The organism is Methylophilus sp. DMC14 (assembly GCF_056314085.1).
Genome location: NZ_JBQUZA010000002.1, coordinates 401,783 through 513,432, shown reverse-complemented (window position 1 = coordinate 513,432; position 111,650 = coordinate 401,783). Strand labels below are relative to the sequence as shown.

The window sequence follows — 111,650 nt, the reverse complement described above, 5'->3', positions numbered from 1 at the left end:
TCTGGTGTATTGATGCCGAGCAGGCGCGCCTTGTGCTGGTCCACCTCAATGTGGATCACTTTGCTCGGTTCTTCCCAGCCCAGTTGCACATTGATCAAGTGCGGGTTGGCACGCATCGCGTCTGCAATCTGGTGCGCCACTTCACGGATCGCCTTCAGGTCTTTACCGTCGACGCGGAACTGCACCGGAAAGCCGACGGGTGGCCCATTTTCCAGCCGCAATACCGAGGCGCGGAGTTGTGGAAAATCGTGTTGAAACAAGTTCAGCAGATCTGTGCGCAAGGCTTCACGCTGTTGCAGGTCTTTAGTCAAAATCACCAGTTGGGCAAAGGCGCGGTGTGGCAATTGCACGTCTAGCGGCAAGTAGTAGCGGGGGGCACCTGAGCCCAGGTAGGACACGACATTCTCCACCTTGCCATGTTTTGCTTGCCAATCGTTGAGCCAGCGCTCGAGTTTGGTCACGGCCGCTTCGGTGGACTGGTCGCTGGCATTCTCGGCCAGACGCAAATCGACTACGATTTCGAGGCGGGTCGAGTCGGGGAAAAACTGTTGCTGCACTTTGCCGAAACTTAGCATGGCAACCACAAACAAGGCAATGGTTGCCAGAATCACCAGGCCCTTATGCTGGACACACCAGCTGACCGTACCTTGCAGGCGCTGGTAAAACGGCGTCGCATACAGTGTCTCTTCGTTGTGAGCGCTCGCTTCTTGATCATCGCTTTTAAAGCCTAGTTTATGCTTGAGCTGGCGCCAGAGTGAAGGTTGGGCATGTGCGGCGGCATCTGGCAGCAAGTGATAGCCTAAAAAGGGCACGACAATCACCGCGGCAATCCAGGACAGACTCAGTGCAATGGCCGAGACCTGGAAGATGGAGCGGGTATATTCGCCGGTTGAGGAGACCGCGGTGGCAATCGGCAGAAAGCCTGCCACTGTAACCAGCGTGCCGGTCAGCATGGGCATGGCGGTAGAGGTGAAGGCAAACGAAGCGGCTTGCATACGCTCCCAGCCTTGTTCCATTTTGGCCGCCATCATTTCGACCGCAATAATCGCATCATCGACCAGCAAGCCTAGCGCTAAAATCAGAGCGCCCAGCGAAATTTTGTGCAGGCCAATCTGAAACCAGTCCATGAGCAGAAATGTCCCGGCCAGCACAATCGGGATGGCGACGGCGACCACAATGCCGGTCCGCCAGCCCAGGGAGAGCAGGCTCACCGCCAGCACAATCAGCAAGGCTTCAATGAGGGAGCGGACAAAATCATGCACCGAGTGTTGCACGATCTCGGGCTGCGAGGTGACCAGATGCAATTGCACGCCGACCGGTAATTGTGTTTGCACGCTGCGTATGGTGCTTTGCATGGCCTTGCCCAAGGCAATGACGTCCCCGCCGGCCTGCATGCTGACCCCGATCAGCAAGGTGGGCGTGCCATTGAAGTGAATGCGCTCTGCCGGCGGATTGGCATAGCCGCGTTTAATGGTGGCAATCTCGCCCAGCCTCAGGTTCTGATTCCCTGCCCGAATCGGAAACTGGCGTAAATTCTCTAGTGTTTGCAAGCGACCACTGACATCCAGGCGGATTCTTTCCGGGCCTGCATCAAAGGTCCCGGCACCAACGACACTGTTTTGCTGTTGCAGGATTTGCACCAGTTGTGCCGGCGTGATGCCCAGGGAAGTGAGTTTTTGATTGGAAATTTCGATGATGATTTTTTGTGGTTGCTCACCAAACAAATCAACTTTTTCCACATCGGGCAGTTTGAGCAGACGCGCTCTTACCCATTCGGCTTGTCTTTTCAGTTGTTGCGGGTTGAGGCCGTCGGCGGTGATGGCATACATGCTGCCATAGACGTCGCTGAACTCATCGTTAAAGGTCAGGCTTTGCAGGTCGCGTGGAAAGGTGTGGCGGATGTCGCCAATTTTTTTGCGTACCTGATACCAGAGCTCGGGGATTTTTTCGGAGAAGGTATTATCGCGAATGACAATAAACACCACCGACTCACCTGGGCGTGAATAGCTGCTGGTGTAATCGATGGAGGGGATTTCTTGCAGTTTTTCTTCAATTTTATCTGTGATCTGCTGCTCAACCTCTTGCGCAGAGGCGCCCGGCCAGCTGGCGCGCACCAGCATGACTTTAAAGGTAAAGGGCGGGTCTTCAGATTGCCCGAGGTGGGTATAGGCAAAGCTGCCGGCGAGCAAGGTCAGCAAAATGAAATACAGCACCAGGGCCTGGTTTTTGAGGGCCCAGGTCGAGAGGTTAAAACGCTGCGACAGCGAAGGGCTGTCGGCTTTATGCGCTGGGGTAGTGTGTTCGCTCATTAGCGCAATACCTCCGGGCCAGGAGTGACGGCCTGCACGCGCATGCCCTCTGTCAGGGTATGCACGCCGATGGTGGCAATGGTCTCGTTGGCTTGCAAGCCAGAGGTGATTTCTACGCCCGCTTCAGTGACGTTGCCGGTGGTCACCGCACGTCGATGCGCCTGCTGTTGCGCGTCTATCACCCAGACGCTGGGGTGGTCGGCAAATTGGGTGACCGCCGTGCTCGGGACCAAGATAGTTTGCCTGGCTGCACCTGATAAAAAGCGCACGTCTGCGGTCATGCCCAGTTTGACTTTGGCATCAGCATCCAGCAACTGGATGCGCAGATCGAAGGCGTGGGTCTGGCTATTGGCTGCCGGCGCAATTTCGCGAATACGGCCCTGATAGGCGTGGGGCAGGCCCTGCAGCGTTACGCTGGCCTGATCACCGGGGTGCAGGGTATCAATCACGGTTTCGGGGACGGCAATCTGGATTTCCAGCGTTTGCAAGTCGTAAATCCGGGCAATGGTTTGTCCGGCTGCCACCACCTGTCCCGGCTCGGCCTGTATCATGCCGATGGCACCGCTACGGTCTGCCAGCAGTTGGGTGTAGCCTGTTTGATGCTGGCTGACTGCGGCTTGCGATTTGGCCTGCTCTAGCCTGGCTGCACTGGTTTTCACTTGTGTCTCGTAGCTGTCCAGGGCCGATTTTGAAATAAATTGCTGGCGGTAAAGTTGCTGGCGTCTGGCCAGCTCAGTTTGCGCCAGCGCCAGGTTGGCCTGTGCGGTTTGCACTTCGGCGCTGGCCGATTGGGCATTCAAACGGGTATCGCTCGGATCCAGTTGCGCAATGAGTTGCCCTTTTTTAACCAGCTCACCGACATTGACAGCACGCGTAATGATTTTGCCACTAATTCTAAAGCCAATATTCGACTCATAGCGCGACTTCACTTCGCCGGTGTAACGGGCGGTGGTTGCGACTGCGCTGTCTGCGATGGTCATCACCCACACCGGGCGCGGCGCAGCTGGCGCCTCTGTCTCAGGTTGGCAGCCGCTCAATACGGTCATGAGGGCCAGGCTGTATAAATAAAGGCGAGCGTTATTCATGGGTAGGGGCTTTCAAAAAACCATTCGTCCACATCTGTACCATGGCCTGCATGCGCGATTCTAGAGGCCGCCAGTTGACCCAGGCGTCATGGCACATATTGATTTGTAAGGCGCAGAGACCATGCATGGCGGACCATACCGTCTGCGCAATCAGCACCGGGTCAGTCAGTGTCGGTCGGAAGATGCCCGCCTGCCAGGCGCTGGTCACCACTTCAATCAGCTGCGCGTAAGCATCCTGCTCCGGGTTGTGACGCTCGATGCTGGACAGTTCTGGGGCCAAAGGCGGATGAGGCGTCATGAACATCATGCGGTAATGATTGGGATACTTCAGTGCAAACTCGATGTAGTGTTGGCCAAATTGCAGAAATCGCTGCAAGGGGTCGCTGATTTCAAAGGTGCTTTTGAGTGCCTGCGCCAGTTTGAGGAAGTCGGCATCGACCACCGCCCGGATCAGGGCTTCTTTGTCACTGAAATACAGATAGAGGCTGGTGGCGGTATAGCCCACCCGTTGGGCGACCGCGCGCATGGTGACCGCTTCTATCCCCTGGTGAATAAACAGTTCGCGCGCAGCATCCATGATCAGCATCCTGATCGCTTGCTTCTCGACTTCTGTCTTAACCTTGGGGGGCATGGCTGACCACTGAAATTAAATGTAACGATGTTAAGTTAACACTGTAATTATTTAATGTCAATGGGTGCTGGTAATTCTGGGCTGAATGGTGCAGAGTAACAAATGTGATACACCGGTATTCGGTTTTGAGCTGATTAGCGGGTTAAGATTGCCGCAATGCACTGGCCGGTGGAATCATGGCGGCGGGCGACGCTTGCGCAATCCAAATAATGACAAGGAGCGATCAAGATGAATGTACGGCAACGTTGGATCAGTTTGTTGGGGCGTGTGTTGTTATCGTTGGTGTTTATTGTGAGTGGCGTGGGCAAGGTGCTGGATCCTGCTGGCACGCTGGCCTATATCGAAAGTGCGCATTTACCGATGCCGCAGCTGGCTTATGCAGTGGCGCTGGGGGTTGAGCTTGGCTTGGGTCTTGCCTTGCTGCTGGGGTTTCGTGCACAGCTGGCTGCGGCTGGCATTGCGCTGTTTACCTTTGTCACTGCGCTGGTGTTTCACAGCAATATGGCCGACCCGCTGCAAGTCATTATGTTTCTTAAAAACATGACCATCGTCGGTGGTTTGCTGATTGTGATTGCCTTTGGTCCAGGCGGCTACAGTGTGGATGGCGGCAAGCGCATTATGTTGCCGCAGTGATCGCTGTCCCCGCAGGCGGTGCTTGCAGCCATTGACGCAAATGCTCAATCAAGGCCAGCGTGTTGGCTGAGACCTGTTTGTGATAAGGGTACATGGCGTAAATACCCCCCTGCGGCCGCCGGTAGTCGGCCAGCACTTCCACCAGGCGGCCTGCTTGCAGGTCGGCTGCCACATAAAATGCGGGCAGACCGGTGATCCCGAGCCCGGCCAGGGCAGCATCACGCAAGACTTCGCCGTGGTTGGACTTGAGCCTGGGCTGGATGGGAATGCGGTGGATCTGGTCATGATCGACAAACTGCCACTCGCTGGCGCGATGGGTGAGGCAAATATGCTTGGCCAGCGCCTGCGGGGTCGACGGAATGCCATGCTGTGCAATATACGCCGGGCTGCAGCAATAGCTCATCGCGGCGTCTTCCAGCTTGCGTGCCACCATGCCTTCCTCTGGCTGGTCAGTCACGCGTATCACCATATCATAGCCTTCGCTGACCATATCCACATGCCGGTTATCGGCATCCAGCCAGATTTCCAGTTGCGGGTGTTGCTGCATGAATGCGGTTAAAGCAGGCGCCAGGCGCAAGCTGGCGTAAGACAGTGGCACTGAAATTTTCAGCAGGCCGCGCAGATCGCCTGAGCGGTTACTGACCTCCAGCTCCGCTTCATGCAGTGCTTGCAGAATTGTTTGCGCCCGCTGAAAAAACACTTTGCCGGTTTCGGTGGCAGACAGTTTTCGGGTGGTGCGTTGCAGCAGTCGCATGCCCAATCTCGCTTCCAGCGCAATAATGCGCCGGCTCACCAGCTGTTTGGAAATCCCCAGCGATTGCGCCGCGGTGGTGAAATTGCCATGCTTCACCACTTCGACAAAGAAATGCAAATCTTCAAAAGAGGTCATCTATTGTCAACTTTAATGAGACAGTTTTACGCATTATAGGGTAATTATCATTTCTATGGCGCGGGCATACAATGCGTTTTGTCAGTGAGCCGGATGAACCCGACTTTTTTAATCAGATGCGTGCTGGCAGATTCCCCTGCACACGCTTTTAGGAGCCTATCCATGAATGTTTTGCAATCCGCCGCCAGTGTGACCGGCCGTATTTTGTTGTCACATATTTTTATCATCAGTGGCTTGAGCAAAGCTGCTAATCCCGCTGGAACCATCGGCTATATTCAAAGTGTCGGCGCGCCTATGCCTGAAGTGGCTTATGCGATTGCCTTGTTTGTCGAACTGGTACTGGGCATCGCCTTGCTGGTTGGCTATCAAACCCGTCTGGCCGCAGCGGGGATTGCCGTATTTACCGTGGCAACCGCGTTCATGTTTCACAACAATATGGCAGACCAAATCCAGCAGATCATGTTTTTGAAAAACCTGACCATCGTCGGTGGCTTGTTGATGGTTGTTGCGTTCGGGCCAGGGGCGTTGAGTGTTGATAATCGTCGCCGCTAGGTTGCGGTCAAGGCTGATATGAGCACTTTGTTTGTTTCGCATGGCGCGCCATCACTGGCGTTAGCGCCGGGCCCGACCGGGCAAATGCTGGCCGCGCTTGCTGCCAGTTTGCCCCGGCCTGAGGCGATCCTGGTGGTGTCTGCGCATTGGGATACGCGTGTGCCAACGGTGAGCCTGGCTAGCCAGCCAGAGACCATGCATGACTTTGCGGGCTTTCCCCCGGCCATGTACATGCAAACCTATCCGGCACCAGGCGCGCCTTGGTTGGCGGAGCAAGTGCTCGCTTTGCTGCAGGCGCACGATTTACCTGTACAAGCGCATCCTGACCGCGGGCTGGATCACGGCGCCTGGGTACCTTTGATGCTCATGTATCCGCAAGCCGATATTCCGGTGACGCAGCTTTCAATCCAGAGCCGCAGCTCGCCTGCTGCCCAGTTTGCGCTGGGTCAGGCCCTGCAAGCACTGCATGCGCAAAATATCCTGATCCTCGCCTCAGGCGCCATCACGCATAATTTATCGGATTTTTTTAGCGCAGAGCGCAATGCACCGCCGCTGGCTTATGTGCATGCATTTGCCGACTGGATGGCGGCACGCATTGCGCAACAGCAATGGGACTCGCTGTGCAATTACCGCAATGAATGTGTCTGGGCACGACAAGCGCATCCCACCGAAGATCATTTGATGCCGCTGTTCGTCGCCGCAGGCAGTGTGTCGGGCACGGCGCCTGGAACGGTGTGTGGACCCGCGCAACGCTACACGCCCGAAACCACCTATGGCATTCTGGCCATGGATGCCTACTTGTGGACCGCTCAGGGTTGAGGATGGCCGATTAACGCAGGCCGTACTGGTTCAGTTTGTTCCACAGTGAGCGCTCGCTAATCTCTAACTGCTTGGCGGCTTTGGTTTTGTTGCCCTGGCAGGCTTCAAGTGCCTTGAGAATTAAGCGGCGTTCAATGGCTTCCGTGGCACGCGGAATCGAGAGGTCGTTTTCCAACGGAGTCGCGGACGTGTCTAGATTGGCGGTGGACGAAGCCGGGCCAAGGCCGGGCGATTGCGCAATGTCCGCCGGTAAGTGCTGGGGCTGGATGGTCTGGCTGCCTGCCAGAATCGCGGCGCGTTCCAGAATGTTTTCCAGCTCACGGACATTGCCCGGCCAGCGATATTGATGCAAACACAGGCGCGCACTTTCGCTGAGCTGGCCGTGGCGTTTAGCCAAAAAATACGCTGCCAGCAAGCCGACATCTTCCCCCCGCTCGCGCAATGGCGGCACTTGCAGTTGAATCACGTTGAGCCGGTAATACAAATCCTCGCGCAGTTTGCCTTCTTTGACGGCTTGCATGGGGTCGCGGTTGGTCGCTGCCACCACACGCACATCAAGCGCGATTTGGCGGTTGCCGCCCAGTTTTTCCACCACATTCTCCTGCAATACGCGCAGCAGTTTCGACTGCAGTTGAATCGGCATTTCGGTGATTTCATCGAGAAACAGCGTGCCGCCATTGGCCAGCTCAAACTTGCCGACACGCTCTTTCACCGCCCCGGTAAATGCGCCTTTTTCATGACCAAATAATTCTGACTCAAGAATGTCTGCCGGGATCGCTGCGCAGTTCACTGCAACAAATAATTCGGTTTTTCTGGGCGAAGCATCATGCAGGGCTTTAGCGACCAGCTCTTTGCCGGTACCGGTTTCACCGACAATAAACACGGTGGCCCTTTCCGGCGCCACTTGCTGGATCATTTGTTTCAGCGACTGCATGGGCACGCTATCGCCGATGAGGCCGGTGACCGTGGGTTGTCTGCTCTCCTTGAAAAACGAGTTTTCCAGTTGAATCCGGTTGATTGCCAATGCCTTCTGAATCGCGATTTCCAATGTTTCGAGCTCAAACGGACGCAAAATATAATCACTGGCGCCCAGCTTCATGGCTTCGACGGCGGTTTTGATTTCGCCCTGGGCGGTGACCATGATGAATGGCAGCCGCTCAAATTGCTTGCGCAAGGCCTCAAGCAACTGCAAGCCGCTCATGCCCGGCATATGCAGGTCGCTCACGACCAAGTCAATCTGCTGTTGCTGGACAAGCTCGAGCGCTTCGCGGCCGTTGCCTGCCGAAAGCGCTTTGTAGCCGGCTTGCCGCAAGCTGATTTCGAGCAGCCTGCGCATATGGGGTTCATCGTCAACGGCTAAAATGGTGTGTTGTGGACTGGACATAATCAAGGGTTTGCGAGTGGCAAGGTCAGGTTAAACTGCGCCCCATGCCAGGGGCTGGTTGAGTATTGGATTGTACCACCGTGGGTCTCCATGATTTGTTTGACCACCGCCAGGCCCAGCCCGACGCCGCCCGCGCGTTGCGTAAAAAAGGCTTCAAACAGATGGGCTTGTTGTGCAGGGGGCACCCCTGGCCCATCATCTGCCACCGAAATATGGGCATGTGTCGCATCTGACCACAAGCTGAGGGCGATGTGGCCCCCCTTGGGCAAAATCTGGATGGCGTTCATCAGCAGGTTGAGCAGGACCTGCGTCATCTGGTCCTGGTCCGCCTCCACCACCACGGCCGCTGAGGCAGAGAGCGACAAGGTCAATTGTTTGGATTGTGCCTGCGCCTGCAGCAGGGCGATCACATGCTGCAAATGTGCTTGCAGGTCGAGCGGGATTTTACTGGGCGCACGCGGACGGGCAGAGTCTATCAGCGTGCTGACCAGTTTGTTCAGGCGCTCGGTTTCAGAAATAATGAAGCCCAGCACTTCTCGGCCATCTTCTGAAAGATTCGGTTCGCGTAACAAGACATCTGCGGACGAACGCATGATACCCAAGGGGGTGCGGACTTCATGGCTCATGGCCGCTGCCATTTCACCGACCACCGCCAGCTTGGCCGCGCGTGTCAGTTGCTGCTCCGAGGCGGCGAGCTCTGCCACCATGTCGGTAAACGCCTGGTGCAAGGACTGCACCTCGACCGGCCCGCTGGAGACCGGGGCAATGGCGTCGAGTTGGCGAAAGCGTTGTACATAACGGGTCAAAGCTTCCAGTGGTCGGCTGATGTTTTGCGCGATCGGGCGCACCAGCAGGATGGAGCAGACCAGCGTCACCCCCAGCACCACAATAAAAATCATGCCCAGCCTATGCACAGGCGCGACGGCTTCATCGTGATCTTTATTCAGATGTACCTGCCAGCCCTGTAACGGCAGGCGGCTGATCAGCGGTGCCTGAGCATGCAGGCTATGCTGTTGATCCGCCCAGTGGCTGGATTGAGCCAACAGGTTTAATTTTTGATCAAACAAGGCCAGCTCGGTGCTGTGTTGGGCTGCATGGTCGAGCAGATTTTCAATCACGCGCCAGTTAAAGGTGACGACCAGGGTGCCAAGCGGTTGCAGGGTATTCTGCGACAGGATGGGGGCCGAAATCATGAGCTGCTGATGGTCCAGCCGGTAAAGCGTGATTACCTGGTCATCATCCTGGAACCGCATCCATTCAGGCGGAATTGCCAGGGGCTGGCCAATATGTGCGGGCTCACTGGAAGCCGCGACATGCCCTTTGAGGTTAATGACATCCAGGCTGAGGTATTGCTCGGCGTAGCTTTTACGCGTCTCGGCCAAAAACATCGACAAGCGTTTATCAATGTCTTCTATGAGCAAGTCTTGCATGATGCCAAGCTGGCTCCAGCTGCGGACGTTCTGTACACGTTCGTTCAACACCCGGTCGACGTGCTCGGCAACTGCTTTACCGGTGGTTTGCAGGTCGTGCTTGATTTCTACGCGTAGCGCCTGCCTTGCCTGGTAAAAACTGATCAGGCTAACCATGAGTGCCGGCAACAGGCCCGCCAGCAAAAATACAATTAAAAGCATTTTGCGGATGGTGAGTGGCGTTTGCAAGCGCGGCAGATGTGAGAAAATACGCATCAAATGGTTTTAGCCGGGACGATCATCATGGGTCAGATATGTTAAACAGCTTCAGTCGGGTTGTGCTCAGTATTCGAGTCATGCTCAGTGTAATCAGCCTGAGTATGCTATGCAAGCCGGTGGCCGCCGAAGACCTGGATGCATTCTGGAATGCGTTTCATGTGGGGGGCTACACCAGTGCTGACATTCGCGTCCCTCGCACGCAATCCACCCAGTTTACGCTGAATCAGATCAGTATGATCACCACTTGGGACCAGGGGGGCCGCGTCAAGTTTTTTAGCGAGCTGGAGCTGGAAGACCCACTGTCTTACGACCATCATCAGGGCGTCAATACCAAAAAAAGCTACGTTGACCTCGAGCGTTTTTATTTTGATTACAACCTGAATGACAAAGCCAATGTCAGGCTGGGACGTTTTCTAACCCCTGCCGGACGCTGGAACCAACTGCATGCGCCGCCGTTGGTTTGGACCGCCAGCCGGCCCTTGGTCACGCGCCGTATGTTCCCTTATGGCATCAACGGTGCCATGTTGTTTGGCAGTTTGCCGGTCAAGCAAGTAGATCTTGAGTATCAGGTATATGCAGAAGCCCTCAAGGATCAGCATCAGGATGGCGACGAAATCATCTTTCGCGACGTCATGGGAGCCCGCGTCGCCTTCAACAATATTTTAGGCCTGACCGGCGCCAATGCTGGTTTAAATACTTTGGGCCTCAATGTGATGAGCTATCAGAAAAACTATGCGGGCTCACCCACGTATCATGTCTTTGGCCTGGATTTTTTGCTTGAACTCAACCGCTGGGAGTTTAGCGGTGAAGTGTATGAGCGCAGAACCACGGCGGGCGATGACGGTGGCAGCGGCGGCTACGTGCAGAGTGCCTATGCGCTAGGTCAGGAGTGGTACTGGATCACCCGCCTGGAAACGCTGCATGAAGTGGAAAGCAAAAATGCAGACCGCTGGGTATTAGGCATGACCAAGCGCGTCAAACCCAACCAGTTGCTCAAGTTTGAGTTTATTGGGGGCAGCGGGGAGTACAGCGATGTGCCGCGCGGGTTTGTAACCTCTTTTGCGGTGATGTTTTAATGTTGTTACAGCAAAGACATCATCGCCTGCGTAGACTCGTCAGTCTGCTGAGCATCCTGATGCTCATGGCGGCAAGCGTACAGGCGGCAGACGACAACCGTCCCATTGCCGTGATTGTGCCTGCACAAGCGGGGCTGGCCCCCAGCATCCATGCCGATGAGCTGGGCCTGATTTTCTGGCGCAAGAAACTGTATGCCGAGCATGGGCAGGCGCTGCATCCTGTCAATCTGCACAGTGAGCACCCACTGCGGCTCAAGTTTTCACAATGGGTATTGCATAGTACGCCGCGCTCACAAATCAACTACTGGAACGGGCTCTACTTCCACGGGGTGCAGCCGCCATACACGGTGCAATCCGAAGAAGCGATGATTCGTTACGTGGCTGAAACCGATGGCGCCGTCGGCTACATTGATGCCTGCCATGTGGATGAGCGTGTCAAACCCGTGTTGTGGCTGTCCTCCGGCAAAGTGAGCGCGGATGCGCCCACGATGAGGTGTGATACGAATTAGTTTGCCGGGATGGCAGCTTGCCCCGGTTGTGGGATCAGGTGCTTTCTTTGCTCCTCGATCAATTCACGGTTTTGTGCCAACCAGCTAAATTCGGCATGACAGACTTCTGATTTCAGCTCGTAGGCGGTGAGCAGTGTGCAGAACACATCGTCGTGGCTGAGCGGGTAGTTTTCATAAGGGGTCACTTGCGACAGCTGATAGTCAAAGTGCTGCCCCAGCCACAAAATGGCCGGCACATGTGTTTGCTGCTGCGGCGCAATCATGTAGGGTGCCGCATGCAGGTAAATCCCGTGTTCGCCCAGCGATTCGCCATGGTCGGAGACATAGAGCATCGCTGTTTCACGCTGGTCGTCGTATTTTTTCAGAAACTGAATTACTTCAGATAAGAAATAATCGGTGTATAGAATGGCATTGTCGTAAGAGTTGTCAATTTCTTCTTGTGTACATTCCGACAGGCGGCCGGTTTTACACACAGGCGTAAATCGTTTGAATTCATCGGGATAGCGGCGGTAATATTCCGGCCCGTGATTGCCCATCTGATGCAGCACGATCAGAATATCCTTGTCTTTATTTTTTGCGACAAAATTGTCCAGGCCGCTCAGCATGCCGATGTCACGGCACTCGTTGTCATTGCAGACCGGATTGTGTATCGGTGATTTGAAATCCTCATAAGGTACGCGCAACGCCACCCCTTTTGAATCCGAGTTATTGTCACGCCAAAGTACGCTTACGCCATGCGCTTGCAGTACGTCCAGCGCATTTTCCATATGCAAGGCTTTTTCCTCGTCATATTGCTTGCGCGTCAGCAAAGAAAACATACACGGTACGGAAACCGCGGTGGACGTCCCGCAAGAGGTCACCTGCTTAAAGCTCAGTACCGTTTCCTTGCTCAGTCTGGGGTTTGTCAGCCGATGGTAGCCGTTCAATGAAAAGCGATCAAACCGGGCGGTTTCACCGACCACCATAATAATCAGTTCATTGTGATGCGCTTCCCCCACATTGACCGCATCTACCGCGGTTTTCTGCAAGCCGGTAATACTGCGGGTAAACACTTTTTTAGAGGCCCACTTCACCAGCGAGTAATGAAAGAAGGTAGGGTTTGCATACATGCGTACCAGTTTGTGTTCGCGGATAAAGGTCGCGTAATCTGCACTACAGGGGATGACCACCAGTACCATGCCCAACATCAACAGGCCGATCTGTTTGAGGCGAACGCTGAGCGCATCACGCACAAAAAAACGGTCAGGCACGGCTTTGATCAATACCAGTGCCGGTATCACACCCAGCAATAGCATTTTGATGAAAAAGCCCCACGATAACAGCCCCATGACTTCACGTGCATCTGTTTTGGCGGCGTTGTCCAGCATGACATGGTCAATAATCACGCCGAATTCATCCATATAAAATGCGGCCCAGGCGGCAGACAAGACAATCACCGCTAACACCCAGCGGGCGGATTTGCCATGGCTCAACAGCATCAGCCACCAAGTAATGCTAAACGTGAAAAACAGGCTCAAGCTGATAATAAAGCCCGCATTGTGTCCGTTCCAGGGGTAAAGATTCAGGATATGGCTAAACAATGCATGGTTGCTTGTCAGCATCAACCACAGGCTGACGGCCCAAATCAGGCCGATTTGGGGGGTAAACATCACGTGCAACGCACGCTTGAGGCTTGCAAATAGTTTCATTCAATACGACTCTTGGTATAAGTAAGGACCAGCAATAGCCAACTATACATCAGCCAAAGCGATGTGAGGGTATGCGATAAAAAATGAGCACCTCTGACTTGTTGCGCCCAGCCCAGTATTAAGCCGATGGCCAAGCCAGACAGCGCGATCACCAGGGCTTTGCGCGGGGCGTGGGGCAACCACAACAAACAGAGCGCTGACAGCCAGACACCGCTGGTGGTGTGTCCGGCTGGAAAACAATGTCCCTCTTCAACCCCCGTATGGCTACTGAATGTAGGCGCCCAAGGTAGATCGCCGCCATAACGCGAGACATCCCAGGGGCAGGCATGCGGCATTTGTTGTTTGAGACCAGAGACCAGCAGGGCGTTCAGCAAGGCTAAAAAAAGAATCCAGCGTAATTTATAGCGCATGGAGGCCGTCAGCTGCTTGCCGACCCAGCGCTCGGGCAAACTGCTGATCAACAACAGGGTGAGCCATAGCAAGGTCAGCAGATGCTTGGCATATTCATGCATGATGGTTTCGTAAAAAAAAGCATGCTTTTGGCTAAAGGCATGCTGTGCAAAATCAAAGTGCTGGTCAGCCAGATAGAGATCTATGCTTGTGCCATTGGCCAGCCAGACAATCACCATGGCAGACAATAGCCACGCTTTCCACAGCATGGCCAAGGTCGGTTCAGGTAACCAGGGTTGCGTTATTGTTTGAGTATTCATTGTTCAGTGTTTATGCCTGTTTTTATCCATCTTCGCACGATGGGATGGACGTGCGTCTCTTGTTTTCAAGAACGTGGACATGAAATGCAAACCGTGTGCCACTTTCCCGTACGCGTCGGTAATACGGGGTAAACGACTGATTTGCATTGATAAAACACCATACTCCTGACATGGCTGCGTCTAATGATAGACGATCAGCTTCTGCAAAATGTGCAGAAGCTGAATACACGTCATTCAATAGCCTGCAAAATATGCAGGGGGCTACTCGGTGGTGCTTTCTTAAGATGATGATTTATAAGTATTAATTTATCTGGCATGAGGATTGCAGATGAAAGCCCAAGAGCATTCTTTGCGAGACGGTTGACATGTTACATTCAGAACCAAACACAGCATTTTATCACGCGGCCTCTGCCTATGAGCTAAGAGACTTTGCCCAGTCCAAGCGTTATCAGGTCAATGAAATTACCGGACACCTGGTCGAGCAGGGAGCCCCTTGCCGTCAGGAGGTGGAAGCCTTTATTGCCGCGGTGTTTAAACAGATTTATGGTGCAGAAGTTAGCCAGTTTATGCCGCAACTGGTGGCCTTACGGGATGCCAATGGTGTGCTGATGGCCGCCTTTGGGTTACATCATGCCGCCCATGGTCGCCTGTTTCTCGAGCAGTATATTGATGAGCCGATTGAGCAGTTGATGTCGCGCCAGCTTGGCCGCGACATTGCACGTGAGGAAATCACCTATTTTGGTAACCTGGCGGTGGCCAATCCGCGTAATGCCGGCGTGCTGATTGCGCATGTGATTCAACATAGCCTGAGTATGAATTTACCATGGGGCGTTGCGACCGCACATCACAGTTTGCAAAATGGCCTGATCAAGGGTGGGCGAGACTTATATCCATTAGCGGCGGCGAATCCTGATCGTCTGGACGCACAAGAGCGTGCAAAATGGGGCAGCTACTACAAACATATCCCGCAAATTGTGGCGATTCGCGGTGTAGCTGATCCTTTATAAGCCCCGATCATGATACTAAACGAAATTCAAGCGCAGGCGGCTCAAGTTCCCGAGCAGATTGCCTTACAGGGCGCACAGACGCAACTGAGCTATGCTGCCCTTGCCAAAGAAATCACGCGCGTGTCTTCGGCGTTGATGACGTTGACACCGCAAGCCAGTGTCGCCTTGGCGCTTGATAATAGCCCGGCCTGGATCGTGCTGGATCTGGCGATACTGGCGGCGGGCTGGATCAATGTACCGGTGCCCGCCTTTTTCTCTGCGACGCAAAAGCAGCATGCCATTCTGGATGCGGGCGTCAGCCTGGTGTTGACTGATACGTCCGCAGTTTGGCTAGGCCTGTTCCCCGAGGCTGCGCTAGTTGCTGAATGGCAGGTGGCCGACAAAATGGTCACGGTGCTTCGCGTGCAGGCGCATGACAGGGCGGCGCCTGTGGCCAAAATTACTTATACCTCTGGCACGACCGGTGCGCCCAAAGGCGTTTGCCTGAGCGAAGACCACATGTGGCAAGTTGCCAGTTCGATTCGCACACAGGTCAAACCAAGCCACGATGACTACCATTTTTGCGTGTTGCCACTGGCCACCTTGTTGGAAAATGTCGCCGGCGTTTATGCCAGCCTGATCTCTGGCACCACCGTCGTGGTCTACAGCTGCGAGGCCGTTGGCTTTAGCGGTAGCCAGTTTGATATCTTCAAGCTCTACCGTGGCCTGCAAGCCAGCCAGGCCACCACGGCCATTTTGATTCCAGAGTTGTTGCGTGCGCTGGTGGCTTGCCTGCAAGCCGGTCAGTCGGCCCTGGCTCAGTTGCGCTTTGTCGCAGTGGGGGGCGCCAAGGTGGCGCCAGCGCTGCTGTTACAGGCACATGCACTGGGGTTGCCGGTATACGAAGGCTATGGCTTGTCCGAATGTGCCTCGGTGGTCACACTGAATACCCCACTGGCCAATCAGCCCGGCAGTATTGGTCAGCCCTTGCCGCACGTGCAATTGCGCGTGGATAGCCACGGCGAGTTGTGGGTCAAAGGAGCCATTTACGCTGGGTATATGGCGGCAGATGGGACGATCACTGAACCAGCGCTTGATGTGGACGGTTACTTGCCGACCGGCGATTTGGCCTACCAGGATGCCGAAGGTCACTGGATGCTGTCTGGCCGCAAAAAAAATCTGTTTATTACTTCATTCGGGCGCAACGTGTCGCCAGAGTGGGTCGAAACGACATTGATTCAGCAGGCCGGATTGTTACAGGCTTGTGTGTTTGGAGAAGCGAGGCCGTATAACGTGGCGGTGGTGGTGCTTGCACCACAGGCAAGTCAGGCGCAAGTGGCGCAAGGCATTGCAAGGGCGAATCAGGGCTTGCCTGATTATGCGCAAGTGGGCGATGTGATATATGCCAAGCAGCCCTTTACCCCACAAAACGGACAACTGACGGCCAATGGCCGTTTAAAACGCGATGTGATTGCTGCCGCGTATGCCGCAGAAATCAACGCCCTTTATGAAGGAATTTCCGCATGAGTTTTTATCAGCAATTATTGAGCGCCACTGAGCAGGAACGCAACGCCTTAATGACTTTGCCCTTGATCCAACAAGGCGCACAGGGCAACATCACCCTGGAAACCTATCGTGCTTTTCTGACGCAAGCCTATCATCACGTTAAACACACTACGCCGTTACTGATGGCCTGCGGCGGCCGGTTGAGCGGCGAGTATGAATGGTTGCGGACCGCGATTGGTGAATATATCGAGGAAGAAATGGGGCATCAGGAATGGGTGCTGAATGATATTGAAGCCTGCGGTGGCGACAAGGAGTCTGTGCGTCACAGTGCAACCGAGCAAGATGCCGCTTGCCATGCAACCGAGGTGATGGTGGCTTATGCCTACGACATGATACACCGCGTGAATCCACTGGGCTTTTTTGGCATGGTGTTAGTGCTGGAAGGCACGAGCACAGCGGTGGCCACCCAGGCCGGCGAAAAAATCATGCAGGCCCTGCAGTTGCCTAAAAAAGCCTTTAGCTACCTGTTTTCGCATGGGTCGCTGGATATTAGCCATGTCACTTTCTACGAAAGTCTCATGAATCAAGTGACCAACGTAGAAGACCAGCAAGCGATCATTCATGCGGCCAAACGGTTTTACCGCTTGTATGGTGAGATCTTTAAACATGTCGCGGCACAAGCGGCGATTAATTACACGCTGCACCAGGCAGCTTAGGAGCCATCAGTCATGGAGTTGCGTAATTTACATGTGGTATTGACGGGTGCAACCGGCGGCCTCGGTTCGGTGCTTGCGCTTGCGTTGAGTGCCAGAGGGGCTGTCGTCGGGCTCGTTGGCCGAGATCCGGCCAAGTTGCATGCCTTGCAAAAAAGAATCACCAGCCAGGGCGGCAAGGCGCACATTATGGTTGCCGATCTGGCGCAGCCAAATATGGCCAGTCAAGTGCTCACGCAATCTTTGCGCGAGATGGGGCATGTCGATTTGCTGATGAACAATGCTGGCATCATCGAGTTCACCGAGTTTGCCAAGCAGGCCGAAGTGAACATTGACAACATGATTCACACCAATGTCACGGCGACCTTGGTATTAAGCCGTGAATTTGTCAGCTATTTTAGCCAGCGCGGCCGCGGGCATCTGGCATTTGTCGGCTCTATTTTTGGTTCGCTGGGGTTTCCGCATTTTGCCACCTACTGCGCCAGCAAGTTTGCCATCCATGGCTTTAGCCAAGCCTTGCGACGCGAACTCATTGATAGCAACATCGGGGTCACCTATATCGCCCCCCGCGCTATCGCCACGCCTATGAATGACGACCGCACCAATGCCATGTGGCAAGCGTCCGGCCAAGCCATTGATGAACCACAATTTGTTGCGGATAAAATTATCCAGGCGCTGCTCAAAGACCAGCAAGAGCTGTTTATCGGTCAACCGCAAAGCTTCTTTGCCTGGCTCAATGGTGTTGCGCCCAGGCTGGTGAATCTTGGCTTGAAGCAACAAGCGAGGCTGGCGAAGCGGTTTTTGTAGCCTGGCTTATTCCCATTCCAGTTGCGGGTAAACCACATTGACATTGCGCCGGTTTGCGATGTCGAACAATACCCAGTTGTCATGCTCAGAGGCGGCTGCAGTGTCCATGGTTTGTTCCATGCTGATGCCTTTTTTGATGCTGTTTCTGATATCACTTAATAACAGGTTGAGGTAGCGCAACGCATTTCCAATGATGGTTTTCTGGTCGCTGCTCTCTAGCCCATGGCCGGGGACGATGAGCGAGTATGGTTGCTGGTTGATTTGCTCCAGCACGGCGATCAAGCCTTTGAGGTCGCCTTCTACCACTGGCGTCCGTTGCGCAAACAGCAAGTCGCCCGCAAACAGGGTGTTGGTTTGCGTGTCTAGAATAGTGAGGTCAGTATGGGTGTGGGCCACCTTGCGCGCTTGTAGTTGCAGGATGCGGTGCCCCAGGTCCAGCGTCTGCTCAGCATGCACAAGGGTATCCGGGGGGATGGTGGGGCTTGCCGCACCGTCAGCCCCCAGTAGGCGCGCATTCAGTTTTTCATATTGCTCCTTGCGCAGCAGCATGTTGGTGGCCAGTTTTTCGTGACCGACAAAGTTGGTAGTGCCATTTTGAAAAGCGGCGTTGCCATAGGTGTGGTCTGGATGGACATGGGTATTGATGACATAACGGATGGGCAAGGGGCTGATGCGGCGAATGGCGGCGAGCAACTGGTCACCGGTATGTTTGCTGCCGCCACTGTCAATCACGGCAATGGCCTCTTGGCCAATAATGACGCCGAGGTTGCAGATGTCGCCCTGATAGCCATCATCAATATCCAGATGCTTGCCATGGTGCACATAGATGCCGTCCGCCACCTGTTTAAATTCAAAGTCGTCGGCCCAGACCTGGCTACACAGCGTTACAAATACGTATACAAGACGCACACCAAAGCGGTTGATTTTTGATAACATGACGGCTTACCCATGAATGATTCATGCATCATAAACAATTCATGCATGCAGTCATAGTGACCGCTGTCACAGGCTGCTCAGATTCATCTACAAAGGAGATTCAATGAGTTCAACCCAGCGTTATACCAAGGTGGCGATTATTCTGCACTGGCTCATCGCACTGGTCATTATTGGCATGTTTGCCCTGGGCTGGTACATGGGCGAGTTGCCAAAAGACGGGCCAAAACAAACGGCCTTTGATCTGTTCGATCTGGGGATCGTCACCTGGCAGATGGATGAGCCGGCCACAGCCCGGACCCTGTATTTTAATCTGCACAAGTCCATCGGCTTTACCTTGCTCTGGCTGGTGATTTTCCGCGTCTACTGGCGTGTGACACATACCCCGCCTGCCATGCTGGCCAGCTATTCAGCGCTGGAGCGTAAGCTGGCGACAGCCGTGCATCACATGCTGTATTTGCTGATGGTCTTGATCCCACTGAGCGGCGTACTCATGACGCTTTATAGCAAGTTCGGCTTGAAGTGGTTTGGGTTGGAGGTGTTCGGCGGGCTGGATAATGCCGATTTGCGCGATGTGTTCAAAGAGTCTCACGAGTTGTTTGCCAACCTGATGCTGGCTGCATTTATCGTGCATGTGCTTGGGGCACTCAAACATCAATGGAAAGATAAAGACGAGACCATGTCGCGCATGTCTCTGAAGTAGAGAGCGGTTTGCCTGAAAAAAGCCTGCAATCGCAGGCTTTTTTATTTTCCTTTTTCGGCTGATGGTGCCCAAATGCACTGCAAAAAGTGCACCCGGCTGATTAAACGCATATATAGCCCTGCAAAAAATGCACAGAGTAAATTGGTTTTGATTGCAGGTAATTGATTTTAAATGTGATTTTATTTGGCATAAGCCTTGCTGGTGAGTGATAGATGTCGGGAATCAACATGGCGCCTATCAGCGTGTGATGAATCCTGACTCGCCATTCAGTCCTTCATCAATCACAAGCGGATAGGCATGTCGCCAGTACAAATAAAACAAAACAGTCATTTGAATCATTTTTTCTGGTTAGCGGTCACCCTGCTTTGGTTAGGCATGGCCGCCGTTTGTCGGCCACTCACCCTGCCGGATGAAGGCCGCTATGTCGGCATTGCCTGGGAGATGTTGACCTCTGGAAATTGGGCGATCCCTCATTTGGATGGCTTGCCATATTTTCATAAACCGCCTTTGTTTTACTGGATCACGGCGGCCAGTTTCAAACTTTTTGGCCCCTCGCTGCTTGCGAGCAGGCTGGCCTCCTTGCTGGCTGCCGTATTGATGGCGATCGCGCTGTATTGGTTTACAGCCAGGCATCTGGACAAAAAAACTGCGGTACTGGCTTTTGTCGCGCTCGTGACGCAGCCATTCTTTTTTGCCAGTGCCCAGTTTGCCAATCTGGATATGTTGGTTGCCAGCATGATTGCCATGACGATCATGCTGGCGGCAGAATTTACCTGGAGTATTGAACAAGGCCAGCCGGAGCGGAAATATCTGTATATGGCGATGGTGTTTGCTGCAGGAGGCGTTCTGGCCAAGGGCCTGATTGGCATGGTCTTGCCAGTACTGGTCGTTGGTGGCTGGCTGCTGGTGAGTCGCCGTCTTGCGTCTCTCAAGTATTTCTTATGGTGGCCAGCGCTGGTATTGTTTTTTCTGATGGCCAGTCCCTGGTTTTTATGCATGGAATCGCAGTTTAAGGGCTTTCTGGAGTACTTTTTTATTCATCACCATGTGCAGCGCTTCACCGGCACGCACTTTAACAATCAGCAGCCGTTCTGGTTTTATCTGCCCGTGCTATTGGCGCTGACCTTGCCCGCTTCTCTGTGGTTGACCCGCTTGCGCAAGCACGAAGTCCAGCGCTGGAGTTCACGGCAGCAGGATGTGGCATTGCTGATGGTATGTTGGCTGGCATTGATCCTACTATTTTTTTCGATCCCGGTTTCCAAACCACTGGGCTACATCATGCCAGTTTTGCCGGCGATAGCGGTCTTGACAGCCATGGGTATGCGGCAAGCCTGGCAGCACCGCTTCCCCAAGCGGTTGTGGGTCACATTTTTGGCGGCGGCAGTGACCTGTGTGATAGCCATGGGGATGGTGATTCAGCACGCGCAAAAAACAGCTTCTTTCCTACTGGCAACCAAGGTCCAGCCCTTGGTTAGCAAACAGGATCAATTGATTCTGCTCAATAAATACCAGTTTGACTTGATGTTTTATCTGCGGTTATCGCATCCCGCCTGGATGGTGGCTGACTGGCGCACTGCTGAGTATGAGGTGTTGGACGACAGTTGGGAAAAAGAGCTGATAGAGGCCAAGCATTTTGACCCGCAAACAGCGGTAAACCAGTTGTTAACCGAAAGTGTGTTGACACAACACGTTTGCCAGCTAGGGCCGCGGCAGGCCGTTTGGGTGGCGGGCGATCCTGGTAACGCCAGCCATTTACCCATGCTCGCCGGCATCGCGCCGATCGCCACTGTGCGAGATCACTATTTGTGGCGATTCAGTCCCGCGCAAGTCTCACGTTTTTGCCTCGCCCAAACAAGGCCTCGTGAGGGCATCACAGCACAGCCTGGCCGCAATAAGCTCGTGCGGTGACGACGGTTACAGGTGATAGTGTGGACTGAGCTTGCGCAGGGTTTCAAGCATGCAGGCCGCATGCTCAGGAGGTGTCCATTGCGTGATGCCATGGCCCAGGTTAAACACATGGCCGTGACCATGGCCGTAGCTGGCCAGAATCTGCGCGACTTCTTTTTCGATGGCGGCAGGAGAGCTCAACAGGATCGCCGGGTCCATATTGCCTTGCAAGGCCACTTTGTCCCCCACGCGTGCCCGTGCCTGGCCGAGATCCACGCTCCAGTCTAATCCGAGGGCATCGGCACCAATAGCCGCCTGTGACTCCAGCCACAACCCGCCGCCTTTGGTAAACACGATGCTGGGCACCGGTTTGCCTTCTGCGGTTTTAGTGAGGCCAGCGACAATTTTCTGCATGTATTGCAGTGAAAACTCCTGATAGCCTTGATGCGATAAGGCCCCCCCCCAAGAGTCAAAAATCATCACCGCCTGTGCACCGGCCGCAATCTGTGCATTGAGGTATTGCGTCACCGTTTGCGCCGTAATCTCCAGAATGCGGTGCAGTAATTCGGGTCTGGCATAGCCCATTTTTTTGGTATTCAAAAAGTCGGTGCCGCCTTTGCCTTCCACCATGTAGGTGGCCAGTGTCCATGGACTGCCTGAAAAACCGATCAAAGGAACACGGCCATTCAGTGCTTGACGGATGCTGCTGACAGCATCAAACACATATTGCAGTTTGGCCATGTCAGGCACTTCCAGTTTGAGGATGTCTGCCTCTTCTTGTAAAGTCCGCTCAAACTTGGGGCCTTCCCCTTCTTCAAAATACAAGCCCAGTCCCATGGCATCAGGGACGGTCAATATGTCGCTGAACAGAATGGCCGCATCCAGTTGGGGATAGCGGTCCAGCGGTTGCAGGGTCACTTCGGTGGCAAAGGCCGGACTCTGGCACAGTTGCATAAAGCTGCCCGCGGTTTTGCGGCTTTCGCGGTATTCAGGCAGGTAGCGGCCTGCCTGGCGCATCATCCACACCGGGGTATATTCAGTAGGCTGGCGCAACAGGGCGCGCAGAAAAGTGTCATTTTGAAGAGTGGTCATTTGCTCTGGTTTCGGTTGCCTGTGCTGCTGTGGTCGTACGCACATCAGCTAAAAGCATGATTATAAAGGCCAAGCCGTTGTTTCACCTGAAAGAATGCGGTTTTTTTGCGATATGACAAATAAAAACGCCGATGAAAACCATCGGCGTTTTGCGTCTCACGGCAACCTGGACTAGCGTGGCAGAGTAGAGCTGCCCATCAGGAACGCATCGACTTCGCGTGCGCACTGACGGCCTTCACGAATCGCCCAGACTACCAGAGACTGGCCGCGACGGATGTCACCGGCAGCAAAGACTTTGTCCTTGCTGGTTTTGTAACAGCCTTCGCCATCGGTCGTGGCTTTGGCATTGCCGCGGTTGTCTTTTTCCACGCCAAATGCATCCAGCACTTTTTGTACCGGTGAGACAAAGCCCATGGCCAAAAACACCAGATCAGCAGGAATGGTGAACTCTGAACCTGGAATTTCAGACATTTTGCCATCTTTCCATTCCACACGTGCACCTTTAAGGGCTTTCACCTTGCCGTTCTCGCCGATCAGCTCTTTGGTTGTGACCGACCAGTCACGATTCGCTCCTTCTTCATGCGAGCTGGAGGTGCGCATTTTGAGTGGCCAGTTTGGCCACACCATAAATTTGTCTTCTTTTTCAGGCGGCTGTGGCATCAACTCGAACTGGGTGATGCTGGCTGCCCCATGGCGGTTGGAGGTGCCTACGCAGTCAGAACCGGTATCGCCACCGCCGATAACCACCACATGTTTGCCGGTGGCTTTAATCTGGTTAGGGACGTTGTCGCCGGCCACCATTTTGTTGTTAGGGGTCAGGAAGTCCATGGCGAAATGAACACCATCGAGTTCACGACCTGTCACGGGCAGGTCACGTGGCTGTTCTGCGCCACCTGCCAGGATGACGGCATCAAAGTCACGCTCCAGATCGGCCGCGCTGACGTTTTCACCGACATGCTGATTCACCTTGAAGGTCACGCCTTCGGCTTCCATCTGCGCCATCCGGCGGTCAATGTTTGCTTTATCCAGTTTAAAGTCAGGAATGCCATAGCGCAGCAAGCCGCCGATACGGTCATTTTTTTCAAACACGGTCACGGCATGGCCCGCGCGGGCCAATTGTTGTGCTGCGGCGAGGCCTGCGGGGCCAGACCCCACAATCGCCACTGTTTTGCCAGTTTTGTTCGGGTTGATTTGTGGTGTGACCCAACCGTTTTCCCAAGCTTTGTCGATGATGGCGTGCTCGATGGACTTAATCCCGACGGCGTCGTTATTAATGTTCAAGGTGCAGGCTGCCTCGCAAGGGGCGGGGCAGATACGGCCAGTAAAGTCCGGGAAGTTGTTGGTGGAATGCAACACGTCAATCGCGCTGCGCCAGTCCTGATGATAGACCAGGTCATTCCAGTCAGGAATGATGTTATTGATTGGACAGCCGGTGGTGCAAAATGGAATGCCGCAATCCATGCAGCGTGCCCCTTGCTGTTTGGCCTGGTCGTCTGTCAAATGCAGGACGAACTCTTTGTAGTTCTTGACGCGATCCTGAACGGGCAGATTTTCTTCTGCCAGTCGGCCAAATTCCATAAAACCTGTGACTTTACCCATGTGAAATCATCTCTTCCCAGTTGCTCGTGACAGACACAACTTTAAACAGCCCCGCCAATCACGCGGGGCATTCAATTAACAAAAACGATTATGCGGCTTGCTTGGCGGAGGCTGCAGCCATTTCGGTCAGTGCGCGTTTGTATTCGTTCGGGAATACTTTAACAAATTTTGCACGCGCGGCTGACCAGTCGGCCAACAGTTCTTTTGCTCGAGGGCTGCCTGTCAACGCCAGGTGCTGCTCGATCAAGCCTTTAAGAATCACTTCGTCTGGCTGGCCTAGGTGTTGTACTTTGCCAACATCTGCTTCAGCCGCTTCGACTTTTTCCAGTGACACCATGCTCATATTGCAGCGTTTGGCAAACTGGCCGTCAATGTCGTAAACATAGGCAATGCCGCCACTCATCCCAGCTGCAAAGTTCTGGCCGGTCTGACCCAGTACCACCACGGTCCCGCCAGTCATGTATTCGCAACCATGGTTGCCTACGCCTTCAACCACGGCAGTTGCGCCTGAGTTACGTACGCAGAAGCGCTCACCCGCCACACCGCTCAAGAAGCTGCTGCCTGTGGTCGCACCGTACATCACGGTGTTACCAACGATGATGTTTTCATAGGACAAGCCACGGAAGGTTGCAGGTGGTTTGATAATGATCTGACCACCACACAGGCCTTTACCCACGTAGTCGTTGCCTTCACCTGTCAGCTCAAAGGTAATGCCCTTGGCCAGGAATGCCGCAAAACTCTGACCGGAGGTGCCAGTGAATTTGACGTGGATGGTACCGTCAGGCAGACCGGCGTTGCCATAACGGCTCGCCACTTCGTGTGACAGCATGGTACCTGCTGTACGGTTAGTGTTCACAATTGGCAACTCAAGCGTGACTTTTTCGCCTTTTTCCAACGCCGGTTTAGCCAATGCGATCAATTGGTTATCCAATGCTTTGGCGATGCCGTGATCTTGCACGTCATTGTTTTTGCGTGCCACACTGGCTGGCATGTCTGGCAAGTGGAACACTTTGCTGAAGTCCAGGCCATTGATCTTCCAGTGCTCTATGCCGGCTTTCATGTCCAGCAAATCGGCACGGCCGATCAAGTCATCAAACTTGGCAATGCCCATGCTGGCCATCAGTTCACGCACTTCTTCAGCGACAAAGAAGAAGTAATTCACGACATGCTCAGGCTGGCCGGTAAACTTCTTACGCAGCTCTGGATCTTGGGTGGCAACACCGACCGGGCAAGTGTTCAAGTGACACTTACGCATCATGATACAGCCTTCAACCACCAGCGGTGCAGTGGCAAAGCCAAATTCGTCCGCACCCAGCAGTGCGCCAATCAGTACGTCACGGCCGGTTTTCATCTGGCCATCGACTTGCAGCACCACGCGACCACGTAACTGGTTGAGTACCAGCGTCTGCTGCGTTTCAGCCAGACCAAGCTCCCATGGCGTGCCTGCGTGTTTGATCGAAGAAATTGGTGAGGCACCTGTCCCGCCGTCATGGCCAGCGACCACGATGTGATCAGACTTAGCCTTGGCCACACCCGCTGCCACGGTACCGATGCCGGTTTCTGACACCAGTTTGACCGAAATCGAGGCTTTTGGATTGGCGTTTTTCAGGTCATGAATCAGCTGCGCCAAATCTTCAATCGAGTAAATGTCGTGATGTGGTGGTGGAGAGATCAAGCCGACGCCAGGCACCGAGAAACGCAGTTTCGCAATGTAGGGGGACACTTTGTGGCCAGGCAACTGACCGCCTTCCCCAGGCTTGGCACCTTGTGCCATTTTGATCTGGATCTGGTCAGCGCTGCTCAGGTATTCGGCAGTCACGCCAAAGCGGCCAGAGGCCACCTGCTTGATGCGTGAGCGCAAAGAGTCACCCGCTTGCATTGGCACATCTGCTTCAATCAAATCACTGCCCAATACGGTGGCCAGGCTGGATTCTGTTTGGACCGGAATAAAACGTTTGACGTCTTCACCGCCTTCGCCAGTATTGGACTTGCCGCCAATCCGGTTCATGGCAATAGCCAAGGTGGCGTGCGCTTCGGTTGAAATGGAGCCCAAAGACATGGCGCCAGTGGCAAAGCGTTTAACAATCTCTTTGGCCGATTCCACCTGATCCAATGGGATCGCTTTACCCGCCGGTTTGATTTCAAACAGTCCGCGCAAGGTCATGTGGCGACGTGTCTGATCGTTGATCAGTGCGGCGTACTCTTTGTAAGTTTCGTATTTGCCAGTCCGGGTCGCGTTCTGCAATTTGCTGATCGACATCGGCGTCCACAAGTGCTCTTCACCGCGTACACGGAAGGCGTACTCACCGCCCGCTTCCAGCGCATTGGAGAGCACGGGGTCATTCCCAAATGCTTGCATGTGCATACGTACAGTTTCTTCGGCAACTTGCTCCAGACCGATGCCTTCAATCTGGCTGACCGTGCCAGTGAAATAGTCATTCACAAACTGGCTATTGAGGCCGATCGCTTCAAAAATCTGTGCGCCGCAGTAAGACTGGTAGGTCGAGATGCCCATTTTGGACATGACTTTGTACAAGCCTTTGCCGATCGCCTTGACGAAGTTTTTGCCGGCTTTTTCAACATCGCCGGTCAGGGTCTTGATGGTTTCGTACACCAGCCATGGGCAAACAGCTTCCGCACCATAGCCTGCCAGCAGGGCAAAATGGTGTACTTCACGGGCTGAGCCTGTATCAATCACCAGACCGGTGCTGGTACGCAAGCCGGCTTTGACCAGAAACTCATGCGTGGCCGAGCAGGCCAGCAGGGCTGGAATGGCAATACGGTTCGCTGAGACGGCACGGTCCGAGAGGATCAGTACGTTATAGCCGTCATGCACGGCTTTTTCGGCTTGGTCGTGCAAGACGTCCAGGGCCTGTTTCATGCCGGTTTTACCTAAGGCGGCATCATAAGTCAGGTCAAGGACGATGGACTTGAACTGGCCTTTGGTCAAAGACTCAATCTGTTTGAGTTTTTCCAGGCCTTCCAGGCTCAACACTGGCTGGCCGCTTTCCAAACGCAATGGCGGGTTGGTTTCATCAATCGCCAACAGGTTGGGTTTAGGGCCGATAAATGTCACCAGGGACATCACCAGCTCTTCACGGATCGGGTCAATCGGCGGGTTGGTTACTTGTGCAAACAACTGTTTAAAGTAGTTGTACAGTGTCTTGGCTTTGTTGGACAGCACGGGCAAGGCCGCGTCGTTCCCCATGGAGCCTGAGCCCTCTTCGCCGTTGTCTATCATGGGTTGCAAGACAAACTTCAAGTCTTCCTGAGAGTAACCAAAGGCTTGTTGGGTATCCAGCAAATCTGCTTGCAGGCTGACTTCGCCATTGCCTACGCCAGGCAAGTCGGTCAAATGGAAGCGGGTCTGTTCAATCCACTGGCGATAAGGTTTGGCTTGTGCCAGTTCAGTTTTGACTTCTTCGTCGTCGATAATGCGGCCTTGCTCCATGTCGATCAGCAACATTTTGCCTGGCTGCAAACGCCATTTTTTAACGATTTTTTCTTGTGGGAAAGTGATCACGCCCATCTCAGACGCCATCATGACGATGTCGTCTTCGGTGACCAGATAGCGGGCTGGACGCAAGCCATTGCGGTCCAGCGTGGCACCAATCATTTTACCGTCAGTAAACGCGACTGCAGCCGGGCCGTCCCATGGCTCCATCAGTGCCGCGTGGTATTCATAGAAGGCACGGCGGTCTTCGTCCATTAATGGGTTACCTGCCCAGGCTTCCGGGATCAGCATCATCATGGCATGCGGCAGGCTGTAACCACCCGCGACCAGCAGCTCAAGACAGTTGTCAAAGCAGGCGGAGTCTGACTGGCCTTCTGCAATCAGTGGCCACAGTTTTTCCAGATCTTCACCCAGCACCGCAGATTTCATGGTCTCATGACGGGCGGCCATCCAGTTCACGTTGCCTTGAACGGTATTGATTTCACCGTTGTGTGCAATCATGCGGAAGGGGTGGGCCAGATCCCAGGCTGGGAAGGTGTTGGTAGAGAAACGCTGGTGTACCAGCGCAAGCGCTGAAATCACGCGCTCATCTCTCAAATCTTTGTAGTACACGCCCACTTCATTAGCCAGCAGCATGCCTTTGTAGACGATGGTGCGAGAAGAGAAGGACGGCATGTAAAACTGTGCCTTGTCTTGTAGGTTCAGTGCGCGAATCTCGTGTTCAATGCGTTTGCGAATCACAAAGCATTTGCGTTCGAACGTATTGCTGTCGGTCACGGTGCTAGCAATAAACACCTGGCGCATCACAGGCTCAACCGCGCGAGCCGCGTCGGCAATATTGCTGTTGTCGACCGGCACATCACGCCAGCCCAGCAGGGTTTGATTTTCTTCTGCAATGATTTTGGCAAAGATCGCTTCGCATTGCGCGCGATTGTCTGCGTTTTGCGGCAGAAATGCCTGGCCGACGGCGTATTGTCCGGCTGCTGGCAAGGTCATGCCCAGCTTGGCAGCCTCTTCGCGCATAAAGGTATCTGGCATCTGCATCAGCAAGCCCGCGCCGTCACCCAGTTTAGGGTCATAACCGGTCGCGCCGCGATGGGTCAGGTTGTCCAGCAGTTGCAGGCCTTTAGCGACAATGTCGTGGCTTTTCTGGCCTTTAATATGGGCGACAAAGCCCACGCCACAGCTATCTTTCTCGTGGCGTCTGTCGTATAAACCCTGGGATTGCGGAGCTAAACCAAACTGGTCGTCCCGGGTGGTTGCGGTATCTTGAGAAGCACTCATCAGGTTGTTGTCAGACTGCATGTCCATTGCCAGATTCTTCACTTACAAAACATTTGGAGGAACCTTCAATGATACCGTTAAAGTTTAGCAATTTCAATTGTTTAGCCTGCGTTAAATAACGGATAAAGGCATTTTATTTTTTAGTTGAGAATGGTTTTTATTTACCAATTGCTTGCGCTTTAATTTGCACAAATGCTAGCGATGTAATCGGTGCTTAAAACTAGGTGGTTAGTTGAATCTGTCGCGCTTGTAAGGCGGTTTATCCATGAACAGAGCAGCGCACCTGGCGCAGCCATGGATCAGATGTTGTGATTGGATCGCCTCATATGGGCAGTCTGCCAGAAAGCGTCAGGCTGCTCAGGGGGCGCCATCCTGGATGTCAGTGGTGTGGCGATTGGTTTGCGTGGCGAGCCTTGGTGGCAATCGCCACGCAAACGCTTGGCTTACAGGCTGGCAAAGGCTTGTTCGGCCGCCTGTACGGTTTGGGCGATATCGGCATCGGTATGTGCAGCCGAGACAAAGCCCGCTTCAAATGCTGAGGGCCCCAGATAAATGCCGCTGTTTAGCATGCTGTGGAAGAAGTGATTAAAGGCATTTTTATCTGCCTGCATCATGTCGGCGTAGCTAGTGGGGTTGCTGGCGCTGAAATAGAGGCCAAACATGCCGCCTACGCTTTGTGCGCTAAAGGTCACGCCCGCTTTGTGTGCTGCCTGCTTCATGCCGTCCATTAACTGCGCTGTTTTTGCCGTCAGTGCCTCATAAAAGCCTGGTGCCTGGATCAGTTTGAGGGTGGTCAGCCCGGCGGTCACCGCCACGGGATTGCCTGACAGCGTGCCGGCCTGGTAAACCGGCCCGAGCGGAGCTAGCACGCTCATGATGTCTTTGCGGCCACCAAAGGCGCCTACGGGCAGGCCGCCACCGATCACTTTGCCCAGGGTCGTCATGTCCGGTCTAATGCCATACAGTGCCTGTGCACCGCCCAGTGCCACGCGGAAGCCGGTCATGACTTCATCAAAAATTAGCACCGTGCCATGCTGAGTGCACAGTTCACGCAAAGTGGTTAAGAACTCGCGGTGAGGCACAATGAGGTTCATATTGCCGACTACTGGCTCCAGAATCACGCAGGCAATCTCGTCCCCCATGCTGGCAAAGGTGTCTTTGAGCATTTGCGAGTTGTTGTAATCGAGCGTCAGGGTGTGCGCAGCGACTTCTGGCGGGACACCGGCGGAGCTGGGTTCGCCAAAGGTGAGCAAGCCGGACCCAGCCTTCACGAGCAAGGCATCGGCATGGCCGTGGTAACAGCCTTCAAATTTGATGATTTTATTGCGCTTGGTAAAGCCACGGGCCACGCGAATGGCACTCATGGTCGCTTCGGTCCCGCTGCTGACCAGGCGTACTTGTTCCATGCTGGGCACAAGTTGATTAATTAATTCAGCCATTTCGAGCTCTAGGCCGGTTGGCGCGCCGAAACTCAGGCTGTTAGCGGCCGCTTGCTGCACGGCCGCAACAACTTCCGGGTGGGCATGTCCCAAAATCATGGGGCCCCAGGAGTTGATGTAGTCAATGTATTCTTTACCATCCGCATCCCAGAGCTTGGAGCCGAGGCCCTTTTTGAAAAAGATGGGCGTGCCACCGACGCTGCGAAACGCGCGTACCGGCGAGTTGACGCCGCCTGGAATCAGTTGCTGGGATTTTTCAAACAGTTGCTGGTTGCGAGAGGTCATGACGGAGCAATCGGATAAACATTAAAAACGCTATTCTAGCAGAGCCTCTGGGGTTGATCATGCGTACGCTTGGCCGGATGGCTTGTGGTCAGCGAGTGTGCCCAAGCTATTGAGTCTGGCTGGCGAGCTGTTGAAGGTGGCGCTCAGCCTCCACCTGCAAGCTTGGCTGCGCGGATTGTTGAGCGAGCAAGGCCAGTCCTGACCAAGCCTCCAGATAGTTCGGCTCCAGCTTAGTGGCTTGTAAATAGGCTTGTTGGGCTGCGGCGAGGTGTCCTTGCCGATGTAGCGCACTGGCTAAATAAAAGTGTGCTTCTGCGGCCTCTGCTTGCTGGCTTAACCAAGTGCGCGCGATGTGCTCTACGGCCGGCCAGTCGCTGTTTTGGTAAGGGATCACCACTTGCATCCAGAACGGGCGCTCATTCAGCGGTAAGTCCCAAAAGGGAGTGGCGTCGGCCTGAATGCTGTTGCTGGCTTGTTTGCCAAGCAGCGTTTGTATCCACTCGACCGGCACACTATAAAAGTAGGCCTGTTTGCCGGGACTTTTAAACGTGCTTAAAGCAACCAGTTCGCCTGTCTGGTTAAAGGTCGGGCTGCCACTGGCGCCCATGATAAACGCGGCATCGGTGCGCACAATCAGGCTGTCATCATAGGGGTACAAGGCTTTCACATGGCCTGCGATGGTTTGTGGCTTGGGCGGTCCACCTGGAAAGCCGATGGAAAAGACGGCATCACCATAATGTAAGGCGGCGGTTGTGCCCAGCTTGACTGGCGGCAGTTCCAGATATTGAAATTTCAACAGGCAGATATCGTGTTTCCAGTCCGCGACCATGCCAACCGGGCTGACGCTATCACCGAATTTGGAAACGCTAACGCCGCTGCTGTTCGCCAGCACATGGCAATTGGTAGCCACTGTATCTGGCGCCACAACCACGCCGCTGCCGACGCCGTGACCGCCCGTTTGTGTCATGCTGTGCACTTTTACCACCGAGGCTTTCAGTCGGTAAACCAGCTCATGGTCGAGCTCGGCATGGGCCACCAAAGCGCTCGTGCTGAAGAGCATGAAGCAAACAAGATTGAATGAGGGGCGCATACAAACTCCCATGGTTGGTGATGAAGGCAAGCTACCTAGACTTTGTCAGCCGGAATTGCAAAAAATTCTGCTTGCCCTGACACAATATCTGTGAAAAGCCATGCAAACAGCGCTAGAATAGCCGGTATTTTTTGATTGTTTAAGGATTTATCATGCTGATTACGAGCGAAATCGTTGATTTGGACACCCCGACCGGGGTGATGCGTACTTATTTTCATCGTCCAAAACACGATGGCAAAGTGCCTGCGGTTTTGTTTTACTCTGAAATTTTTCAGCAGACCGGTCCGATTGAGCGCGCAGCGCGCTTTTTAGCAGGGCATGGTTATGCCGTGCTGGTGCCTGAAGTGTTCCATGAGTTGAATCCGATTGGCACGGTATTGGGCTATGACGATGCTGGCCGTGACAAAGGCAATGCGGACAAAATGGCCAAAGATGTGCAGGCCTACGACACGGATAATCGCGCCATGATTGACTATCTGAACAAGCAAGCCTGGTATGACGGCAATTTGGGTGCGGCCGGTTTTTGTATCGGTGGTCACCTGGCTTTCCGTGCAGCTTTGCAACCCGAAGTCAAAGCGACGGCCTGTTTCTATGCCACCGATTTGCACACCAACATTATCCCGAACCAGCCTGGTCAGCACAGCATGGACCGTGTCGGCGAAATCAAGGGCGAGTTGCTTATGATCTGGGGCAAGCAAGACCCTCATATCCCGGGAGATAAACGTGCAGAGCTGTATAACCGCTTTGCCGCGGTGCCCGGACTGCATTACACCTGGCATGAATTTAATGGACAACATGCTTTCATGCGCGATGAAGGGGAACGTTACGATGCGCAGCTGGTCAACATTGGATATCAATTGACCTTGCAGATGTTCGGTAACGTACTCAAGTAACCGACTGGAACACTTGAGCGAAAGAAAACTAAGGTGCTGAAAATGTTATGCCAGTTGCGATTCTCAAAACAACTTGCATGGGATATTCAATACATACCCTAGTCCAAGCACAGGCCAAAAGCCTGTGCTTTTTTTTCAACTAAATTAACCATTGTTTAGAGAGAACTATGACTATAAAAAATGCGGATATTGGATTGGTAGGATTGGCAGTGATGGGCCAAAACCTGGCGCTTAACATTGCTGATCACGGCTATACCATTGCGGTCTATAACCGTGACCCGAAAAAAATGCTGAACTTCATCGAGGAGTGTAAAAAGAATGAGCCCTCACATGAGCGTGTGGTAGGGCATGCTGATTTGGCCTCTTTTGTACTGAGCATCAAGCGTCCACGCAAAATTGTGTTGCTGGTGAAAGCCGGGAGCGCGACCGATGTGACCATTAACGCCCTGTTGCCTTTCCTGGAGCAAGGGGACATTATTATTGATGGCGGTAATGCGCTGTGGACGGATACCATCCGTCGCGAAAAAGAGCTTGCTGCCAAAGGCATTGAGTTTATTGGTTCCGGCGTGTCTGGTGGTGAAACCGGTGCCCGCTTTGGTCCATCGTTGATGCCTTCAGGTACACGCAAGGCCTGGGCTAGTCTGGAGCCCATCTGGCGCGATATTGCAGCCAAAGTGGATCCTGTGACAGGTGCCCCGTTAGAAGGTGGCGCACCTGGCAAACCAGTTCAGGGTGGGTTCTCTTGCGCGGAATATATCGGCCCGGACGGTGCGGGTCACTATGTAAAAATGGTGCACAACGGTATCGAGTACATCGATATGCAGTTGATTTGCGAAGCCTACTGGCTGATGAAAAATCTGCTGGGCATGCCGGCCGATGAAATCGGCAAAGTGTTTGCCGAGTGGAACAAAGGTGAGCTGTCCAGCTTCCTGATTGAAATTACGGCCGATATCCTGCAGCAAAAAGATCCGGCTGGCAAAGGCTTCCTGGTTGACCAGATTCTCGATACGGCAGGCCAAAAAGGCACCGGCCAGTGGACGGCGGCCAATGCGCTCGAGTTGGGGGCGCCCGCCAATGCGATTGCAGCTGCCGTCTATGCGCGTGCATTATCCAGCCTGAAAGAGGAGCGTGTTGAAGCCAGCAAGATCCTCAAAGGTCCAGTGATTGTGCAAGAGAAAGACAAGGTTGCAACCATTGAGGCGATCAAGAATGCCTTGTATTGCTCCAAAATCTGCGCCTACGCACAAGGCTTCCAGCTGATTGATAAGGCGCAAGTGGCTTACAACTGGAAACTCAACTTCGGTGAAATTGCCCAGATCTGGCGTGGCGGTTGTATCATCCGCGCGCGCTTCCTGCAAAAAATCACCGATGCTTATGCATTGAACTCACGCCTGAAAAACTTGATGCTGGATCCATACTTCACCAATGCGATGAACGAAGGTCAGGCCGGCTGGCGTAAAGTGATTGCGTTGGCTGTGACCAATGGCATTCCGGCACAAGGCTTCGCGGCGGCATTGGCTTACTATGATGGCTACAGAAGTGCTGACTTGCCAGCCAACCTGCTGCAAGGCCAGCGTGACTACTTTGGCGCACATACCTATGAGCGCAAAGATCAGCCACGTGGTCAGTTCTTCCACTTAGATTGGCCAGAAGCTGGTCGTCCACAGCTGTCGGTTGAATAGTCTGCAGTTTCTTAGGATAGCAGTGACCGCTCTTACGGGTCGTCGCTGCTTCTGAATCAACCGCTGAAAAGAAAAAAGATGGCGATAAAAGCCATCTTTTTTCTTTGTCTCATCATTACCTCTACTTTAACGCAGGGAATTCGATATCGCAGTCGTTGCGCAATTTTTGGGTAAAGGGCGCCCGAAGTGAATTTTCACATATTTCCGGCTAACCCAAGATTGGATTCAAGCATCCAACCTGAAAATCAGTGACCCGTTGCGGGGTCGGTTTGAAACGCCCTGCGTATTAAACGCAGTCGCAACTCGATTCCAAAAAGCGATGAAGCTCGTTGATGGCTTTCAAGTGTTGCTGTTCTTCGGCAAACGCTTTAGCGTTGGGAGCAGCATTGTTGAGGCTGGGGGCGTAAATTTCATCAATCAAAAAATGTTGTGATGAAACGGCTTGGTAGGATTCTACGATTTGCATTTTTACTCTTCCTTTTGGGATTCTCAATATTCATTACACAAAACAACGAATTGTGTTCGCCGTGCTTGTGGCGCCAAAATTAACAAAAAGTTCATTCTGCAGCAATGCGGAATTTGCCGTAGTGACCAAACTTGTCAAATTCTTCAGGCATATTTGTATCGCTACAACATTAAAGCAAACATGGTGCCATGTTCACGCTTAAAATAACGCATACTCCTCCAGGTTGGATGACACGTGTTGAAGATGGCTTGAAACCATGTGACGTAAAAACTGAAAGCCAAATCCGCTGATTTTTCGTAGAATAACGGCTTGTTTAATAAAACCTTTAAAAGCAGCATGCAAATTTTCGTCAATGGTAAAGCCATGCAACTTGCCGCAGAGGCCATGAGTCTGCAAGCGTTGGTCGAGCAGATGCAACTGACAGGCAAGCGCATTGCGATTGAGCGTAATGGCGATATTGTGCCGCGTAGCCAGTTTGCCCACGTGCAGTTGCACGCGGATGACAAGCTGGAAATCGTCGGTGCGGTCGGTGGCGGTTGAGCGCGATCTCATCAGCGTTATGCAGCTAAGAATGGAATAGAAAGTTTAATGATGAATGATGCTTTAGTGATTGCCGGTCAATCTTATCAATCCAGACTGTTGGTTGGCACCGGCAAATACCAGGACTTTACGCAGACACGCGCTGCGATAGACGCCAGTGGCGCTGAAATTATTACCGTGGCCATCCGCCGGACCAATATCGGTCAACATGCAAGCGAACCTTCTCTGCTGGAGTATTTGCCGCCGAACGAATTTACTTATCTGCCGAATACCGCGGGTTGTTACAGTGCTGAAGAAGCCGTGCGCACCTTGCGTCTGGCGCGTGAGTTGCTGGATGATCACCGCCTGGTCAAGCTGGAGGTATTGGGTGATCCGAATACCTTGTATCCGAATGTGACCGAAACCATTGCTGCAGCCAAAACGCTGGTCAAAGAAGGCTTTGAGGTCATGGTGTATACCTCGGATGACCCGATCATCGCCAAGCAACTGGAGGATATTGGCTGTGTGGCAGTGATGCCGTTGGCCTCGCTGATTGGTTCCGGCATGGGGATTTTAAATCCATGGAATCTGCAAATTATCATCGAAAATGCCAAGATCCCGGTCTTGGTGGATGCTGGCGTAGGCTGTGCGTCTGATGCGGCGATTGCGATGGAGTTAGGCTGTGCCGGCGTGTTGATGAATACTGCCATTGCGGCTGCGTGTGACCCGGTGTTGATGGCAGGCGCCATGAAAAAAGCCATTGAGGCTGGCCGGGAATCCTTTTTAGCCGGACGTATGGCGAAAAAACTGTATTCTGCCAGCCCTAGTTCACCAACCACTGGCATGATAGGATAAATGTGACCGAACGCGCCCTCTATGCCTGTCAGGTGTCTGTCGAGACAGAGTACTTGCCTGATCAGTCTTCGCCAGAAACGGGGCAGTACATCTATGCCTATACGATTACGATCCGCAATACCGGGCAAACGCCTGCGCAGCTGATTAGTCGACATTGGGTGATTACCGATGCCATGCAACAGGTACGGGAAGTCAAAGGGCTGGGGGTGGTCGGCGAGCAGCCCTTGCTGGCGCCCGATGCAGAATACCGCTATACCAGTAGCGTCATGTTCAGTACACCCAGTGGGGAAATGTATGGCACTTATCAGATGGTGGCCGTCGATGGTCACTGGTTTGAAGTCGATATCCCGACGTTCTGGTTGCATCAGGCAGCCGGGCTGCATTAAACCGCACGCGCAAACATTTGCCTCGTCTGCTGTCTGCTGCATGAGGCCGCAGACCTATCAATGGTCTTTAAGTTGAAGTCACAAACGTGTTAACCATCAAAAACAGTTCTGTCATCCGTCTATGTCTTGTCCTTTCCAGTCTGCTATGGCTGGCAGGATGTCAAACGGTGCCAACGCCGGACACCTCGGGCAGAACATCGCCAGCTCCGAGCAAGCCTGCGGTTGAAAGGCCCGGTACGAGTAGCAGTGTCCCGCCTGTTACGCCATCACAAGCCTTTGCCTTGCTCCAGCCTGCGCAGTGGGCAGACCTGCCAGGGTTGGAAAAAGAAGACTGGATCGCCAGCTGGAAGGCATGGCTACAAGGATGTCAGGGGCTCAAAAACAAAGCGGACTGGAAAGCGGTTTGTGCTGCCGCGCTCTTGGTGCAGGCTGAGGATGTGTCTGCCATTCAGGCCTACTGGCAACAATATTTTAATGTGTATGCCACGCGGCAGGCGGATGGCGCCTCGCAGGGCTTGATCACCGGCTATTATCAGCCTGTGTTGCAAGGGGCTAGGCAAGCAAGTCCGCGTTACCGCGTCCCGCTTTATCAAGTGCCGTCGGATTTGATTACCGTGAATTTGTCGGCATTGTTTCCCGAGCTCAAGTATAAACGCGTGCGTGGCCGCTTGCAGGGCCAAACGCTGATTCCCTATTTCACACGGGCAGAAATTGAGCAGCCGCAATCGCCGTTGAATGGCAGTGAGTTAATCTGGGTCAGCGATCCGGTAGAAGCATTTTTTCTGCAGGTACAGGGGTCGGGCATCATTGCGCTTGAAAACGGCGAGCGTGTTCCCGTAGGTTACGCCGACCAGAATGGGCACCCTTACCAGTCTATTGGCAAGATCCTGGTGGAGCGCGGAGAAATGACCGCCAGCGAGGCTTCCATGCAGGGAATCAAGGCTTGGGCACAGCAGCATCCCGAGCAGTTACGCGGTTTGCTGGATGCGAATCCCAGCTATGTGTTTTTCAAGTTGCTGCCACCGGGGTTGTCCGGCCCATTAGGCGCATTAGGGGTGCCGCTCACAGCTGAACGTAGTGTTGCGGTCGATCCGTTTTACATTCCCCTGGGCGCCCCGGTCTATCTGGCGACCACTTACCCCAATGATGTGGCACCTTTGCAGCAATTGATGCACGCTCAGGATACGGGGGGGGCGATCAAGGGCGGCGTGCGTGCCGATGTGTACTGGGGAGAAGGCGATGCTGCTGGCAAGCTGGCGGGGGCCATGCGCCAACAAGGGAAATTATGGGTGTGGTTGCCCAAAACGTTCCCGTTGCCACATTGACCGAGATGCGGCAGCTGAAGCAATCTTCTGAGCGGGCCTGGCAACGCGCTGTTGTTGGTCAAACACCCTTAAGGTCCTGGTTGCAGGAACGGGGTTCATTAACTGCCCGCCTGAAAAAACACTATCCGGCGTTTTCGGTTGAGCTGTTGGCCCAAGCCTGGCGCAAGCCGCATGTAGACGAACAGGCCATGTTGCGCCTGAATGCGATGTCCCGTGCATGGGTGCGAGAAGTCATGTTGCGCGGAAACGGCCAGCCGCGCGTGTTTGCGCATAGTGTCATCGCGCGTCAGGATTTGCGCGGACCATGGTGCCGCTTGCGTGCAATCGGGCGGGTGCCGCTCGGGGCAGCGCTGTTTGCCAATCCTAAAGTCACACGTGGGCCGTTGCAGTTCCGCAAATTGTACGCACAGCATCCCTTGCATCAGGCGGTATGCCGCTATCATCCGCAGTTGCAGCAACATCCCCTTTGGGCAAGGCGCTCCTTGTTCCGTCTGCATCATCACCTTTTGCTGGTGACAGAAGTGTTTTTGCCTGCTTGTGTGGATCATCCCCATGATTAATTTTTTAATCGGAAAGCTTTTGTAATGCAGTCAACCATCAACTGGCATGCGTATTATCGCTTAACCCGTCTGGATAAGCCGGTCGGGATTTGGTTGCTACTCTGGCCCACATTGTGGGGGCTGTTGATTGCAGGCGCAGGGTTCCCTGATCTATGGGTGGCAGCCGTGTTTGTGTTGGGTACGATACTGATGCGCTCAGCCGGCTGCGCATTGAATGACATTGCCGACCGGCACTGGGATGGCGCGGTGGCGCGCACCCAACGCCGGCCGTTGGCGACCGGGGAGATTTCTGTCAAAGAGGCTTATGCCGTGGCGGTAGCGCTAGCTTTGATAGCGTTTGTGCTGGTGTGTACGCTGGGCATGCAAGTGGTGCTGTGGTCCGTCCCAGCTTTGTTTCTGGCGGTTAGCTACCCGTACACCAAGCGCTTTTTTGCCATTCCACAGGCCTATTTGGGCATTGCGTTCGGCTTTGGTATCCCGATGGCATTTGTTGCCTTACAGGGGGCTGTGCCGGCAACTGCCTGGTGGTTGTTGCTGGCGAATGTCTCCTGGTCAGTGGCCTATGATACGGCTTATGCCATGGTGGACCGTGAGGATGACCTTAAGATCGGCATCCGTTCATCCGCGATTACCTTTGGTCACCGTGAGGTATTCGCGATTATGCTGTGCCTGATTGCCACGCTGGCCATGATGGCCTGGGTCGCCATTCAGCTCAGGCTGGGCTGGCCATTCTGGCTGGGTTGGGTGGCCGCTGCCTTACAGTTATTCAGGCAATATGGACTGATCCGTACGCGTCAGCGTGCGCAGTGTTTCAAGGCATTTTTGGAGAATATCTGGATAGGCGCGGCATTAACCGCAGGCATCGCTGGTGCCTATTGGTTAGGCTGATTTGCGTCCACCAGCGGGCTCAGCCAGCTCAAAGGTGAAGTCGGTCCAATACTGGAAGGGCGCTTGTTCTGCCGGAGCGAGGATATAGATGTCTTCAGAGAGTTGCTGCAACTCGCGCAAGTTACCATTGATGGACGTCTCTTCGTCCGGGGCTTTTGGCGCAGGGGGCATTGCAGGCAGGTTTTGTGTCTGGCAGGCAATTTCTTTCAATAGCATGAGGTCTTCAAAGACGCTACGCTCAAAACCCATACGCGGCACAAGGCGGGTGTTGTAAACCAGGTCGTCAATCAGCGCAATCACCTGCGGCGTGCCCCAGGCCTGCTGCAAGGCTTTCATCACGCGCGGGAAAGATTCGATGCCTTGTTGTTTGAGGTCTGGCGCGTGCTCTACATTCAAGTTGAAATGCTTGCGGCACTCGCTGGCCATCATGTCAAACTCCTGGTGCTTGCCTTCTTTGGATAATAAATCCAGTAAATACAGCCACATCCAGGGGGAGCATTTCGGGTGTTTGGCCAGGTGTTGTTGCAAGTGCTCAATGGCCTGATTCACTCGACCATGTGTGAAGAGTCTGGAAGCATCTTGCATCACGGACTGCGTGCTTTTTTGTGAGCTGAGTTTTTGTGGAACCGCTTCGAGCCCGAGCACATCATCATTGGCGTGGATAGGAACCGACTTCAAGCGACTTCCGGTTCGTTGGGTATAGGGCGGTTGCGTCGCACCAGAGACTGGTTGTGCAGGACTTGGTGAGCTGGTGAGTGGCGACAAAGTGGTTGTGAATCGCTGGCTGGTTTGCGGCTGGGTCGCCGGACCGGTGGATTCTTCCGTGGCTGAGGCTGGTTGGCGGCCTTTGGCGCGCTTGGGTACTGCCGCATGCCGCCTGAGCCAGTCGGCAAAGAAAAAGCCGCTGGCGATCAAGGCCAGGCCTAGCGTCATCACCAGTGTGCGCAGCAGGTGGTTTTCATTCTGCACATGGACCAATTGCGATTTCAGAGAGGCGAGTAAATTCGTTTGCGCCAGTGAACTGGCATAAAGGGCATCGGATTTGCTTTGCAAGGTGTTAAATGCCTGCTGCAATTCATTGATTTGTTCCTGTAACTTGTCGTAGGCCTCCAGCGGGATGCCCTCCTGTACCGGTTGAGAGGGTGCCTGTGGGGTCGAGGTGGGCGCCTCTGCAGTAATTGGCTGGGTCGCTGTTTGCTGAGGCGCCTCTACTTCAAACGACACCTTCATGTCCGGGTGCAGGGTAAAGGTCTGCGCGGTGCGCTGGCATGTATCTGTTAGGGTGACTTTGACCGGGCTGCTCATTGCGCGGTCGGACCATAGCATGAGCATGCCTTGATCCGCGCTCAGTGTGGTGTATTCCAGATGCACAAAATCAGCCACAGATTGCTGCAGTTGAAAACAGCTGATGTCCGTACTGGATGTGGCATGCGTGATCGGCACTTGTGCCAGCAGGGGTTGGCCAGGTTCAGACTCAAAGCGGAATGCGGATAAATCCGCGGCCTGCACGAGTGAGGTTGGCGCTAACAAAAGCCACAATGGCAACGCCATGCAGCGCAATGCTGTTGTAATCGTGGACTCTCGCGTCTGTGAATGGCCTGAGCGCATGAAAATATTATTTTTTAATCTCTGCGGTTGAAATGATTCAGTGCATCAAGTCGAAACTTGAGCTAATATAGCATCTGTTTGCAATTATTCCTGATAAAACAAAGATCTTTTGCTTAAAAAGCATACTTTACTTCAACTTATTTGCAAAATTGATGGCAAACAGCCCCAAATCTGCAGCCTGATAAAATCATCAAGGCTCGCGGCATTGGTCAGGGATTATTTTAGAATAATCCGTTGACAAGCTTTCTCAAGCTAGCATATAATCCGCCCTCTTAATTTATACGCTATAACTCGGTAGTTATAAAATGAAAACTTTTTCAGCAAAATCGCATGAAGTACAACGTGACTGGTTCGTGATTGACGCCACTGACTTGGTATTGGGTCGTCTGGCCAGCGCAATCGCTCATCGTCTGCGTGGTAAGCATAAAGCTATTTACACACCGCACGTGGATACAGGCGACTACATCATCGTAGTCAATGCGGACAAAATTAAAGTAACCGGTAACAAGGCTGGTGACAAGCTGTACCACCGTCACTCTGGTTATCCAGGCGGTATTACAACCACTTCATTCTCCAAAATGCAAGACCGTTTCCCAGGCCGTGCATTGGAAAAAGCAGTGAAAGGCATGTTGCCAAAAGGTCCTTTGGGCTATGCCATGATCAAAAAAATGAAAGTGTATGCGGGTGACAAGCACGAGCATACTGCGCAACAACCGCAACCATTAACCATCTAATTCAAGACGATTAGGATAAAACATGATCGGTAAATACAACTACGGCACAGGCCGCCGCAAAAGTTCAGTGGCACGTGTGTTCATCAAGTCCGGTAGCGGCAATATCGTTGTAAACGACAAGCCAGCTGACGTGTACTTCTCACGCGAGACTTCTCGCATGATTTTGCGTCAACCTCTGGAATTGACCAACAACACTGCGAGCTTTGACATTCTGGTCAATGTGCATGGTGGTGGTGAATCCGGTCAAGCTGGTGCAGTTCGTCACGGCATTACCCGTGCATTGATTGACTACGATGCTGCCCTGAAGAGCGCATTGTCCCACGCTGGTTTCGTAACACGTGATGCACGTGAAGTTGAACGTAAGAAAGTCGGTCTGCGTAAAGCACGTCGTCGGAAACAGTTCTCCAAACGTTAATTTTTCAACGTTTGTTACAAACCTGTTGTGCAAAAAGGTCGCATTGGCGGCCTTTTTCATTTATATTAATTAACTTTTTACGCAGTGTGCGTTTTAACTCCTCAACTGGGTAAGGCAGATGGAAAAGATTAAGGTAGGCATCGTTGGCGGCACAGGGTATACCGGTGTAGAGTTATTGCGCTTGCTGGCGCGTCATCCCAATGTGCAATTGCAGGTCATTACTTCACGGGGTGAAGCGGGCCTGCCTGTGGCAGAGATGTTTCCCAGTTTGCGTGGCGTCGTTGAACTAGCCTTTAGTGACCCAGCGACCGTTGATCTGACCCAATGTGATGTGGTGTTCTTTGCAACGCCCCATGGGGTGGCCATGGCACAAGCGCCTGCGCTGGTGGCTGCTGGCGTGAAGGTGATTGATCTGGCAGCAGATTTCCGGTTGCAGGATGCCGCTGTCTTTGAAAAATGGTACAAACTCCCCCATAGCTGTACCGATATTTTGCAAGATGCCGTCTACGGCTTGCCAGAGCTATATGGCGAAGAGGTGCAGCAGGCGCAAGTGATTGGTAATCCAGGGTGTTACCCCACCACCGTGTTGCTGGGGTTGGCGCCCTTACTTGAGCAAGGCTGGATTGATTTCTCGGTGCCAATTATCGCGGATGCGAAGTCGGGTGTCTCCGGCGCCGGCAGAAAAGCAGAAGTGTCTACGCTGTTCTCTGAAGCGAGTGATAACCTCAGAGCCTATGGTGTGGCCGGGCACAGGCATCATCCCGAGATTCTGGCACAACTCAAAAAACTGTCTGGCAATGAAGCTGTCCAGCTTATCTTTGTGCCGCATTTGATCCCGATGATACGCGGCATGCTCAGTACGCTCCATGTCAAACTCAATAGGCAAGCGCAGCGGGCATCCATTCAGCAGGTGTATGAGCAACGCTACCAGGGGTCGACTTTTGTCGATGTGATGCCGGCCGGTGCGCTTCCCGAGACACGCTCGGTCCGTGGATCGAATGTTTTAAGGATGGCGGTGTACCCACAGGCAGATGATTATGTCACAATCATTGTCGTGCAGGACAACCTGGTTAAAGGCGCCTCTGGTCAAGCGGTGCAGAACATGAACCTGATGTTCAATCTGGCCCCTGAGGCTGGTTTGCAAGTGTTGCCATTGTTGCCATAATGATCAGGCCTATCCGCAGAAGACTCAGGAATCACTTTGGCCTGACTGCCAAACAGGTGGCTGTGCGCTCACATCGTCCCTGGTACTTTCAGGGGATATTGGCGGTTTCCTATGTGGTGATTGGGTTTGCATTGGCCTACTGGGTGTTGCATGATGATGATAGTGAAAATATTCGGCATCGCCTGCGCCAGGTCACGACGGAAAATATAGAGTTGCAGAAGAAACTGATCGCTTCCCAGCGTGAGTTACAGGTGGAATTGGCAACGAGCAACAACCTGGCCAAAACACTGACTGCGCAGCAGGACGAAAATATCAAGCTCAAAGAGGAGCTGGTTTTTTACAAGAACATGACCAAGCATTGAGTCTGTGTGAGCAGCGCTGACGCAATCAGGATTGCCATTTAAGTAAATTCGGAACAGGAAGTCGCATGTTTTTCAAGAAAAGTGTTCAAATTGACAGTCACATTGATACCCTGATCGGGCATGAAACGCAGTTAAATGGCAATATGCAGTTTGCAGGTGGCTTAAGAGTAGATGGCTTGATCGTTGGTAATGTGATTGAAAAGCAAACCCATCCCAGTACACTGATTATCAGTGAAAACGGGGCGGTGACCGGCAGTGTAGAGGCTTCCAAAATTGTACTGAACGGCATGATACGCGGGCCGGTGCGGTCTTCCGTCTTTATCGAGTTGCAAAGCAAGGCGCGTATTATCGGCGACCTGTATTACAAATCGCTCGAAATGCACACCGGTGCAGTGATTGAAGGAAAACTGATTTATCTGGGTGAGCAGTCGGAAGCAAGCCCCACAGAAACATCAACGACAGAAGCCACTTAAACGCAGCCACTTGAAATCCGGCGGAATACCGCCATATACTGAATACGAATTTTACAGGAGTCTATGATGACCACAGAAGCCACCCTTGAAATGCCTAGTCCTTTGGTATTTACCGATAATGCTGCCAAAAAGGTCAAAGAGCTGATTGATGAAGAAGGTACGCCAGAGCTGAAACTGCGTGTGTTTGTGAGCGGTGGTGGTTGTTCCGGCTTTCAGTATGGCTTCACCTTTGAAGAAGAAGTGAACGACGACGATACCCAAGTGGACAAGGACGGCGTGACCTTGTTGATTGACCCGATGAGCCTGCAGTATCTCATGGGCGCAGAAATCGACTATACCGATAGCCTGCAAGGCTCGCAATTTGTCATTCGTAACCCGAATGCGACCACCACTTGTGGATGTGGTAGTTCATTCTCGGTTTAAAAACTAGCGTAACTCAAAATAAAAAAACGCCAGATGATGTCTGGCGTTTTTTTATTTCTTCACTATTTGCATCGCGAAACTAACGCTGATGCAAAGGCACGAATTCCCGACGCTCAGACCCCACATACAATTGCCGAGGACGGCCAATTTTCTGTTCGGGGTCGGCGTTCATCTCACACCATTGTGAAATCCAGCCTGCAGTGCGGGCCAGGGCAAAAATCGCCGTAAACATCGAATTGGGGATGCCCATGGCGCGCATGACGATGCCACTGTAGAAGTCCACGTTTGGATAGAGTTTGCGCGAAACGAAGTATTCGTCCTCAAGCGCAATTTTTTCCAGTTCCATCGCCAGTTTGAACATCGGGTCATCGTGCAGGCCCAGTTCATTGAGCACTTCATGGCAGGTTTTGCGCATGATAGAAGCGCGCGGGTCCATGTTGCGATAAACGCGGTGACCAAAGCCCATCAGGCGGAAGCTGTCGGTTTTGTCTTTGGCGCGTTTGATAAATTCGCCGATGCGGCTGACGTCGCCGATTTCTTCCAGCATGTTAAGCGTGGCTTCGTTGGCACCACCGTGTGAGGGGCCCCATAGCGAGGCGATGCCGGCTGCGATGCAGGCAAACGGGTTGGCGCCGCTGGAGCCGACCAGACGCACGGTAGAGGTAGAAGCATTTTGCTCGTGATCTGCGTGCAGAATCAGGATGCGTTCAAATGCACGGGCCAGAATCGGATTAGGCACATAATCTTCACAGGGCGTGGCGAACATCATGTGCATAAAGTTTTCGGCGTAGCCCAATTTGTTTTTGGGATACATGAATGGCTGGCCGATGTTGTACTTATAGCTCCAGGCGGCAATGGTGGGAACTTTGGCCAGCAGGCGCATGGCAGCCACTTTACGTGATTCCGGGTCGGACACATTGTTGTTGTCTGGATAGAAAGCCGCCATGGCGCCTACGACCGCGATCATGACCGCCATCGGGTGCGCATCGCGGCGGAACCCACGAAATACATTGCTCATCTGGTCGTGCAACATGGTGTGTTCGCTGATGGTGCTCACGAATTCCTCACGTTGATTGTTATCCGGCAGTTCGCCGTGCAGCAACAGGTGCGAGACCTCAAGGAAGTCACAGTTCTCGGCCAGTTGCTCAATCGGATAGCCACGGTAGTAAAGCAACCCTTTTTCACCATCAATAAAGGTAATGCCAGACGTACACGATGCGGTAGACATGAAGCCAGGATCAAACGTGAAATAACCATGTTTGCCCAGGCTGCGGATATCAATCACATCCGTGCCCAGTGAGCCTTTTAGTACCGGTAGCTCAATTGCGCTACTATCGTTGTCAAATGTAATGGTCGCCTTGGTAGCCATAACGTACTCAGTCTTTAATCAAGTTGGTTAAATTATACGCAATCGTTTTGTTTTATCACCGCTTGTGCGGTGACTGTCGCGGAAAAGTTAAAAAAACAATCAAAAGCCTGCACCAGATGTAATCAAGTCACTGGTGCGTTTGCACTGCTTTTGGGAATCATTGCTACGCGTCGTTGCCGGGGGCTTAGTTGGGGTAAACGGCACCCAGAATGCGAGGCCCCGCCGCGCCGGTGACTGCGGCCAAATTGCCCGGCAAATGATCTACACAGCGTTGCGCCAGCCAGGCAAAGGCGACCGCTTCCACCCAGTCCACGCCAACGCCCAATTGATCCGTCAGTTGTATGGACTGGCCAGACAGCGCCTGCAGTCTATTCAGCAAGGCCAGATTATGCGCACCACCCCCACAGACGTAGACTTCCTGAGCCCCTGGGCAGAATCGCGTCAGCGCATCGGTGATGCTCACTGCTGTTAACTCAAGCAAAGTACGCGCCACATTTTGTGCACTGTCGGGGTACTGATGCAGCAGTTGCATTAACCAGGTGTCGTTAAACAGGTCGCGTCCCGTACTTTTAGGTGCGGCCAGTGCAAAATAAGGATCGGCCAACATGGCATTGAGCAAGTCTGGATAAGTTTTCCCGCCAGCTGCCCAGTGCCCGCCCGCATCATAGGGTTGGCCTGTGTGTTGCTGGGTCCAGGCATCCATGAGCAGGTTGCCGGGTCCCGAGTCAAAGCCTGTGACTTGTCCGCGTGCTGGTAGATCACTCAAGTTGGCAATGCCGCCGATATTAATGATGACGCGATGCCTGTCTGCACTCGTAAACACCGCCTGGTGAAAGGCCGGCACTAACGGTGCACCTTGGCCGCCAGCGGCAATATCGCGACTTCTGAAGTCGCCAATGACCGTGATCCCTGTTAATTCTGCCAAGCGGGCATGGTTGCCCAATTGTATGGTGTATGCCATGCCCTCTGCCAGTGTCGGACAGTGCCGGATGGTCTGGCCATGGCAACCGATGGCTGTCACGGCCTCGGCACGGATGTCGGCGAGCTTAAGCAGTTGCTTGACGGCTTGCGCGTAGAGTTCTGCGAGCTGGTTAGCAACCACTGCGGCCTCGTGTAACTCGTTATTGGCGGGCGTGTGCAAGGCCAGTAGACGCTGTTTAAGCGCGTCAGGGTAGGGCAGAAAATAGGTGGCCGTTTGTGTCAGTTGCTCGCCCCGTTGCGAGGTGAGCACGGCATCCACCCCGTCCAGGCTGGTACCGGACATCAGTCCAATAAACAAACGTGGCTGGGAGCGATCGGCAGAAACTTGCATGGGTGTCATTTTAACACTGCTCCAGCCGCGCTTACAGAAATGCATGGGATTACGTTAAAATAGCTGTTTTACTTATTTGAGACGGTGCCATCAGTGCGCATCGTTGTATTTGACGGATACCCGCATGACCGATACCAAACAACCCTCATCTGAAGTGCCAGCATTGAGCCCAGAAATTGCCAAGGCGTTGGCCATTATCAAGCGTGGTGCAGATGAGTTACTGATCGAGCAGGAGCTGGTCGAGAAACTGAAAACAGGCAAGCCGTTACGTGTGAAAGCAGGCTTTGACCCTACCGCGCCCGACTTGCACCTGGGTCATACCGTCCTCATTAATAAATTGCGCCAGTTGCAGGACCTGGGCCATCAGATTTTATTCCTGATCGGTGACTTTACCGGCATGATTGGTGACCCAACGGGCAAAAGCGCCACCCGTCCACCCTTAACCGTGGAGCAGGTCAAGGCCAACGCCGATACCTATGCCGCACAAGTCTTCAAAATACTGGATCCCACCAAAACCGAGATTGTTTTTAACTCCAACTGGTTAAGTGAACTCGGTGCGGCGGGGATGATCAAGCTGGCTGCCAGCAATACCGTGGCCCGCATGCTGGAGCGGGATGACTTCTCCAAACGCTTCAAGGGTAATCAACCGATTGCGATTCACGAGTTTCTGTACCCGTTACTGCAAGGATATGATTCGGTCGCCCTGCAAGCGGATCTTGAGCTCGGTGGTACCGACCAGAAGTTTAACCTGCTCATGGGGCGTGAGTTGCAAAAGCAGGCCGGCCAGTCGCAGCAATGTGTGCTGATGATGCCGCTGCTGGAAGGGCTGGATGGCGTCAATAAAATGTCCAAATCACTCGGTAACTACATTGGCATTAGCGAGGCGCCAGAGACTATTTTTGCCAAGATCATGTCGATTTCAGATGAACTGATGTGGCGCTATATTGATTTGCTGTCTTTTGCGACGCTGGAAACCATTGCCGAATGGAAGGCGCAAGTCGCCAGTGGCGCAAACCCCCGCAATATCAAGGTCGGCTTTGCCCAAGAAATTGTGGCGCGTTTCCATGGTCAAGCCGCGGCTGAAAAAGCCTTGCAGGACTTCCAGACCCGTGCCAAAGGCGGCATCCCGGATGACGTGCCCGAAGTTGAAGTGACCATTGAAGGCGACAGCATCGGCATTAGCCAATTGTTAAAACAGGCGGGCCTGGTTGAAAGCACCAGTGAAGCCATGCGCGCAGTGCAGCAAGGCGGCGTCAAGCTCGACAGCGTCAAGGTGGATGATAAGAATCTGCCTTTGACTAAAGGTGTGACAGTGATCGCACAGGTGGGTAAACGTAAATTTGCCAAGATCACAATCAGGTGATCGGAGCTGAGAAACAAAAAAGGCCGCATCTGCGGCCTTTTTTGTTTAGAGCGTTTTGCGCAAGTTCGCGGGCGGAATATTCAGGGACTCGCGATATTTGGCTATGGTACGGCGGGCAACGACGATGCCTTGTTGTGCCAGTGTGTCGGTGATCTGGTTGTCCGACAAAGGCTTTTTCGGGTTTTCTTCGGCCACCATTTGCTTGATCAAGGCTCGGATGGCGGTGGCAGAGCAGGAGCCGCCTGCGTCTGTGGCTACCGAGCTGCCAAAGAAGTATTTGAGTTCATAGACGCCACGCGGTGTGAGCATATACTTATGCGTGGTGACACGTGAAACTGTGCTTTCATGCAAGTCGAGTTCTTCGGCGATTTCACGCAGTACCAGTGGGCGCATGGCTATTTCACCATGCTCAAAGAAGTTGCGTTGGCGGTCTACAATGGCTTGCGACACGCGCAAAATGGTCGAGAAACGCTGCTGGATATTCTTGATCATCCATTTGGCTTCCTGCATCTGGCTTTGCAGGTATTGGCCTGAACTCTCGCGGTTGCGCTTGAGGATGTCCGCATACATCTGGTTGATGCGCAGTTTGGGGATCACGCCATCATTTAAGGAGGCGACCCAAATGCCCTTGATTTTTTTAACCACCACATCGTGCTGGATAAAGTGATCGTGACTAAAGCTGGAAAACTCGCTGCCGGGTCTGGGGTTTTGCTGGCGGATCAGGTGCTGCGCCGCCTTGAGTACCGCTTCATCGCAACCAAGCACCTTGCGCAGTTTGACAAAGTCTTTGTTGGCAAGCAGCGCCAGGTGGTCTTTGGCAATGGCAATGGCGGTTTGCAAGTGTGGCGTTTCTTGCGGCAAACGCGTCAGTTGCAAGAGCAGGCACTCGCGTAAATCGCGCGCACCTACGCCTACAGGGTCCAGATTCTGGATCAGCTTGAGGGCGGTTTCCAGTTCCAGCAGCTCGACCTCAAGTTCGAGTGGCAAGTGCTCCACAATCTCCTGCAGATCTTGCTCCAGATAGCCATCATCAGTGATGCTATCCAGTAGCAGTTTGACCAGGCTCATGTCACGTTGCGACAAATGTGCCAGTTGTATCTGGTCAATCAGATGCTCGCGCAAACTGATGCTGGTGGTTTCCTGTCTGGAAAAGTCACTGTCTTCGTCTTCCTGATGATTGCGTCCGGCTTCGTCCCAGTTGCTGGTGCTGCCAAACTCTTCATAATCATCTTCAAACTCTGGCGGCGTGAATTCCTCGTTTAAATTGGGCAGGTCGCTCTCGCTCCCGCCCAACTCATCGTGCAAGTCTTCACGCAGACTTTCTGCCGGTGCGGTGATCTCTTGCTGCGTTGCCATGTCAAACGAGCTGGCATCTGTCGGCTCAGCTTCTACAGTGGGGGGAGGCGGTGTGTTATCTTCAAACTCGCCTTCTTCACCGTCTGACATTTCCAGTAACGGGTTTTCCTGCAGGATGGTTTCTAGTTCCTGGTTCAGTTCCAGCGTGGAAAGTTGCAGCAAACGGATCGATTGCTGCAGCTGCGGCGTCAGCGCCAGATTTTGCGAAATACGTAATTGCAGGTTCTGTTTCATGACGGATTACAGCCTAAAATTCTTGCCCAGATACACTTCACGCACACCTTCGTTCTGAATGATTTCATCGGGCGTGCCTGCTGCAAACACAGCGCCTTCATTGACAATATAAGCGCGGTCACAGATGTCCAGCGTTTCGCGCACATTGTGGTCGGTGATTAAAATACCAATATTCTGACTGCTCAGGTAGCGGATGATTTTCTGGATTTCGATCACGGCAATCGGATCAATCCCGGCGAACGGTTCATCCAGCAAAATAAATTTAGGGTCAGTGGCCAGGCAGCGCGCAATTTCAACGCGTCGACGTTCGCCACCAGACAAGCTGACGGCCTGACTGTTGCGGATGTGCTGGATATGCAATTGATCCAGCAAGGACTCAAGCCTTGCCTCACGCTGCTCTTCCGTATAGGGACGGGTTTCAAGAATGGCGAGGATGTTGTCGGTTACGCTGAGCTTGCGGAAAATGGATGCTTCTTGGGGCAGATAAGCCAGGCCCATGCGCGCGCGCTCATGCATGGGCGCGCGGCTCACGTCGGCGCCATTCAGCGTAATGTTGCCTTCATCCAGCGCAACCAACCCTACAATCATGTAAAAGCTGGTGGTTTTGCCTGCCCCGTTGGGACCCAGCAAGCCGATCACTTCGCCACTGCGTAACTCAAGCGTCGTGTTTTTGACGACGGTACGGCCCTGATAGGTTTTTTTCAGGCGGTTAACCTGCAAATGGTTCTGATCTGCTGCCATGGTTTCCATCTTTAAGCTTACTCTTTGCCTTGCTCACCAGTGTTTTCGGCAGGGGCAGGTTCGACCTTGAGTTGCAAGGAGCGATTCATCCGTAATCCCTGTTGAGAGGTTGGCTTGTTGTCAATGACAGGCGGTGTGGTTTTATTTTTAGGCTGTATGGTGGCCTTGACGCGGCTGCCAGCCGTTCCGTTCGGGTTGGCTTTGGTGCCGCCAATCACCTCGGCATACTCGGCGTTGGCGTCGTAGCTGATGTAGTCCCCGGTCACGATGTCTTCACCACGTTTAACCCAGGCATTGGTATACAGTTGCACTTTATCCATGCGGGCGTTGTATTCGATACGTTGACCACTGCCTTGCATCCACTCGTCTTTACCGGTACGTTTTTGTTTGAACGTGGTGGGGTTGCCGGTACAGGTGCTATGTTGAAAGCCGTCCTGATCCTCGCGTACGATCATTTTGTCCGCCTTGATTTGCAAAGTGCCCTGATTAAGAATCACGTTGCCCGTGTAGATACTGATTTTTTTAGCATCGTTCACGGTCACGGTATCCGCTTCAAGCTCTATCGGTTGATCTCGGTCAGATTCTTCGGCCAGCACACTCAGCGGCATGGACAATAGCGCCCATACGCTCATGCAGATCGCTAAAAATAAGGGCTTGTGCGTGTTCAACTCATTTCTCCATAATCAACGGTCATTGGCGTTCTGTGTTTGACGCCTGGGCCGGGCTTGCCAAATTGCTGGCGACGGGTGGACGCTCATAATGCACATGCACCCGGTTAAACAATTGCATGGTATCAGCCCGGTTATCAAAACGCATGCCCGTGCCTGTAATCACTGTCGCCGGTTTTTGGCGGATGACCACCGGCTGGTCTGTGTGTGCCACCTCGGTGTCCGGCTCCAGCCAAAGCCGCTCGGTTTGCATTTGTGTTTCTGGCTTGGTGGCAGAGGCTTGGCGGATCACCTTGACCTGTTTGCTAAACTCCACCAGTTTACCATTGGCGGAAACACGTCCTTGCTGACCATAAATTTGCGTGTAAGGCTTGTTCAGGCCAAACTGGGTAAAGCGTGGCCGCTGCAATTCTGTATAGTCATTGGCAGGAAAGTGGCGCATTTTTGCGGCCGCCAGCACATATTTGGTATTACCGGACGCATCCGTGCGGGTACTCACAAAGTTGTACAACATGTAGTCCGGCGCTTGGCGATTAAGTATGTTCATTTTGAGTGCTTGCTCTTGTACATTCTGGTTAATCCAGAATGTCAGCAGCGCCAGCAACAGCATTAACGCAATCGGCAACAAAATGGGGTGTTTAAGCATGCCTGAATTCTAATGCCTGTTTAAGCTAAACGACTTTGGCTTTCAATAAGTCATGCATATTGAATGCCCCTACCAACTGCCCTTGGGCATCTACTGCCAAAAAGCCATTTATTTTGTGCTGCTCCATCATGTTAACTGCTTCAACCGCCATCTGATTCGTCTCCAGCAAATACGGCTGTTTGTTCATCACGGTATCAATGGATGCCTGTGGATTGTTCTTGCCCTGCATAAACAAGCGGCGCAAATCGCCATCGGTAAAAATGCCTATTGGGCGTTGCGCGTGGTCCACAATAGCCGTGAAGCCCATGCCCTTGAGTGAAATTTGCGTGATGGCTTCCTGAATGGAGGCGTGTTGATCGATTTGGGGCACGGCCGCGCCGGTGCGCATGACATCCTTGATGCGCACCAGTAGCCGTCTGCCCAAGCTGCCACCGGGGTGCGAACGGGCGAAGTCTTCGGCAGTGAACTCACGCAAATCGAGCACGCAGAGTGCTAAAGCATCGCCAAGGGCCAAGGCCGCTGTCGTGCTGGCTGTGGGAGCCAAGCCGAGTGGGCAAGCCTCATGGCTCACGGCAGCACTCAAATGCACTTCCGACTCACGTGACAAGGTGGAGTCTTCGCTGCCCGTGATGCTCAACACCCGAGCACCGATGCGGCGGATCGCCGGCAAAATATTAATAATTTCATCACTCTCGCCAGAGTTGGACAGCGCGATCACCACATCTTCTGCCGTAATCATGCCCAAGTCGCCGTGGCTGGCCTCGGCCGGGTGCATGAAAAACGCCGGTGTGCCGGTACTGGCCAAGGTGGCCGCAATTTTGCCGCCGATATGGCCGGATTTGCCCATGCCCGTGACCACCACCCGGCCCTTGCAGGCCAGAATCATATGCACGGCAGCCTCAAAAGCCGAGCCAATGCGGTCTGCCAGATGCCTGATTTCATCGGCTTCGTGCAACAACACCCCTCGTGCGCGCGACACGATATCGGGTGTTTTAACAAGATGGATGCCGGAATTTGCTGTCATCATGGCGGGTAAGTATAACAAGCGAGTTGCCTGACAATAAAGTAAAACACCCTTTTTTTACGGTTTTTTTATTCTCAGGCACATTTTTTGCATAAAACAAAGTTTTGTGGCACGATGCATCATCCTGAAACAATTGCGTTTCATAATAGACCTTGACCCTTCAGCGCTGGCTGATGGCGATCAAACCCCTGTTTGACCGGCTTGGTATAAATGCGTTAGAGCTTTGCATGTTTGATTCCCTGATACATCTTTTATTACTGCTGACCAGCTCGGTCTTCGCCGTGGGCTTGTTCCGCATCCTCGGCTTGCCTGCCATGCTGGCCTATTTTGTCATCGGCATCGTGCTGGGCCCGCACGCCCTGGGCTTGCTGGAGGATGAAGAGTCCGGTCGCCAGGTGGCCGAGTTTGGTATCGTGTTTTTGATGTTTAGCATCGGTCTCGAGTTTAGTCTGCCTAAGCTGTATGCCATGCGAAAAACGCTGTTCGGGCTAGGGGGCGGACAGGTCGTGCTGACCTTGCTGGCCAGTCTGGTGCTGGGCAAAGTGGCCGGGCTCAGCCTGACTTCTGCTTTTATCATTGGTGCGGCCATCACCATGTCCTCGACCGCGATTGTGTCCAAAATTCTGATGGAGCGTGTAGACCTTAACTCCAGACATGGTCGTCTCAGTATCGGCGTGCTGCTTTTCCAGGATCTGGCCGTGATTCCGATTCTGGTGTTGATCCAGACGCTAGGCTCGCATAGCGACAATTGGCTGGATGTGTTGGGGCTGACGCTGTTCAAGTCGTCTGTACTGCTGTTTTTACTGTTCAAGTTCGGGAAAAACATCCTTAACTTCTGGTTTGAGCTGGTGGCCAAACAGCGCTCACGCGAGTTGTTTGTGCTCAATGTGCTGATGGTGACCCTGCTGATGGCGGCAGCCACCAACTATGTCGGCTTGTCCTTTGCGCTGGGGGCCTTTGTGGCCGGGATGCTGATTTCTGAGACCAAATACCGTTATCAGGTCGAATCAGATATTGCGCCTTTCCGCGATATCTTGCTGGGTCTGTTTTTTATCAGCGTCGGCATGCTGCTCGACGTTTCCGTATTGATCAATCATATTGTATTGATTGTTTTCCTGTTAGCCCTGTTCCTGGTGTTCAAGATTGGCCTGATTGCCTTTTTAACCAAGTTGTATGGCTTTGAGATGGGCGTGGGTGTCCGTACCGGCATTATTCTTGGCCAGGCGGGGGAGTTCAGTTTTGTGGTGCTGGCCCTGGGCTTGCAAACGCATTTGATCGACGGCGAGTCCCTACAGCTGGTGCTGTCCGTGGCCGTGCTTTCCATGCTGGTGGCGCCATTCATTATTCAATATAACGGCAGGATTGCGCGCAAACTGGTCAAGAGTTATACGCGAAATAGCTACAAGGTGGTGGAGACTATTCAGGAGCACAGCCTCGATTTGCGCGACCATGTCATCATCTGCGGCTATGGCCGCAGTGGTCAGTATCTGGGCCGCTTTTTGCGCGAAGAAAATATCCCCTATGTGGCCCTGGATATGGATGCCAGCCGCGTTCAGGAAGCCGCCGCCGCCGGTGAAAATGTGATTTACGGCGATGCAGGCCGTCGCTCAGTGCTTGAGGCGGCCGGGCTGGCCAGGGCCAAAGCGGTGATTGTCAGCTATGCCGAAACGCGTGGCACCATGAAGGTTCTGCATGTGATCCAGGAGAAATATCCAACCCTGCCCGTGATTGTGCGCACCCATGATGACAGTGAAATGGATTTGCTGCGAGATGCCGGGGCGGCAGAAGTGGTGCCGGAAATTTTGGAGGGTAGCCTCATGCTGGCCTCGCATGCACTGGTCACGCTGGGGATTCCGCTTAACCGCGTGGTCAAACGTATCCGTCTGTTCCGCGAAGAGCGTTACAAAATGTTCAAAGGTTACTTCCGCGGCGTGAGTGATGCGGATACGACCACCGCCGCTCTGCCACAACTGCATTCGGTAGAGATGTATAAAAACTTTTATGCGCATGGTTTGCGCCTGGACCATATCCCGTTTGAGGATTTTGCGGTCGAGGTCAAACAGCTCAGGCGTACCAATATGCCAGAACCGATTGCACCCAGACCGGATATTATTCTCAACGAAGGCGATATTCTGGTCCTGCTCGGTAGCAATGCCGCCCTGATCGCCATGGAAGTCTATTTGATTTCTGGCCGTAAACCGTAAGACAATAGAGGCCTGAGGCCCTGACTGTTGCAGCTCGGGGCCTCAGGCTTTTTCATTTTAAATACCGGGTCTTATGGCAAACACTTCAGTGGTCGTGGTCGGCGGTGGCATCGTAGGCTGCCTCACTGCCATGCAGTTAAAGAAACAAGGGCACACCGTCACGCTGGTTGAGCGCAATATCGTCGCTGCGCAAACGTCAGGGGAGTCTTCGTGGGCTGGGGCGGGCATCGCTTTTCCGCTGTTGCCATGGTTTTATCAGGAGATTGTCAACGAGCTGGCGCTGGCTGGTGCGCGCGCCTATCCAGCCGTCAGTGCAGAGCTCTTTGCCGAAACCGGTATAGACACCGAATGCACGCGTAGCGGCATGCTGATCCAGCCGCCGTTTGACCAGCAAGCAGCCCTCGACTGGTGCCAGCGCTATGGACTGCAAGCAGAGTTGCAAGGAGATAACCTGCTGATTCCTGAAGTGGTGCAAATCCGTAACCCGCGCCTGCTACAATCGCTCAAAGCCTGGTTGATCAAGCATGGCGTCACTCTGCGCGAACAAACACAACTCATGCCTTTGCAAGAAGGTGCTTCCAGCATCCACACCTGGCAAACCACAACGGGCGACACCTTGTCGGCCGACCATTTTGTCGTCACCTCCGGCGCCTGGAGTTTTGAGCTACTCAAACAAACCGCTCTAAGTCTGGAGATCAAACCCATGCGCGGGCAAATGCTGTTGTATCAGATGTCCCCTGGCCTGCTACCGCATATTCTTTACCGTGAAGGTTTTTACATGCTGCAACGCCGCGATGGGCACTTGCTAGCCGGCAGTAGTCTGGAAGATGTCGGTTTTGATACCGGGGTGACTGAAAGCATGCGTCAGGAAATGCTGCAAAAAGCCGAGGCGATTCTGCCTGCCTTGCGAGGGCAATCAGTGATCAAACACTGGAGTGGCTTGCGCCCCGGCACGCCGCACAATATCCCGACCATAGGCCGTCATCCAAATATTGAAAATCTGTATTTGAATACCGGTCATTTTCGCTATGGTGTCACCATGGCGCCAGAATGCGCGCGACGGATTGCGGCGTTATTATCTTGATGCGAGAAAATTAAAAAACCAATGAGCAAATTTTCCTACAGCAAGTGGTGGACTCGGTTTTGTAATTTAGTGTGGGATATTTCATGTTATCTCAAACAGCATCGGCATGTGATCGCTTTGTGATAGCCATTTGTCTGCACTTCCTACCTCTACAGTGACTATCTTCCACGCGTTACCAAAGAAGCCATAGTCAATATGGTACGACTTTGAGTGGTTGCGATGCAGGTAAAGCGTAGGTCTTGTCTCATCTCCTTGAGCTTCTGCAAAATATGAGTGATAGGCGCTTTCCAGACCGAGTTCAGACAACTCTCTTACAACGTCTGTATGGTTCCACCACCTATCCCATTCATCCCAGCGCTTGTTGCTATTGAGGTCGCCCACAAGCATCGCGAAAGGGTTATTTAAAAAAACCTTATGTTGCTGTAAGAACTTCCAGAGCTGGCCTATATATGCAAAATTTGGAGAGTTTGCCTGCTTAGTCCAAGTAGCAAGTAGAGGTATGTGACCATCCACCATGCAAGGTAGAAAAAGCTCTAATGGTTTAAGGTTAAGTTTAATCTGTTCAAGTGAGATGCCATGTTTTGCGAATACTCCCAAACCTTTATTTTTGGTCTTACCATGCCATAGAAAGTTGGCGGCAAAAGCTTGGTAATGTTTATCCTTGGATTGATGGGGATCTTCACACTCTTGAATAACCAGAATGTCTGCATCGTATTCTGAAACTAGCTGGAACTTCTTACGAAAGGCACCGTTACAATTCCAAGTTAAGACTCTCATTGGGTGTATTTTCTAATCTCAGGGTTTATTTGCTTAGTTTGCCACCCAATCCCCACTCTTCCCACCATGTTTTTCCAGTACGCGAACACTTTGTATTGTCATGCCGCGATCAATCGCCTTACACATATCATAAATTGTCAGCAGGCCAACCTGTACAGCAGTCAAGGCTTCCATTTCCACCCCGGTTTGCCCGGTGGTCTCACATTGCACTCGGCAAGTAATACTGTGTTGCGTTTCATTCGCCATAAAACTGACATCGACGCGGCTTAGGCTAAGCGGGTGGCAGAGCGGTATGAGGTCGCTGGTTTTTTTGCTGGCCTGGATCGCGGCGATACGGGCGATGCCGAGTACGTCGCCTTTTTTAGCGTTCCCTTGCAGGATGATTTGCAGGGTGGCCGCTTGCATTTCAATCTTGCCTTCAGCGATGGCGATGCGTTTGGTGTGAGCCTTGTCACCGATATCGACCATATGGGCCTGGCCTTGGGCGTTAAAGTGGGTGAGTCCGTTGTTGGCAGTTGACATGGGTATTCTTAACCTGGCGCTAGTGAAAAAGGGTGAACTCGGGCAATGAAGTCGCTATCATAACAAGTTTGGGTCTTTAGCACAGGGCACATGCGTTTTAAACCACTCCACATGGCATTTCAATCTGGCAATCTGCGTACACGTTGTGCGCGGCTGTTGCGCGGGTTGTGTTTGTGCACACTGTTTATCGTGCCAGAGGCGTCCTTGTTGGCGAATAACGCGACTGGTATTTTTTCTGGTAAGCCTTATGAGCCTGGTGATCTGGATGTCACCCTGCCTGCCGATTCATCTAACCAGCTGCCTGAGTTGGGTGACGCTTCGCAAACCGTATTGTCATTACGTGATGAAGAAAAAATTGCGCACCAGATTTTAAAGCAAGTCGCTACCGATGAAGATGTGTTCGATGATGCTGAGGTAACGGATTACCTGCAGGCACTGGGGACGCGGCTGGGGGCGAGTAGCCCGGACCGCGCCCAGAAATTTTATTTTTTTGTGGTACAGGACAAGTCGATTAACGCTTTTGCCATGCCGGGCGGCGTCATTGGCGTCCATACCGGTTTATTCATTGCGGCCAACAGTGAGTCTGAGTTGGCCAGTGTGCTGGGGCACGAAATCGGCCATGTCACGCAGCATCACCTGGCGCGAATGCTGGCCTCTCAAAAGTACGATATGTTCAAGAATATCGCTGCGACGGCCCTGGCCTTGCTGGTGGCACGCTCTAACCCGCAAGTGGGCATGGGCGCGATGACTGCGGCCTCTGCTGCCGGGATACAAAAGCAGCTGGATTACACGCGTGAGCACGAGCGCGAAGCAGATCGGGTCGGCTTGACCATTTTGCAGGATGCAGGCTTTGATGTGCGCGCCATGCCGGCCTTTTTTACCACCATGCAGCGGGCGACGCGCTTTTCAGATGGCAATATGCCCAGCTATTTGCGTACCCACCCGCTGACCAGCGAGCGGATTGCCGATATAGGCAACCGTGTACAAAACCTGCCTTATAAGCAGGTGAATGAAAGTCTGCCCTTTTTTATGATGCGGGCAAAAATCCGGGCCTTTCAAGGCGCGCCCCAGCAAATGGTAGAAGAGTTTCAGAACAATATTAACGAGGGCCGCTACCAGAATGAGCTGGCTGAACACTATGGCCTGGCTTACGCCTGGCTGCGTGTCAATCAGCCGCAAAAAGCACAGGCCGAGGTCGACTGGCTGGTTAAGCATGGCCTTTCCAGCCCTTATCTGGTGACTTTGCAAGGCTTGACCCTGGCCAAGTCGGGGCAGGTGGCACAGGCGCAAAACCGTTTTGTTCAGGGCTTGCAGCAATATCCGCAACATCGTGCGCTGGCGCAAGGCGAGGCTGAGTTATTGATCCGCAGCAATCAGTGGGCGCCGGCAGTCAGCTTTATCCAGAAACAGCTGGAGGCCTTCCCTGAGGACCCAAAACTGTATGACTGGCTGGCTGCCGCATATCAGGGCCAGGACAAACAGATGTTGCGGCATCAGGCGCTAGGGGAGTCTTATGTGCGCAAATATGACTTGCCGCGGGCGATTGAGCAGTTTGAGATTGCCAGCAAGGCCAAGGATGGCGATTTTTACCTGCAATCCAAAGTCGAGGCCAGATTGAAAGCGCTCAGGGTGCAGCTCAAGCTGGAGCAGGGGGATGACAAAAATGGATAGGAGGGCAGGATGGACAGACGTCGCTGGTTAAAAAACAGTGTGCTGCTGGCAGCGCTACCGTTGTGGATCATCGCCCGTAAAGTGCAAGCGGCCACCTGGTTTGCTTCTGCCTTTGAGGCCAAGCAAACGGCACAAGTGTTGGCTGCGCTCAAAGCCACCGCGGTGCCTGTCACCACTGATCTCAGTATTGACGCACCGCAAAAAGCTGAAAACGGCGCTGTGGTGCAAATTGAGCTGAGTAGTACGCTGGCGGCGGGCAAACTGCGTAGCTTGCGTTTGCTGGCAGATGCCAATCCCACTCCCTTGATTGCGAGTTTTGAGTTAGGCAAGCAGGTATTGCCCAAGCTTGTGACACGCGTCAAGCTCGCGCAATCGGGGGAGGTGATCGCGTTGGCAGAGCAGGTGAGCGGCCAGTTTGTGCAGCAACGGCGCCAGGTGATTGTGCTGGAAGATGGCTGCGCCAGCAGCGAACGTGAAGAGCCGTTTGCCAGCAGCATGAAAATGCGTGCGCGCATGCTGGAAAGCAGCCCGCTGGGTAGCAATGTCACTGAACTTAAAATCATTATTGTGCATCCCATGCGTACGGGTCGTAGCAAAAACGAGGATGGCCAGTTAATGCCGGCGCATTTTATGCAACTGATGCAAGTGGTGATGAATGGGCAGGTGATTGTCGATGCACAGACAGGCACCGCGATTTCGCGTAATCCTTATTTCACGTTTTACATACAGGATGCCCGGATTGGTGATGTGATTACGGTAAACTGGCAGGATAACCGTGGTCTTGAGGGGCATGGGCAAGTCACGGTTACCTCATAGTTTGATAAAAATAATTTATTAATAAAATTAAAATAATCAATTTTACATATTAATTTTGTATGTCTAAAATGCATACATTCGCTGTTGAGACACAGCAATTTTTAATAAGCCCTGTTTAATTAACCCATGTTCTAAATCATAAAGGAGAACTAAATGTCATTGATTAACACACAAGTACAACCATTCAAGGCACAAGCATTCCACAACGGTAAATTTATCGAGGTGACTGAAGAGTCTTTGAAAGGCAAATGGTCTGTGTTGATTTTCATGCCGGCAGCATTCACTTTCAACTGCCCAACAGAAGTTGAAGATGCGGCTGACAACTACGCAGAATTCCAGAAGGCTGGTGCTGAAGTGTACATCGTGACCACCGATACCCACTTCTCCCACAAGGTTTGGCACGAGACTTCACCTGCAGTTGGCAAGGCAAAATTCCCACTGGTTGGTGACCCAACGCACCAATTGACACGTGCTTTTGACGTGCATATTGATGAAGAAGGTTTGGCTCTGCGCGGTACGTTCGTGATCAACCCAGACGGCGTGATCAAGACTGTTGAAGTACACAGCAACGAAATCGCCCGTGATGTGAAAGAAACACTGCGCAAATTGAAGGCTGCGCAATATACCGCTGCTAACCCAGGCCAGGTGTGCCCAGCCAAGTGGAACGAAGGTGCAAAAACCTTGACCCCATCTTTGGACTTGGTAGGTAAGATCTAATCTCGTTGAGATTGGTATGAGCAACGCCCTGCGCAAGCAGGGCGCTCAGGAAAAGTCACTGAGTGGATGTGAACGGTGGTTTTTCCTGAGCGAGTTTCCCCCAACCATTTTTGATTGCCATGCATGATGGCCACGGCTTGTTGTTGCCTGAAGAAATGCACCAGCCGTGATTTTGGAGAATGAATATGTTAGATGACACCTTAAAGGCCCAGTTACAAACCTACCTAGGCATGTTGCGCCAGCCTATCCGCTTGATCGCTTCGCTGGATGGGAGTGAGCGTGCAGCAGAAATGCGTGAACTGTTGCAAGAAATTGCCGCGTTGTCCGACAAGGTCAGCCTGGATGAGAGCGGCAATGATGAACGCAAACCTTCATTTGTCATTGCTAAAGAAGGCGAAACCCATGGTGTGCGCTTTGCGGCGATTCCATTAGGCCATGAGTTCACCTCCTTGGTACTGGCCTTGTTGTGGACCGGTGGCCATCCGCCTAAGGTTGAACAGGATGTACTTGACCAGATCAAGGCGCTGGATAGCGATTTGAATTTTGAAGTGTATATGAGCTTGTCTTGCCATAACTGCCCGGATGTCGTGCAGGCAACCACGCTGATGACCGTGTTCAACCCACGCATTCAGACCACCGTGATTGACGGCGCGCTGTTTCAGGACGAAGTCAATGAGCGCAACATCATGGCGGTGCCTGCGACTTTCCTCAATGGCGAAATGTTTGCCTCGGGCCGTATGCTGGTCGAAGAAATTCTGGCCAAAGTGGATACTGGCGCAGTGGCCAAAGAAGCCGAAAAGCTCAATGCCAAAGAAGCGTTTGATGTGCTGGTGGTGGGTGGTGGCCCGGCGGGTGCTTCAGCCGCAATTTATGCGGCCCGTAAAGGCATACGCACGGGCATCGTCGCTGAGCGCTTTGGTGGCCAGGTTAACGATACCCTGGCGATTGAAAACTTTATTTCAGTCAAAGAGACCGAGGGCCCTAAACTGGTCGCGGCGCTTGAAGAGCACGTGAAAACCTACGACGTGGATATCATGCCATTGCAACGTGCCGTTGGATTGGCCGAGCCTAGCAAAACCGACAGCAAACATGCTGGCTTGATTGAAGTGAAGCTCGAAAGCGGGGCGATTTTGCGCAGCAAGTCCGTGATTCTGGCCACCGGTGCTCGCTGGAGAAATCTGAATGTGCCTGGCGAAGAGGCCTATAAAAATAAAGGCGTGGCCTACTGCCCACACTGCGATGGCCCCTTGTTCAAGGGCAAGCATGTCGCGGTGATTGGCGGCGGTAACTCCGGCGTTGAGGCTGCGATTGACCTGGCGGGCGTCGTGGGGCATGTCACCTTGCTGCAGTTTGATACTGAACTGAAAGCCGATGCCGTGCTGCAACGCAAACTGCGCTCACTTGAAAACGTGACGATTTTAACCAGTGCGCAGACCACCGAAATCACGGGGGATGGGGCACGCGTCAATGGCTTGACCTACACGGATCGCGTCTCTGGCGAGAGCAAACATATCGCACTGGAAGGCGTGTTTATCCAGATCGGCCTAGTTCCCAACAGTGACTGGCTGAAAGGCACCCTGGACCTGAGCAAATATGGTGAAATTGAAATTAACCACCACAATGCCACTTCGTTGCCAGGCGTGTTTGCGGCCGGGGATGTCACAACGATTCCTTACAAGCAGATCATCATTGCCATGGGGGAAGGCTCGAATGCGGCACTGGGGGCATTTGATTACCTGATTCGTCAATAATGAATCATTAACCTTAAAGTATTACTGTTGCATCGCCCTCTACTTTGGATCAATCTCCAAAGTAGAGGGCGTAATTTTTTGTCGAAAAGAGGTTAATCGTTAAGCCTGCAAGGTCAATGTAAGACAATTTATTTAGCATACTTTCCAGAACTCAAAAGGTTCATGAGGAAATGGGCGGTTACATTCATGACGGCCAAGGTCATTTCTCGCCCAGTCACAGGTTTGATGTGGCGCAAGTTAGTTAAGGAAGTTGCTATATGCAGGAAATCCCGTTGAGTGAAATTCTTCCCCAACATGCTGTAGAGTGTCTGACCAATTGTTCATCATGGGTACTACTCGATCCCGCAGGGCCCGTGGCCGCAGATGAAAAAAGACTAATTATTATTGCGTTTGCGCTGATGTTAACGGTGGTCATTCCGGTCATCGTGATGGCGATCATGTTTGCCTGGAAATACCGTGCCTCCAAACAATCAGCAGACTTTGCCCCGAAATGGGCACACTCCTTCAAGATTGAGGTCGTGGTTTGGCTGGTGCCAGCCGTGATCGTAACAATATTGAGTGTTCTGGTGTGGGACTATTCACATCGGCTTGATCCTTACCAGCCACTGGCGTCAACAGTAAAACCCATTCAGGTGGAAGCTATTTCCATGGACTGGAAATGGCTGTTTATTTATCCTGAGTTAGGTATCGCGTCTGTTAATCAGCTTGTGGTGCCTGCCAATGTCCCGGTCAGCTTCCGCATTACGTCTGATTCGGTCATGACTTCTTTCTTTATTCCGCAGCTGGGTAGCCAAATTTACGCCATGGCGGGGATGGAAACCAAATTACATTTGCAGGCCAACCGTATCGGGGTGTTTCAAGGCTTGAATTCACAGTTTAGTGGCGATGGTTTTTCGGGCATGCATTTTCATACGATTGCCACAGATGAGAAGGGCTTTAACACTTGGTTGAGTAAAGTGCGTCAGTCCAAGATTCCATTGGATCAAGCGCATTTTAAAAGCTTAGAGATCCCTAGCCATCATACGCCGGTGCAATATTTTACGCAGGTAAAATCAGGCCTCTTTGACGATGTCCTGATGAAGTATATGCCGGACATGACTTCCCAACAGCAAACTGCTGACTTATGCCGACAGCCTGCTGGTCATCAGCAATTTGCTTCTGCGGCTTCGCAGCCGACAACAATTTCGCATTCTCGGGAGTAGTACCTTGGAAACAGAGCTGTTTGGAAAGCTGACGCTTTCTGCAATTCCCTATGATAATCCTATCGTTATGGGGGCGGTGGGTGTCTCCGCATTGATCGGTCTGCTTATTCTGGCTTGGATCACCGTCCAGGGTAAGTGGGCTTATTTGTGGCATGAGTGGTTCACCAGTGTCGATCACAAACGTATCGGTATCATGTACATTGTGCTCGCAGGGGTCATGTTGCTGCGAGGTTTTGCCGACGCCATCATGATGCGCATACAGCAAGCCATGGCCGTCGGATCCTCCTACGGATATTTGCCGCCCGAGCATTATGATCAGATTTTCAGTGCGCACGGCACCATCATGATTATTTTTGTCGCAATGCCATTTTTTATTGGCTTGATGAATGTGGTTGTGCCACAACAGATTGGTGCACGGGATGTCGCGTTTCCTTTCCTTAACTCGGTGAGTTTCTGGTTGACCGCAATCAGCGCCATGCTGATCATGCTGTCTTTGGCGGTTGGTGAGTTTTCCAAGGCGGGTTGGACCGGATATCCGCCATTGTCCGAGATGGACTACAGCCCGGGTGTTGGGGTGGATTACTGGATTTGGAGTATTCAGATCGGTGGTATTGGCACCATGGTCACAGGGATTAATTTCTTTGTCACGATCATGAAAATGCGTGCGCCAGGTATGACGCTCATGCGGATGCCAGTATTTAGCTGGACGATATTGGTGACTAATGTGCTGATTATGTTGTCTTTTCCAGTACTGACTGTTACTTTGGCACTGTTGAGCCTGGATCGCTATCTGGATATGCATTTTTTTACCAACAGTTTGGGCGGCAATATGATGATGTACCCGAATCTTTTCTGGATATGGGGCCATCCTGAGGTCTATATTGTGATCTTGCCGGCATTTGGCATGTTCTCTGAAGTGGTCTCTGCCTACTCGCAAAAGCGCCTGTTCGGATATAAATCCATGGTCTACGCGACCGCGGCGATTGGCGTCCTGTCATTCTCTGTATGGTTGCACCATTTCTTTACCATGGGTGAGGGCGGTGATGTCAACGCAGTATTTGGGATTGCCACCATGATTATTGCGGTCCCCACAGGCGTGAAGATTTTTAATTGGCTGTTCACCATGTATCGCGGGCGCGTGCAAATCACCTCCCCCATGTTGTGGGCGTTGGCGTTTATTGTTTATTTCAGTATTGGTGGCATGACGGGCGTGCTGCTCGCCGTGCCACCAGCCGACTTCGTTTTGCATAATAGCCTGTTCCTGGTGGCGCATTTCCATAACATGCTGATTCCTGGCGCTTTATTTGGCTATTTCGCTGGCTTTACTTATTGGTTTCCAAAAATGTTTGGTTACAAGCTGGATGAAGTCTGGGGTAAGCGGGCTTTCTGGGCCTGGGTACTCGGTTTCGGTTTGGCCTTTATGCCATTGTATGCTCTGGGCTTAATGGGGATGCCGCGCCGACTGGAGCACTACATTAATCCTGAGTGGCATCCATTGCTGATGGTCGCCCTTGTCGGTACGGTGTTTGTGTTTGCGGGCATCGTTATGCAAGTCATCCAGTTGGTGGTCAGCTACAAAAATCGTGCTGAGTTGCGTGATGCCAGTGGCGACCCATGGAACGGACACACCTTGGAGTGGGCCATGTCATCGCCACCGCCTTTTTATAATTTTGCAGTGGTTCCAGTGGTAGAGGATCTGGATGCGTGGACTGACATGAAAGAAAAAGGCGTCGCATATGATCGTCCACAACAGTATGAAGATATTCATATGCCAAAAAATACAGCTCTGGGCTTTGTTATGGGGATATTGGCATTTATTTTCGGCTTTGCCATGATCTGGCAGATTTGGTGGCTGGCATTGCTCGGTGCCATTGGTTTAGTGGTGAGTGTTATTGTGCGCGCTTCAGATACCGACGTAGATTACTATGTCCCGGCAGCAGAAGTGCAGCGGATTGAAGATGCGCGTTATCTTCAGCTCGCCGGGTTAAGCAGCAAGTCTTCCGATATTTCTCAAGCATTTGATGATCAGGTGAAACCATGAGCGTACAACATTCTACTCAAGTGATGCATACGCACGGTCATGCCGGGCATGACCCTGTCGGTAATACTATTTTCGGCTTCTGGCTGTATATCATGACCGATTGTGTATTGTTCGCTGCCCTGTTCGCGACTTTTGCCGTACAAAGTCAGAGTTTTGCTGGCGGTCCGAGTGGCAAGACCTTGTTTGAACTGCCTTATGTGTTTGCTGAAACCATGTTGTTGTTGGTCAGTAGCGTGACTTATGGTCTAGCAATGCTTAACATGCAAAAGAATCAAGCGCAGAAAGTGATGCTTTGGTTGGGGATGACATTTTTGCTGGGCCTAGGATTTATCGGGATGGAAATCAATGAGTTTCACCATCTGGTCATGGCTGGTCACGGGCCTTCTCGGAGTGGTTTTCTATCAGCATTTTTTACGCTGGTAGGGACCCATGGGGCACACGTCAGTTTCGGGTTGATATGGATTGTTGTGATGATGGCGCAAGTCTCTGCACGTGGGCTGAATACTCCGGTGCGATCAAGACTGGTGCGCTTAAGCTTGTTTTGGCATTTTCTGGATATCGTCTGGATTGGTGTCTTTAGCATTGTTTACCTGATGGGAGTGATTTGATGCAGACAGAAACACAGCACAATAACGGGCCGACTGAGGTGCCATACCACGGCACTTTACAGGGATATGTGACGGGTTTTGTATTAGCACTTGTGCTGACTGCAGTGCCGTTTGCGCTTGTGATGAATGGATTTTTACCACAATCAGGGTTGCTGGTGGGGGTATTGCTGGCAGCGATTGTGCAGATGGTCGTACATTTGCACTTCTTTTTGCATCTAGACCGATCTGCTAATGAGCGCTGGAACGTCATGTCACTCTTGTTCACCGTATTGATTATGGTGATTTTTGTGGCGGGTTCAGTCTGGATTATGTACAGCTTGCACCTACGGATGCACGCCCCTGTCTCGGTTCATCACGCGCATGTGCACCGCTCCATGGAGATGCCGGAAAAATGAGACCAGCACACGTGCCAAACATGTGCTGATCTTTAAGACAAGATAGATATTGAAACTGCTTCAGCTACTTTAATCCCATCTACGGCAGCTGACAGAATGCCGCCTGCGTAGCCTGCGCCTTCACCACAGGGAAACAAGCCTTTGGTGTTGATGCTTTGCAAGGTATCGTCGTTGCGTTTGATGCGGATCGGGCTGGATGTGCGGGTTTCAACACCTGTGAGGACGCCATCCGCCAGGTCAAACCCGGTAACTTGTTTGGCAAAAGCCGGGATCGCTTCACGCATGGCGCTAATCGCGAATTCAGGCAATGCCGTATCCAGGTTGGTCAAGTGCACACCGGGTGTGTAAGACGGCGTCACTTCACCAAATTGGGTCGAAGGGCGGTTAGCTAAAAAGTCGCCTATCAGTTGGCCGGGGGCTGAGTAATTACTGCCGCCGAGCACGTAGGCCTGGCTTTCTAGCTGGCGCTGGAATTCGACCCCGGCCAGCGGATGGCCGGGATAATCCACTTCCGGCGTGATGCCGACCACAATGCCGGCATTGGCGTTACGCTCGTTGCGGCTATATTGGCTCATGCCATTGGTCACCACGCGGTTGGGTTCTGAGGTGGCGGCAACTACCGTGCCGCCCGGGCACATGCAAAAGCTATACACGCTACGGCCATTTTGCGCGTGATGCACCAGCCGGTAATCAGCTGCGCCCAGTTTTTTAAGGATATCGTCGCTATAGCTTTTGCCATAGCGCGCGCGATCTATCAGGCTTTGTGGATGTTCAATGCGGAAGCCAATCGAGAACGGCTTGGCTTCAACATACACGCCTCTTTCATAGACCATCTCAAACGTGTCCCGTGCGCTGTGGCCGACGGCGAGCACCAGGTGGTTGGTTGGAATGAACTCACCACTATGCAAGGTCACGCCTTGTACCTGTTCATTTTCAATCGCAATATCGGTCACCCGGCTTTCAAAGCGGATCTCTCCCCCCAGGCTAATAATGGTATTGCGCATTTCTTCAACCATGCCGACCAGACGGAACGTTCCGATGTGCGGATGGCTGACATAAAGAATTTCTTCTGGCGCCCCGGCCTTGACGAATTCCTGCAAGACCTTGCGGCCGTAATGCTTGGGGTCTTTGATCTGGCTGTAGAGTTTGCCATCCGAGAACGTGCCTGCTCCGCCTTCACCAAACTGCACGTTGGACTCAGGGTTCAATGTGCGTTTGCGCCAGAGTCCCCAGGTGTCTTGGGTCCGCTTGCGTACTTCTTTGCCGCGTTCGAGCACTATCGGAGTGAAGCCGGCTTGCGCGAGAATCAGCGCGGCAAAAATCCCGGCTGGGCCAAACCCGACCACAACAGGCCGGTGTGTTTTGGCTTGATTTGACTGTGCAACAAAATGGTAGCTGGTATCCGGTGCCGGTTTGATGTGCGGGTCTTTTTTAAACCGTGCCAGTATTTTGGCTTCGTTTTTGACTTCGACATCCAGGTTGTACACATACAATATGGCATGTGATTTGCGCGCATCCACGCCACGCTTAAAGATTTCAAAGCGAATCAGATCGCTTTCGGGGATCTCCAGACGCTTGAGCAGCGCGGCCTTGATCTGGTCGTCTTGGTGTTTGAGTGTATCTGCAAGCTCAATGGCTAGCTTGATTTCTGTGATTCTGAGCATAATAGGGATAGTGGTTATCTATCAAACCGCTATTTTATTCTATTCGACAAGGCTTTATCATCAATTATTTAGCAAAAATCCCTAAACACCATGTGAATATGTGACGATATAAAGTCTGTATGTTTAACTACAAGCGACGAATACTTATCCCGCTAATCATTGCGGCTGCATTATTATGCATCTCAATGGCAGGGCTGTTTGTCGCCATGTATCAGCTCGTTAATTACTCAGAGCAAAAAGACCTGGTAGACAGGCAGCGCTACCAGGTGGTGGCGTTGGGCAAGGCGATCACCAATGCCGAGAGTGGGCAGCGTGGTTATTTGCTCACTGGCCATACCCTGTTTCTGGATGCCTTGGAGCAGGGCCAAGCAGAAGCCATGAAAGCGATCTCGCTACTGGAGCACGACCTTGAAGTGTCTTCGGCTGCACGCCCCTTGCTGGCTAACATCAAACAGCTGGTGCAACAAAAATTTAATGCCATGGATAAAAGTGTGCAGGTGCAGATGCATGCGGGTGAGTACGCGCCTCATCTTTCATTAAGCCGAGATCGCGGACGCGAGTTGATGAAACTTATTGATGGGCAACTGGCGCAGATTGATGAGCAGTTGCTGATCAAACGTCAGTGGTTTGAGCAAGCGATCCGCAATCGCATTCTGGCTTCAGTGACGGTAGCGATTCTATTGAGTATTGTCATTATCAGCGTCTTGGTCTTTTCTTACCGCAGTACCACCCTTTTGCTGGAACAGGTCATGGAAAATCAGGCCGTAGCTAAGCAGCTTAGCCATCAGGCGGATCACGATTTGCTCACCAGCCTGCCAAACCGCCGCAGTGTGAATGTCTATCTGGAAAGCACTTACGAAATGGCCAGGATAGGCTCCAAGCAGTTTGCTGTCTTTTTTATGGATCTGGATGGGTTCAAACGGGTGAACGATGCCTATGGACATGATGTGGGCGATGCCTTGCTAATTGAAGTGGCAAATATGTTTAAGAAAGTGCTGAGACAGTCTGACTTTCTGGCCCGTCAGGGCGGAGACGAGTTTGTATTGGTGGTGAGCAACTACTTACATCGGCTGGAATTGACGCAGCTCGCGCAGCGCTTGATCCACTTGTTTGCGCAACCCGTGGTTGTGCGCGGGATTCAATTGGAAATCGGGGTGAGTATCGGCATTGCCGAATACCCGCATCATGGCAAAAACGTGAAACAGTTGTTGCATGTGGCAGATAAAGCCATGTACGACTCCAAGAAAAATGGCAAGAATCGTTTCAGCTTTGGCGAGTAAGTCGATAGCTGAGTGTGGTGCCCGTCTTGTGTTTGATTACCGCGTTGTCTGCAACTGACGCATTTTTTTGAGCATGGCGACGGTGACGGGCTTTTTGGTGGTCAACGACCATTTATCCAGCGCGTCCAGCACGGCCATCAGTGTTGGCAAGTCCCGGCGCAAATAGCGCAAGCAGTAAGCAATCACCTCTTCGGGTAATTTCATGCCACGCTCATGCGCATGTGCACGCAAGGCTTCCGCTTTTTCACTGTCACTCAGCGGATGTAGTTGATAAACCAAGCCCCAGGCCAGCCTGGTCGCGAGGTCATCACGCAAGCCCATCTGGGTGGGCGCATGGCTGCCAGCGGTCACCAGCATGCCGCCTTCCGCCTTGATCTGGTTAAAAGTATCAAACAAAATGATTTGTGACTCTTCATCCAGCAGATGCACATCATCGGCAATATGCGCTCCCAGGGCTTGTGCGGCCAGCAATAAATGGCTTTTACCACTGCCAGATTCGCCCCAGAGGTAAAGAAATCGGGTGGGGGCTTGTGCGGCCAGCACGGCATGTAAGCTGGCCAGCGCCTCTTGGTTTTGGCCCACAATAAAGTTGTCAAAACCGGGCGCGGCCGGCGGCTGAATATTCAGTAGCAGTTGTTTCACGGCAGTCTTATCGCGAGAGATCACTCATCCAGGGTTTGGATCAGATTCGGCTCGCTATTCAAATAGGTTTCGCTACGCAAATAACTTTGTTTGGTATGGCGCAGGCCTACGGCAATCGCGGCACTCACCGGCAACGCCAGCAATACGCCGGCAAACCCAAATAATTGCCCACCTGCCATTAACGCGAGAATCACAATGACCGGGTGCAAGCCGATGCGGTCGCCCACTAAAATAGGCGTGAGCAGAAAGCTTTCTACAAACTGGCCGACGCCGAATACCAGCAGGACTGGGACTACTTCTGGTAGCGAGGCAAACTGTAACAATGCGAGCAAGACTGCCATCACAAAGGCCAAGGCAAAACCCAGGTAGGGGACAAAGCTTAACAAGCCGGCAATCATGCCGATGGAGAGCGCCATATCCAGCCCCACCAGCCACAGGCCGACGCTGTAAAACACGCATAGCGACAGCATGACGGAAAGCTGGCCACGCAAGAACTCTGCGACCACGCTGTCTACGTCTTTACAGATATGCTTTACCCGCGCGATCCAGTTGCGCGGGATCAGGTTGCCGGTTTCAGCCACCATATGATCCCAGTCTCGCAGAAAATAAAACAACACCACAGGCAACAGGCAAATGTTGGCAAACATGCCAATCAGGTTAAGGCCTTTTTGCCCGGCGCTGAGCAAGAAACTGCCCAGCATGCTGCCTGCGGTTTGCCAGTGCTCGCTGATCAGTTTTTGGACAACATTGCTGTCAATATCAAGGTGGATGCCGAATTTGTCGCGTAACCAGGGCTCTACCTGCTGATGGAAGTGATCGACCACGACCGGTAAGCGTTGCGCGATTAACTGCGATTGCTGTTGCAAGAGCGGAATCAAGATCAGCAACAGACCAATCAACGCCAGAATGACGCCAGTCATCACCAGCAAGGTGGCGACGGTACGGCCAAACTGCCAGCGACCCAGGCCGGCTTCGCTCAGTTTGTCCACCATGGGGTCCAGCATATAGGCAATCACGGCAGCGGCCAGAAAAGGCGTGAGGATGGGCTCAAGCAGGTAAAACAGGTAAATGAAAATGCCGATCACAATCCACCAGCGATGATCACTGACAAACTGGGTAGCAATGGACTTGTGATGGTCTTGATCTGACATGGGTAGGGCGCATGCGCGAATCCGGCATAGGTCGAACTGGCAAGATGCGTTAAAATAATGATTATTTTAAAATTATACTGAATTTCGACGCGGTCTTACGCTTTGTTGCAAACATCTGCACATTGCCGGTAGTGCGTCACACAATTAATCGCATTGAAAGAAACGAGAGTATCTTGACGACTTCTTCTGATAAAACTTCCATTACCTACCGCGATGCCGGTGTAGACATTGAGGCGGGCGATGCCCTGGTCGAACAAATCAAGCCCTTTGCCAAGCGCACGCTGCGTCCTGAAGTCATGGGCGGGATAGGTGGGTTTGGGTCATTGTTTGCCATGCCAAAAAAATTCAAGGAGCCTGTGCTGGTTTCGGGCACTGACGGCGTGGGGACCAAGCTTAAATTGGCATTTCAGTTGAACAAGCATGACACTGTGGGTATAGACCTGGTGGCCATGAGTGTGAACGATATTCTGGTGCAAGGCGCCGAGCCGCTATTTTTCCTCGATTATTTTGCCTGTGGCAAACTCGAAGTCGGCACCGCTGCAGCCGTGATCAAAGGCATTGCGCAAGGGTGTGAAGAGTCTGGTTGTGCGCTGGTGGGCGGTGAAACCGCGGAAATGCCTGGCATGTATCCTGCTGGTGAATATGATTTGGCTGGCTTTGCTGTTGGCTGTGTCGATAAAGCCAATATTATTGACGGTTCTACCATTCGTGCCGGTGATGTGGTGCTGGGCCTGGCTTCCAGTGGCGCGCACTCCAATGGCTACTCCTTGATCCGCAAACTGATCGAAACATCCGGGATTGATATGGAGTCAGATTTCCATGGCCGCAAATTCAAAGATGTGGTGATGGCACCGACCAAGCTGTATGTGAAGTCTATTCTCAAATTGCTGGAAACTTTGCCAGTCAAAGGCATGGCGCATATTACGGGTGGCGGTATCACCGAAAATATCCCGCGCGTGTTGCCTGAAGGTCTGACTGCAGAAATCCAGAAAGCCAGCTGGACGTTGCCACCCTTGTTCCAATGGTTGCAGGCACAAGGCAATATCGAACCGATTGAAATGTACCGCACGTTTAACTGCGGTATTGGCATGGCCGTGATTGTGGCGGCAGAGCACGCAGACCAGGCGCAAGACGTGCTGGCCTCCGCAGGAGAGACGGTTTACCGGATTGGTCAGATTCGCGCACAGCAAACGGGCGAAGCCCCAACCGTGGTGGTGTAATGGCTGGCATGCAGCGTTTTTGCCGCCATCTAGCGTTCTGTCTGGCGATTGCAGGCTTGTTGGCCGCACCGTGCTTGTCTGCTGCGCCCAAGCAACTGACCGTCACCTATGATTTGCTGCAGCAAGGCGTCAGTATTGGCACCATCAAAGATCAGCTCAATGTCTCCGCAGGGCGTTACGAGATTAATTCCCTGGCGGAAGGTAAAGGCATTTACAAGCTGATGGGTGAGCGTACACTCTCCAGTCAAGGCCAGGTTATCTCGAATGCTTTACGTCCGGCACATTTTGAGTCACGCCAGTCCAAGCATCCGAATAAAGCCTTGATCAGTGAATTTGACTGGGCGAAAAAAATCCTCAATATGCAAATCAAAGACGAGCAGGAAACCGTGCCGTTGACCAAAAACGTACAGGATTTGCTAAGTGTGATGTATTGCTGGATGTGGCAGCCCCCTAAAGGTAAACAAATCAGCCTGGACGTGGCAAATGGTAAAAAACTCTCGCCCCACGCCTTTGTGATCACCGAAGAAAAAACACCGCTTGTCACCGAGGCAGGGACGTTTAATGTGATCAAACTGGCGGATACCGAGGGTGAGAAAACGTTATACCTGGCCAAAGAAAAAGGCTATCTGCCAGTCAAGCTGATTGTGCAAGATGATGGCAAACAGATGGAGCAGGTGATCACCAGCATCACCGGCCAGTGATGCTGTCAATGCTGGGAACGTAAACATGCCAGCGTCAAGGTTACGAGAAAAGATCACGCAGCATTTTTCGTGGCCGTTGTTTCTCGCTTTCTGTGTTTCTTTGGTGCTGCATGTGCTGGCGTTGAGTGAGGTCAATTGGCGGAGCTGGTTACCGGCAGAAGCGGAACAGCCAGCGCGATTGCAAGCACGCCTTGTGTTGCCCACCAAGTCCGCGCCAGTCGCTTCCAAGGTTGAGGCGCAGGCCTCTCGCCCTGCGCCTGCGGCGAAAAAGCGCTCTTCCGCGCAGCCACTTTCAGAACCGGCGACTGATCAGGTTGATCGTGTCGCGCCGGATGCTTCAAGCGGGTCATCCTCAGCAGATGTGAGTCAGTCAGCTCAGGATGCGCCTGCTGTGCCTGAGGCTGAGGCGGTGTCAGAACAAATTGCCGAGTGGCATGCCAGTGATCATCCAGAGGCAACGGACGATGAGCGGCCTGCCCCGCCATATCGCCATGTGCTGACCGAGTATGCGGTGTATGTGAATGGCGAGTCGCGCCCGGCCGGCAGTGCCAGCATTGAATATGTGCGCGAGACTGCAGAAAGTTATTCCTTACGCTGGCTGGTTGAGGGCAAGGGGCTGCTAAAATTGTTGTACCCCTCGCTTGAACAGCAAAGTCGCGGTGAAGTGGGGCCCGCTGGGCTCAGGCCTAGCTATTACCGTTATGCGTTTGGTAGCCGTGAAAGCAAAACCTATGAGGCGACCTTTAACTGGGCGATCGGTGAATTGACCCTCAAAACCAGCAAGGGTGAGCAAAAGCGCGAGTTGCCCGCCAATACGCAAGACATCCTGAGTTTTATGTATCAGTTTATGTTTGTACCGCCGCTGCAAGAAATGCGCGTGACATTAACCAATGGCCGTCGGCTGGGCGAATATGAGTATGTGTTTGAAGGCGAGGAGACGCTGGAGATTGCCGAGCAGTCTGTGCCTACACTGCATATTGCGCACACCCGTGGTGACACAGATGAAAAAGTGGAATTATGGCTGGCCAGCGGCTATCGCTATGTGCCGGTTAAAATCAAAAAGCTCGAGAAAAACGGCATGGTGATTGAGCAAGTGGCCACGCGCTTGATCGCCGAATAACGCAACTATTGCAACTATCGTAAGTATTGAAAGAACCTGATGAACCAATCCCTGATGCGCCAGACGGCGATGCTGTTAAACGACCTGCTGAAATTTGAAAGTCCGGCCGATGCCAAGCTCGGCGAATTTTTCCGTCAGCATCGCGAGCTGGGCACCAAAGACCGTGCTTGGGTGGCTGAAACCGCCTACGGCGTCTTACGCCGCTATCGTTATTTGCGTGAAGTGAGTGTCAGCGAGCCAGATGAACAAGAAGACACACGCAAGCTCATTATCGCCTTGCTGCTTAAAATAGAGGGCAAAAGCATCCGTGACTTGGATGAGATGCTCGACGAGCGTCAAAAAGAATGGGCCGTCACCATCAAAGCCAAAAACAGTGAAGGCTTTGCGCCAGCAGTGCTGGCCGATGTGCGCGACTGGTTCTGGCAAAAGCTGGTTGAACAATATGGCGAGACAGAAGCCATGACCATCTGCCGCAGCATGTTTGAGCAAGCCAGTCTGGATTTGCGCGTCAACACCATCAAGGCCAGCCGTGAAGAAGTGCTGGCTCGAATGCTGGCTGAAAACACGGTTAAAGATAATGTGATCACGCCTACGCCATACTCCCCCGTCGGCATCCGTATGGGTTCGCGCCTCAATATCGGCAAACACATCCTGTTTACCGAAGGCAAAATCGAGGTGCAAGATGAAGGTAGCCAGTTGCTCAGCTATCTGGTTGCCCCCAAACGCGGCCAGATGGTGGCAGATTTGTGTGCAGGGGCAGGCGGGAAAACCCTGGCTCTTGGCGCACTCATGAAAAACACCGGTCGCCTCTATGCCTTTGATGTCTCGGAAAAACGCTTGAATAATCTCGGCCAGCGCCTCAAACGTAGCGGCTTATCCAACCTGCAAGCACAACTGATTAACAACGAAAACGACCTCAAACTCAAACGCCTCAACGGCAAGTTTGACCGCGTGCTGGTCGACGCCCCTTGTAGCGGTCTCGGCACCCTGCGCCGCAACCCGGATTTAAAATGGCGCCAAGCTGAAGAAGATGTGGCTGAACTGAATGTCAAACAAACCAACATCCTCGCCCGCGCCGCCAAGCTCTGCAAAGCCGGTGGCCGCGTGGTGTATGCGACCTGTAGCTTGTTACGTGAAGAGAATGAGGCCATCGCCGAAGCCTTTCTTGCTGTACACCCTGACTTCAAACTCATCCCTGCCAATGAAGTTTTAGCCCAGCAAAATATTGTGATGGATACAGGTGACTATCTGAAATTATTGCCTCATCTGCATGGCACGGATGGGTTTTTTGCGGCGGTGTTTGAAAAGTCTGCTTAATTGGCTAAGGCGTACCCACTGGCGGTACGCCAAGTGGTCTGCTAAGTTTAGGCCTTGCAATAAGGCTGTCTTAAGAGCTGGTTATGCATTAAGCCTATTCCCCTTTCAATGCTGTGATTACTCACCCGAGTTGCAGTATGATGTTTCCAAGCCATTGTTCCCTTAAAATGCCAAAAAAATGAAATTCCCCAGCCTCAACGTTCAAATATTCATTGCTGCCATTGGGGGTGTCTTTTTTGGCTGGTTGGCACATACGGGTGAACATGGTGTGGCGCTTCATGCGGCGAACTTAGTGGGTACTTTGTTCATTGATTTGTTGAAAATGGTGATGATCCCATTGGTGTTTTGCGCGATTGTGACTGGCATCGCCAATCTGCGCCAGCATCGTCAGATTGATGTGGTGTGGAAAACAACCTTGCTGTTTTTTGCTACCACGACCATCATCGCGGTGGTGATTGGGTTGACTGCGAGTCATCTTTTTAAACCGGGGGCAGGGCTGCATCTGGAAATGTTTTCGCATGCCATGCAGCAGTTTGAATCCAGGCAGATGAGCCTGCCCGAGTTTTCCACACAGTTTTTGCACGGCATATTCATGAATCCCTTCAAGGCGCTGGCCGAGGGTAATATTCTGGCGATTGTTGCTTATGCCATGTGTTTGGGCATTGCGCTGGTGATGGCGTCCGAGCGCTATCCGCAATGGCTGGCGTTGTTTGAAGAGGGCATGGGTCTAAGCATGCAGATGATTGGTTGGATCATGCGGCTGGCACCATGGGGGATTGCTGCACTGTTATTCAAGCTGGTCGCAACCCAGGATATGAGCCTGTTTACCTTTTTGACCAAGTTTATGCTGGTGGTGACCGGGACGACCTTGTTTCATGGCGTGATTGTTTTACCGGTCTTGTTGTTTCTGTTTACAGGCAAACATCCCGTGTGGTTTTTGCGGCAAGCCAGGGAGGCATTGGTGACGGCCTTTGCCACCAGTTCTAGCAATGCGACCATGCCGGTGACGATGCGGTGTGCGACGCAAAACATGCATGTGAAGCCTGAGATTGCCGGGTTTGTAGTGCCGCTAGGGGCAACCATGAATATGGATGGCACGGCCCTGTATGAGGCAGCAGCGGCCTTGTTTGTGGCGCAGTTAGCCGGGATTGATTTGTCGCTGGGGCAGCAGTTGGTGGTGTGTTTAACCACCATGATCGCGGCCATGGGGGCCCCGGGGATTCCCAGTGCGGGCATGGTGACCATGGTGATGGTGTTGCAAAGTGTAGGATTGCCGGCTGAAGCCATTGCCATTTTGTTGCCTATAGACCGCTTGCTCGATACCGTCCGTACTGCCGTCAATGTCGAGGGCGATATGATAGGCAGTTTGGTGGTGCAACATCGCATTGAAAAATTAGCACAATAAGGTCATGACTGAGTTAGTGATTAGACCTGCGCAAGCGCAGGAGGCCAATATCATCGCGGCACTGGTGAATCGTGCGTATCGCGGCGAGAGCAGCCGGGCAGGATGGACCACGGAGGCTGATTTGCTCGATGGCAAGCGTACCACGCCAGAGGAGGTGCTGAGTTTGCTCGCTAGGGATGATATCCAGATACTCACCGGTTGGGTGGCGTCACAATTGAGGGTGACGCTGTGTGCTGAATGGCATGCTGCACAGCAGACCGTGCATCTGGGCATGATTGCCGTAGAGCCGACTGCGCAGAACCGCGGGTATGGCAAAACAGTGATTCTGGCGGCTGAGCAATGGGCGGTGGAGCATTGGCAGGTGCGTGCCAGCCAAATGGCGGTTGTCAGTCTGCGGCAGGCATTAATCGCGTTTTATCAGCGGCTGGGTTATCAGCCGACCGGGGAGGTCAGGCCGTTTCCCTACCAGCCAGAGATGTGGCAGGCCAAGGTTGAAAACATGCAGCTGATCACCCTGCAAAAGCCGCTTGGCTTAAGTTGAGGCTATCGTGGCAATCACCCAACATCAGGCAATTGTCGTCTGTGTATCACAAGATGCTTGACCATTTTTGCCGATCCACGTAAATTGTCCAACCTTATGAACAAGCAATTTTTCTCAACTATTGTGTTGGCAATGCACCGAAAGGCATTGTGGCTGGTCGCCACAGCGTGCCGCGGTTGCTGCTTGTCGTAAATCTCATGCAACCGCGGGCTCTCCGCGGTTGATCTGTTGTTCCTCCCTCCCGGCGAGCCCTTTTATTTAGGGCACATATGAAAGACGCGACACACCCCTATTACGGTGCCATGTTGGTACTGTTATCCTCCGTGGCCTTTTCATCAAAAGCGATTATGGTCAAGCTGGCCTATGCCTATCATGTAGATGCAGCGACCTTGATCTCCTTGCGGATGGCGTTTGCTATTCCTTTCTTCGCTGCACTTGGCTGGTGGGCTATGCGCCAAGGCACGCCTGTGCGTATGGCGCGCCATGACTGGTGGAAGCTGGCATTGTTAGCGATGGCTGGTGGGTATGGGTCGATGTGGCTTAATTTTGAAGGCTTGCGTTATGTCTCTGCAGGGCTGGAACGAGTCATTTTATTCCTATACCCAACCTTGGTCGTTGTGATGAGTGCGATTTTTCTTAAACACCAGATTACCCGGCGTGAGTGGTTTGCCATGGTGACCAGCTATGCAGGTGTCGTGCTGGTGGTCTGGCATGATGTGGCGCTGGCGGGATTCGATTCTGCAGACACCTTGTATGGCGTTGGGCTGGTGTTACTTAGTGCGATTGTCTATGCCGGTTATTTACTGGTGAGCGGGCAACTGATTCCCAAGTTGGGGGGCCAGCCGCTTTACTGCGTTGACCATGGGTCTGGCCGCGCTCGCTAGCGCTACACATTTTGCCTGCAATGGTTCATACGAAAAGGTGGTCTCATTCCCGCAGGCCGTTTACTGGTTGGCTTTGTTGATGGCGCTGGTGGCGACTGTTCTACCTTCGATGTTGATGAATCTGGGCATCCAGCAATTGGGGAGCCGCAAAGTCTCGCTGATCAGTGCGATTGGTCCGGTCTCTACCATTTTGCTTGCTTACCTGTTCCTGGGCGAGCATCTGTCATGGGTACAGGGGCTGGGCACTCTGCTGGTGCTGGCCGGGGTGATGGCAGTGAGCCTGGATAAGGCTACGAAGGCTTAAGCATTCGTAGAGAGGCGCTGCCAGTCAAAAAACGGGCCGGGGTCGGTTTTGCGCCCCGGCGCAATGTCTGCGTGGCCGACAATATGCTGGATGGGATAGCGTTGCTGTAGCGCCTTGACCAAGGCTTGCAAGGTGACATATTGCGCATCTTCAAACGCCTCAATAGCACAGCCTTCCAGTTCAATGCCAACTGAAAAGTCGTTGCATCGTTCGCGGCCTTGCCATTGTGAAACGCCGGCATGCCATGCCCGCTGCGCGCAACTCACATACTGCAATAGCTCACCGGTTCGGCGGATCAGAAAATGTGAAGATACTCTGAGTTGCGCAATTTCTGCGTAGTAAGGGTGTTCGTCCGCATTCAGCCGGTTGGTGAATAACTGTGTAATGCCCTCGCCGCCATATTGTTGCGGTGGCAGGCTGATGTTGTGGATCACGATCATGTCGATGGCCGCATGCTCAGGCCGGTCGTCCTGATTGGGCGAGGTGATGATGCGCGCATGACTGGCAAAGCCAGCATGATCAATTTCTATCATGGGTGACAAATGACGTGACATACGAACATTGTAGGTGAATTTGACCGAATTGCGTTATGATTTCGCCCGCGTGCACACCTTTGGCATGCACATGCGGATCGGGCGGTGGACGCATGCAGGATTGATGACCGCCAGACAGGGACAGGTATGGTTTTTTTACAATTATTGCTGATGCTGGTGCTGATTTTAGTTGCCGCAGAGGTGTTTACCAACGCGCTGGAACATTTAGGGGAGCGCCTGGGGATTTCTGAAGGCGTGACCGGCTCAATTTTTGCGGCGGTGGGGACTGCGTTGCCAGAGACGCTGGTGCCATTGCTGGCGATTTTTTCGTATACGTCCTCCACGGGCGACAGCCATGCCGGCAATGACATCGGGGTGGGTGCGATTTTGGGTGCGCCCTTGATGCTGGCAACCTTATCCATCAGTTTGATGGCTTTTTCAGTCTTAAAGCGTCGTGGCGCACAGGGTCATATCCGTCCCGAGCGCACCGGCCTGATCCGTGATCTGAATTTCTTTATCCTGGCGTTTATCTTTGCCACGGTGGCGATGTTTATTCCACATACTATCCCTATGGTGCGTTATGGGATCAGTATCCTGATGATCCTGATCTACTTTGTCTATGTGCTGATGACCATCAAGGCGTCTAAAGGCCTGGTGGAGGAGGGGCATGCGACCGAAGCAGAGGATGTGATGATGCTGTCCAGAGTCGGCTTGCCAACCAATATGCTGACCATTTTGCTGCAATTGGTCCTTGGCCTGGCATTGCTCATCGTCGGTGCCAAAGGTTTTATTAACGAAGTGGAAACTGCCGCTGCCATTTTGGGCGTGTCAGCCTTGCTGCTGTCATTGCTCATTATCCCGATTGCCACCGAGCTGCCAGAAAAAGTGAACAGTATTTTGTGGATACGCAAAGGCAAAGACACGCTGGCGTTTGGCAATATTACTGGCGCCATGGTGTTTCAAGGCACGTTGTTACCTGCCATTGGCATTATGCTGACTGACTGGTCGCCACGGCAAGAAGTCGCGCTCGGCATCATCATCACTTTGCTGGCGGCCATCTGGGTGCGTTACCGCATTGCCAAGGGTGGTTTGCTGGTATGGCACCTGCTTGTCAACGGGTTGTTCTATCTGGCCTATCTGGCCTTTGTGTTAAGTTAAACTTGGCTTGATGAAAAAAGGCGACCATTTGGTCGCCTTTTTGTTTTACTCTTCGTCGCCGTCTGCCTCGTCCAGATCCGCGTCTTGCTCTTTCGACAGTCCTAGCTTGGATAAGCGGTAGCGCAAGGTACGGAAGCTGATGCCCAGTAATTTGGCCGCCGCAGTTTTATTGTTGTTGGTTTTCTCCAGGGCTTGCAGAATCGTGCGTTTTTCAATATCTTCCAGATAATCAGACAAGCTCACATCCATCGGTAACATGGTCCCGGGGGCCGTCGCGGGTGCGGCGCTGGCTGGCGGGGCCGCGTCAACCGCTTTCGCCACAGGTTCGTTGGCGCGTTCCAATACTGGCGCCTTCCAGGGCAACACCGGGCGATCACTGAGTTGCGCCGGCATGTCCTCCAGCGACAAGTCCTCTACCGTAATGGTCTGGCCATCGCATAGCGCCAGAGCACGTTCCAGCATGTTTTCCAGTTCACGGACATTGCCATGAAAGGGCAGTTGCTGAATAAACACTTTGGCATCATCGGCAATCAGCGGGATGTCTATGCCTTGTGTCTGGCACAACTTGGCCAACAAGCGCTCGGTCAGTTCAGGAATATCTTCAGGGCGTTCACGCAAGGCCGGCATTTTGAGCTGAATCACATTGAGTCGGTAATACAAATCCTGCCGGAATTCGCCTTTTTCCATCATGGCATTGAGGTTTTTGTGCGTGGCAGAAATAATGCGTACATCCACGGCCTCTTCAATGGTGCTCCCCACCACGCGGACTTTTTTCTCCTGAATCGCGCGCAGCAGTTTCACTTGCATGGCCAGCGGCAGGTCGGCGACTTCATCCAGAAACAAGGTGCCCCCACTGGCGGCCTGAAACAGGCCTTGCGTATCCTGAACGGCGCCGGTAAAAGCCCCTTTTTTATAGCCAAAAAATTCGCTTTCCATCAGGTTCTCGGGGATGGCACCACAGTTGACCGCCACAAATGACTGATCCTTGCGAGCGCTGTTCTGGTGGATGAGACGTGCGGCCAGCTCCTTACCACTGCCAGATTCCCCGCTGATGTAAACAGGAGCCTGGCTACGTGCCAGCTTGGCAATCATGGTCCTGACATAGCCCATGGCCGGAGACGCCCCAATCAAATCGACGGTATTGGCTCCTTGAGATTCTTTTTGCGAGGAAAGCTTGAGCGCAGACTCGACTAATGGCCGCAACTGTTTGAGTGAAATCGGTTTGGTGATGTAGTCGTAGGCCCCGGCCTTGAGCGCAGAAACCGCATTTTCTGCACTGCCATAAGCCGTAATTACCGCGACGGGCAGCCCCGGAAATTGTGCATTGATGTGCTGTACCAGTTCCAGACCCAAGCCATCCGGCAGGCGCATATCGGTTAGGCACAAGTCATAGCTGAAAGACTGCAGCATATGTTTTGCATCTGTGACGGTACTGGCGCTCTCGGCCTGTATGCCCATACGTTCCAGTGTCAGGACGACCAGTTCGCGAATATCGGTTTCGTCATCAACTACCAGACAACGATAAGTGTTTGCCATTTAAACAATTGCCTTTTTAACTGTCAGTGAAAATTGGGTGCCACCGGCCCCCGTGGTATAACTTAATTTTGCGCCATTGGCCTCAGCCAGCTCTCTTGCGATAAACAAGCCCAGCCCGGTCCCGGTTTTCTCCGTGGTCATGAACGGTTCGAACAAGTGGGGTTGAATTTTCGGGTCCACGCCTTGGCCATCGTCTTTGACCAGCAGGTGAATAAACTGTCCGCTTTTATCGCTCAAGACGCTCAGTTGCAGGCTTTGTGCCTGTTGCTGACTGTGCCGCCATCCATTTTTACACAGATTCCATAAAATCTGGTTGATGTGCCGACGATCAAAAATAATGCCGGTCTCTGCTGCAGGCAAACTGAGTGTGAAATCACTCAGGGCAATCTTTTCTACCGCACAAAACTGCTGATAAAACTCCAGCACAAAGCTGTTGATATTTAATTTTTCCTGATTGGTGCGGTCGCGCCGGTTCAATTCCAGTACATCCTTGATGATCTGATCCAGCCGCTGCACGTTGTCAGAAATAATTTGCAGCATGCGCTGCGTGCCAGGCTGCTGCGAGTCTTCTTGCATGAGTTGCGTCGCATGGCTAATCGCACTCAGCGGATTGCGGATTTCGTGCGCGATATTCGCTGTCAGCCTGCCCAGTGCTGCCAGTTTTACCTGGTGGGCCTGGGTTTGTATTTGTGACCAGTCCTCAATAAAAATCACCACACCATTGTCTGCATTCTCTGAAATGGCGTGAAAGCGGATACCGAGGTCGCGATTGTTGATACTGAGCTTGGTGGCATCTGGCGAGGCCAGTTTGGCCGAGGACGTCGTACGCAATAATTGCATGATTGCCGGAATCAGTTGCTCCACCGGGGTGGAGAGTTCCAGCGCTGCTAGCATTTGTGATTCTTCCAACCCCAGCAGCTTGCAGGCTTGCAGGTTGTAGTGTTTGAGCTGCTGGTGCTGGTCTATCACCAGCACCCCGTTAGGCATTTCTTGCGTGATCAGGGCGTTAGTTTTGGCTAAATGTTCAATATCACGCCCACGCTGGCTGGCCAGCTTTTCACTGCTTTGCATGCGTGCAGTCAGCGTTTGTGCCAGCCAGGCCGTGGCAAAGCAACTCAATGACAACAGCACTGCATTGCTGTAATCGTTCATGGGCACGTTGCGGTTTAACAGCTGAAAAGTGTTCTCGAGCAGAATGCCTATGGTGGCAATGGCCGCATAAAACATGGCAAAGCGGCCATCGCTGATCAGCCCGGCAAAGATGATATTGATGATGAGCAGCAACCCAATCGCACTCTGGTTGCCAGGTAAAAAATGCAGCATGAGCACGATAAAAACAATGTCGAGGCTAGTCTGGATCTTGACGGCTAGCCCTTGCTTGCATTGCAGGGACTCAAAGCTGACACTGACAGCAATCGCGTATAAAAAGAATAGCAGCAATGCCCAAAAGGTGAGCGAGGGTTCTGCCGGGGCATTGCGAAAAAATGGCCACAACTGGCTGCCAAACAACATGCCCGAGGCTCCGAGCCTGAAGAGCGTGTACAGGCGCAAGTGCTGGATATCAGGGGTTCTTTCAATCGTGCTGATCATCATAAGTCGCACGCAGAAAAAACGCAGGGTTGCCGAGCGGCGGCTTGCACTACTTGGCAATTTACTGGATAAGGCATAAACATTATTTTTTAATTGTGAGCATAAATAGTGTGCTTTTGCTATTGAGCTTGTGGCCGTTATCACGTGGCAATTCGCAGGCTTATTCTAACAGTAATTAAATTTAAAACTGATATACTCCCTGTCAGAGGGAGATAAAACCGTGCATATTTGTTTTAGACGGATAAACACTCACAACAATGTCGCAAAAATGGCACCTTTGTCAGCATGAGAAACTGACGATCGCGGGAATGGGAATTTGTAGTGGCGAGTGCGCAAGAACTATCGGATTTTTTACGCCAGGTTGAAAAACGGGCCTTCAGGCAAACGGCGTATGCGGTGCGTGACGATCATGCCGCACTGGATATTGTGCAGGATGCCATGATGAAGCTGGCTGAAAAATACGCCAGCAAGCCGATTGAAGAATATCCATTGTTGTTTCAGCGCATTTTGCAAAATACCATGCGCGACTACTGGCGGCGGCAGAAAGTGCGCAACTTGTGGACCAGTCTGTTTTCGTCACTCGGTTCGCAAGAGGATGAAGACTATGACCCACTTGAAACGATAGAGGTGGAAACCCAGGAAGGGGATCCTGCCGAGCAACTCGAGCGGTCACAAGTGATGCGCCTGATTGAAAAAGCCCTGGCAAAATTACCGGCACGTCAACGGGAAGCCTTCGTCCTGCGTTATTGGGAGGAATTAGACGTTGCTGAAACAGCGTCGGTGATGGGATGTTCAGAAGGAAGTGTTAAAACGCACTGCTCCAGAGCAGTCAGTGCGTTATCAACGTTAATGGAGCAGGCCGGCATTGGTCGCCGGAAACTGCCAAACAAGGAGTAAGGCATGAGGATACAACGTCACGTGGATGATGACTTGCCCACCCCTCTGCGCGAAGGGGTGCAGGCACTCAAGCAGGATGATCGGCCGCTGTCTGCCGCAGTACAAGACCGGTTGGCGAAGGCCCGTCAGGCTGCTTTGGCGCAACATGCAGCTGCGCATCAGGCCCGTTCCGGTTGGTCGGATGTGTTGTCATGGGCTTCATGGGGGCATCCCCGTGTCGCTGGGATGGCCGCGTTCTCTATCTTTTTTGCGGTGGGCTTGATGTTTATCTCTAACAGCCAGAATGATGATGCGCTGTTGCTCAGCGATGATATGCCTGTCGAGGCATTTGTCGATAACGGGTTTGCTGCCTGGCAGTATTCAGAAGATATTTGATGGCGCTTTGGGTAGGGTTGTGCGCCGGGCGATACAAAATGCTTTCATGGAATAATGAGAAATGATACGAAATCATTCTTTGTGGATAGGGTGGATATTCTGTTTCGGCACTTCGTTGCCGAGTTTTGTGGCTGCAGAAGCGTTCCCGGGCGAGGCCGCTGCCTCGAGCGTGATGGCGATGGCCGATATCGGGGCGATCAAGAATGACCTGGCCCCGGCCGATCCTGCGGCCAATGTGACTTGGGCACAGTTGACGGAACAGCAGAAAACCGTGTTGGCGCCTTTGGCCAGTGAGTGGGATAGCTTGCGGCCCTGGCAGCGTGAAAAAATGCTCGATATTGCCAAGGAGTATCCAAAAATGGATGCGCAGAAGCAGCAGCGCATCCAGCATCAACTGGTGAAATGGAGCCGCATGACGCCATACGAGCGCGAGAATGCGCGCAAACGTTACCAGCAGTTTCAAAGCTTGAGTCCCGAGAAAAAAGAAGCTTTGCGCAAACAGTGGCAGCAGCACAAGCAAAAATCGGCGATCAGTGAAGGTTATGATCCTGAGTTTGATGGCGCAGAGCATTAAACTTTCTCTCATAAAAAAGGCCCGCTGGATGCGGGCCTTTTTTATGAGAGTTCAGGATTAGTTGGCTTCTTCATTCAGAGACTTGCTCATCGACAGGCCGGTCAGCACAATGCCGGAGCCTGCACTCTGGGAGGTCAGGGTGCTGTAGTTGTGTTCCATCCATTTTTTGATGCGTTTGGCATCGCCAATTCGGGTCAATTTACCAACGGAGTCCAGCAACACCATGATGAGCGGTTCACCCGCAATGGTTGCCTGCATTACCAGGCAGCGGCCTGCTTCACTGATATACCCTGTTTTGGAGAGGCCAATTTCCCAGCTGCTGTTGGAGCTGTCACGCACCAAGGCATTGGTATTGTGAAAGTGTATCGGCTGGCGTCTGCTATTCACATATAAGTCGTAGTCAGACGTCGTCGTAATCTGGCGTATTAATGGGTACTGATACGCGGCGTGAACCATCTTGGCCAAGTCCATGGCGGTTGAGACATTGTTGCTGGTCAGGCCGGTGGAGTCTTCAAAATGCGTATTCATCATGCCCAGGCTGGCTGCTTTGGCGTTCATTTCCTGGATAAAACGGGCCTTACCACCTGGATAGTGCGTTGCCAGCGCAGAAGCTGCACGGTTTTCGGAGGCAATCAAAGCCAGGTTCAACAGGTCGGCACGTGTCATGGTGGTGCCGACTGGCAGGCGTGAAGAAGTGCCTTTCAGGTAGTCAACGTCCATTTCAGTAATGGATACTTCTTCATTCAGGTTAAGTTTTGCATCCAGCACGACCATGGCAGTCATGAGTTTGGTGACGGAGGCAATCGGTGTCGGCGTATCGAGGTTTTTGGAGTAAATGATCTCGTGCGTGTTCTGGTTCATCACCAGCGCCTTGGTTGAGGCGATGGACAAATTGCCATTGTTGAGCGATTTGCCTTGGAACGAATCAAACATCTCGGCATCGACTGTCGGTCGCGCCGCTTTTCTGGCATGCGAGTGTAATTTCACCGGGCGCATCCCTTTGGTTTTTTCAGGGTTAACGCGGTACTGTGAAGAAACGCGCGCGCTGTATTTTTTACTTTTGCTCGCAGAAACGGTTTGTTTCTTGGAGGATGATTTGGCAATGGCTTGACCCGCAGGTGCAAAAGCAATTGAACACATTAGTAAAACTTTAAAACAGTGCTTGTAAAAACTCATAATCAACCTTCCTGAAACCCGCCTCATTATTGCCCAGTAATTATTCAGCGTCAATCACTTATCGCAATTTTTTCGTGTGAAAAGTTAAGCAATTTTCTTGCCTGTCTGAATAAGTTTTGGCGCGTTGTTCAGACTATGGCACAATAATTATCTACTAAACTTTTGATTTTTAAATTCTATGTCAGCAGGCTTGAAATACTTCTTTTCCAAAGACCACACCTGGGCAGCGCAAGGCGAAGATGGATTATGGCTGGTTGGGATTACTGACTACGCCCAAAATATGCTGGGGGATGTGGTGTTTGTCGACCCGCCCAAAGTTGGGCAGTCTGTTGAGCAAGGGGTGGTGTGCGGTCTGATTGAGTCAGTCAAAACCGGTTCTGATCTCTATGCGCCCTTGACTGGGGTCGTGGACGCCGTCAATGAACAGGCGTTATCTTCACCTGAGTGTATTAATGATCATCCCTATGACACCTGGTTGTTCAAGCTGGCAGCGACTGCCAGTGGTGCAGAAGCGTTGCTTGATCAATCAGCTTATGAGTCTCAGCTGTAGTGTTTGATTGTTTGGCTGTGGGCTGCTTAGTCCGCCTGTTTGATCCTGAGCGGGCGCTTGGTGGCTGCCAATTCGGCTGGCGTGAGGGCGGCCACTTTCACTGTGTCGGCTTTTTGATCTAGCGATAACATGGTGTGATGGATGTTCAAATCGCGGCTGGCTAAGCTCAGAAAAAATAGTGCGATCAGGCTAAGGGGTATTTTAAGTGACAGTGATTGCATGGCGGGTTCCTTAAAGTCTTTTTAATTCAAATACATCGCGCTGCTTTTTATGATTTGTAACGCGAATCGGGTATAATTTGTCTTTGTTCAGTTTTTAAGCAAGTTATCTTTCGGTTGACGTTCAAAATGCCTATCTACGATTTTCAATGTACCGCCTGTGGTTACCAGCAAGAGTTGATGCGTAAGGTCTCTGCGCCTGCAGTGGAGGCTTGTCCGCAATGCCAGCAGCAAACCTTTAGCAAGCAAGTGTCGGCGCCCAATTTTCAGCTGACCGGCAGTGGCTGGTATGCCACCGATTTCAAAAATAACCAGTCAGCCAAGAGCAGTTCTACGTCTGAATCTGCCAGTGCCGGAGATACTGCCAAGTGCTCACCAGGTTGCGCCTGCCACTAAAAAGACAAGCATGAAAAAATACTTTATTACAGGGTTGTTGGTACTGGTTCCATTGTTCATTACGGTGTGGGTGCTAAAAACTTTAGTGCAAACGCTGGACCAGAGTCTGCTGCTGTTGCCCGCCGCCTGGCGGCCAGAAGCCTGGCTGGGCGTAGATATTCCAGGCTTTGGCGTGATTCTGACCGTGGGCATTATTTTGGCGACCGGCCTGGTAGCGACCAACATTTTTGGTCAGCAACTGATTGTGTTATGGGAAGGCTTGCTGGTCCGCGTGCCTGTGGTCAAGTCTATTTATTCCAGCGTCAAGCAAGTGTCAGATACCTTGTTTTCTGACTCCGGTAACGCATTCCGCCAGGCATTGTTGATTCAGTACCCACGGCAGGGCGTCTGGACCATCGCTTTTTTAACCGGCACGCCGGGTGGCGATGTGAGCAAGCACTTGCAGGGAGAATATGTCAGTGTGTATGTGCCGACCACGCCTAATCCGACCTCAGGATTCTTTTTGATGCTGCCCAAGGCGGATGTGATTGAGCTGGATATGAGCGTAGATCAGGCCTTGAAATACATCATCAGCATGGGTACAGTGGCGCCCTTGCCTAAACAACATTAACCGCAACACCACTTTAAACTTTATAAAATTATTATGATGCGTACACATTACTGCGGTCACTTGAACCGCGAACATATTGGACAAACCGTGACCCTGTGTGGCTGGGCTCACCGTCGTCGCGACCACGGGGGGGTGATTTTTATTGATTTGCGGGACCGCGAAGGTCTGGCGCAAATCGTGATTGACCCGGATACCAAAGACGCATTTGCCATCGCAGAAACCGTACGTAATGAATTTGTGTTGCGTGTGGTCTGTAAAGTGCGTGCCCGTCCTGAAGGCACAGTGAATCCCAACCTGCCAACCGGCGAAGTGGAAATGCTGGCGACAGAGATCGAAGTACTGAATGCTTCACTGACACCGCCGTTCATGCTGGATGACGACAACCTGACCGAGACCGTTCGTTTGGAACATCGCTATATCGATCTTCGCCGCCCGGCCATGCAGAAAAACCTCATGTTGCGTTACAAAGTGGCGAAAAACCTGCGTGACTACCTCGATGAAAATGGCTTTATCGAAGTTGAAACGCCGATGCTGACCCGTTCGACGCCAGAAGGCGCACGTGATTACCTGGTGCCTTCACGCGTACACCACGGCATGTTTTTTGCACTGCCACAATCGCCGCAGCTATTCAAACAATTGCTGATGGTGTCCGGTTTTGACCGTTACTTCCAGATCACCAAATGTTTCCGTGACGAAGACCTGCGCGCAGACCGTCAGCCAGAATTTACCCAGGTGGATATTGAAACTTCTTTCCTGGAAGAAAACGACATCATGGACATCGTCGAAGAGATGATTCGTCGCATGATGAAAAAGGTGCAGGACATCGACCTGCCCGCCAAATTCCCGCGCATGCCCTTCTCTGAGGCCATGAACAAATATGGTTCTGACAAGCCTGATATGCGCGTGACACTGGAAATCACTGAGCTCACCGATGTGATGAAGGATGTGGATTTTAAAGTGTTTGCCGGTGCTGCCAATATGGCCGGTGGCCGCGTGGCTGCGATTCGCGTGCCTAACGGTGCGGCCATCAGCCGCTCTGAGATTGATGCCTATACCGAATTCGTCAAAATTTATGGCGCCAAAGGTCTGGCTTACATCAAGATCAACGACATCACCAAACTGAACGAAGAAGGTCTGCAAAGCCCGATTGTGAAGAACATTCACGTCAATGCCTTGCAAGCCGTGCTTGAGCGCACGGGTGCTCAAAACGGGGACATCGTATTCTTTGGCGCGGATAAAGCCAAGATCGTCAATGAAGCCCTGGGCGCGCTACGCACCAAGGTTGGCCATGAAAAAGGCCATGTCGATGGTCGTCAGTGGGCGCCATTGTGGGTGGTGGATTTCCCGATGTTTGAGCACGACGAAGATGCAGACCGTTGGGTCGCCTTGCATCACCCGTTTACTGCACCGAAAGATGGTCATGAAGACCTGTTGGTCAGCAATCCAGGCGCTTGCTTGTCTAAAGCGTATGACATGGTGCTCAACGGTTGGGAAGTGGGTGGTGGTTCCGTGCGTATCCACAAGCAAGAGGTGCAGTCCAAGGTGTTTGATGCATTGAAGATCAGCAAGGAAGAAGCGCAAGAGAAATTTGGCTTCTTGCTGGATGCACTGCAATACGGTGCGCCACCGCATGGCGGCTTGGCATTTGGTCTGGATCGTTTGGTTACCCTGATGGCTGGCGCCGAATCAATCCGTGATGTGATTGCCTTCCCGAAAACCCAGCGCGCACAATGTCTGATGACCAATGCGCCTAACGAGGTGGACGAGAAGCAATTGCGTGAATTGCATATTCGCGTACGTCAGCAAAACGCTGCTGGCAGCTAACATGCGGGCGACTTGCCACGAGATTGTTGCAGGTCTCTGTTTTGTGATCAACGCGCCCAGACGGGCGCGTTTTTTATTGGATGTTTAGAGTATGTTGTCACTGATACGCACGATTCCCGATTACCCAAAACCCGGCATTCAGTTTCGGGATATCACGCCTTTGTTGCAGGATAAGCAGGGGTTTGCAGCGGTGCTGGATGCGCTGGAAGCACATTGTTCCCAGATGCCGGTAGATAAGGTGGTCGCCGTGGAGGCGCGGGGCTTTATTATTGGCGCAGCATTGGCTGCACGCCTGGGAGCAGGCTTTGTGCCTGTGCGCAAACCGGGCAAATTGCCAGCGCAGACCATCAAGCAGTCTTACAGTCTCGAATATGGCACCGATACACTGGAGCTTCATGCCGATGCGATTCAGGCAAATGAGCGCATTTTGCTGGTGGATGATCTGATCGCTACCGGTGGCACCGCACTGGCCGCGGTCGCGTTGATTCGGCAGCTGGGCGGGCTGGTAACGCAGGCTGCTTTTATCATTGATCTGCCCGATTTGGGCGGGATGCAACATTTAGCCAATGCTGGCGTCCAAGGCTTTGCCTTGTATCAATTTGAGGGCGATTAAGTTTTGTACTATAGTGGCCGACTTGCATGCCACTTAACACACGGGACCTCACAGGATTACTATGCCACTGACCGAAATCAATCATGTCAATTTTCGCTCTGACCGCGAAACCATGCACAAACTGCGCGATTTTTATTGCGAGGTGCTTGGGCTGACGGTGGGCAAGCGGGTGGCGAGTACCACCTATGGCTATTGGCTGTATATCGGTGATAACGATGTGATTCATCTGGCCGAGTACAAAACGGCAGAAGCGCCGCAGTTGCATGTGCATGGCACCTATGACCATGTTTCATTCACCTGCACAGACATGCCTGCCATGGAGGCGCACTTGCAGGCGCACGGCATCACTTACACCACGCGCATCTTGGCCAATGGGGTTCGCCAGATCAACTTGCGGGATCCGGCCGGTAATGGCGTGGAGCTGAATTTTGAAGAGTACCGTGACCCGGCGTATGTGATGCGGCCATCTGGCGACCCGAGCAAAATGTGAGGGTCAATGTGATGCGTATCACATATTGTATTTGTCAAAGCATAAGAAAATCCTTTTCATGCAATCTAAGATAAAAAATGGAAGATGGGGAATCGTATGAAAAAAACATGGATGATGATCGTAGGGGTGTTGGCTTTCTGTGCTGCAAGTGTGGTGCATGCAGAGGCGGATCCTAAGTTATGGTCAGTAGTGAAAGAGGCTTTTTTCCCCAAGCGGGAGATTCAGGAAGTTGACTTCCTGAAAGTGGAGGGGCCACGCCGCGCCGAGAGCGGCGCACAGGTGCCCGTCACTTTCATTTACGATAAGGCGGCGGCCAACGGCATCCAGTTAAAGAAACTGTATGTGATCGTCGATGCCAACCCGATACAATTGGCGTCCACTTATCATTTAACCGACAGCTTGAACGGCTTTCAGATGGCGACCCGTATTCGTCAGGAAACCGATTCTTATGTGCGCCTGATTGGTGAAACTGCAGATGGCAAGCTGTATATGGGTAAGCGCGAGATTCGTGCGGCGGGCGGCTGTGGCGGTACCGTCGATAATAATGAATCCGAAGTGCGGGCGGCGGCGGGCAAGATCAAAATGAGTGTGGATGCGCCAAAATTTGGCGAGCCCGCCACGGCCACGTTCAACATTAAACATGTGATGCGGACCGGCTTGCAGCGCGACCTGGTTTCACAAGGCTATGTGCCTGCATTTTATATCAACAAAACCACCTTTACCTACAACGGCAAGGAGTTGATGACAGTCGATGTCGGTGTGGGCACCAGTGAAGATCCTTACATGAAATTTAGTTTTATCCCCGATGCACCGGGCAAGCTCGAAGTGGTCGCCACGGATAATGAAGGCAAGACGTTTAGCCAGAGCCTGGATGTCCATAGTTAATCGTGATGCATGCATAAAAAGGTCTCTCAGGAGGCCTTTTTTATTTGCGCTGCGTGGGCGCGTTTGGCCTGCTGACCGTCAATGTTAAAATAACATTATTTGGGGAAAGGGAAAGCATGAAAAGTTTTCGTAAAGAGCTGTGGTTTAACATTCCGGCACGCATGGATTTCAAGAATATCACCAGTGACGTGGTTGCGTGTGTGCGTGAAAGTGGCGTGCAAGAAGGTCTGGTGCTGATTAACGCCATGCATATTTCTGCCAGCGTGTTTATCAACGACGATGAGCGCGGCCTGCACCATGATTACAAAATATGGCTAGAAAAGTTGGCGCCCCACGAGCCGGTGAGTGGCTATCGCCATAACGATACTGGTGAGGATAATGCAGATGCGCATATCAAGCGCCAGATCATGGGCCGCGAAGTGGTGGTGGCGATTACTGAAGGCAAGCTGGATTTCGGCCCATGGGAACAGATTTTTTACGGTGAGTTTGATGGCCGCCGTAACAAGCGTGTACTGGTGAAAATTATCGGCGAATAAATGGCATTCGCTGCAAGTGATTGACCTATAAGCTTTTTTAATGGACTAAATTGAAATGAAATCCCCTGAATTGTTAGCGCCCGCCGGTGATCTTGATCGCATGCGTACGGCGTTTGATTACGGCGCAGACGCGGTGTATGCCGGACAGCCGCGCTACAGCTTGCGCGTGCGTGAAAATGATTTTTCAATGCAAAACTTGGCAATTGGCATTCAGGAGGCGCATGCACGCGGCAAAAAGTTTTTTGTCGCCAGCAATATTTCACCGCATAACGCCAAAGTCAAAACCTATATGCGCGATATGGCGCCGGTGATTGACATGCAGCCCGACGCATTGATTATGGCCGACCCTGGCCTGATCATGATGGTGCGCGAGCAATGGCCGGACATGCCTATCCATTTGTCTGTACAGGCCAATGCGGTCAATTACGCTTCGGTTAAGTTCTGGCAGCGCATGGGCCTGACACGGGTGATTTTGTCACGTGAGTTATCGCTGGACGAGATTGCCGAAATCCGCCAGGAGTGTCCGGATATGGAGCTTGAGGTGTTTATTCACGGTGCCTTGTGTATCGCTTATTCCGGCCGTTGCCTGCTGTCAGGCTATTTCAATTCGCGCGATCCTAATCAGGGGACCTGTACTAACAGTTGCCGCTGGGATTACAAGGTGCATGATGCCCAGCCCGATGCCGCAGGCGTGATCCGTTTAAAAGAGTTTGATTTTCAGGCCGAGCTGGAACAATCCAATCTGTCTTCCTGTGGCTCATTACCGCGCCATCCGGCGGCAGACCAGGTTTACCTGATCGAGGAAAAAGGCCGTCCTGGCGAGCTTTTGCCTATCATGGAAGACGAACACGGCACCTATATCATGAATAGCAAGGACTTGCGGGCGATTGAGCACGTGGAGAAGCTAATTGCCATTGGCGTCGATTCGCTCAAGATTGAAGGACGTACCAAGTCGCGCTACTACGTGGCGCGTACCAGCCAGAATTACCGCCAGGCGATTGATGATGCCGTAGCCGGGCGTCCGTTTGACTGGCGTTTGCTGGGCGAGTTGGAGAACCTGGCCAACCGGGGCTACACCGATGGTTTTTACCAGCGTCACCATACCGCCGAGCACCAAAATTACGTCCAGGGGCACTCGAGTGCCAATCGCAGCCAGTATGTCGGCGATGTGGTGGCCTATGATGCAGAGCAGGGGCTGGCTTCCATTCAGGCGCGTAACAAATTTGCTGTAGGTGACAAATTGCAACTGATACACCCCAGTGGTAACCGCGACATTGTGGTGGAGCAGCTTTTTGATAAGCGGGGCGAAGCCGTGCAGCAGGCCGCTGGCAGCGGGCATTTTGTCAAACTGCCGATTGCCGCATCTGCCCTGGATAATGCCATGGTTGCCAAATATCTGTAAGTGCGAATCAATCTGGGCAATCAAAAAAGGGGAGTGAGCTCCCCTTTTTTGTTGTCTGCTGAAATGCATCAGCTATGAATATAGCTTTCCAGTTGCTTGATCAGTGATTGCTGATAGTCGATCGTCTCTTTGAGAATATCCCCGATCGAAAGCATACCTAGCAGTTTGCCATGATCGACCACGGGCAAGTGGCGGATACGTTTTTCCAGCATGGTGTTCATGGCCGACTCGACCAGGTCACCCGGTTTGCCTGTGATGACTTTTTCCGTCATCACTTCACTGACTTGCGTGGTTTTGGATGAGCGGCCTTTCAGGATAATCTCGCGCGCATAATCGCGTTCCGAGAAGATTCCCACCAGTTCGCCGTCTTTGATCACAGCCAGTGCACCAATCTGGTATTCCGCCAGAATCACCAGTGCGTCAAACACCGGTCGGTTGGGCGCAATACTAATGATGCCTTGATGTGTTTTATGAGTGAGTACTTGCTGAAGCGTCTTCATGACTTCCTCCTTTCATAGGGCACGAGCGTCTAAATATACACCGATGTGTCGTGGAGTAAAACCTCAGATTTTTATTGACATAATTAGCCGGCTAACTATAATGTGGCTAATTATGTTACAACTTAGAGATCTTCCTACCCCAGAAGTCCTGCAACGGTTTGCCCAGCGCTATCCGGAAGCCGATGTCACGGCCATTGCGAGCTTCTTGATGTTGCTGCGTGTGGCCACCGATTTGTCAGTGGCGCTGGATGCCTGCCTGAGTAAACACGATTTGTTGCAGGGGCGCTGGTGGGTGTTGATTTTGTTGATGCGCGAAGTTGACCTGACTTCTACGCCCTCGGTGTTGGCAGAAAAGCTGGGGGTGACGCGCGCCACCATGACTGGGTTGTTGGATGGCCTGGAGCAAGGTGGCCTGGTCCAGCGTATCTTGGCGCCAGAAGACAGGCGCAGTGTCAAAGTGCGTCTGACTGAAGCCGGGCAAGCCCGGCTGGATGCCGTGATGCCGGATTATTACACGCGGCTGCGCCAGTCTATGCAAGGGTTAAACGAGCAGCAGCGCCAGGATTTGCAAGCGCTGTTAGGGGTGATAGACCATGGCATCTCAGCCTGGGATTTTAAATAGTAATGTGTCTTTAATTCAGGAGTTTTGTATGACTAATGTTGATCACTTCATAGCGTTAAACCAGCAGTTTGATGCTGCCTTTAACAGCAAAAATCCACAGGCGATTGCGGCCTTATATGCAGAGCAGGCGATCGTGATGCCTGCGCCCGCTGGCCAGGTCGTGAAGGGCCGTCAGGCGGTTGCAGATTTTTTTGCTGGCCTGATTCAGGCTGGGGTCATTGAACATGCGCTGACGATGAACGAGGCGGTGGTCAGCGAAACGCTGGTCACTCAAACCGGACATTGGGCAGCAGCCATGATGGCTGAGGATGGCGTCAAGCAGCAGTTTGGTGGCAATGTGCAAGTGGTGTTTCAAAAGCAACCCGATGGGCGGTGGCTGGCTGTGACCCATATCTGGAACTAAATCAGCGGATAACGGCATGGATCAATTGGTTAAACAGCGTTCACAGGCACTGACAGCACTGCTGGTGCTGACGCTGATCTGGGGCTATAACTGGGTGGTGATGAAAAGTGCATTGCAATATGCGGGGCCGTTCCAGTTTGCCGCCATGCGTACCTTTTTTGGCGCGCTGGTGTTGTTTTTGGTGCTGTATGTGACGCGGCGGCCAATGGGCTTGACCGAGTTTCCAACCATGCTGCTGCTCGGCATTTTGCAGAATGTGGGGTTTACCGGCGTGCTTATGTGGGCGCTGGTGCAAGGCGGCGCGGGCAAGACGGCGGTGCTGACTTATACCATGCCTTTCTGGACCTTGCTGTTTGCCTGGCCCATGCTCGGTGAGCGTATCCACGGCTGGCAATGGCTGGCGGTGATTTCGGCTGTGTTGGGCATGTTGTTTATTTTTGATCCTTTGCATTTGCGTGCAGACAGCTTCAGCATGCTGTTGGCAGTGTTGTCTGGTGTGTCGTGGGCGGTGTCTGCGATTATGACCAAGCAATTGCACAGACGTCATCCAACGCTAGACCTGATCAATCTGACCGCCTGGCCAATGTTGCTGGGTTCGCTGCCTATGGTGCTGATTGCCTTTCTGGTCCCTGCGCCGAGTATGCAATGGTCGGGTTATCTGATCGGCGCGGTATTGTTTAATGTGGTGTTATGTGGCGCGTTGGCCTGGTTGCTCTGGCTGTTTGCCTTGCAGCGGTTGCCCGCCGGGGTGGCCAGTATGGCCTCCATGCTGGCACCCGTGATTGGGGTGATTGCGGCCTGGATACAGTTGCATGAAGTGCCGGATGGCATGGAGATGATCGGCATGGCACTGATTCTGTTTTCCCTCAGCCTGATTTCCATTCTGATGATGCGGCCTGCCTATCACGGTATCCCGCCGGCGAGTGCCAACGTTTAGCGCCATTTTTCGCTGTTCTCCCGGTTTTTTCATTGCGCAGGGCTTGCGTAAATCAGGCCCTGTTTTTATTGATCTTGCCTATCTGCCTTCAATCAAGCCGCCGCCAAGCCTGCTTGCGCCTGTGGTAAAATCCGCCAGTTAAAACATTTCATCCCGTTGTTAAAAAATACAAGGAAGTCATATGGCTGGACATAGTAAATGGGCCAATATCCAACATCGCAAAGGTCGTCAGGATGCCAAGCGCGGCAAAATCTTCACCAAGCTGATTAAAGAGATCACGGTTTCTGCGCGTATGGGGGGCGGTGATACAGCCATGAACCCGCGTTTGCGGGCAGCCGTGGCAGCGGCCAAAGAAGAGAATATGCCTTCAGACAATATCACGCGTGCCATCAAAAAAGGCACGGGTGAGCTCGAGGGTGTTAACTACGAAGAAATTCGTTATGAAGGCTATGGCATCAATGGTGCGGCCATCATTATTGATTGTCTGACCGATAACCGTCAGCGTGCGGTGATGGACGTGCGCCATGCCCTAACCAAGCATGGTGGCAACCTCGGCACTGATGGTAGCGTGGCTTTTATGTTCAAGCACTGTGGTCAGCTGGTGTTTGAGCCTGGTGTGTCAGAAGATGCCGTCATGGAAGCGGCACTGGAAGCCGGTGCGGAAGATGTGATTGCCGATGAGGATGGCAGCATAGAAGTGATCACGGCCCCTAGCGATTTTGTCACGGTGAAAGAAGCGCTTGAGGCTGCGGGCCTGAAGGCGGTGATGGCGCAAGTGACCATGAAGCCGCTGAATGAAGTGGTGTTCACTGGCGAGGATGCGGTCAAAATGCAAAAAATTCTCGACATGCTCGAAGACCTCGATGACGTGCAAGAGGTCTACACTTCTGCCGTGATTGAAGAAGATTAAATGGCGCGATTGGCGGTGCACGCCTTTCTGGCCTACCGGCTTGAACTGGGTGTCTTGACGTGAGTAGTCAGCGTATTTTGGGCATAGACCCCGGCCTGAGAATTACGGGTTTCGGTGTGATAGAAGCCGTGGATGGCAAATTGTCCTACCTGACCAGTGGCGTGATTAAAACCGCATCAGCCAAAAAAACCGCAGAGGGCGAGTCAGAAAAAGAGGCCTTGCCCGAGCGCCTGAAGGTCATTCTGGATGGCTTGTTTGAGGTGATTTCAACCTACCAGCCCACGCAAGTGGCGATTGAAAAAGTGTTTGTTAATGTCAACCCCCAGTCCACGCTATTGTTGGGTCAGGCGCGCGGTGCCGCCATTTCTGCGGCGGTGATCCGTCAACTGCCGGTGGCCGAATATACGGCGCTGCAAGTGAAACAATCGGTCGTGGGTAATGGCCATGCGCAAAAAGAACAGGTGCAAGAGATGGTCAAGCGCCTGCTTAAATTACCGGCTACACCTAGCCCGGACTCTGCCGACGCCTTGGCTTGCGCGATTTGTCATGCACATGGCGGTCAGGGGCTGGGGGCTTTGGCCACCACCGGCTTCAGAGTTAGAAATGGAAGATTGATATGATCGCACGCCTGAATGGCCGCCTGCTGGAAAAGTCCCCACCCTTGATTGTGGTGGATTGCAATGGCGTGGGCTATGAAGTAGAGGTGCCGATGAGCACTTTTTATAATTTGCCCGATCTGGGGCAACCTGTGCAGATTTTGACGCATATGGTGGTGCGCGAGGATGCGCAACTGCTGTATGGCTTTGGCAGTGAGCAAGAGAAAAATACCTTCAAGCAGTTGCTGAAGGTGAATGGTATTGGTGCCAAGTCTGCGCTGGCGATTTTGAGTGGTGTCAGCGTGAATGATTTGATGCTGGCTGTCAGCCAGCAAGAAGTCGGCTTGCTGACGCGTATTCCTGGCATCGGCAAAAAAACGGCCGAGCGGTTGTTACTCGAACTCAAAGACAAATTTGTGGTGACGGGGTCCACCTCGGCGCAACCAGCCGTCAAAGCGGCGACAGATGATATCCTCAATGCACTGGTGGCGCTTGGTTACCATGAGCGTGAGGCGGCTGCGACCCTGAAGTTGCTGGAGCCTGGCATTAGTGTGAGCGATGGTATCCGGCAGGCGCTCAAGTATCTGGCCAAGTAGTCCGGCCAGGCCGAGCGCGAGTCTGTAATAGTCATACGCTGCATGGTATGATGACAAAAATAACTGATTCAATCGCGGCATGAGGCCTTCATTGTTGAGTATTGCATTGCACTTCATCGCCCATCACCCATGATAGAAACCGATAGACTCGTCGCTCCCGCTACTGCCAGCACTCAAGAAGAGGCGCTTGAGCGTGCCTTGCGCCCCAAGCATCTGGATGAGTATGTGGGGCAGGAGAAGGCGCGCGGTCAACTCGAAATCTTTATTAATGCGGCCCGTGGTCGGCAAGAGGCACTTGATCATGTGCTGCTGTTCGGCCCGCCTGGTCTGGGTAAAACCACGCTTGCTCACATTGTGGCCAAAGAGATGGGCGTCAATCTGCGCATGACCTCGGGCCCGGTGCTGGAGCGGGCCGGCGATCTGGCGGCATTGCTGACTAATCTTGAACCCAACGACGTCTTATTTATTGACGAGATTCATCGCCTGAGCCCGGTGGTTGAGGAGATATTGTATCCGGCCATGGAAGATTACCGACTCGATATCATGATCGGTGAAGGACCTGCAGCACGCAGTGTGCGACTGGATTTGCCGCCTTTTACGCTGGTGGGGGCGACCACGCGCGCGGGCATGTTGACCAACCCCTTGCGTGACCGGTTTGGCATTGTGGCGCGGCTGGAGTTTTACAGTCACGCCGAGCTCTCCAAGATTGTCATGCGGTCGGCCAACTTGCTCGAGGTTGAAATGCAAGCGGCCGGGGCACTGGAGATTGCCAGACGTTCACGCGGCACACCGCGGATTGCCAACCGCCTGCTACGCCGGGTTAGGGATTATGCGCAAGTCAAGTCGGATGGCATTGTGACCGATACGATTGCCGATGCCGCCTTGAAAATGCTGGATGTCGATCAGCAAGGGCTGGATGTGATGGATCGCAAGTTATTGCAGGCGGTGGTTGAAAAGTTTGGTGGCGGGCCAGTGGGACTGGACAATCTTGCCGCGGCCATTGGTGAAGAGCGTGACACCATAGAAGATGTGCTGGAGCCCTATCTGATTCAGCAAGGCTATCTGATGCGCACGCCGCGCGGACGCGTGGCCACGCAGTTGACTTACCAGCATTTTGGCTTGAAAGCGCCTGTCAGCATGGTGTCAGCCGATTTATGGCAAGATGCCGGGCAATAACATGGTTGAGTTTCCTGTACGTGTGTATTACGAGGATACCGATGCCGGTGGTGTGGTCTATCACAGCCGCTACCTGAATTTTATGGAGCGTGCGCGCACCGAGTGGTTGCGGACTGCGGGCTTTGACCAAAGCGCGCTCAAGCAGCAAGAACAAGTGTTGTTTGTCGTCCACAGCATGCAGCTACAATTTAAAAAACCGGCCCGGCTGGATGACCAGTTGCGGGTGGTTTCGCAGTTGCTGGAGATGGGGCGTGGCAGTTTTAGCTGCCAGCAGCAGGTCATGCGTGGCGACACGCTTTTAATTGAGGCACAGGTGAAAGTCGCCTGTGTTGATGCGGATTCATTTAAACCCACGGGTATTCCGGCCCGTATCAAAATTGCACTGGAGTCTTCATGAATGTAGCGAACGATATGTCGATTTTTACCCTGGTGAGCGGGGCCAGTTTGCCAGTTCAGCTGGTGATGCTGATTCTGCTGCTGACCTCACTCGCCTCCTGGTGGTATATCTTCATTAAGGTTTTTTCACTCAAGGCTGCCAACGAAAATGTGGATCAGTTTGAAGCGCAATTCTGGTCCGGCGGTGATTTGAACGAGCTGTATGAGCGCATCACGACTGGTCGCAAAACACCTCAAGGCATGGCCAGCATTTTTCAGGCCGGGTTAAAAGAATTTATCCGCTACAAGCAGCAAAAAGATACCGAAGTCAGTGATGTGATGGAGGCGACGCGTCGTGCCATGCGTGCAGCATATAACCGCGAACTGGATTATCTGGATGCGCACCTGCCATTCTTGGCTTCCGTAGGTTCAGTCAGTCCTTACATCGGCCTGTTCGGCACAGTATGGGGCATCATGAACGCCTTCCGTGGCTTGTCTAACGTTGCGCAGGCGACATTGAGCCAGGTTGCCCCTGGCATTGCCGAGGCGCTGGTGGCGACTGCGATCGGGTTGTTTGCCGCGATCCCAGCCGTGATTGCCTATAACCGCTTTGCTGCGGGCGTAGACCGCCTCTCTGTCCGTTACGAGAGCTTTATCGAAGAATTTACCAACATTTTGCAACGTAGAGCCTGATAGGAGCCGCGATGAGCAGAACGCGTAAACGTCGCATGATGAACCAGATTAACGTCGTCCCCTATATCGACGTCACGCTGGTGTTGCTGGTGATTTTTATGGTGACCGCGCCCATGACCAATCCCGGTATGGTGGAGTTGCCCAAAGTCGGGCAGGCGCTCAAGCAGAGTGGTGACCCGATTGTGATCACCGTGCAAAAAGAAGGCACTGTGATGATGGAAGGCAAAGAGATGCAGCGTGACGATATGCTGGCTTTGATTCGTCAGCGCCTGTCTGAGACACAAAAGCCGGTGGTGGTGTCTGCAGATAAAAACACGCCTTATGGTGAAGTGGTGTCCGTCATGGATTTGCTCAAGCAAGCGCAGGTGAATCAAGTTGGTTTGCTGTTTCAGAATGAGAAATAACGGGCAGGTTGCTTAAAACGCATGAAAGTCACTTACTCCCCACAAGATCAGGCGATACGCAAACGGGCAGCCATCTTATCCGTGCTCATGCACGTGTTGCTGTGCTTGGGCATGATCTTTATGGTTGACTGGAAAGCGGTCCACGTGACCCCCAGTGTGATGGAGGCGACCTTGTGGGATAGCTTGCCCAGTAAGCAGCCTGCCAAGCCAGTGGAAAAGCCGGTAGAACCGACGCCACCACCGCCTGAACCCAAACCAGAGCCGACACCGCCGCCGAAGCCGCCTGAGCCAGAACCTAAACCGCAACCCAAGCCTGAGCCTGTGCCTCAAGTCAAGCAAGCGGAACAAGAGGCGGAAATTGCACTCAAAAAGCAGGAGGAAGAAAAGAAGCGCCTGCTAGACGAAGAGAAAAAGAAGGAACTTGAGCAGAAAAAGCAGGAAGAAAAACTGAAAAAAATTCAGGAAGCCTTGCGTAAACAAGAGGAAGAAGAAAAGCTGAAAAAAATTCAGGATGCGATGCGCCAGCAAGAGTTGGACGCACAGCAGTCGGCGGCGGCTGCAGCGGTTGATCCGTCTGTGCTCAGTTATTACATGGGCTTGATGAGCCGCAAAATCCGTAGCAATGTGAACCCCGGCTTGTGCCCTGTTTCTAACCCCGAGTTGCTGGTAGATATCCAGATGATGAATTCGGGAGATATTTCCGGCATGCCCAAGCTGGTGCGAGGGTCGGGCGATGCCATTTGTGATGATGCAGTGATCCGTGCCATTTTGGCGGCCAAGCCCTTCGATTTGCCGGATGATCCTGCGGCACGTAGAAAAATGGTAGATCAGATTCGCTTGAAGTTGAAGCCACGTGGCTAAGCAAGCAATGACGATGAAGCGGCTTTTCGTTATAATTCAGATATATAAGCAAACCAGATGAATAATATTGTCACCATGAAAACACACACACGAGGTTTGATGCACGCATTTGCTACGGCGATTTTTGCCGGATTCGTTGCGCTGCTGGCGGTTATCCCTGCCCATGCGGCACTAGAGCTTGAGATCAGTGGCGGTAGTGCCATTCAGATTCCAGTCGCGATTCTGCCGATGGCCGAGACAGACAATCCGCAATCACAAAGCCGTTTGCATGAGATCATCAGTAACGACCTGCGTAGCAGTGGCATGTTCCGTATTATCAATACCAGTGGTATGCCGGCATTGCCGACCAATGCTTCTCAAATCAAATATACCGACTGGACTGCGCTCAAGGCACAAGGCTTGAGCCTGGGTGAAGTGCAGTCAACAGGCAACGGCAATCTCAAGATCTCGGTGCAAGTGATGGATGTGTTGCGTCAAACGGCGTTGCTGCAACTGACCTATACCGTCTCTGCTAGTCAATACCGCCATGTCGCGCACATGATTGCCGACCAGATTTATGAAAAGTTTACCGGTCAGCCTGGCGCCTTTGCCACGCGCATTGCTTACGTTACCAAAACAGGTAAGCGCTTTACGCTGCAAATTGCGGATTACGATGGCTACAATGCACAAACGCTGGTGTCTTCGAATGAGCCGATTATTTCACCGGCCTGGTCGCCAGATGGCACCAAGATGGCTTACGTGTCTTTTGAGAAAAAGAAACCGATTGTGTTTGTGCAGTCCTTGTATACGGGTGAGCGCAAAGTGGTGGCTAACTTCAAGGGGAATAACAGTGCCCCGGCCTGGTCGCCAGACGGTAGCAAATTGGCGGTGGTGTTGACCTATGGCGCCAACTCGCAGATTTATACTATTGCTGCGGATGGTTCCAACTTGCAGCAAATCACCAAAAGCAGTGCGATTGATACCGAGCCAGCGTTCTCGCCTGATGGCCAGTTTATTTACTTCAGCTCAGACCGTGGCGGACGTCCTCAGATTTACAAGGTGCCTGCTTCTGGTGGCTCCCCTTCGCGCGTGACTTTCGAGGGTGGCTATAATGTGAGCCCGCGCTTTTCCCCCGATGGCAAGTATTTAACCTATATTCGCAATGACGGCGGTTCTTTTAAAGTAGCCGTTCAGGAGTTGGCGTCTGGCAATGTCAAACTGCTGAGCAATGGTTCGCAAGATGAGTCGCCGAGCTTTGCCCCGAACGCACGTACCATCATGTATGCCACCCGGGTGGGCGGCAAGGGGACCTTGGCGACAGTGACCGTGGATGGTCTGGTCAGACAGCGTCTGTCTGAGGCCGGCGGTGATATTCGTGAGCCAGCCTGGGGTCCTGCACAAGCTTCAGCCAAGTAGTCGTAACAATAATCGTCTTTTTGGTTAATTTTATTCAGTCAATCATTTTTAAGGAGAAAGTATGAACAAGAGTATTTGGACAATTGCAGCACTGGCATTAGTGCTAACCGCTTGTAAAAGCACCCCGATGAACCCAGCCAAGGTTGAAGATTCCAGCGTGACTCGCCCAATGGCAAAACAAAACGGCAATGGTAATGATGGCTCTGCAAACACAGACAAAATCAATATCAAAACCGTTGATGTGGATACCAGCAAAGACGAGTTGAGTGCGGCTGAATTGGCCAAGCGTCAGGTATTTTTTGATTACGACAGCGACGCGATTCGTGAAGAGTACAAGAGCCTGATCGCTAACCACGCCAAATACCTGATCGCCCATCCACAAACTAAAGTGGTACTGCAAGGTAACACCGACGAGCGTGGCACACACGAGTACAACCTGGCATTGGGTCAGCGTCGTTCCGTGGCTGTGAAAAATGCCCTCAACGTATTGGGCGTGAGCGATAGCCAGATCGAAACTGTGAGCTACGGTGAAGAGCGTGCAAAACAAAACTGCGCGGATGACGGTTGCTTCCAGCAAGACCGCCGCGTAGACATCGTTTATGCAGGTCAGTAATTTGCGATACGCTGCGGTATTGATGGCCCTTGGCTTGACGGTGTCTACCGTCAGCCAGGCGGCTTTATTCGATGATACTGAAGCCAGAAAGCGTATTCTTGAGCTCGAAACCAAGCAGGGTGCAGATTATGATGCACAGCAAAAAGCCATCACAGACCTGACACGCACCCAGCAATCGCTGGACAGACGCGTGCAAAGTCTGGAAATGCTGATCAACGGCAAGGGTTTGCTGGACATGCAGAATCAGCTGGAGCAGCTCCGTCAGGATGTGGCACAACTGAAGGGTGATCTTGAAGTGGTGACCCATCAGCTTGAGGATATGCGTACCAAGCAGAATGCGTCTTACACCGATCTGGATACGCGTGTGCGCAAGCTGGAAACCTTGGCACAATCAGTGACAAATGGTCAAGGCTTACCCGTCGCAGGCGCGAGTGGTACGACTGGCGATGTAAAAGCTGATGTTTCCCAGCAGGAAACCAGCGCGTTTGCCGAGGCAGAGTCGCTCAACCAGGCAGGCAAGTACAAAGAGGCCTTTAATGCCTATGATGCGTTCCTGAAGACTTACTCTAATAGCAAGCTGGTGCCAGATGCCATGTACGGCATGGGATATACCCAGTTTGCACTGAAGAGCTACAAATCCTCTGCTGCCACACAGCAGAAGTTTCTGGAGAGTTATGCGACGCATCCCTTGGCACCGAATGCCATGCTCAATCTGGCGAATAGTCAGATTCAGTTGGGGCAGATTCCGGCCGCCAAAAAGACCTTGAAGGATCTCATTGCGGCCTATCCATCGGCTGAAGTGACGCCTAGCGCACAAAAACGCTTGAAAGTGCTCGAAACGATCAAATAGCAGATTTTCGTTATTGAAATGACCTTATTTCAGCGATAATAGCGGGCAGATAGCAATATCTGCCCGTTTACTTTTAGTTTCCCCATGACCACACTCAAAATTTTCGAGATTTTTTACTCCCTGCAGGGCGAGAGCTCACGTGTCGGGCTGCCTACGATTTTTATCCGCTTGACCGGCTGCCCATTGCGTTGTGGTTATTGTGATACGGAGTATGCGTTTAAAGGCGGCAGCAATATGACGCTGGATGACATCATGCAGCAGATTGCAGCCTACGATACCCGTTACGTCTGCGTGACCGGCGGCGAGCCGCTGGCGCAAAAGGGCTGTATCGAATTGCTGACCAGGCTGGGCGATGCTGGCTATCAGGTGTCTTTGGAGACGAGTGGTGCCATGGATATCGCCGAGGTCGATTCACGCGTGAAAGTCATTATGGACATCAAAACGCCTGGGTCGGGTGAAGTAGAAAAAAACCGCTGGGAAAACTTGCCTTTGCTGAAAGCCGGTGATGAAGTGAAATGGGTGATTTGCAGCCGGGAAGATTATGACTGGGCCAAATTGATGTTGCAGACCCGGGCATTCCCGGTCGATTGCGATCAGTTATTTTCGCCCAGCTTTCATGAGGTCAGTGGCGAAACTTTGGCCAGCTGGATTTTGCAAGATCACCTCAAGGTGCGTATGCAGCTTCAATTACATAAAATTCTCTGGGGCGAGAAACAAGGAGTATAAGCGTGACAGCAGCAAACCCTAAGGCGGTGATTTTATTATCGGGCGGCCTGGACTCAAGTACGGTATTGGCAATTGCCAAATCGCAAGGCTACGACTGTTATTGCCTGAGTCTGGATTATCATCAGCGCCATAATGTTGAGCTGCAGGCCGCCCAGCGCGTTGCGGCAGCCTTGGGGGCAGCCGAGCATAAAACCGTACAGCTGGATTTGTCCTTGTTTGGTGGTTCGGCACTCACTGACAATGCGATCGCCGTCCCTGAGCAAGAGACGCAGGGCATTCCTGTCACTTACGTGCCGGCACGCAATACGATTATGCTATCCTTGTCCCTGGCCTGGGCCGAGGTGTTGCAGGCGCGGGATATTTTTATCGGCGTGAATGCGCTGGATTATTCCGGCTACCCTGATTGCCGTGGTGAATATGTCAAAGCCTTCCAGCAAATGGCCAATCTGGCCACTAAAGCTGCGGTGGAGGGACAAACCATTACCGTGCATGCACCGTTGATCGATATGACCAAGGCTGACATTATCCGCACCGGCCATGCGCTGGGGGTGGATTATGGCTTAACCGTTTCTTGTTATCAGGCCGATGGTCAAGGCGCCGCGTGTGGCGTGTGTGACTCCTGCCGCTTCCGCAAAGCGGGATTTATACAAGCGGGCGTGGCTGATCCGACGCTGTACAGGAATGCATCGTCAGGTGAGTGAAAAAGACTTGCCACTGTTTTAAAAAATCAAGTATAATCCGCGCCTTTCTGCAAAGAAATTCATTTTTAAGAGAACAAGATTATGGTCGTTATTCGTTTATCACGTGGTGGCTCCAAAAAGAACCCGTTTTACAGCGTTGTTGTGGCAGATTCCCGCAACCGTCGTGACGGTCGTTTTATCGAGCGCGTTGGTTTCTACAATCCATCTGCACGCGCTGGCGCTGAAGGCCTGCGTATCGATGAAGCGCGTACACAATACTGGGTTGAGAACGGTGCACAACTGTCCGACACCGTAGCACGTCTGGTTAAATTCCACGCTAAAGGCGTTGAAGGCATGGCTGCTGCGAAAGCGAAAGAAGTTGCTAAAGCTGAAGCTGCCAAAGAGAAAGCCATTGCTGCTGCCGCTGCAGAAGCCGCTGCCAAGGCTAAAGCAGAAGCCGACGCTGCTGCTGCAGAAGCTGCCGCCGCACAAGCAGCTGCCGCTGAAGCGCCAGCTGCCGAGTAATTGTTTCAACGCCTAAATACAGATGGCGTTTGAGAACATGGTTGTGATGGGGCGCATTGTCGCCCCATATGGCGTTTATGGCTGGGTAAAAGTCGTGCCTGATACTGAGTATCTTGATGGCCTGCTGGACTACGAAGCCTGGTGGATCGGTAAAGCGCCGAATTGGCGTGAAACGACGGTAGAGCAAGCCAAAATCCATAACGATGTGTTGCTGATCAAGTTGTCAGGGGTGGGCGATAGAGATGCCGCCTTCGCGCTCAAAGGTCAGCAAATTGCTGTGCCGCGTGAGGCCTTGCCCGAGACAGAAGAGGGCGAGTATTACTGGTCTGATCTGATTGGTTTGCAAGTCAGCAATACTGAAGGCGTGGATTTCGGCAAGATTACGCAAGTGTTGGAAACCGGCGCGAACGATGTGCTGGTCGTGCGTGAAAAGCAGCCGACACAGGTCAAAGGCAAGGATGGCAAACTGCGCGAAGAGTATCGCGAGCGTTTGATCCCGTTTACCAGTGACGCTGTGCCAGAGGTGGATATCCAGGCGGGTACCGTGCTTGTGGAGTGGGATGCCGATTTTTAAAAGAAAGCGCAGCTCATGATGCAGATTGAAGTGATCAGTTTGTTTCCTGAGATGTTTGCAGCACTGACGGAATACGGGATTACTAGTCGTGCCAGACAGCGTGGCTTGTATCAGTTAACCCTGACCAATCCGCGCCAATATACGCAGGATGTGCATCACACCGTTGATGACCGGCCATATGGTGGTGGACCAGGCATGGTGATGCTGGCGGAGCCGCTGGCACATGCCATAGGCGAAGCCAAAGCGCGCTTAAGTGCAAAAGAAATAACGCCCAGGGTGATCCACTTATCGCCACGGGGCAAACCGCTGACACACGAAAAAGTGATGCAGCTCAAAGCATTACCGGGGCTGGTGCTGTTAGCCAGCCGCTATGAAGGCGTAGACCAGCGCGTGCTGGATACCTTGGTGGATGAAGAACTCTCCATCGGCGATTATGTGTTAAGTGGCGGTGAGTTACCTGCCATGGTGTTGCTGGATGCTATCATCCGCCAGTTGCCTGGGGCACTTGGCGATGCTGATTCGGCGCAGGAAGATTCATTTGTGAATGGCCTGCTCGACTATCCGCACTACACACGCCCAGAAGAGTTTGCCGGATTAAAGGTGCCCGACGTATTGTTGTCCGGGCACCATGAAAAGATTAGACAATGGCGATTACAACAATCGCTGCTGCTAACAAGGGCTAAACGCCCGGATTTATTGGCTGAAAGGCCGTTGACGAAAGAAGAGGCTAGGCTACTTAAAGACGTTGCATCAAAAGGCGTCGAGTAGGAACGAGTCACTTTACAATTAAAAGGAACTGACATGGCAGACATTATCAAAATGTTAGAGCAAGAAGAAATTGCTCGTTTAAACAAAGCTATCCCTGACTTCGCGCCGGGTGACACCGTGGTTGTAGGTGTAAACGTGGTTGAAGGTACGCGTAAACGGGTGCAGGCTTACGAAGGCGTGGTCATCGCCAAGCGTAACAGAGGTCTGAACTCCTCTTTCATCGTGCGTAAAATCTCTTCAGGTGAAGGCGTTGAGCGTACATTCCAGACTTACTCCCCACTGATCGCTTCTATCGAAGTGAAACGCCGTGGTGACGTGCGTCGCGCTAAACTGTACTACTTGCGTGAGCGTTCAGGTAAATCTGCACGTATTAAAGAGAAACTGGTTGCGCGCGAAAAAGACATCGCAGCAGACAACTCTTAATTCAAGCGTTGCAGCAAAAAGCCCTTCAGTTGAAGGGCTTTTTTATTGCCATATTCTAATGATCGTTGGTTGCACCCGGGCCAAGATTACAGTTAAATAGGCGCATGAACAGTCTTGATGATGAACTCGATGCATTGGTGCCTGCGCCCTTTGGCTTTGTTGGTGTGCGTAGCGATGAGGCCGGTGAGCGGCTGCAGTTCTTGCTACATGCATTGCCCATCAAAGCCAGCCCCCATCCGCGTGCGCAAGCCGTGGCCGATCAAGTCGCCACTTATCTTGAAAATCCGCATATGGTCTGGCAACCTATTCACTCCACTCTCGGCACGGCTTTTCAGCAACGTGTCTGGCAGGCCATGCGTGCGATCCCTGTCGGTGAAACCTGGACTTACAGCCAGTTGGCGGCAGCGGTGGACTCTGGCCCACGTGCCGTGGCTAATGCCTGCGGTGCCAATCCCTTGCCCTTGTTTAATCCCTGTCACCGGGTGGTTGCCAGCCATGGGCTGGGCGGATTTATGCAAGGCATAGACGGTGGTTTGGAGATTAAACGCTGGCTGCTCGCCCATGAGCAAGGCCATAAATAAACGCCGATGCAGCAAGAAGCGCATTCTTTGACCGAGGCGGCAGCATTTCCTGAAATCGATACCTTTATCGACCAGCTCTGGCTGGAAGATGGCTTGTCGCCCAATACCTTATCCAGCTACCGCAATGATTTAAAAGGTTTTGCCGAGTGGTGCAAGCAGCACACCCATACTTTGTGGGAGGTGCAGTCGCATGATGTGCAAGCGTATCTTGCCCATCGTTTCCCGCAAGTGAAGGTGCGGAGTATCAACCGCCTGATAGCCACCTTGCGCCGTTTTTACCGGTACGCGCTGGCCGCCAATCTGATTCAGCAAGACCCCACCTTGCATATCGAAGCGCCCAAAATGCCTAGGTCTCTGCCAAAAACGCTGAGTGAGTCGCAGGTGGAAGATTTGCTCAATGCCCCGGATGTGAATGTGCCGCTTGGTATGCGAGACCGTGCCATGCTGGAGCTGCTCTATGCCAGCGGATTGCGTGTCTCAGAGCTGGTGAATATCAAAATCAGCGAAGTGAGTACGCAAGATGGCGTGGTGCGCGTCACCGGTAAAGGCAGCAAAACCCGCCTGGTGCCCATGGGTCAGGAAGCGGCCGAGTGGATAGACCGTTACTTGGCAGGCGCCCGCGCAGAGATTTTAAAAGGTAATTTGAGTGACGCGGTATTTGTCACCACACGTGGCGATGCCATGACGCGGCATGCCTTTTGGCACATTATTCAGCGATATACCTTGCAGGCAGGGATTTCTCAGCATATCAGCCCGCATGTGTTACGCCATGCGTTTGCCACGCATTTGCTCAATCATGGCGCGGATTTACGCGTAGTGCAGATGTTGCTGGGACATGCAGATATTTCGACCACGCAGATTTATACGCATGTGGCGAGGGAGCGGTTGCAGCAGTTGCATAAGGTACATCATCCCAGGGGGTAGGTATATTTTCTATTCAAAGGGGTTGTTTTATTGATCCAATACTTTTGATATGCTCAGTTCCGCTCTTGCTATATCAGAATTAAAAGCATTTTCTTTATATTCACAAGCTAATAATTTCATGCACTCGTCACTCTTAAAGTTCAAATTATCAAAAAGAGCGTACTTCTCAATAAGTGGTTTAAACTTTTTCCCCGCTTCCGAAAGTCCGTTATAGAACAAGAAAATCATCTCCGCTCTAGATAATTGACTTCTAAAAATGCTGACATAAAAGTATTTTCTGGCGATTGGAAGTCTATAGTCTGGTTGCGTGTCGATCCAGACTATTAATTTATATGCCGTTCTAAATAGGGCATCTAATTTATACTCGTTCTGTGAATATAGCGATTGCCATGCCTCTTTTAACTTGCGGATGACTAAGTCAGGAAATCTATCAATTAAAACCTTGATTTGAAAATGGCTCGGCATAATCTCTTCTTGGATGCTTTTCGGTACTTCATCCGTGTAAATATATTGGTTGCTGGATGAGCTAGCCCGGCTGTTTGCTACTTGATATCGAATGAAGGTTGAACGTAATGAGCCTGCGGTTAAGGACCATAGCCAAGCCTCGTGTAAAAAGGCATTGCCGTGGCGCACTGATTTTTGGGAAGTGTAATCTTCGATAGTTTTCTTGGAAATCTCGCCTTCAATGTTAGCTAATAATTCTTTGTAGTTTTTTAACCAGGAGAAAAATGTTTGTTCAAAGCTTTGTAATTCAATGGCTCTGTTTTGAGCATCAAGTGCAGATGCTGAATTTGCAAGCTCGATGCGGGTAAGTTCTAGTTCATTCCTAGATAATTTCAGTTCCTTGGATTGGTAAAGGATGGTGGCGAGTAAAGCAAGAAAGGATGCTAAGCCAAAAATAGGATTCAGTAAGCCGCCAA

Annotated in this window: 115 protein-coding genes (2 of these 115 running past the window's edge); 80 read left to right on the top strand and 35 right to left on the bottom strand. The window is 52.5% G+C overall.

Going from position 1 to position 111,650, the window contains the following annotated elements:
• The 3 genes in view from ACT53C_RS06740 to ACT53C_RS06730 are tightly spaced (each overlapping or abutting the next) and all read right to left on the bottom strand, a layout consistent with a single transcriptional unit that may run on beyond the window.
• Positions 1 to 2,309 carry the 5' portion of an efflux RND transporter permease subunit gene (locus ACT53C_RS06740; RefSeq protein ID WP_476145348.1) on the bottom strand. It extends 892 nt beyond the left edge of the window, so 2,309 of the gene's 3,201 nt are visible here — the first part of the coding sequence; it begins with the start codon at positions 2,307 to 2,309; the stop codon falls past the left edge of the window.
• On the bottom strand, positions 2,309 to 3,394 hold the full coding sequence (locus tag ACT53C_RS06735) for an efflux RND transporter periplasmic adaptor subunit (protein ID WP_379073345.1): 1,086 nt from the start codon (positions 3,392 to 3,394) through the stop codon (positions 2,309 to 2,311). The genes ACT53C_RS06740 and ACT53C_RS06735 overlap by 1 nt, the downstream gene beginning before the upstream one ends.
• On the bottom strand, positions 3,387 to 4,025 hold the full coding sequence (locus ACT53C_RS06730) for a TetR/AcrR family transcriptional regulator (RefSeq protein ID WP_476145347.1): 639 nt from the start codon (positions 4,023 to 4,025) through the stop codon (positions 3,387 to 3,389). Before ACT53C_RS06730 ends, ACT53C_RS06735 begins: the two co-directional genes overlap by 8 nt.
• A 228-nt stretch (positions 4,026 to 4,253) precedes the next feature.
• Between ACT53C_RS06730 and ACT53C_RS06725 the strand changes: the two genes are divergently transcribed.
• Positions 4,254 to 4,658: a DoxX family protein gene (locus tag ACT53C_RS06725; protein WP_476145346.1), complete on the top strand. Its 405-nt coding sequence runs from the start codon at positions 4,254 to 4,256 to the stop codon at positions 4,656 to 4,658.
• Here the strand turns inward: ACT53C_RS06725 and ACT53C_RS06720 are convergent.
• On the bottom strand, positions 4,642 to 5,547 hold the full coding sequence (locus ACT53C_RS06720; protein WP_476145345.1) for a LysR family transcriptional regulator: 906 nt from the start codon (positions 5,545 to 5,547) through the stop codon (positions 4,642 to 4,644). The two genes, ACT53C_RS06725 and ACT53C_RS06720, sit on opposite strands and share 17 nt — an antisense overlap.
• Before the next feature lie 162 nt (positions 5,548 to 5,709).
• On the opposite strand from ACT53C_RS06720, the gene ACT53C_RS06715 reads away from it, so the two are divergent.
• Complete coding sequence (locus ACT53C_RS06715) at positions 5,710 to 6,099, top strand: DoxX family protein (protein ID WP_275356429.1); 390 nt, start codon at positions 5,710 to 5,712, stop codon at positions 6,097 to 6,099.
• Positions 6,100 to 6,117: 18 nt separating this feature from the next.
• Positions 6,118 to 6,918: a dioxygenase family protein gene (locus tag ACT53C_RS06710; RefSeq protein ID WP_476145344.1), complete on the top strand. Its 801-nt coding sequence runs from the start codon at positions 6,118 to 6,120 to the stop codon at positions 6,916 to 6,918.
• 10 nt (positions 6,919 to 6,928) lie between these two features.
• Here ACT53C_RS06710 and ACT53C_RS06705 read toward each other — a convergent pair whose 3' ends face one another.
• Positions 6,929 to 8,302, bottom strand: a complete 1,374-nt coding sequence (locus ACT53C_RS06705) for a sigma-54-dependent transcriptional regulator (protein ID WP_476145343.1) — start codon at positions 8,300 to 8,302, stop codon at positions 6,929 to 6,931.
• 2 nt (positions 8,303 to 8,304) lie between these two features.
• A complete protein-coding gene (locus ACT53C_RS06700) occupies positions 8,305 to 9,987 on the bottom strand; it encodes a sensor histidine kinase (RefSeq protein WP_476145342.1) in 1,683 nt (560 codons plus the stop codon).
• A gap of 38 nt (positions 9,988 to 10,025) precedes the next feature.
• Here ACT53C_RS06700 and ACT53C_RS06695 point away from each other — a divergent pair, with 38 nt between their 5' ends.
• Together ACT53C_RS06695 and ACT53C_RS06690 are read left to right on the top strand one after the other, a co-directional pair.
• Positions 10,026 to 11,066: a hypothetical protein gene (locus ACT53C_RS06695; RefSeq protein ID WP_194749744.1), complete on the top strand. Its 1,041-nt coding sequence runs from the start codon at positions 10,026 to 10,028 to the stop codon at positions 11,064 to 11,066.
• On the top strand, positions 11,066 to 11,575 hold the full coding sequence (locus ACT53C_RS06690; protein ID WP_476145341.1) for a hypothetical protein: 510 nt from the start codon (positions 11,066 to 11,068) through the stop codon (positions 11,573 to 11,575). Before ACT53C_RS06695 ends, ACT53C_RS06690 begins: the two co-directional genes overlap by 1 nt.
• On the opposite strand, the gene ACT53C_RS06685 is transcribed toward ACT53C_RS06690, so the two are convergent.
• Positions 11,572 to 13,263 (bottom strand): phosphoethanolamine transferase, encoded by a 1,692-nt coding sequence (locus ACT53C_RS06685; protein ID WP_476145340.1) that lies wholly within the window; start codon positions 13,261 to 13,263, stop codon positions 11,572 to 11,574. The two genes, ACT53C_RS06690 and ACT53C_RS06685, sit on opposite strands and share 4 nt — an antisense overlap.
• Positions 13,260 to 13,973: a phosphatase PAP2 family protein gene (locus tag ACT53C_RS06680; RefSeq protein WP_476145339.1), complete on the bottom strand. Its 714-nt coding sequence runs from the start codon at positions 13,971 to 13,973 to the stop codon at positions 13,260 to 13,262. The genes ACT53C_RS06685 and ACT53C_RS06680 overlap by 4 nt, the downstream gene beginning before the upstream one ends.
• A 365-nt stretch (positions 13,974 to 14,338) precedes the next feature.
• Here ACT53C_RS06680 and ACT53C_RS06675 point away from each other — a divergent pair, with 365 nt between their 5' ends.
• The 4 genes from ACT53C_RS06675 to ACT53C_RS06660 are packed head-to-tail and all read left to right on the top strand — an operon-like array spanning position 14,339 to position 17,985.
• On the top strand, positions 14,339 to 14,980 hold the full coding sequence (locus tag ACT53C_RS06675) for a thermostable hemolysin (protein WP_476145338.1): 642 nt from the start codon (positions 14,339 to 14,341) through the stop codon (positions 14,978 to 14,980).
• 9 nt (positions 14,981 to 14,989) lie between these two features.
• Entirely contained in the window at positions 14,990 to 16,486 is a 1,497-nt protein-coding gene (locus ACT53C_RS06670; RefSeq protein WP_476145337.1) for an AMP-binding protein, read from the top strand.
• A complete protein-coding gene (locus ACT53C_RS06665) occupies positions 16,483 to 17,181 on the top strand; it encodes a TenA family transcriptional regulator (protein ID WP_476145336.1) in 699 nt (232 codons plus the stop codon). The genes ACT53C_RS06670 and ACT53C_RS06665 overlap by 4 nt, the downstream gene beginning before the upstream one ends.
• 12 nt (positions 17,182 to 17,193) lie before the next feature.
• Positions 17,194 to 17,985: an SDR family oxidoreductase gene (locus ACT53C_RS06660; protein WP_476145335.1), complete on the top strand. Its 792-nt coding sequence runs from the start codon at positions 17,194 to 17,196 to the stop codon at positions 17,983 to 17,985.
• A 6-nt stretch (positions 17,986 to 17,991) separates the two neighbouring features.
• On the opposite strand, the gene ACT53C_RS06655 is transcribed toward ACT53C_RS06660, so the two are convergent.
• Positions 17,992 to 18,921, bottom strand: a complete 930-nt coding sequence (locus tag ACT53C_RS06655) for a quinoprotein relay system zinc metallohydrolase 2 (RefSeq protein WP_476145334.1) — start codon at positions 18,919 to 18,921, stop codon at positions 17,992 to 17,994.
• A gap of 103 nt (positions 18,922 to 19,024) precedes the next feature.
• On the opposite strand from ACT53C_RS06655, the gene ACT53C_RS06650 reads away from it, so the two are divergent.
• A complete protein-coding gene (locus tag ACT53C_RS06650) occupies positions 19,025 to 19,621 on the top strand; it encodes a cytochrome b (protein WP_194749732.1) in 597 nt (198 codons plus the stop codon).
• A 297-nt stretch (positions 19,622 to 19,918) separates the two neighbouring features.
• On the top strand, positions 19,919 to 21,529 hold the full coding sequence (locus tag ACT53C_RS06645; protein ID WP_476145333.1) for a glycosyltransferase family 39 protein: 1,611 nt from the start codon (positions 19,919 to 19,921) through the stop codon (positions 21,527 to 21,529).
• A 6-nt stretch (positions 21,530 to 21,535) separates the two neighbouring features.
• On the opposite strand, the gene hemE is transcribed toward ACT53C_RS06645, so the two are convergent.
• The 5 genes from hemE to ACT53C_RS06620 all read right to left on the bottom strand — a co-directional run bounded on the left by hemE (position 21,536) and on the right by ACT53C_RS06620 (position 31,721).
• Positions 21,536 to 22,600 carry a uroporphyrinogen decarboxylase gene (gene hemE, locus ACT53C_RS06640; RefSeq protein ID WP_313986212.1) on the bottom strand — a complete coding sequence of 355 codons (1,065 nt, stop codon included), beginning with the start codon at positions 22,598 to 22,600 and terminating at the stop codon, positions 21,536 to 21,538.
• A gap of 171 nt (positions 22,601 to 22,771) precedes the next feature.
• Entirely contained in the window at positions 22,772 to 24,199 is a 1,428-nt protein-coding gene (locus ACT53C_RS06635; RefSeq protein ID WP_476145332.1) for a glutamate synthase subunit beta, read from the bottom strand.
• An 88-nt stretch (positions 24,200 to 24,287) separates the two neighbouring features.
• Positions 24,288 to 28,937: a glutamate synthase-related protein gene (locus ACT53C_RS06630; RefSeq protein ID WP_476145369.1), complete on the bottom strand. Its 4,650-nt coding sequence runs from the start codon at positions 28,935 to 28,937 to the stop codon at positions 24,288 to 24,290.
• Between the two features lie 443 nt (positions 28,938 to 29,380).
• On the bottom strand, positions 29,381 to 30,661 hold the full coding sequence (gene hemL, locus ACT53C_RS06625) for a glutamate-1-semialdehyde 2,1-aminomutase (RefSeq protein ID WP_194749728.1): 1,281 nt from the start codon (positions 30,659 to 30,661) through the stop codon (positions 29,381 to 29,383).
• A gap of 106 nt (positions 30,662 to 30,767) precedes the next feature.
• Positions 30,768 to 31,721, bottom strand: coding sequence for a S1 family peptidase (locus ACT53C_RS06620; protein WP_476145331.1), 954 nt, complete (start codon positions 31,719 to 31,721; stop codon positions 30,768 to 30,770).
• A 182-nt stretch (positions 31,722 to 31,903) separates the two neighbouring features.
• Here ACT53C_RS06620 and ACT53C_RS06615 point away from each other — a divergent pair, with 182 nt between their 5' ends.
• Both ACT53C_RS06615 and gndA read left to right on the top strand, forming a co-directional pair.
• The gene (locus tag ACT53C_RS06615) at positions 31,904 to 32,644 is read left to right on the top strand and encodes a dienelactone hydrolase family protein (protein ID WP_476145330.1); all 741 of its coding nucleotides are present in this window, start codon (positions 31,904 to 31,906) and stop codon (positions 32,642 to 32,644) included.
• A 167-nt stretch (positions 32,645 to 32,811) separates the two neighbouring features.
• Positions 32,812 to 34,326 (top strand): NADP-dependent phosphogluconate dehydrogenase, encoded by a 1,515-nt coding sequence (gndA, locus tag ACT53C_RS06610; protein WP_194749725.1) that lies wholly within the window; start codon positions 32,812 to 32,814, stop codon positions 34,324 to 34,326.
• Between the two features lie 286 nt (positions 34,327 to 34,612).
• Here gndA and ACT53C_RS06605 read toward each other — a convergent pair whose 3' ends face one another.
• Positions 34,613 to 34,792 (bottom strand): hypothetical protein, encoded by a 180-nt coding sequence (locus ACT53C_RS06605; protein WP_194749724.1) that lies wholly within the window; start codon positions 34,790 to 34,792, stop codon positions 34,613 to 34,615.
• A gap of 336 nt (positions 34,793 to 35,128) precedes the next feature.
• Between ACT53C_RS06605 and thiS the strand changes: the two genes are divergently transcribed.
• The 6 genes from thiS to ubiA all read left to right on the top strand — a co-directional run bounded on the left by thiS (position 35,129) and on the right by ubiA (position 39,325).
• Positions 35,129 to 35,332 carry a sulfur carrier protein ThiS gene (gene thiS, locus ACT53C_RS06600; RefSeq protein WP_476145329.1) on the top strand — a complete coding sequence of 68 codons (204 nt, stop codon included), beginning with the start codon at positions 35,129 to 35,131 and terminating at the stop codon, positions 35,330 to 35,332.
• A 51-nt stretch (positions 35,333 to 35,383) separates the two neighbouring features.
• Positions 35,384 to 36,166: a thiazole synthase gene (locus ACT53C_RS06595; protein WP_476145368.1), complete on the top strand. Its 783-nt coding sequence runs from the start codon at positions 35,384 to 35,386 to the stop codon at positions 36,164 to 36,166.
• Positions 36,167 to 36,168: 2 nt separating this feature from the next.
• Positions 36,169 to 36,552: a Co2+/Mg2+ efflux protein ApaG gene (apaG, locus tag ACT53C_RS06590; protein ID WP_275356445.1), complete on the top strand. Its 384-nt coding sequence runs from the start codon at positions 36,169 to 36,171 to the stop codon at positions 36,550 to 36,552.
• A 167-nt stretch (positions 36,553 to 36,719) separates the two neighbouring features.
• Positions 36,720 to 37,877 (top strand): murein transglycosylase A, encoded by a 1,158-nt coding sequence (gene mltA / locus ACT53C_RS06585; RefSeq protein WP_476145328.1) that lies wholly within the window; start codon positions 36,720 to 36,722, stop codon positions 37,875 to 37,877.
• Positions 37,838 to 38,437, top strand: a complete 600-nt coding sequence (locus ACT53C_RS06580) for a chorismate--pyruvate lyase family protein (protein WP_476145327.1) — start codon at positions 37,838 to 37,840, stop codon at positions 38,435 to 38,437. The genes mltA and ACT53C_RS06580 overlap by 40 nt, the downstream gene beginning before the upstream one ends.
• 24 nt (positions 38,438 to 38,461) lie before the next feature.
• Positions 38,462 to 39,325, top strand: coding sequence for a 4-hydroxybenzoate octaprenyltransferase (gene ubiA, locus ACT53C_RS06575; protein ID WP_476145326.1), 864 nt, complete (start codon positions 38,462 to 38,464; stop codon positions 39,323 to 39,325).
• Here the strand turns inward: ubiA and ACT53C_RS06570 are convergent.
• Positions 39,317 to 40,864: a type IV pilus assembly protein FimV gene (locus ACT53C_RS06570; protein ID WP_476145325.1), complete on the bottom strand. Its 1,548-nt coding sequence runs from the start codon at positions 40,862 to 40,864 to the stop codon at positions 39,317 to 39,319. The genes ubiA and ACT53C_RS06570 overlap by 9 nt on opposite strands.
• Positions 40,865 to 41,238: 374 nt before the next feature.
• Between ACT53C_RS06570 and rplM the strand changes: the two genes are divergently transcribed.
• From rplM to erpA, 6 genes are all read left to right on the top strand, one after another.
• On the top strand, positions 41,239 to 41,667 hold the full coding sequence (gene rplM / locus ACT53C_RS06565) for a 50S ribosomal protein L13 (RefSeq protein ID WP_194749720.1): 429 nt from the start codon (positions 41,239 to 41,241) through the stop codon (positions 41,665 to 41,667).
• A 22-nt stretch (positions 41,668 to 41,689) separates the two neighbouring features.
• Entirely contained in the window at positions 41,690 to 42,082 is a 393-nt protein-coding gene (gene rpsI, locus ACT53C_RS06560; RefSeq protein ID WP_049639496.1) for a 30S ribosomal protein S9, read from the top strand.
• 118 nt (positions 42,083 to 42,200) lie between these two features.
• Positions 42,201 to 43,247: an N-acetyl-gamma-glutamyl-phosphate reductase gene (gene argC / locus ACT53C_RS06555; protein WP_194749719.1), complete on the top strand. Its 1,047-nt coding sequence runs from the start codon at positions 42,201 to 42,203 to the stop codon at positions 43,245 to 43,247.
• The gene (locus ACT53C_RS06550; protein ID WP_194749718.1) at positions 43,247 to 43,609 is read left to right on the top strand and encodes a hypothetical protein; all 363 of its coding nucleotides are present in this window, start codon (positions 43,247 to 43,249) and stop codon (positions 43,607 to 43,609) included. Before argC ends, ACT53C_RS06550 begins: the two co-directional genes overlap by 1 nt.
• 65 nt (positions 43,610 to 43,674) lie before the next feature.
• Positions 43,675 to 44,082: a bactofilin family protein gene (locus ACT53C_RS06545; protein ID WP_476145324.1), complete on the top strand. Its 408-nt coding sequence runs from the start codon at positions 43,675 to 43,677 to the stop codon at positions 44,080 to 44,082.
• A 66-nt stretch (positions 44,083 to 44,148) separates the two neighbouring features.
• Entirely contained in the window at positions 44,149 to 44,505 is a 357-nt protein-coding gene (gene erpA / locus ACT53C_RS06540; protein ID WP_194749778.1) for an iron-sulfur cluster insertion protein ErpA, read from the top strand.
• Positions 44,506 to 44,584: 79 nt separating this feature from the next.
• Here the strand turns inward: erpA and gltA are convergent, their stop codons facing one another.
• Positions 44,585 to 45,874 (bottom strand): citrate synthase, encoded by a 1,290-nt coding sequence (gene gltA, locus ACT53C_RS06535; protein WP_275356458.1) that lies wholly within the window; start codon positions 45,872 to 45,874, stop codon positions 44,585 to 44,587.
• 184 nt (positions 45,875 to 46,058) lie between these two features.
• Positions 46,059 to 47,186 carry an anhydro-N-acetylmuramic acid kinase gene (locus ACT53C_RS06530; protein ID WP_476145367.1) on the bottom strand — a complete coding sequence of 376 codons (1,128 nt, stop codon included), beginning with the start codon at positions 47,184 to 47,186 and terminating at the stop codon, positions 46,059 to 46,061.
• Between the two features lie 124 nt (positions 47,187 to 47,310).
• Here ACT53C_RS06530 and tyrS point away from each other — a divergent pair, with 124 nt between their 5' ends.
• Positions 47,311 to 48,549, top strand: a complete 1,239-nt coding sequence (gene tyrS, locus ACT53C_RS06525) for a tyrosine--tRNA ligase (RefSeq protein WP_476145323.1) — start codon at positions 47,311 to 47,313, stop codon at positions 48,547 to 48,549.
• 45 nt (positions 48,550 to 48,594) lie between these two features.
• Here tyrS and ACT53C_RS06520 read toward each other — a convergent pair whose 3' ends face one another.
• The 5 genes from ACT53C_RS06520 to ACT53C_RS06500 are packed head-to-tail and all read right to left on the bottom strand — an operon-like array spanning position 48,595 to position 53,221.
• Positions 48,595 to 50,139: an RNA polymerase factor sigma-54 gene (locus ACT53C_RS06520; RefSeq protein ID WP_275356460.1), complete on the bottom strand. Its 1,545-nt coding sequence runs from the start codon at positions 50,137 to 50,139 to the stop codon at positions 48,595 to 48,597.
• Positions 50,140 to 50,145: 6 nt separating this feature from the next.
• A complete protein-coding gene (lptB, locus tag ACT53C_RS06515) occupies positions 50,146 to 50,889 on the bottom strand; it encodes an LPS export ABC transporter ATP-binding protein (RefSeq protein ID WP_194749713.1) in 744 nt (247 codons plus the stop codon).
• Between the two features lie 8 nt (positions 50,890 to 50,897).
• On the bottom strand, positions 50,898 to 51,512 hold the full coding sequence (lptA, locus tag ACT53C_RS06510; protein WP_275356461.1) for a lipopolysaccharide transport periplasmic protein LptA: 615 nt from the start codon (positions 51,510 to 51,512) through the stop codon (positions 50,898 to 50,900).
• Between the two features lie 58 nt (positions 51,513 to 51,570).
• Positions 51,571 to 52,194, bottom strand: coding sequence for an LPS export ABC transporter periplasmic protein LptC (lptC, locus tag ACT53C_RS06505; protein WP_194749711.1), 624 nt, complete (start codon positions 52,192 to 52,194; stop codon positions 51,571 to 51,573).
• Between the two features lie 25 nt (positions 52,195 to 52,219).
• Positions 52,220 to 53,221, bottom strand: a complete 1,002-nt coding sequence (locus ACT53C_RS06500) for a KpsF/GutQ family sugar-phosphate isomerase (RefSeq protein ID WP_275356795.1) — start codon at positions 53,219 to 53,221, stop codon at positions 52,220 to 52,222.
• A 224-nt stretch (positions 53,222 to 53,445) separates the two neighbouring features.
• Between ACT53C_RS06500 and ACT53C_RS06495 the strand changes: the two genes are divergently transcribed.
• Together ACT53C_RS06495 and ACT53C_RS06490 are read left to right on the top strand one after the other, a co-directional pair.
• On the top strand, positions 53,446 to 55,422 hold the full coding sequence (locus ACT53C_RS06495; protein WP_194749709.1) for a cation:proton antiporter: 1,977 nt from the start codon (positions 53,446 to 53,448) through the stop codon (positions 55,420 to 55,422).
• A gap of 73 nt (positions 55,423 to 55,495) precedes the next feature.
• Positions 55,496 to 56,506: an NAD(P)/FAD-dependent oxidoreductase gene (locus ACT53C_RS06490; protein ID WP_476145322.1), complete on the top strand. Its 1,011-nt coding sequence runs from the start codon at positions 55,496 to 55,498 to the stop codon at positions 56,504 to 56,506.
• A gap of 81 nt (positions 56,507 to 56,587) precedes the next feature.
• On the opposite strand, the gene ACT53C_RS06485 is transcribed toward ACT53C_RS06490, so the two are convergent.
• Together ACT53C_RS06485 and moaC are read right to left on the bottom strand one after the other, a co-directional pair.
• Positions 56,588 to 57,283, bottom strand: a complete 696-nt coding sequence (locus tag ACT53C_RS06485) for an endonuclease/exonuclease/phosphatase family protein (RefSeq protein WP_476145321.1) — start codon at positions 57,281 to 57,283, stop codon at positions 56,588 to 56,590.
• Positions 57,284 to 57,316: 33 nt separating this feature from the next.
• Positions 57,317 to 57,805 carry a cyclic pyranopterin monophosphate synthase MoaC gene (gene moaC, locus ACT53C_RS06480; protein ID WP_476145320.1) on the bottom strand — a complete coding sequence of 163 codons (489 nt, stop codon included), beginning with the start codon at positions 57,803 to 57,805 and terminating at the stop codon, positions 57,317 to 57,319.
• Between the two features lie 111 nt (positions 57,806 to 57,916).
• On the opposite strand from moaC, the gene ACT53C_RS06475 reads away from it, so the two are divergent.
• The 8 genes from ACT53C_RS06475 (at position 57,917) to cyoD (ending at position 67,006) form a co-directional block, all read left to right on the top strand.
• The gene (locus ACT53C_RS06475; protein WP_476145319.1) at positions 57,917 to 59,476 is read left to right on the top strand and encodes a beta-barrel assembly-enhancing protease; all 1,560 of its coding nucleotides are present in this window, start codon (positions 57,917 to 57,919) and stop codon (positions 59,474 to 59,476) included.
• Positions 59,477 to 59,485: 9 nt separating this feature from the next.
• The gene (soxZ, locus tag ACT53C_RS06470) at positions 59,486 to 60,292 is read left to right on the top strand and encodes a thiosulfate oxidation carrier complex protein SoxZ (protein WP_476145318.1); all 807 of its coding nucleotides are present in this window, start codon (positions 59,486 to 59,488) and stop codon (positions 60,290 to 60,292) included.
• 153 nt (positions 60,293 to 60,445) lie between these two features.
• The gene (gene ahpC / locus ACT53C_RS06465) at positions 60,446 to 61,009 is read left to right on the top strand and encodes an alkyl hydroperoxide reductase subunit C (protein ID WP_313986261.1); all 564 of its coding nucleotides are present in this window, start codon (positions 60,446 to 60,448) and stop codon (positions 61,007 to 61,009) included.
• 185 nt (positions 61,010 to 61,194) lie between these two features.
• The gene (gene ahpF / locus ACT53C_RS06460; protein WP_476145317.1) at positions 61,195 to 62,760 is read left to right on the top strand and encodes an alkyl hydroperoxide reductase subunit F; all 1,566 of its coding nucleotides are present in this window, start codon (positions 61,195 to 61,197) and stop codon (positions 62,758 to 62,760) included.
• Between the two features lie 257 nt (positions 62,761 to 63,017).
• Positions 63,018 to 63,962 (top strand): ubiquinol oxidase subunit II, encoded by a 945-nt coding sequence (gene cyoA / locus ACT53C_RS06455; RefSeq protein ID WP_476145316.1) that lies wholly within the window; start codon positions 63,018 to 63,020, stop codon positions 63,960 to 63,962.
• A 4-nt stretch (positions 63,963 to 63,966) separates the two neighbouring features.
• On the top strand, positions 63,967 to 66,003 hold the full coding sequence (cyoB, locus tag ACT53C_RS06450) for a cytochrome o ubiquinol oxidase subunit I (RefSeq protein WP_476145315.1): 2,037 nt from the start codon (positions 63,967 to 63,969) through the stop codon (positions 66,001 to 66,003).
• Positions 66,000 to 66,611 carry a cytochrome o ubiquinol oxidase subunit III gene (gene cyoC, locus ACT53C_RS06445; protein ID WP_476145314.1) on the top strand — a complete coding sequence of 204 codons (612 nt, stop codon included), beginning with the start codon at positions 66,000 to 66,002 and terminating at the stop codon, positions 66,609 to 66,611. Before cyoB ends, cyoC begins: the two co-directional genes overlap by 4 nt.
• Complete coding sequence (cyoD, locus tag ACT53C_RS06440; protein WP_476145313.1) at positions 66,611 to 67,006, top strand: cytochrome o ubiquinol oxidase subunit IV; 396 nt, start codon at positions 66,611 to 66,613, stop codon at positions 67,004 to 67,006. The genes cyoC and cyoD overlap by 1 nt, the downstream gene beginning before the upstream one ends.
• A gap of 32 nt (positions 67,007 to 67,038) precedes the next feature.
• On the opposite strand, the gene ACT53C_RS06435 is transcribed toward cyoD, so the two are convergent.
• Entirely contained in the window at positions 67,039 to 68,670 is a 1,632-nt protein-coding gene (locus tag ACT53C_RS06435; protein ID WP_476145312.1) for an NAD(P)/FAD-dependent oxidoreductase, read from the bottom strand.
• Between the two features lie 185 nt (positions 68,671 to 68,855).
• Between ACT53C_RS06435 and ACT53C_RS06430 the strand changes: the two genes are divergently transcribed.
• Positions 68,856 to 69,950 (top strand): diguanylate cyclase domain-containing protein, encoded by a 1,095-nt coding sequence (locus tag ACT53C_RS06430; protein WP_476145311.1) that lies wholly within the window; start codon positions 68,856 to 68,858, stop codon positions 69,948 to 69,950.
• Positions 69,951 to 69,986: 36 nt separating this feature from the next.
• Here ACT53C_RS06430 and ACT53C_RS06425 read toward each other — a convergent pair whose 3' ends face one another.
• The gene (locus ACT53C_RS06425; protein WP_476145310.1) at positions 69,987 to 70,592 is read right to left on the bottom strand and encodes an HdaA/DnaA family protein; all 606 of its coding nucleotides are present in this window, start codon (positions 70,590 to 70,592) and stop codon (positions 69,987 to 69,989) included.
• A gap of 20 nt (positions 70,593 to 70,612) precedes the next feature.
• A complete protein-coding gene (locus tag ACT53C_RS06420; RefSeq protein ID WP_194749796.1) occupies positions 70,613 to 71,743 on the bottom strand; it encodes an AI-2E family transporter in 1,131 nt (376 codons plus the stop codon).
• A 173-nt stretch (positions 71,744 to 71,916) separates the two neighbouring features.
• Between ACT53C_RS06420 and purM the strand changes: the two genes are divergently transcribed.
• The 8 genes from purM (at position 71,917) to ACT53C_RS06380 (ending at position 79,235) form a co-directional block, all read left to right on the top strand.
• Positions 71,917 to 72,963, top strand: a complete 1,047-nt coding sequence (gene purM, locus ACT53C_RS06415; RefSeq protein WP_379073382.1) for a phosphoribosylformylglycinamidine cyclo-ligase — start codon at positions 71,917 to 71,919, stop codon at positions 72,961 to 72,963.
• A complete protein-coding gene (locus ACT53C_RS06410) occupies positions 72,963 to 73,664 on the top strand; it encodes a DUF3108 domain-containing protein (RefSeq protein ID WP_476145309.1) in 702 nt (233 codons plus the stop codon). The genes purM and ACT53C_RS06410 overlap by 1 nt, the downstream gene beginning before the upstream one ends.
• 25 nt (positions 73,665 to 73,689) lie before the next feature.
• Positions 73,690 to 74,784, top strand: a complete 1,095-nt coding sequence (locus tag ACT53C_RS06405) for a DUF3108 domain-containing protein (RefSeq protein WP_476145308.1) — start codon at positions 73,690 to 73,692, stop codon at positions 74,782 to 74,784.
• Between the two features lie 39 nt (positions 74,785 to 74,823).
• On the top strand, positions 74,824 to 76,101 hold the full coding sequence (locus tag ACT53C_RS06400; RefSeq protein WP_476145307.1) for an RsmB/NOP family class I SAM-dependent RNA methyltransferase: 1,278 nt from the start codon (positions 74,824 to 74,826) through the stop codon (positions 76,099 to 76,101).
• Between the two features lie 178 nt (positions 76,102 to 76,279).
• Positions 76,280 to 77,506 carry a dicarboxylate/amino acid:cation symporter gene (locus tag ACT53C_RS06395; RefSeq protein ID WP_476145306.1) on the top strand — a complete coding sequence of 409 codons (1,227 nt, stop codon included), beginning with the start codon at positions 76,280 to 76,282 and terminating at the stop codon, positions 77,504 to 77,506.
• A gap of 4 nt (positions 77,507 to 77,510) precedes the next feature.
• Complete coding sequence (locus tag ACT53C_RS06390) at positions 77,511 to 78,047, top strand: GNAT family N-acetyltransferase (RefSeq protein WP_476145305.1); 537 nt, start codon at positions 77,511 to 77,513, stop codon at positions 78,045 to 78,047.
• Positions 78,048 to 78,316: 269 nt separating this feature from the next.
• Positions 78,317 to 78,931, top strand: a complete 615-nt coding sequence (locus ACT53C_RS06385; RefSeq protein ID WP_476145304.1) for a DMT family transporter — start codon at positions 78,317 to 78,319, stop codon at positions 78,929 to 78,931.
• Positions 78,909 to 79,235 (top strand): EamA family transporter, encoded by a 327-nt coding sequence (locus ACT53C_RS06380; protein ID WP_476145303.1) that lies wholly within the window; start codon positions 78,909 to 78,911, stop codon positions 79,233 to 79,235. Before ACT53C_RS06385 ends, ACT53C_RS06380 begins: the two co-directional genes overlap by 23 nt.
• Here ACT53C_RS06380 and ampD read toward each other — a convergent pair.
• The gene (gene ampD / locus ACT53C_RS06375; RefSeq protein WP_476145302.1) at positions 79,232 to 79,789 is read right to left on the bottom strand and encodes a 1,6-anhydro-N-acetylmuramyl-L-alanine amidase AmpD; all 558 of its coding nucleotides are present in this window, start codon (positions 79,787 to 79,789) and stop codon (positions 79,232 to 79,234) included. The genes ACT53C_RS06380 and ampD overlap by 4 nt on opposite strands.
• Positions 79,790 to 79,915: 126 nt before the next feature.
• Here ampD and ACT53C_RS06370 point away from each other — a divergent pair, with 126 nt between their 5' ends.
• Positions 79,916 to 80,926, top strand: a complete 1,011-nt coding sequence (locus ACT53C_RS06370; protein WP_476145301.1) for a sodium:calcium antiporter — start codon at positions 79,916 to 79,918, stop codon at positions 80,924 to 80,926.
• Positions 80,927 to 80,971: 45 nt separating this feature from the next.
• Here the strand turns inward: ACT53C_RS06370 and ACT53C_RS06365 are convergent, their stop codons facing one another.
• A complete protein-coding gene (locus ACT53C_RS06365) occupies positions 80,972 to 82,462 on the bottom strand; it encodes a sigma-54-dependent transcriptional regulator (RefSeq protein WP_476145300.1) in 1,491 nt (496 codons plus the stop codon).
• Positions 82,463 to 84,055: a two-component system sensor histidine kinase NtrB gene (locus ACT53C_RS06360; protein ID WP_476145299.1), complete on the bottom strand. Its 1,593-nt coding sequence runs from the start codon at positions 84,053 to 84,055 to the stop codon at positions 82,463 to 82,465.
• Positions 84,056 to 84,373: 318 nt separating this feature from the next.
• Here ACT53C_RS06360 and ACT53C_RS06355 point away from each other — a divergent pair, with 318 nt between their 5' ends.
• From ACT53C_RS06355 to ACT53C_RS06345, 3 genes are all read left to right on the top strand, one after another.
• A complete protein-coding gene (locus tag ACT53C_RS06355; protein ID WP_275356485.1) occupies positions 84,374 to 84,949 on the top strand; it encodes an RNA polymerase sigma factor in 576 nt (191 codons plus the stop codon).
• Positions 84,950 to 84,952: 3 nt separating this feature from the next.
• Entirely contained in the window at positions 84,953 to 85,324 is a 372-nt protein-coding gene (locus tag ACT53C_RS06350; RefSeq protein ID WP_194749808.1) for a DUF3619 family protein, read from the top strand.
• Positions 85,325 to 85,496: 172 nt separating this feature from the next.
• Positions 85,497 to 85,898: a DUF3106 domain-containing protein gene (locus ACT53C_RS06345; RefSeq protein ID WP_379073753.1), complete on the top strand. Its 402-nt coding sequence runs from the start codon at positions 85,497 to 85,499 to the stop codon at positions 85,896 to 85,898.
• Between the two features lie 57 nt (positions 85,899 to 85,955).
• On the opposite strand, the gene pbpG is transcribed toward ACT53C_RS06345, so the two are convergent.
• A complete protein-coding gene (gene pbpG, locus ACT53C_RS06340) occupies positions 85,956 to 87,038 on the bottom strand; it encodes a D-alanyl-D-alanine endopeptidase (RefSeq protein WP_194749810.1) in 1,083 nt (360 codons plus the stop codon).
• A gap of 214 nt (positions 87,039 to 87,252) precedes the next feature.
• Here pbpG and ACT53C_RS06335 point away from each other — a divergent pair, with 214 nt between their 5' ends.
• Positions 87,253 to 87,624: a glycine cleavage system protein H gene (locus ACT53C_RS06335; protein ID WP_476145298.1), complete on the top strand. Its 372-nt coding sequence runs from the start codon at positions 87,253 to 87,255 to the stop codon at positions 87,622 to 87,624.
• A 26-nt stretch (positions 87,625 to 87,650) separates the two neighbouring features.
• On the opposite strand, the gene ACT53C_RS06330 is transcribed toward ACT53C_RS06335, so the two are convergent.
• Complete coding sequence (locus tag ACT53C_RS06330) at positions 87,651 to 87,845, bottom strand: hypothetical protein (RefSeq protein ID WP_194749812.1); 195 nt, start codon at positions 87,843 to 87,845, stop codon at positions 87,651 to 87,653.
• Positions 87,846 to 87,971: 126 nt separating this feature from the next.
• Between ACT53C_RS06330 and ACT53C_RS06325 the strand changes: the two genes are divergently transcribed.
• From ACT53C_RS06325 to trhP, 8 genes are all read left to right on the top strand, one after another.
• Positions 87,972 to 88,238, top strand: coding sequence for an FmdB family zinc ribbon protein (locus tag ACT53C_RS06325; protein ID WP_476145297.1), 267 nt, complete (start codon positions 87,972 to 87,974; stop codon positions 88,236 to 88,238).
• A 10-nt stretch (positions 88,239 to 88,248) separates the two neighbouring features.
• Entirely contained in the window at positions 88,249 to 88,848 is a 600-nt protein-coding gene (locus ACT53C_RS06320; protein WP_275356490.1) for a DUF502 domain-containing protein, read from the top strand.
• Positions 88,849 to 88,881: 33 nt separating this feature from the next.
• Positions 88,882 to 90,672 carry an aspartate--tRNA ligase gene (aspS, locus tag ACT53C_RS06315; RefSeq protein WP_194749815.1) on the top strand — a complete coding sequence of 597 codons (1,791 nt, stop codon included), beginning with the start codon at positions 88,882 to 88,884 and terminating at the stop codon, positions 90,670 to 90,672.
• A gap of 91 nt (positions 90,673 to 90,763) precedes the next feature.
• Entirely contained in the window at positions 90,764 to 91,285 is a 522-nt protein-coding gene (locus tag ACT53C_RS06310; RefSeq protein ID WP_476145296.1) for an adenine phosphoribosyltransferase, read from the top strand.
• Positions 91,286 to 91,346: 61 nt separating this feature from the next.
• Positions 91,347 to 91,775, top strand: a complete 429-nt coding sequence (locus ACT53C_RS06305; protein ID WP_275356493.1) for a VOC family protein — start codon at positions 91,347 to 91,349, stop codon at positions 91,773 to 91,775.
• Between the two features lie 96 nt (positions 91,776 to 91,871).
• Positions 91,872 to 92,660 carry a quinoprotein dehydrogenase-associated SoxYZ-like carrier gene (locus tag ACT53C_RS06300; protein WP_476145295.1) on the top strand — a complete coding sequence of 263 codons (789 nt, stop codon included), beginning with the start codon at positions 91,872 to 91,874 and terminating at the stop codon, positions 92,658 to 92,660.
• A 116-nt stretch (positions 92,661 to 92,776) separates the two neighbouring features.
• Positions 92,777 to 93,196 carry a secondary thiamine-phosphate synthase enzyme YjbQ gene (locus ACT53C_RS06295; protein ID WP_194749819.1) on the top strand — a complete coding sequence of 140 codons (420 nt, stop codon included), beginning with the start codon at positions 92,777 to 92,779 and terminating at the stop codon, positions 93,194 to 93,196.
• A gap of 55 nt (positions 93,197 to 93,251) precedes the next feature.
• Positions 93,252 to 94,598 (top strand): prephenate-dependent tRNA uridine(34) hydroxylase TrhP, encoded by a 1,347-nt coding sequence (gene trhP / locus ACT53C_RS06290; protein WP_476145294.1) that lies wholly within the window; start codon positions 93,252 to 93,254, stop codon positions 94,596 to 94,598.
• A gap of 68 nt (positions 94,599 to 94,666) precedes the next feature.
• Here trhP and ACT53C_RS06285 read toward each other — a convergent pair whose 3' ends face one another.
• Entirely contained in the window at positions 94,667 to 95,098 is a 432-nt protein-coding gene (locus ACT53C_RS06285) for a CBS domain-containing protein (protein ID WP_194749821.1), read from the bottom strand.
• A 112-nt stretch (positions 95,099 to 95,210) separates the two neighbouring features.
• Here ACT53C_RS06285 and ACT53C_RS06280 point away from each other — a divergent pair, with 112 nt between their 5' ends.
• The 22 genes from ACT53C_RS06280 to xerD all read left to right on the top strand — a co-directional run bounded on the left by ACT53C_RS06280 (position 95,211) and on the right by xerD (position 110,730).
• On the top strand, positions 95,211 to 95,720 hold the full coding sequence (locus ACT53C_RS06280; RefSeq protein WP_476145293.1) for a MarR family winged helix-turn-helix transcriptional regulator: 510 nt from the start codon (positions 95,211 to 95,213) through the stop codon (positions 95,718 to 95,720).
• Between the two features lie 28 nt (positions 95,721 to 95,748).
• A complete protein-coding gene (locus ACT53C_RS06275; RefSeq protein WP_379073396.1) occupies positions 95,749 to 96,123 on the top strand; it encodes a YybH family protein in 375 nt (124 codons plus the stop codon).
• 16 nt (positions 96,124 to 96,139) lie between these two features.
• Positions 96,140 to 97,060, top strand: a complete 921-nt coding sequence (locus ACT53C_RS06270; protein ID WP_379073397.1) for a DMT family transporter — start codon at positions 96,140 to 96,142, stop codon at positions 97,058 to 97,060.
• A 181-nt stretch (positions 97,061 to 97,241) separates the two neighbouring features.
• Positions 97,242 to 97,970 carry a YebC/PmpR family DNA-binding transcriptional regulator gene (locus ACT53C_RS06265; RefSeq protein ID WP_275356499.1) on the top strand — a complete coding sequence of 243 codons (729 nt, stop codon included), beginning with the start codon at positions 97,242 to 97,244 and terminating at the stop codon, positions 97,968 to 97,970.
• Positions 97,971 to 98,029: 59 nt separating this feature from the next.
• Positions 98,030 to 98,590, top strand: a complete 561-nt coding sequence (gene ruvC, locus ACT53C_RS06260) for a crossover junction endodeoxyribonuclease RuvC (protein ID WP_476145292.1) — start codon at positions 98,030 to 98,032, stop codon at positions 98,588 to 98,590.
• A complete protein-coding gene (gene ruvA / locus ACT53C_RS06255; RefSeq protein ID WP_194749827.1) occupies positions 98,587 to 99,162 on the top strand; it encodes a Holliday junction branch migration protein RuvA in 576 nt (191 codons plus the stop codon). Before ruvC ends, ruvA begins: the two co-directional genes overlap by 4 nt.
• Positions 99,163 to 99,291: 129 nt before the next feature.
• Positions 99,292 to 100,338, top strand: a complete 1,047-nt coding sequence (gene ruvB, locus ACT53C_RS06250; RefSeq protein ID WP_194749828.1) for a Holliday junction branch migration DNA helicase RuvB — start codon at positions 99,292 to 99,294, stop codon at positions 100,336 to 100,338.
• A gap of 1 nt (position 100,339) precedes the next feature.
• The gene (ybgC, locus tag ACT53C_RS06245) at positions 100,340 to 100,735 is read left to right on the top strand and encodes a tol-pal system-associated acyl-CoA thioesterase (RefSeq protein WP_476145291.1); all 396 of its coding nucleotides are present in this window, start codon (positions 100,340 to 100,342) and stop codon (positions 100,733 to 100,735) included.
• Positions 100,732 to 101,406, top strand: coding sequence for a protein TolQ (tolQ, locus tag ACT53C_RS06240; protein ID WP_194749830.1), 675 nt, complete (start codon positions 100,732 to 100,734; stop codon positions 101,404 to 101,406). Before ybgC ends, tolQ begins: the two co-directional genes overlap by 4 nt.
• Positions 101,407 to 101,417: 11 nt before the next feature.
• Positions 101,418 to 101,810 (top strand): ExbD/TolR family protein, encoded by a 393-nt coding sequence (locus ACT53C_RS06235; RefSeq protein WP_194749831.1) that lies wholly within the window; start codon positions 101,418 to 101,420, stop codon positions 101,808 to 101,810.
• Positions 101,811 to 101,831: 21 nt separating this feature from the next.
• The gene (tolA, locus tag ACT53C_RS06230; protein WP_476145290.1) at positions 101,832 to 102,671 is read left to right on the top strand and encodes a cell envelope integrity protein TolA; all 840 of its coding nucleotides are present in this window, start codon (positions 101,832 to 101,834) and stop codon (positions 102,669 to 102,671) included.
• Positions 102,672 to 102,770: 99 nt separating this feature from the next.
• Positions 102,771 to 104,066: a Tol-Pal system beta propeller repeat protein TolB gene (tolB, locus tag ACT53C_RS06225; RefSeq protein ID WP_476145366.1), complete on the top strand. Its 1,296-nt coding sequence runs from the start codon at positions 102,771 to 102,773 to the stop codon at positions 104,064 to 104,066.
• A 61-nt stretch (positions 104,067 to 104,127) separates the two neighbouring features.
• Entirely contained in the window at positions 104,128 to 104,679 is a 552-nt protein-coding gene (gene pal / locus ACT53C_RS06220; protein ID WP_194749834.1) for a peptidoglycan-associated lipoprotein Pal, read from the top strand.
• Positions 104,666 to 105,529, top strand: coding sequence for a YbgF trimerization domain-containing protein (locus ACT53C_RS06215; RefSeq protein ID WP_194749835.1), 864 nt, complete (start codon positions 104,666 to 104,668; stop codon positions 105,527 to 105,529). The genes pal and ACT53C_RS06215 overlap by 14 nt, the downstream gene beginning before the upstream one ends.
• A gap of 84 nt (positions 105,530 to 105,613) precedes the next feature.
• Positions 105,614 to 106,255 (top strand): 7-carboxy-7-deazaguanine synthase QueE, encoded by a 642-nt coding sequence (gene queE, locus ACT53C_RS06210; protein WP_275356506.1) that lies wholly within the window; start codon positions 105,614 to 105,616, stop codon positions 106,253 to 106,255.
• A 2-nt stretch (positions 106,256 to 106,257) separates the two neighbouring features.
• Positions 106,258 to 106,956 (top strand): 7-cyano-7-deazaguanine synthase QueC, encoded by a 699-nt coding sequence (gene queC, locus ACT53C_RS06205; RefSeq protein ID WP_194749837.1) that lies wholly within the window; start codon positions 106,258 to 106,260, stop codon positions 106,954 to 106,956.
• A gap of 81 nt (positions 106,957 to 107,037) precedes the next feature.
• Positions 107,038 to 107,460 carry a 30S ribosomal protein S16 gene (rpsP, locus tag ACT53C_RS06200; RefSeq protein ID WP_194749838.1) on the top strand — a complete coding sequence of 141 codons (423 nt, stop codon included), beginning with the start codon at positions 107,038 to 107,040 and terminating at the stop codon, positions 107,458 to 107,460.
• 37 nt (positions 107,461 to 107,497) lie between these two features.
• Complete coding sequence (gene rimM / locus ACT53C_RS06195; RefSeq protein ID WP_194749839.1) at positions 107,498 to 108,034, top strand: ribosome maturation factor RimM; 537 nt, start codon at positions 107,498 to 107,500, stop codon at positions 108,032 to 108,034.
• Between the two features lie 18 nt (positions 108,035 to 108,052).
• Positions 108,053 to 108,802 (top strand): tRNA (guanosine(37)-N1)-methyltransferase TrmD, encoded by a 750-nt coding sequence (gene trmD / locus ACT53C_RS06190; protein ID WP_275356797.1) that lies wholly within the window; start codon positions 108,053 to 108,055, stop codon positions 108,800 to 108,802.
• 33 nt (positions 108,803 to 108,835) lie between these two features.
• Positions 108,836 to 109,225, top strand: a complete 390-nt coding sequence (gene rplS, locus ACT53C_RS06185) for a 50S ribosomal protein L19 (RefSeq protein ID WP_476145289.1) — start codon at positions 108,836 to 108,838, stop codon at positions 109,223 to 109,225.
• A gap of 104 nt (positions 109,226 to 109,329) precedes the next feature.
• Entirely contained in the window at positions 109,330 to 109,806 is a 477-nt protein-coding gene (locus ACT53C_RS06180) for a methylated-DNA--[protein]-cysteine S-methyltransferase (RefSeq protein ID WP_476145288.1), read from the top strand.
• A 6-nt stretch (positions 109,807 to 109,812) separates the two neighbouring features.
• Positions 109,813 to 110,730 carry a site-specific tyrosine recombinase XerD gene (gene xerD / locus ACT53C_RS06175; RefSeq protein ID WP_476145287.1) on the top strand — a complete coding sequence of 306 codons (918 nt, stop codon included), beginning with the start codon at positions 109,813 to 109,815 and terminating at the stop codon, positions 110,728 to 110,730.
• A 27-nt stretch (positions 110,731 to 110,757) separates the two neighbouring features.
• Here the strand turns inward: xerD and ACT53C_RS06170 are convergent, their stop codons facing one another.
• Positions 110,758 to 111,650: the 3' portion of a putative phage abortive infection protein gene (locus ACT53C_RS06170; protein ID WP_476145286.1), read on the bottom strand. Its footprint extends 172 nt past the window's final position; 893 of the gene's 1,065 nt are visible here — the last part of the coding sequence; its start codon lies off the right edge, out of view; it ends in the stop codon at positions 110,758 to 110,760.

What these genes read in the sequence shown, in the direction of transcription:
- ACT53C_RS06735 (WP_379073345.1), bottom strand. Translation starts at nt 3,394, where the DNA reads ATGAATAACGCTCGCCTTTATTTATACAGCCTGGCCCTCATGACCGTA.
- ACT53C_RS06730 (WP_476145347.1), bottom strand. Translation starts at nt 4,025, where the DNA reads ATGCCCCCCAAGGTTAAGACAGAAGTCGAGAAGCAAGCGATCAGGATG.
- ACT53C_RS06725 (WP_476145346.1), top strand. Translation starts at nt 4,254, where the DNA reads ATGAATGTACGGCAACGTTGGATCAGTTTGTTGGGGCGTGTGTTGTTA.
- ACT53C_RS06720 (WP_476145345.1), bottom strand. Translation starts at nt 5,547, where the DNA reads ATGACCTCTTTTGAAGATTTGCATTTCTTTGTCGAAGTGGTGAAGCAT.
- ACT53C_RS06715 (WP_275356429.1), top strand. Translation starts at nt 5,710, where the DNA reads ATGAATGTTTTGCAATCCGCCGCCAGTGTGACCGGCCGTATTTTGTTG.
- ACT53C_RS06710 (WP_476145344.1), top strand. Translation starts at nt 6,118, where the DNA reads ATGAGCACTTTGTTTGTTTCGCATGGCGCGCCATCACTGGCGTTAGCG.
- ACT53C_RS06705 (WP_476145343.1), bottom strand. Translation starts at nt 8,302, where the DNA reads ATGTCCAGTCCACAACACACCATTTTAGCCGTTGACGATGAACCCCAT.
- ACT53C_RS06700 (WP_476145342.1), bottom strand. Translation starts at nt 9,987, where the DNA reads ATGCGTATTTTCTCACATCTGCCGCGCTTGCAAACGCCACTCACCATC.
- ACT53C_RS06695 (WP_194749744.1), top strand. Translation starts at nt 10,026, where the DNA reads ATGTTAAACAGCTTCAGTCGGGTTGTGCTCAGTATTCGAGTCATGCTC.
- ACT53C_RS06690 (WP_476145341.1), top strand. Translation starts at nt 11,066, where the DNA reads ATGTTGTTACAGCAAAGACATCATCGCCTGCGTAGACTCGTCAGTCTG.
- ACT53C_RS06685 (WP_476145340.1), bottom strand. Translation starts at nt 13,263, where the DNA reads ATGAAACTATTTGCAAGCCTCAAGCGTGCGTTGCACGTGATGTTTACC.
- ACT53C_RS06680 (WP_476145339.1), bottom strand. Translation starts at nt 13,973, where the DNA reads ATGAATACTCAAACAATAACGCAACCCTGGTTACCTGAACCGACCTTG.
- ACT53C_RS06675 (WP_476145338.1), top strand. Translation starts at nt 14,339, where the DNA reads ATGTTACATTCAGAACCAAACACAGCATTTTATCACGCGGCCTCTGCC.
- ACT53C_RS06670 (WP_476145337.1), top strand. Translation starts at nt 14,990, where the DNA reads ATGATACTAAACGAAATTCAAGCGCAGGCGGCTCAAGTTCCCGAGCAG.
- ACT53C_RS06665 (WP_476145336.1), top strand. Translation starts at nt 16,483, where the DNA reads ATGAGTTTTTATCAGCAATTATTGAGCGCCACTGAGCAGGAACGCAAC.
- ACT53C_RS06660 (WP_476145335.1), top strand. Translation starts at nt 17,194, where the DNA reads ATGGAGTTGCGTAATTTACATGTGGTATTGACGGGTGCAACCGGCGGC.
- ACT53C_RS06655 (WP_476145334.1), bottom strand. Translation starts at nt 18,921, where the DNA reads ATGTTATCAAAAATCAACCGCTTTGGTGTGCGTCTTGTATACGTATTT.
- ACT53C_RS06650 (WP_194749732.1), top strand. Translation starts at nt 19,025, where the DNA reads ATGAGTTCAACCCAGCGTTATACCAAGGTGGCGATTATTCTGCACTGG.
- ACT53C_RS06645 (WP_476145333.1), top strand. Translation starts at nt 19,919, where the DNA reads ATGTCGCCAGTACAAATAAAACAAAACAGTCATTTGAATCATTTTTTC.
- hemE (WP_313986212.1), bottom strand. Translation starts at nt 22,600, where the DNA reads ATGACCACTCTTCAAAATGACACTTTTCTGCGCGCCCTGTTGCGCCAG.
- ACT53C_RS06635 (WP_476145332.1), bottom strand. Translation starts at nt 24,199, where the DNA reads ATGGGTAAAGTCACAGGTTTTATGGAATTTGGCCGACTGGCAGAAGAA.
- ACT53C_RS06630 (WP_476145369.1), bottom strand. Translation starts at nt 28,937, where the DNA reads ATGAGTGCTTCTCAAGATACCGCAACCACCCGGGACGACCAGTTTGGT.
- hemL (WP_194749728.1), bottom strand. Translation starts at nt 30,661, where the DNA reads ATGACCTCTCGCAACCAGCAACTGTTTGAAAAATCCCAGCAACTGATT.
- ACT53C_RS06620 (WP_476145331.1), bottom strand. Translation starts at nt 31,721, where the DNA reads ATGCTCTTCAGCACGAGCGCTTTGGTGGCCCATGCCGAGCTCGACCAT.
- ACT53C_RS06615 (WP_476145330.1), top strand. Translation starts at nt 31,904, where the DNA reads ATGCTGATTACGAGCGAAATCGTTGATTTGGACACCCCGACCGGGGTG.
- gndA (WP_194749725.1), top strand. Translation starts at nt 32,812, where the DNA reads ATGACTATAAAAAATGCGGATATTGGATTGGTAGGATTGGCAGTGATG.
- ACT53C_RS06605 (WP_194749724.1), bottom strand. Translation starts at nt 34,792, where the DNA reads ATGCAAATCGTAGAATCCTACCAAGCCGTTTCATCACAACATTTTTTG.
- thiS (WP_476145329.1), top strand. Translation starts at nt 35,129, where the DNA reads ATGCAAATTTTCGTCAATGGTAAAGCCATGCAACTTGCCGCAGAGGCC.
- ACT53C_RS06595 (WP_476145368.1), top strand. Translation starts at nt 35,384, where the DNA reads ATGAATGATGCTTTAGTGATTGCCGGTCAATCTTATCAATCCAGACTG.
- ACT53C_RS06580 (WP_476145327.1), top strand. Translation starts at nt 37,838, where the DNA reads ATGGGTGTGGTTGCCCAAAACGTTCCCGTTGCCACATTGACCGAGATG.
- ubiA (WP_476145326.1), top strand. Translation starts at nt 38,462, where the DNA reads ATGCAGTCAACCATCAACTGGCATGCGTATTATCGCTTAACCCGTCTG.
- rplM (WP_194749720.1), top strand. Translation starts at nt 41,239, where the DNA reads ATGAAAACTTTTTCAGCAAAATCGCATGAAGTACAACGTGACTGGTTC.
- rpsI (WP_049639496.1), top strand. Translation starts at nt 41,690, where the DNA reads ATGATCGGTAAATACAACTACGGCACAGGCCGCCGCAAAAGTTCAGTG.
- argC (WP_194749719.1), top strand. Translation starts at nt 42,201, where the DNA reads ATGGAAAAGATTAAGGTAGGCATCGTTGGCGGCACAGGGTATACCGGT.
- ACT53C_RS06550 (WP_194749718.1), top strand. Translation starts at nt 43,247, where the DNA reads ATGATCAGGCCTATCCGCAGAAGACTCAGGAATCACTTTGGCCTGACT.
- ACT53C_RS06545 (WP_476145324.1), top strand. Translation starts at nt 43,675, where the DNA reads ATGTTTTTCAAGAAAAGTGTTCAAATTGACAGTCACATTGATACCCTG.
- erpA (WP_194749778.1), top strand. Translation starts at nt 44,149, where the DNA reads ATGACCACAGAAGCCACCCTTGAAATGCCTAGTCCTTTGGTATTTACC.
- gltA (WP_275356458.1), bottom strand. Translation starts at nt 45,874, where the DNA reads ATGGCTACCAAGGCGACCATTACATTTGACAACGATAGTAGCGCAATT.
- ACT53C_RS06530 (WP_476145367.1), bottom strand. Translation starts at nt 47,186, where the DNA reads ATGCAAGTTTCTGCCGATCGCTCCCAGCCACGTTTGTTTATTGGACTG.
- tyrS (WP_476145323.1), top strand. Translation starts at nt 47,311, where the DNA reads ATGACCGATACCAAACAACCCTCATCTGAAGTGCCAGCATTGAGCCCA.
- ACT53C_RS06520 (WP_275356460.1), bottom strand. Translation starts at nt 50,139, where the DNA reads ATGAAACAGAACCTGCAATTACGTATTTCGCAAAATCTGGCGCTGACG.
- lptB (WP_194749713.1), bottom strand. Translation starts at nt 50,889, where the DNA reads ATGGAAACCATGGCAGCAGATCAGAACCATTTGCAGGTTAACCGCCTG.
- lptA (WP_275356461.1), bottom strand. Translation starts at nt 51,512, where the DNA reads ATGAGCGTATGGGCGCTATTGTCCATGCCGCTGAGTGTGCTGGCCGAA.
- lptC (WP_194749711.1), bottom strand. Translation starts at nt 52,194, where the DNA reads ATGCTTAAACACCCCATTTTGTTGCCGATTGCGTTAATGCTGTTGCTG.
- ACT53C_RS06500 (WP_275356795.1), bottom strand. Translation starts at nt 53,221, where the DNA reads ATGATGACAGCAAATTCCGGCATCCATCTTGTTAAAACACCCGATATC.
- ACT53C_RS06495 (WP_194749709.1), top strand. Translation starts at nt 53,446, where the DNA reads ATGTTTGATTCCCTGATACATCTTTTATTACTGCTGACCAGCTCGGTC.
- ACT53C_RS06490 (WP_476145322.1), top strand. Translation starts at nt 55,496, where the DNA reads ATGGCAAACACTTCAGTGGTCGTGGTCGGCGGTGGCATCGTAGGCTGC.
- ACT53C_RS06485 (WP_476145321.1), bottom strand. Translation starts at nt 57,283, where the DNA reads ATGAGAGTCTTAACTTGGAATTGTAACGGTGCCTTTCGTAAGAAGTTC.
- moaC (WP_476145320.1), bottom strand. Translation starts at nt 57,805, where the DNA reads ATGTCAACTGCCAACAACGGACTCACCCACTTTAACGCCCAAGGCCAG.
- ACT53C_RS06475 (WP_476145319.1), top strand. Translation starts at nt 57,917, where the DNA reads ATGGCATTTCAATCTGGCAATCTGCGTACACGTTGTGCGCGGCTGTTG.
- soxZ (WP_476145318.1), top strand. Translation starts at nt 59,486, where the DNA reads ATGGACAGACGTCGCTGGTTAAAAAACAGTGTGCTGCTGGCAGCGCTA.
- ahpC (WP_313986261.1), top strand. Translation starts at nt 60,446, where the DNA reads ATGTCATTGATTAACACACAAGTACAACCATTCAAGGCACAAGCATTC.
- ahpF (WP_476145317.1), top strand. Translation starts at nt 61,195, where the DNA reads ATGTTAGATGACACCTTAAAGGCCCAGTTACAAACCTACCTAGGCATG.
- cyoA (WP_476145316.1), top strand. Translation starts at nt 63,018, where the DNA reads ATGCAGGAAATCCCGTTGAGTGAAATTCTTCCCCAACATGCTGTAGAG.
- cyoC (WP_476145314.1), top strand. Translation starts at nt 66,000, where the DNA reads ATGAGCGTACAACATTCTACTCAAGTGATGCATACGCACGGTCATGCC.
- cyoD (WP_476145313.1), top strand. Translation starts at nt 66,611, where the DNA reads ATGCAGACAGAAACACAGCACAATAACGGGCCGACTGAGGTGCCATAC.
- ACT53C_RS06435 (WP_476145312.1), bottom strand. Translation starts at nt 68,670, where the DNA reads ATGCTCAGAATCACAGAAATCAAGCTAGCCATTGAGCTTGCAGATACA.
- ACT53C_RS06430 (WP_476145311.1), top strand. Translation starts at nt 68,856, where the DNA reads ATGGCAGGGCTGTTTGTCGCCATGTATCAGCTCGTTAATTACTCAGAG.
- ACT53C_RS06420 (WP_194749796.1), bottom strand. Translation starts at nt 71,743, where the DNA reads ATGTCAGATCAAGACCATCACAAGTCCATTGCTACCCAGTTTGTCAGT.
- ACT53C_RS06410 (WP_476145309.1), top strand. Translation starts at nt 72,963, where the DNA reads ATGGCTGGCATGCAGCGTTTTTGCCGCCATCTAGCGTTCTGTCTGGCG.
- ACT53C_RS06405 (WP_476145308.1), top strand. Translation starts at nt 73,690, where the DNA reads ATGCCAGCGTCAAGGTTACGAGAAAAGATCACGCAGCATTTTTCGTGG.
- ACT53C_RS06400 (WP_476145307.1), top strand. Translation starts at nt 74,824, where the DNA reads ATGAACCAATCCCTGATGCGCCAGACGGCGATGCTGTTAAACGACCTG.
- ACT53C_RS06395 (WP_476145306.1), top strand. Translation starts at nt 76,280, where the DNA reads ATGAAATTCCCCAGCCTCAACGTTCAAATATTCATTGCTGCCATTGGG.
- ACT53C_RS06390 (WP_476145305.1), top strand. Translation starts at nt 77,511, where the DNA reads ATGACTGAGTTAGTGATTAGACCTGCGCAAGCGCAGGAGGCCAATATC.
- ACT53C_RS06385 (WP_476145304.1), top strand. Translation starts at nt 78,317, where the DNA reads ATGAAAGACGCGACACACCCCTATTACGGTGCCATGTTGGTACTGTTA.
- ACT53C_RS06380 (WP_476145303.1), top strand. Translation starts at nt 78,909, where the DNA reads ATGGGTCTGGCCGCGCTCGCTAGCGCTACACATTTTGCCTGCAATGGT.
- ampD (WP_476145302.1), bottom strand. Translation starts at nt 79,789, where the DNA reads ATGTCACGTCATTTGTCACCCATGATAGAAATTGATCATGCTGGCTTT.
- ACT53C_RS06370 (WP_476145301.1), top strand. Translation starts at nt 79,916, where the DNA reads ATGGTTTTTTTACAATTATTGCTGATGCTGGTGCTGATTTTAGTTGCC.
- ACT53C_RS06365 (WP_476145300.1), bottom strand. Translation starts at nt 82,462, where the DNA reads ATGGCAAACACTTATCGTTGTCTGGTAGTTGATGACGAAACCGATATT.
- ACT53C_RS06360 (WP_476145299.1), bottom strand. Translation starts at nt 84,055, where the DNA reads ATGATGATCAGCACGATTGAAAGAACCCCTGATATCCAGCACTTGCGC.
- ACT53C_RS06350 (WP_194749808.1), top strand. Translation starts at nt 84,953, where the DNA reads ATGAGGATACAACGTCACGTGGATGATGACTTGCCCACCCCTCTGCGC.
- ACT53C_RS06345 (WP_379073753.1), top strand. Translation starts at nt 85,497, where the DNA reads ATGGCGATGGCCGATATCGGGGCGATCAAGAATGACCTGGCCCCGGCC.
- pbpG (WP_194749810.1), bottom strand. Translation starts at nt 87,038, where the DNA reads ATGTGTTCAATTGCTTTTGCACCTGCGGGTCAAGCCATTGCCAAATCA.
- ACT53C_RS06335 (WP_476145298.1), top strand. Translation starts at nt 87,253, where the DNA reads ATGTCAGCAGGCTTGAAATACTTCTTTTCCAAAGACCACACCTGGGCA.
- ACT53C_RS06330 (WP_194749812.1), bottom strand. Translation starts at nt 87,845, where the DNA reads ATGCAATCACTGTCACTTAAAATACCCCTTAGCCTGATCGCACTATTT.
- ACT53C_RS06325 (WP_476145297.1), top strand. Translation starts at nt 87,972, where the DNA reads ATGCCTATCTACGATTTTCAATGTACCGCCTGTGGTTACCAGCAAGAG.
- ACT53C_RS06320 (WP_275356490.1), top strand. Translation starts at nt 88,249, where the DNA reads ATGAAAAAATACTTTATTACAGGGTTGTTGGTACTGGTTCCATTGTTC.
- aspS (WP_194749815.1), top strand. Translation starts at nt 88,882, where the DNA reads ATGATGCGTACACATTACTGCGGTCACTTGAACCGCGAACATATTGGA.
- ACT53C_RS06310 (WP_476145296.1), top strand. Translation starts at nt 90,764, where the DNA reads ATGTTGTCACTGATACGCACGATTCCCGATTACCCAAAACCCGGCATT.
- ACT53C_RS06305 (WP_275356493.1), top strand. Translation starts at nt 91,347, where the DNA reads ATGCCACTGACCGAAATCAATCATGTCAATTTTCGCTCTGACCGCGAA.
- ACT53C_RS06300 (WP_476145295.1), top strand. Translation starts at nt 91,872, where the DNA reads ATGAAAAAAACATGGATGATGATCGTAGGGGTGTTGGCTTTCTGTGCT.
- ACT53C_RS06295 (WP_194749819.1), top strand. Translation starts at nt 92,777, where the DNA reads ATGAAAAGTTTTCGTAAAGAGCTGTGGTTTAACATTCCGGCACGCATG.
- trhP (WP_476145294.1), top strand. Translation starts at nt 93,252, where the DNA reads ATGAAATCCCCTGAATTGTTAGCGCCCGCCGGTGATCTTGATCGCATG.
- ACT53C_RS06285 (WP_194749821.1), bottom strand. Translation starts at nt 95,098, where the DNA reads ATGAAGACGCTTCAGCAAGTACTCACTCATAAAACACATCAAGGCATC.
- ACT53C_RS06280 (WP_476145293.1), top strand. Translation starts at nt 95,211, where the DNA reads ATGTTACAACTTAGAGATCTTCCTACCCCAGAAGTCCTGCAACGGTTT.
- ACT53C_RS06275 (WP_379073396.1), top strand. Translation starts at nt 95,749, where the DNA reads ATGACTAATGTTGATCACTTCATAGCGTTAAACCAGCAGTTTGATGCT.
- ACT53C_RS06270 (WP_379073397.1), top strand. Translation starts at nt 96,140, where the DNA reads ATGGATCAATTGGTTAAACAGCGTTCACAGGCACTGACAGCACTGCTG.
- ACT53C_RS06265 (WP_275356499.1), top strand. Translation starts at nt 97,242, where the DNA reads ATGGCTGGACATAGTAAATGGGCCAATATCCAACATCGCAAAGGTCGT.
- ruvA (WP_194749827.1), top strand. Translation starts at nt 98,587, where the DNA reads ATGATCGCACGCCTGAATGGCCGCCTGCTGGAAAAGTCCCCACCCTTG.
- ruvB (WP_194749828.1), top strand. Translation starts at nt 99,292, where the DNA reads ATGATAGAAACCGATAGACTCGTCGCTCCCGCTACTGCCAGCACTCAA.
- ybgC (WP_476145291.1), top strand. Translation starts at nt 100,340, where the DNA reads ATGGTTGAGTTTCCTGTACGTGTGTATTACGAGGATACCGATGCCGGT.
- tolQ (WP_194749830.1), top strand. Translation starts at nt 100,732, where the DNA reads ATGAATGTAGCGAACGATATGTCGATTTTTACCCTGGTGAGCGGGGCC.
- ACT53C_RS06235 (WP_194749831.1), top strand. Translation starts at nt 101,418, where the DNA reads ATGAGCAGAACGCGTAAACGTCGCATGATGAACCAGATTAACGTCGTC.
- tolA (WP_476145290.1), top strand. Translation starts at nt 101,832, where the DNA reads ATGAAAGTCACTTACTCCCCACAAGATCAGGCGATACGCAAACGGGCA.
- tolB (WP_476145366.1), top strand. Translation starts at nt 102,771, where the DNA reads ATGCACGCATTTGCTACGGCGATTTTTGCCGGATTCGTTGCGCTGCTG.
- pal (WP_194749834.1), top strand. Translation starts at nt 104,128, where the DNA reads ATGAACAAGAGTATTTGGACAATTGCAGCACTGGCATTAGTGCTAACC.
- ACT53C_RS06215 (WP_194749835.1), top strand. Translation starts at nt 104,666, where the DNA reads ATGCAGGTCAGTAATTTGCGATACGCTGCGGTATTGATGGCCCTTGGC.
- queE (WP_275356506.1), top strand. Translation starts at nt 105,614, where the DNA reads ATGACCACACTCAAAATTTTCGAGATTTTTTACTCCCTGCAGGGCGAG.
- rpsP (WP_194749838.1), top strand. Translation starts at nt 107,038, where the DNA reads ATGGTCGTTATTCGTTTATCACGTGGTGGCTCCAAAAAGAACCCGTTT.
- rimM (WP_194749839.1), top strand. Translation starts at nt 107,498, where the DNA reads ATGGTTGTGATGGGGCGCATTGTCGCCCCATATGGCGTTTATGGCTGG.
- trmD (WP_275356797.1), top strand. Translation starts at nt 108,053, where the DNA reads ATGCAGATTGAAGTGATCAGTTTGTTTCCTGAGATGTTTGCAGCACTG.
- rplS (WP_476145289.1), top strand. Translation starts at nt 108,836, where the DNA reads ATGGCAGACATTATCAAAATGTTAGAGCAAGAAGAAATTGCTCGTTTA.
- ACT53C_RS06180 (WP_476145288.1), top strand. Translation starts at nt 109,330, where the DNA reads ATGAACAGTCTTGATGATGAACTCGATGCATTGGTGCCTGCGCCCTTT.
- xerD (WP_476145287.1), top strand. Translation starts at nt 109,813, where the DNA reads ATGCAGCAAGAAGCGCATTCTTTGACCGAGGCGGCAGCATTTCCTGAA.